This window comes from Rothia uropygialis (assembly GCF_004137765.1).
Lineage (GTDB): Bacteria > Actinomycetota > Actinomycetes > Actinomycetales > Micrococcaceae > Rothia.
In genome coordinates this window covers 576,715-692,057 of sequence record NZ_NOIS01000002.1, presented here as the reverse complement: position 1 = coordinate 692,057, position 115,343 = coordinate 576,715, and the positions used below count along the sequence as shown (strand labels likewise).

General features: G+C 60.6%; 94 protein-coding genes (2 of these 94 only partly in view). 61 read left to right on the top strand and 33 right to left on the bottom strand.

All coding sequences use genetic code 11. The annotated features are described in order from the left end of the window. The 4 genes from EWV35_RS06630 to EWV35_RS06615 all read left to right on the top strand — a co-directional run. Positions 1-1,168, top strand: partial view of an NtaA/DmoA family FMN-dependent monooxygenase gene (locus EWV35_RS06630; protein WP_129659369.1) — the 3' portion only. Its footprint begins 167 nt before the window's first position; only the last 1,168 of its 1,335 coding nucleotides appear in the window; its start codon lies off the left edge, out of view; its stop codon occupies positions 1,166-1,168. 106 nt (positions 1,169-1,274) lie between these two features. Then, positions 1,275-2,150, top strand: a complete 876-nt coding sequence (locus EWV35_RS06625; RefSeq protein ID WP_129659367.1) for an SDR family oxidoreductase — start codon at positions 1,275-1,277, stop codon at positions 2,148-2,150. 229 nt (positions 2,151-2,379) lie between these two features. Beyond that, a complete protein-coding gene (recQ, locus tag EWV35_RS06620) occupies positions 2,380-4,248 on the top strand; it encodes a DNA helicase RecQ (RefSeq protein ID WP_129659364.1) in 1,869 nt (622 codons plus the stop codon). 63 nt (positions 4,249-4,311) lie between these two features. Further along, on the top strand, positions 4,312-4,818 hold the full coding sequence (locus tag EWV35_RS06615; protein ID WP_129659361.1) for an SRPBCC family protein: 507 nt from the start codon (positions 4,312-4,314) through the stop codon (positions 4,816-4,818). A gap of 73 nt (positions 4,819-4,891) precedes the next feature. Here EWV35_RS06615 and EWV35_RS06610 read toward each other — a convergent pair whose 3' ends face one another. Together EWV35_RS06610 and EWV35_RS06605 are read right to left on the bottom strand one after the other, a co-directional pair. Continuing rightward, positions 4,892-5,497 carry a methylated-DNA--[protein]-cysteine S-methyltransferase gene (locus EWV35_RS06610; RefSeq protein ID WP_129659358.1) on the bottom strand — a complete coding sequence of 202 codons (606 nt, stop codon included), beginning with the start codon at positions 5,495-5,497 and terminating at the stop codon, positions 4,892-4,894. A gap of 17 nt (positions 5,498-5,514) precedes the next feature. Then, entirely contained in the window at positions 5,515-6,066 is a 552-nt protein-coding gene (locus EWV35_RS06605; protein WP_129659355.1) for an RNA polymerase sigma factor, read from the bottom strand. A 205-nt stretch (positions 6,067-6,271) separates the two neighbouring features. On the opposite strand from EWV35_RS06605, the gene EWV35_RS06600 reads away from it, so the two are divergent. After that, complete coding sequence (locus tag EWV35_RS06600) at positions 6,272-7,678, top strand: MFS transporter (protein ID WP_129659352.1); 1,407 nt, start codon at positions 6,272-6,274, stop codon at positions 7,676-7,678. Here EWV35_RS06600 and EWV35_RS06595 read toward each other — a convergent pair. Together EWV35_RS06595 and EWV35_RS06590 are read right to left on the bottom strand one after the other, a co-directional pair. Further along, positions 7,675-8,679: an arsenic resistance protein gene (locus tag EWV35_RS06595; RefSeq protein WP_129659349.1), complete on the bottom strand. Its 1,005-nt coding sequence runs from the start codon at positions 8,677-8,679 to the stop codon at positions 7,675-7,677. The two genes, EWV35_RS06600 and EWV35_RS06595, sit on opposite strands and share 4 nt — an antisense overlap. Next, on the bottom strand, positions 8,672-9,250 hold the full coding sequence (locus EWV35_RS06590; RefSeq protein ID WP_129659681.1) for a helix-turn-helix domain-containing protein: 579 nt from the start codon (positions 9,248-9,250) through the stop codon (positions 8,672-8,674). The genes EWV35_RS06595 and EWV35_RS06590 overlap by 8 nt, the downstream gene beginning before the upstream one ends. Before the next feature lie 69 nt (positions 9,251-9,319). Here EWV35_RS06590 and EWV35_RS13445 point away from each other — a divergent pair, with 69 nt between their 5' ends. Then, positions 9,320-10,849, top strand: a complete 1,530-nt coding sequence (locus EWV35_RS13445) for an FAD-dependent oxidoreductase (RefSeq protein ID WP_129659346.1) — start codon at positions 9,320-9,322, stop codon at positions 10,847-10,849. On the opposite strand, the gene EWV35_RS06580 is transcribed toward EWV35_RS13445, so the two are convergent. Beyond that, entirely contained in the window at positions 10,846-11,031 is a 186-nt protein-coding gene (locus EWV35_RS06580; protein WP_202976046.1) for a PspC domain-containing protein, read from the bottom strand. The two genes, EWV35_RS13445 and EWV35_RS06580, sit on opposite strands and share 4 nt — an antisense overlap. An 84-nt stretch (positions 11,032-11,115) precedes the next feature. Then, on the bottom strand, positions 11,116-12,804 hold the full coding sequence (locus tag EWV35_RS06575) for an ABC-ATPase domain-containing protein (protein ID WP_129659340.1): 1,689 nt from the start codon (positions 12,802-12,804) through the stop codon (positions 11,116-11,118). A 78-nt stretch (positions 12,805-12,882) separates the two neighbouring features. Between EWV35_RS06575 and EWV35_RS06570 the strand changes: the two genes are divergently transcribed. Continuing rightward, positions 12,883-13,899, top strand: a complete 1,017-nt coding sequence (locus tag EWV35_RS06570) for an NADP-dependent oxidoreductase (RefSeq protein ID WP_129659337.1) — start codon at positions 12,883-12,885, stop codon at positions 13,897-13,899. 91 nt (positions 13,900-13,990) lie between these two features. Here EWV35_RS06570 and EWV35_RS06565 read toward each other — a convergent pair whose 3' ends face one another. Beyond that, a complete protein-coding gene (locus EWV35_RS06565) occupies positions 13,991-14,845 on the bottom strand; it encodes a PhzF family phenazine biosynthesis protein (protein ID WP_129659334.1) in 855 nt (284 codons plus the stop codon). 218 nt (positions 14,846-15,063) lie between these two features. Between EWV35_RS06565 and EWV35_RS06560 the strand changes: the two genes are divergently transcribed. From EWV35_RS06560 to EWV35_RS06550, 3 genes are all read left to right on the top strand, one after another. Then, the gene (locus EWV35_RS06560; protein ID WP_238654206.1) at positions 15,064-15,888 is read left to right on the top strand and encodes an alpha/beta hydrolase family protein; all 825 of its coding nucleotides are present in this window, start codon (positions 15,064-15,066) and stop codon (positions 15,886-15,888) included. 36 nt (positions 15,889-15,924) lie between these two features. Further along, the gene (locus EWV35_RS06555; RefSeq protein ID WP_129659320.1) at positions 15,925-16,404 is read left to right on the top strand and encodes a MarR family winged helix-turn-helix transcriptional regulator; all 480 of its coding nucleotides are present in this window, start codon (positions 15,925-15,927) and stop codon (positions 16,402-16,404) included. 177 nt (positions 16,405-16,581) lie between these two features. Continuing rightward, positions 16,582-17,907 carry an MFS transporter gene (locus EWV35_RS06550; RefSeq protein ID WP_129659318.1) on the top strand — a complete coding sequence of 442 codons (1,326 nt, stop codon included), beginning with the start codon at positions 16,582-16,584 and terminating at the stop codon, positions 17,905-17,907. 155 nt (positions 17,908-18,062) lie between these two features. Here the strand turns inward: EWV35_RS06550 and EWV35_RS06545 are convergent, their stop codons facing one another. Further along, complete coding sequence (locus EWV35_RS06545) at positions 18,063-18,752, bottom strand: HAD family hydrolase (protein WP_129659316.1); 690 nt, start codon at positions 18,750-18,752, stop codon at positions 18,063-18,065. A gap of 226 nt (positions 18,753-18,978) precedes the next feature. Between EWV35_RS06545 and EWV35_RS06540 the strand changes: the two genes are divergently transcribed. From EWV35_RS06540 to EWV35_RS06535, 3 genes are all read left to right on the top strand, one after another. Further along, positions 18,979-19,710: a GntR family transcriptional regulator gene (locus EWV35_RS06540; RefSeq protein ID WP_129659313.1), complete on the top strand. Its 732-nt coding sequence runs from the start codon at positions 18,979-18,981 to the stop codon at positions 19,708-19,710. Between the two features lie 144 nt (positions 19,711-19,854). Next, entirely contained in the window at positions 19,855-20,370 is a 516-nt protein-coding gene (locus EWV35_RS13440; RefSeq protein WP_238654204.1) for a hypothetical protein, read from the top strand. Continuing rightward, entirely contained in the window at positions 20,261-21,292 is a 1,032-nt protein-coding gene (locus EWV35_RS06535) for an MFS transporter (protein WP_238654202.1), read from the top strand. Before EWV35_RS13440 ends, EWV35_RS06535 begins: the two co-directional genes overlap by 110 nt. A 37-nt stretch (positions 21,293-21,329) precedes the next feature. Here EWV35_RS06535 and EWV35_RS06530 read toward each other — a convergent pair whose 3' ends face one another. The 5 genes from EWV35_RS06530 to EWV35_RS06510 all read right to left on the bottom strand — a co-directional run bounded on the left by EWV35_RS06530 (position 21,330) and on the right by EWV35_RS06510 (position 27,407). After that, positions 21,330-22,055 (bottom strand): DNA-3-methyladenine glycosylase I, encoded by a 726-nt coding sequence (locus EWV35_RS06530; RefSeq protein ID WP_129659310.1) that lies wholly within the window; start codon positions 22,053-22,055, stop codon positions 21,330-21,332. Further along, positions 22,052-22,780 (bottom strand): alpha-ketoglutarate-dependent dioxygenase AlkB, encoded by a 729-nt coding sequence (locus EWV35_RS06525; RefSeq protein WP_193554083.1) that lies wholly within the window; start codon positions 22,778-22,780, stop codon positions 22,052-22,054. The genes EWV35_RS06530 and EWV35_RS06525 overlap by 4 nt, the downstream gene beginning before the upstream one ends. Positions 22,781-23,080: 300 nt before the next feature. Then, on the bottom strand, positions 23,081-24,610 hold the full coding sequence (gene glpK / locus EWV35_RS06520) for a glycerol kinase GlpK (RefSeq protein ID WP_129659675.1): 1,530 nt from the start codon (positions 24,608-24,610) through the stop codon (positions 23,081-23,083). Positions 24,611-24,706: 96 nt separating this feature from the next. After that, positions 24,707-25,453, bottom strand: coding sequence for an MIP/aquaporin family protein (locus tag EWV35_RS06515; RefSeq protein WP_129659673.1), 747 nt, complete (start codon positions 25,451-25,453; stop codon positions 24,707-24,709). A 202-nt stretch (positions 25,454-25,655) separates the two neighbouring features. Next, complete coding sequence (locus EWV35_RS06510) at positions 25,656-27,407, bottom strand: glycerol-3-phosphate dehydrogenase/oxidase (protein WP_129659307.1); 1,752 nt, start codon at positions 27,405-27,407, stop codon at positions 25,656-25,658. 139 nt (positions 27,408-27,546) lie between these two features. Between EWV35_RS06510 and EWV35_RS06505 the strand changes: the two genes are divergently transcribed. Next, on the top strand, positions 27,547-28,527 hold the full coding sequence (locus tag EWV35_RS06505; RefSeq protein WP_129659304.1) for a sugar-binding transcriptional regulator: 981 nt from the start codon (positions 27,547-27,549) through the stop codon (positions 28,525-28,527). Between the two features lie 4 nt (positions 28,528-28,531). Here EWV35_RS06505 and EWV35_RS06500 read toward each other — a convergent pair whose 3' ends face one another. Continuing rightward, a complete protein-coding gene (locus EWV35_RS06500; RefSeq protein WP_129659301.1) occupies positions 28,532-29,425 on the bottom strand; it encodes a LysR substrate-binding domain-containing protein in 894 nt (297 codons plus the stop codon). Between the two features lie 207 nt (positions 29,426-29,632). Between EWV35_RS06500 and EWV35_RS06495 the strand changes: the two genes are divergently transcribed. The 5 genes from EWV35_RS06495 to EWV35_RS06475 all read left to right on the top strand — a co-directional run bounded on the left by EWV35_RS06495 (position 29,633) and on the right by EWV35_RS06475 (position 35,868). Then, entirely contained in the window at positions 29,633-33,079 is a 3,447-nt protein-coding gene (locus EWV35_RS06495; RefSeq protein ID WP_238654236.1) for a bifunctional proline dehydrogenase/L-glutamate gamma-semialdehyde dehydrogenase, read from the top strand. A 99-nt stretch (positions 33,080-33,178) separates the two neighbouring features. Then, the gene (gene gcvH / locus EWV35_RS06490; protein WP_129659295.1) at positions 33,179-33,565 is read left to right on the top strand and encodes a glycine cleavage system protein GcvH; all 387 of its coding nucleotides are present in this window, start codon (positions 33,179-33,181) and stop codon (positions 33,563-33,565) included. Between the two features lie 248 nt (positions 33,566-33,813). Then, positions 33,814-34,266 (top strand): FHA domain-containing protein, encoded by a 453-nt coding sequence (locus tag EWV35_RS06485; RefSeq protein ID WP_129659292.1) that lies wholly within the window; start codon positions 33,814-33,816, stop codon positions 34,264-34,266. Between the two features lie 12 nt (positions 34,267-34,278). Next, entirely contained in the window at positions 34,279-35,025 is a 747-nt protein-coding gene (ftsR, locus tag EWV35_RS06480; protein ID WP_129659289.1) for a transcriptional regulator FtsR, read from the top strand. Positions 35,026-35,286: 261 nt separating this feature from the next. Then, positions 35,287-35,868, top strand: a complete 582-nt coding sequence (locus EWV35_RS06475) for a MerR family transcriptional regulator (protein WP_129659670.1) — start codon at positions 35,287-35,289, stop codon at positions 35,866-35,868. Positions 35,869-36,081: 213 nt separating this feature from the next. On the opposite strand, the gene EWV35_RS06470 is transcribed toward EWV35_RS06475, so the two are convergent. Beyond that, complete coding sequence (locus EWV35_RS06470; RefSeq protein ID WP_129659286.1) at positions 36,082-36,879, bottom strand: ParA family protein; 798 nt, start codon at positions 36,877-36,879, stop codon at positions 36,082-36,084. 275 nt (positions 36,880-37,154) lie between these two features. On the opposite strand from EWV35_RS06470, the gene EWV35_RS06465 reads away from it, so the two are divergent. Then, positions 37,155-40,604 (top strand): pyruvate carboxylase, encoded by a 3,450-nt coding sequence (locus EWV35_RS06465; RefSeq protein ID WP_129659283.1) that lies wholly within the window; start codon positions 37,155-37,157, stop codon positions 40,602-40,604. Positions 40,605-40,765: 161 nt separating this feature from the next. Continuing rightward, the gene (locus EWV35_RS06460; RefSeq protein ID WP_129659280.1) at positions 40,766-42,187 is read left to right on the top strand and encodes a mycothione reductase; all 1,422 of its coding nucleotides are present in this window, start codon (positions 40,766-40,768) and stop codon (positions 42,185-42,187) included. Between the two features lie 118 nt (positions 42,188-42,305). Here the strand turns inward: EWV35_RS06460 and EWV35_RS06455 are convergent, their stop codons facing one another. Beyond that, positions 42,306-44,141, bottom strand: coding sequence for an AMP-dependent synthetase/ligase (locus EWV35_RS06455; protein WP_129659277.1), 1,836 nt, complete (start codon positions 44,139-44,141; stop codon positions 42,306-42,308). Next, positions 44,138-45,001 carry an alpha/beta hydrolase gene (locus tag EWV35_RS06450; RefSeq protein ID WP_165168405.1) on the bottom strand — a complete coding sequence of 288 codons (864 nt, stop codon included), beginning with the start codon at positions 44,999-45,001 and terminating at the stop codon, positions 44,138-44,140. Before EWV35_RS06450 ends, EWV35_RS06455 begins: the two co-directional genes overlap by 4 nt. A gap of 146 nt (positions 45,002-45,147) precedes the next feature. Between EWV35_RS06450 and EWV35_RS06445 the strand changes: the two genes are divergently transcribed. Next, positions 45,148-46,131 carry a 1-acyl-sn-glycerol-3-phosphate acyltransferase gene (locus EWV35_RS06445; protein WP_238654233.1) on the top strand — a complete coding sequence of 328 codons (984 nt, stop codon included), beginning with the start codon at positions 45,148-45,150 and terminating at the stop codon, positions 46,129-46,131. A 131-nt stretch (positions 46,132-46,262) separates the two neighbouring features. After that, positions 46,263-47,654 (top strand): class II 3-deoxy-7-phosphoheptulonate synthase, encoded by a 1,392-nt coding sequence (locus tag EWV35_RS06440; RefSeq protein WP_129659269.1) that lies wholly within the window; start codon positions 46,263-46,265, stop codon positions 47,652-47,654. A gap of 43 nt (positions 47,655-47,697) precedes the next feature. Here EWV35_RS06440 and EWV35_RS06435 read toward each other — a convergent pair whose 3' ends face one another. After that, the gene (locus EWV35_RS06435) at positions 47,698-49,125 is read right to left on the bottom strand and encodes a protein kinase domain-containing protein (protein WP_129659267.1); all 1,428 of its coding nucleotides are present in this window, start codon (positions 49,123-49,125) and stop codon (positions 47,698-47,700) included. Positions 49,126-49,191: 66 nt separating this feature from the next. Here EWV35_RS06435 and EWV35_RS06430 point away from each other — a divergent pair, with 66 nt between their 5' ends. Continuing rightward, a complete protein-coding gene (locus EWV35_RS06430) occupies positions 49,192-49,560 on the top strand; it encodes an Rv2175c family DNA-binding protein (RefSeq protein WP_129659264.1) in 369 nt (122 codons plus the stop codon). Positions 49,561-49,594: 34 nt separating this feature from the next. Here EWV35_RS06430 and EWV35_RS06425 read toward each other — a convergent pair whose 3' ends face one another. Further along, entirely contained in the window at positions 49,595-50,734 is a 1,140-nt protein-coding gene (locus EWV35_RS06425; RefSeq protein WP_238654200.1) for a polyprenyl synthetase family protein, read from the bottom strand. Positions 50,735-50,836: 102 nt separating this feature from the next. On the opposite strand from EWV35_RS06425, the gene dinB reads away from it, so the two are divergent. From dinB to nrdR, 25 genes are all read left to right on the top strand, one after another. Beyond that, positions 50,837-52,138, top strand: coding sequence for a DNA polymerase IV (gene dinB / locus EWV35_RS06420; protein WP_129659261.1), 1,302 nt, complete (start codon positions 50,837-50,839; stop codon positions 52,136-52,138). A gap of 94 nt (positions 52,139-52,232) precedes the next feature. Then, the gene (locus tag EWV35_RS06415) at positions 52,233-52,631 is read left to right on the top strand and encodes a DUF3040 domain-containing protein (RefSeq protein ID WP_129659258.1); all 399 of its coding nucleotides are present in this window, start codon (positions 52,233-52,235) and stop codon (positions 52,629-52,631) included. A 328-nt stretch (positions 52,632-52,959) separates the two neighbouring features. Beyond that, positions 52,960-53,391, top strand: a complete 432-nt coding sequence (gene mraZ, locus EWV35_RS06410) for a division/cell wall cluster transcriptional repressor MraZ (RefSeq protein ID WP_129659255.1) — start codon at positions 52,960-52,962, stop codon at positions 53,389-53,391. 186 nt (positions 53,392-53,577) lie between these two features. Then, positions 53,578-54,570 carry a 16S rRNA (cytosine(1402)-N(4))-methyltransferase RsmH gene (gene rsmH / locus EWV35_RS06405; RefSeq protein ID WP_129659252.1) on the top strand — a complete coding sequence of 331 codons (993 nt, stop codon included), beginning with the start codon at positions 53,578-53,580 and terminating at the stop codon, positions 54,568-54,570. After that, positions 54,567-55,277 (top strand): hypothetical protein, encoded by a 711-nt coding sequence (locus tag EWV35_RS06400; protein WP_129659249.1) that lies wholly within the window; start codon positions 54,567-54,569, stop codon positions 55,275-55,277. Before rsmH ends, EWV35_RS06400 begins: the two co-directional genes overlap by 4 nt. Positions 55,278-55,482: 205 nt before the next feature. Next, entirely contained in the window at positions 55,483-57,333 is a 1,851-nt protein-coding gene (locus tag EWV35_RS06395) for a peptidoglycan D,D-transpeptidase FtsI family protein (RefSeq protein ID WP_238654198.1), read from the top strand. A gap of 121 nt (positions 57,334-57,454) precedes the next feature. Continuing rightward, positions 57,455-59,155, top strand: a complete 1,701-nt coding sequence (locus EWV35_RS06390) for a UDP-N-acetylmuramoyl-L-alanyl-D-glutamate--2,6-diaminopimelate ligase (protein WP_129659246.1) — start codon at positions 57,455-57,457, stop codon at positions 59,153-59,155. Beyond that, complete coding sequence (locus EWV35_RS06385) at positions 59,152-60,636, top strand: UDP-N-acetylmuramoyl-tripeptide--D-alanyl-D-alanine ligase (RefSeq protein ID WP_129659243.1); 1,485 nt, start codon at positions 59,152-59,154, stop codon at positions 60,634-60,636. The genes EWV35_RS06390 and EWV35_RS06385 overlap by 4 nt, the downstream gene beginning before the upstream one ends. An 18-nt stretch (positions 60,637-60,654) precedes the next feature. Then, positions 60,655-61,776 carry a phospho-N-acetylmuramoyl-pentapeptide-transferase gene (gene mraY, locus EWV35_RS06380; protein WP_129659241.1) on the top strand — a complete coding sequence of 374 codons (1,122 nt, stop codon included), beginning with the start codon at positions 60,655-60,657 and terminating at the stop codon, positions 61,774-61,776. After that, positions 61,776-63,338 (top strand): UDP-N-acetylmuramoyl-L-alanine--D-glutamate ligase, encoded by a 1,563-nt coding sequence (gene murD, locus EWV35_RS06375; RefSeq protein WP_129659238.1) that lies wholly within the window; start codon positions 61,776-61,778, stop codon positions 63,336-63,338. Before mraY ends, murD begins: the two co-directional genes overlap by 1 nt. After that, complete coding sequence (gene ftsW / locus EWV35_RS06370; protein WP_129659235.1) at positions 63,335-64,597, top strand: putative lipid II flippase FtsW; 1,263 nt, start codon at positions 63,335-63,337, stop codon at positions 64,595-64,597. The genes murD and ftsW overlap by 4 nt, the downstream gene beginning before the upstream one ends. Before the next feature lie 60 nt (positions 64,598-64,657). Further along, positions 64,658-65,773, top strand: a complete 1,116-nt coding sequence (gene murG, locus EWV35_RS06365) for an undecaprenyldiphospho-muramoylpentapeptide beta-N-acetylglucosaminyltransferase (protein WP_129659232.1) — start codon at positions 64,658-64,660, stop codon at positions 65,771-65,773. A 3-nt stretch (positions 65,774-65,776) separates the two neighbouring features. Beyond that, positions 65,777-67,285, top strand: a complete 1,509-nt coding sequence (gene murC / locus EWV35_RS06360; protein WP_129659229.1) for a UDP-N-acetylmuramate--L-alanine ligase — start codon at positions 65,777-65,779, stop codon at positions 67,283-67,285. Beyond that, positions 67,282-68,460, top strand: a complete 1,179-nt coding sequence (locus EWV35_RS06355) for a cell division protein FtsQ/DivIB (RefSeq protein WP_129659226.1) — start codon at positions 67,282-67,284, stop codon at positions 68,458-68,460. The genes murC and EWV35_RS06355 overlap by 4 nt, the downstream gene beginning before the upstream one ends. A gap of 248 nt (positions 68,461-68,708) precedes the next feature. Further along, complete coding sequence (gene ftsZ / locus EWV35_RS06350) at positions 68,709-69,962, top strand: cell division protein FtsZ (RefSeq protein WP_129659223.1); 1,254 nt, start codon at positions 68,709-68,711, stop codon at positions 69,960-69,962. A gap of 90 nt (positions 69,963-70,052) precedes the next feature. Next, positions 70,053-70,910: a polyphenol oxidase family protein gene (locus EWV35_RS06345; RefSeq protein ID WP_129659220.1), complete on the top strand. Its 858-nt coding sequence runs from the start codon at positions 70,053-70,055 to the stop codon at positions 70,908-70,910. Beyond that, positions 70,903-71,715, top strand: a complete 813-nt coding sequence (locus tag EWV35_RS06340) for a YggS family pyridoxal phosphate-dependent enzyme (protein ID WP_129659217.1) — start codon at positions 70,903-70,905, stop codon at positions 71,713-71,715. Before EWV35_RS06345 ends, EWV35_RS06340 begins: the two co-directional genes overlap by 8 nt. A 110-nt stretch (positions 71,716-71,825) precedes the next feature. Beyond that, positions 71,826-72,539, top strand: a complete 714-nt coding sequence (sepF, locus tag EWV35_RS06335) for a cell division protein SepF (RefSeq protein ID WP_129659213.1) — start codon at positions 71,826-71,828, stop codon at positions 72,537-72,539. Between the two features lie 46 nt (positions 72,540-72,585). Further along, complete coding sequence (locus tag EWV35_RS06330; protein ID WP_129360948.1) at positions 72,586-72,888, top strand: YggT family protein; 303 nt, start codon at positions 72,586-72,588, stop codon at positions 72,886-72,888. 227 nt (positions 72,889-73,115) lie between these two features. Then, the gene (locus tag EWV35_RS06325; RefSeq protein WP_129659210.1) at positions 73,116-73,907 is read left to right on the top strand and encodes a DivIVA domain-containing protein; all 792 of its coding nucleotides are present in this window, start codon (positions 73,116-73,118) and stop codon (positions 73,905-73,907) included. Between the two features lie 157 nt (positions 73,908-74,064). Next, positions 74,065-74,619, top strand: coding sequence for a signal peptidase II (gene lspA, locus EWV35_RS06320; protein ID WP_238654196.1), 555 nt, complete (start codon positions 74,065-74,067; stop codon positions 74,617-74,619). Then, positions 74,616-75,581 (top strand): RluA family pseudouridine synthase, encoded by a 966-nt coding sequence (locus tag EWV35_RS06315; RefSeq protein ID WP_129659204.1) that lies wholly within the window; start codon positions 74,616-74,618, stop codon positions 75,579-75,581. Before lspA ends, EWV35_RS06315 begins: the two co-directional genes overlap by 4 nt. 78 nt (positions 75,582-75,659) lie before the next feature. Continuing rightward, a complete protein-coding gene (gene dnaE, locus EWV35_RS06310) occupies positions 75,660-79,175 on the top strand; it encodes a DNA polymerase III subunit alpha (protein ID WP_238654231.1) in 3,516 nt (1,171 codons plus the stop codon). A gap of 83 nt (positions 79,176-79,258) precedes the next feature. Continuing rightward, positions 79,259-80,590 (top strand): histidinol dehydrogenase, encoded by a 1,332-nt coding sequence (gene hisD / locus EWV35_RS06305; RefSeq protein ID WP_129659661.1) that lies wholly within the window; start codon positions 79,259-79,261, stop codon positions 80,588-80,590. A gap of 1 nt (position 80,591) precedes the next feature. Beyond that, positions 80,592-81,242 (top strand): transcriptional regulator NrdR, encoded by a 651-nt coding sequence (gene nrdR / locus EWV35_RS06300; RefSeq protein WP_129659199.1) that lies wholly within the window; start codon positions 80,592-80,594, stop codon positions 81,240-81,242. Positions 81,243-81,440: 198 nt separating this feature from the next. On the opposite strand, the gene ppgK is transcribed toward nrdR, so the two are convergent. Together ppgK and map are read right to left on the bottom strand one after the other, a co-directional pair. After that, entirely contained in the window at positions 81,441-82,325 is an 885-nt protein-coding gene (gene ppgK, locus EWV35_RS06295) for a polyphosphate--glucose phosphotransferase (protein ID WP_129659196.1), read from the bottom strand. Positions 82,326-82,361: 36 nt separating this feature from the next. Then, positions 82,362-83,276, bottom strand: coding sequence for a type I methionyl aminopeptidase (gene map / locus EWV35_RS06290; protein WP_129659193.1), 915 nt, complete (start codon positions 83,274-83,276; stop codon positions 82,362-82,364). A 43-nt stretch (positions 83,277-83,319) separates the two neighbouring features. Between map and EWV35_RS06285 the strand changes: the two genes are divergently transcribed. After that, positions 83,320-83,532, top strand: coding sequence for an SPOR domain-containing protein (locus tag EWV35_RS06285; protein ID WP_129659190.1), 213 nt, complete (start codon positions 83,320-83,322; stop codon positions 83,530-83,532). A 19-nt stretch (positions 83,533-83,551) separates the two neighbouring features. Here EWV35_RS06285 and panB read toward each other — a convergent pair whose 3' ends face one another. Continuing rightward, positions 83,552-84,415 carry a 3-methyl-2-oxobutanoate hydroxymethyltransferase gene (gene panB / locus EWV35_RS06280; RefSeq protein WP_129659187.1) on the bottom strand — a complete coding sequence of 288 codons (864 nt, stop codon included), beginning with the start codon at positions 84,413-84,415 and terminating at the stop codon, positions 83,552-83,554. 169 nt (positions 84,416-84,584) lie between these two features. Between panB and glnA (EWV35_RS06275) the strand changes: the two genes are divergently transcribed. Beyond that, entirely contained in the window at positions 84,585-85,925 is a 1,341-nt protein-coding gene (gene glnA / locus EWV35_RS06275) for a type I glutamate--ammonia ligase (RefSeq protein ID WP_129360938.1), read from the top strand. 4 nt (positions 85,926-85,929) lie between these two features. After that, positions 85,930-89,016 (top strand): bifunctional [glutamine synthetase] adenylyltransferase/[glutamine synthetase]-adenylyl-L-tyrosine phosphorylase, encoded by a 3,087-nt coding sequence (locus tag EWV35_RS06270; protein WP_129659184.1) that lies wholly within the window; start codon positions 85,930-85,932, stop codon positions 89,014-89,016. 247 nt (positions 89,017-89,263) lie between these two features. Here EWV35_RS06270 and EWV35_RS06265 read toward each other — a convergent pair whose 3' ends face one another. Next, positions 89,264-92,995, bottom strand: a complete 3,732-nt coding sequence (locus EWV35_RS06265) for an HtaA domain-containing protein (protein WP_165168403.1) — start codon at positions 92,993-92,995, stop codon at positions 89,264-89,266. Positions 92,996-93,199: 204 nt separating this feature from the next. Then, positions 93,200-93,682 carry a neocarzinostatin apoprotein domain-containing protein gene (locus EWV35_RS06260; RefSeq protein WP_129659179.1) on the bottom strand — a complete coding sequence of 161 codons (483 nt, stop codon included), beginning with the start codon at positions 93,680-93,682 and terminating at the stop codon, positions 93,200-93,202. Between the two features lie 257 nt (positions 93,683-93,939). On the opposite strand from EWV35_RS06260, the gene EWV35_RS06255 reads away from it, so the two are divergent. Next, positions 93,940-94,137 carry a hypothetical protein gene (locus EWV35_RS06255; protein ID WP_129659176.1) on the top strand — a complete coding sequence of 66 codons (198 nt, stop codon included), beginning with the start codon at positions 93,940-93,942 and terminating at the stop codon, positions 94,135-94,137. A gap of 504 nt (positions 94,138-94,641) precedes the next feature. On the opposite strand, the gene glnA (EWV35_RS06250) is transcribed toward EWV35_RS06255, so the two are convergent. After that, positions 94,642-96,066, bottom strand: a complete 1,425-nt coding sequence (gene glnA, locus EWV35_RS06250; RefSeq protein WP_129659173.1) for a type I glutamate--ammonia ligase — start codon at positions 96,064-96,066, stop codon at positions 94,642-94,644. Positions 96,067-96,294: 228 nt separating this feature from the next. Between glnA (EWV35_RS06250) and EWV35_RS06245 the strand changes: the two genes are divergently transcribed. Continuing rightward, the gene (locus EWV35_RS06245) at positions 96,295-96,771 is read left to right on the top strand and encodes an RDD family protein (protein WP_129659170.1); all 477 of its coding nucleotides are present in this window, start codon (positions 96,295-96,297) and stop codon (positions 96,769-96,771) included. A 58-nt stretch (positions 96,772-96,829) separates the two neighbouring features. Here EWV35_RS06245 and EWV35_RS06240 read toward each other — a convergent pair whose 3' ends face one another. The 3 genes from EWV35_RS06240 to lipB form a co-directional block, all read right to left on the bottom strand. Then, positions 96,830-97,576: a DUF4191 domain-containing protein gene (locus tag EWV35_RS06240; RefSeq protein ID WP_394342443.1), complete on the bottom strand. Its 747-nt coding sequence runs from the start codon at positions 97,574-97,576 to the stop codon at positions 96,830-96,832. Positions 97,577-97,742: 166 nt separating this feature from the next. Further along, a complete protein-coding gene (gene lipA, locus EWV35_RS06235) occupies positions 97,743-98,750 on the bottom strand; it encodes a lipoyl synthase (RefSeq protein WP_129659167.1) in 1,008 nt (335 codons plus the stop codon). A gap of 54 nt (positions 98,751-98,804) precedes the next feature. After that, positions 98,805-99,485, bottom strand: coding sequence for a lipoyl(octanoyl) transferase LipB (gene lipB, locus EWV35_RS06230; protein WP_129659164.1), 681 nt, complete (start codon positions 99,483-99,485; stop codon positions 98,805-98,807). A 120-nt stretch (positions 99,486-99,605) separates the two neighbouring features. Between lipB and EWV35_RS06225 the strand changes: the two genes are divergently transcribed. Beyond that, entirely contained in the window at positions 99,606-101,195 is a 1,590-nt protein-coding gene (locus EWV35_RS06225; protein ID WP_129659161.1) for a protein kinase domain-containing protein, read from the top strand. A 3-nt stretch (positions 101,196-101,198) separates the two neighbouring features. On the opposite strand, the gene EWV35_RS06220 is transcribed toward EWV35_RS06225, so the two are convergent. The 4 genes from EWV35_RS06220 to EWV35_RS06205 form a co-directional block, all read right to left on the bottom strand. After that, entirely contained in the window at positions 101,199-101,549 is a 351-nt protein-coding gene (locus EWV35_RS06220; protein ID WP_129659158.1) for a hypothetical protein, read from the bottom strand. A 166-nt stretch (positions 101,550-101,715) separates the two neighbouring features. Continuing rightward, positions 101,716-103,524 carry a 2-oxoglutarate dehydrogenase, E2 component, dihydrolipoamide succinyltransferase gene (sucB, locus tag EWV35_RS06215; RefSeq protein WP_129659155.1) on the bottom strand — a complete coding sequence of 603 codons (1,809 nt, stop codon included), beginning with the start codon at positions 103,522-103,524 and terminating at the stop codon, positions 101,716-101,718. 68 nt (positions 103,525-103,592) lie between these two features. Then, the gene (gene lpdA, locus EWV35_RS06210; protein WP_129659152.1) at positions 103,593-104,966 is read right to left on the bottom strand and encodes a dihydrolipoyl dehydrogenase; all 1,374 of its coding nucleotides are present in this window, start codon (positions 104,964-104,966) and stop codon (positions 103,593-103,595) included. Between the two features lie 182 nt (positions 104,967-105,148). Beyond that, the gene (locus tag EWV35_RS06205) at positions 105,149-106,669 is read right to left on the bottom strand and encodes a leucyl aminopeptidase (RefSeq protein WP_129659149.1); all 1,521 of its coding nucleotides are present in this window, start codon (positions 106,667-106,669) and stop codon (positions 105,149-105,151) included. 259 nt (positions 106,670-106,928) lie between these two features. Between EWV35_RS06205 and EWV35_RS06200 the strand changes: the two genes are divergently transcribed. From EWV35_RS06200 to EWV35_RS06190, 3 genes are all read left to right on the top strand, one after another. Then, the gene (locus tag EWV35_RS06200) at positions 106,929-107,858 is read left to right on the top strand and encodes a proteasome assembly chaperone family protein (protein ID WP_129659146.1); all 930 of its coding nucleotides are present in this window, start codon (positions 106,929-106,931) and stop codon (positions 107,856-107,858) included. Between the two features lie 155 nt (positions 107,859-108,013). Further along, complete coding sequence (locus tag EWV35_RS06195) at positions 108,014-109,345, top strand: hypothetical protein (protein ID WP_129659142.1); 1,332 nt, start codon at positions 108,014-108,016, stop codon at positions 109,343-109,345. A gap of 262 nt (positions 109,346-109,607) precedes the next feature. Beyond that, positions 109,608-111,014 carry an RNA polymerase sigma factor gene (locus EWV35_RS06190; protein ID WP_129659140.1) on the top strand — a complete coding sequence of 469 codons (1,407 nt, stop codon included), beginning with the start codon at positions 109,608-109,610 and terminating at the stop codon, positions 111,012-111,014. A gap of 81 nt (positions 111,015-111,095) precedes the next feature. Here the strand turns inward: EWV35_RS06190 and EWV35_RS06185 are convergent, their stop codons facing one another. Continuing rightward, entirely contained in the window at positions 111,096-111,308 is a 213-nt protein-coding gene (locus EWV35_RS06185; RefSeq protein WP_129360923.1) for a DUF7455 domain-containing protein, read from the bottom strand. A 251-nt stretch (positions 111,309-111,559) separates the two neighbouring features. Between EWV35_RS06185 and EWV35_RS06180 the strand changes: the two genes are divergently transcribed. The 3 genes from EWV35_RS06180 to EWV35_RS06170 all read left to right on the top strand — a co-directional run. Continuing rightward, complete coding sequence (locus EWV35_RS06180) at positions 111,560-113,668, top strand: DNA gyrase/topoisomerase IV subunit B (protein WP_129659138.1); 2,109 nt, start codon at positions 111,560-111,562, stop codon at positions 113,666-113,668. Positions 113,669-113,725: 57 nt separating this feature from the next. Further along, positions 113,726-114,757, top strand: coding sequence for a malate dehydrogenase (locus tag EWV35_RS06175; protein ID WP_129659135.1), 1,032 nt, complete (start codon positions 113,726-113,728; stop codon positions 114,755-114,757). Between the two features lie 180 nt (positions 114,758-114,937). Then, positions 114,938-115,343 carry the 5' end (the start) of a cytochrome ubiquinol oxidase subunit I gene (locus EWV35_RS06170; protein WP_129659133.1) on the top strand. It continues 1,172 nt past the right edge of the window, so only the first 406 of its 1,578 coding nucleotides appear in the window; it begins with the start codon at positions 114,938-114,940; its stop codon lies beyond the right edge, outside the window.

Genomic DNA, 115,343 nt, shown 5'->3' with positions numbered 1-115,343 from the left:
AACAGCTGAGGAAGGTGCCCTGGATTTTCTGTTCGTTGCGGACGCGGTTTTCGTGGATCCGGACGGCCCACCACACTACCTTTCTCGTTTCGAGCCCCTGACCCTGCTGTCCTATCTCGCCGCGGCAACCTCCCACATCGGCCTGGTCGGAACCGTTTCGACTTCGTATCAGCACCCGTACAACATCGCGCGCATGATGCTGTCTCTTGACCACCTGAGCGGAGGCCGTGCCGGATGGAACGTCGTGACGTCCCTGAGCGACCGCGCGGCGCGCAACTTCGGTCTGCCGGCTCAGGTCGATCATGAGACCCGGTACGCCAAGGCTTCGGAAGCGATCGACGTCGTGCGGGGACTGTGGCGCAGCTACGATCCGGACGCGCTTCCCCGGGACAGGGGGAGCGGCACTTATATCGACAAGAGCAAGCTGCATGAGCTCAACCATCGTGGCGAATTCTTCGACGTCGCCGGGCCGCTGAACATCGAGTCCTCGCCCCAAGGCGATCCGGTGATCTTCCAGGCGGGGCAGTCGCGGCAAGGCCTCGCGCTCGCCGTAGGCAGCGCGGACGCCGTCTTCGCCATGCCGACCACGCCCCAGGCGGCGCTCGACTATCGGAAACGTCTCGTACAAGCCAGCCCGCACGGGTCCTCCACTCGCCCCGAGCCCCTTGTTCTTGCCCGAGTGATCGTTCTGGTCACCGACGATGACGCCGCCGCCGACACCGCTCGTTCCGAGTACCTCGACCGGCACGGTGCAACTGCGCGGATGCGTGAACGGGTTTCTCGTGCGACGGGCCGGCCTGTCGAGGATTTCGCCAACCCAGTATCGCCGGCGGAGGTCGAACATGCTACAGCCTATGAGGGCACATGGTTGGCGGAACCGATGCGGCAGGCGGTACGGGAAGGGGCCGCGATGGAGGACATCGTGGAGCCTCTAATGCGACAGACGCAGTTGATTGTCGCGGGAACAGCGGGGACTGTTGCCGACGAGTTGATGAGCTGGGGCAATGCCGGCGCCGTGGATGGATTCATTCTGCAAGTCAGCGACCGGGAACAATTCCGGCGCTTCGTGCACGAGGTGGTTCCGCAGCTGCGTCGTCGAGGTGGGTTCCGTCAGAGATATCCGGAGCAAACCACGTTGCGGGCTGTGCTGGGGCGTGCCGCAGAATAGTGCGCTGGAACGTCGGCACATATACAGGCCCTGACGGAAAACTCGCATCCGGAGTAGCCTTGACCCTGAACTCGCACGGTTGGACCAAACTCGATTGGGAAATACCTTGCACATCTTCGTTACCGGTGGAACCGGATTGATCGGATCGGCCGTTGTCCCGGAACTCGTGAACAATGGCATCAGAGTTCTCGGTCTGGCACGCTCCGACCGATCCGCAGAAAAGCTGGCCCAGGTCGGCGCAGGCGTCGTCCGCGGCGAACTCACGGACCTGGATATCTTGCGTCAGGCAGCGAAAGAGACAGATGGCGTGGTTCACCTGGCCTTCAGCAACGACTTCTCGAGCGGCGAGTCGATTGCGCAGGGAATCACCGAGGAAACGGCTGCACTGAAAGAAATGGCGAACGCGATGCTTGGGTCGAACAAACCGTTGGTAACCACCGCGGGCACCCCGGCTTTCCAGGCAAGACCATCGACTGAAGACGACCCGCTGCCCACAGAAGGGCCCGTTTCCGGACGCGGACAAACTGTCAACGAACTTCTCGCTCTTTCTAGTCAGGGGCTTCGCAGCATATCCATTCGGCTTCCACGTACGGTTCACGATGAAGGCCGCGGAGGATTCGCCGGAATACTCGCCCAGGCGGCCCGCGACTCCGGGATCGCAGGCTATCCGGGTGACGGCCACCAGCGTTGGCCAGCGGTTCATGCGAAGGATGCGGCCTCACTGTTCCGAATCGCACTCGAGAATGCGCCCGGCGGTACTGCGTGGCATGCCGTCGGGGACGAGGGCGACCGGGTTCTGGACATCGTCACCGTGATCGGGGAGCAACTGGGACTTCCGGTGAAGTCGGTTCCACCGGAGAATTTCGGTCCCCTCGGAACGATCTTCTCCCAAGACCAGCCAGCTTCCAGTGAAAAGACGCGTGCCGCGCTCTGCTGGGAACCACAACACCCGAGCCTTCTCGAGGACCTTCGGAACCTGTGACACCGAGGCTGTAGCCCACATTCATCAACCAGCTACTGCAGGGCAGTCGCCAGGTTGAAGGGGGTCCGATCCGTGAATACTGGTTTGTCAGCGTTGTGGCCTGAGCGGGTCGCACGAGGTCGACAGAGCCTCGGCGATTCTTTCGCATCTTCGGGCCACGGTTGCCGAGGGTTTTTCAATTCTGTGGACAAAGGCCAAGCGACATAGACCGAACCGATATCGTGGAACTGTGACTTCCGCGCCCCAGAACTGTCAGACACAAACCGTCGATACAACTCTTCCCACGCCGCTCGACATCCTTCGGAAAACCTTCGGATACGAGGAATTCCGAGGGAACCAAGCGGCGATCATCGAGCACGTCACGAGCGGCGGCGATGCCGTCGTCCTGATGCCCACCGGCGGCGGGAAGTCGTTGTGCTATCAGATCCCCGCAATCGTTCGTAAAGGCACCGGCATCGTGGTCTCACCTCTGATCGCTCTGATGCAGGACCAAGTCGATGCACTGGCCGCGGTAGGGGTTCGTGCAGCGTACCTGAATTCGACGCTGGGCCCGGAAGAAGCCAAAGCCGTCGAGAACGGTCTGGTCAACGGCGAATACGACCTTGTCTACATGGCTCCGGAACGACTGGTCCAACCTCGGACGTTGAGCCTCATCGGTCGCGTCGACGTCGGACTCTTCGCCATCGATGAGGCTCATTGTGTTTCCCAGTGGGGCCATGATTTCCGAAAGGACTACCTTGGTCTCAGCCTTTTGGCCGAAAGATTTCCCGAAGTCCCTCGGATCGCCCTGACCGCCACAGCCACTGAAACAACGCACCGCGAGCTGACCCAGAACCTCAGCCTCAACCAGGCTCGGCATTTTGTGTCCAGCTTCGACCGGCCGAATATTCAGTATCGGATCACGGAGAAGAACAACGCCCGCCAACAGCTTCTGGACATGATCCGTGCAGAGCATGATGGCGATGCAGGCATCGTCTATTGCCTGTCTCGCAAACGCGTCGCGCAAACAGCCAAGTGGTTGCGAGATCAAGGTGTCGATGCAGTTGCCTACCACGCCGGGCTCAGCGAGTCGGAACGCGCACAGGGGCAACGCCGCTTTCTCCGGGAGGACGGCGTGGTGGTGGTCGCAACGATCGCCTTCGGTATGGGCATCGACAAGCCCGACGTGCGCTTCGTCGCTCACCTCGACCTGCCCAAATCGGTCGAAGGCTATTACCAAGAAACCGGTCGAGCGGGTCGAGACGGTCTCCCAGCAACTGCATGGTTGGCCTATGGCCTTCAAGACGTCGTTCAACTGCGCCGGATGATCGACGATTCGGAGGGAAGCGAAGAGTTCCGCAGAATCCAGCGAGGCCACCTGGACGCGATGCTTGCTCTGTGCGAGACCACGGATTGCCGCCGCGTTCAGATCCTGCGCTACTTCGGCCAGGATTCCGAGGCCTGCGGCAACTGCGATACCTGCCTCAACCCACCGGCTTCATGGGACGCGACCGTACCCGTGCAAAAGCTCCTTTCCGCGGTGGTGCGTCTTGATCGGGAACGCGACCAACGGTTCGGCGCCGGACAGATCATCGACATTCTGCGCGGCAAAGAAAACGAGAGATCCACCCGGTCCCGGCACGATGAATTGTCCGTATGGGGCATCGGCGCGGACATGAGCGAATCGGCATGGCGCGCGGTCGTACGCCAGCTGTTGGCCCGTGGGATCATCACCACGACGGGGGAGTACGCGACTCTGGCCCTAGCCCCCGCGTCCGGGCCGATTCTTCGGGGTGAGGACACGGTGACTCTGCGTTCGGCACCCGAAAGCACGTCAAGCCGCCGCCTGTCCGGAAGGAAAACTCGAGGAGCTTCCCTCGCAGCGACCGAGCTCGACGACCTCCAGCGTGCAACTTTCGAAGCCCTGCGCTCTTGGAGGACGGAGCAGTCCAAGGAACAACAAGTACCTGCCTACGTGATCTTCCCGGACGCCACGCTGATTGAAATTGCGCGGCTTTCGCCGCAGTCCCCAGGGGAGCTTCGTGGAGTGAGCGGGATCGGTGAGAAGAAGCTGGAACGCTACGGTGACGGGGTCCTCACCGTTGTTCGCGGCTCCTGACCGGTGGGTCGGTCCGCTGCTTCAGTCCTGGACTGGCGATGCCCCGACTGCGACGATGAGCACATGAGCGAATCACAAGTACAGACCCAGACCCACGAGAAGTTCGTCGCCGCCATCGGAATCGTCAGCGCATCGTCACACGAACTCTACGAATTCCTCCGCGACCCGCAAAACCAAGCCGCACTGGACGGGTCCGGCATGATCCGAGCGGCCAGTCACGACCCTGGTTCATCCGGCAACGCCACACAGGGGCTCCTGGAGGCAGAGGGACAGCTCTTCGTGATGGACATGCTCTGGACCGACGGCACGACCCAGTACCAGGTCGAAAACACGGTAACGCGCATTGGCGACGACGGCATCGAATGGTTGGTCGCCGACTACGGCAATGAGCCTCAGGGCTGGCGCTGGGGGTGGCGCTTCGAGAGCGTCGATGCCGGAACACGGGTTACCAATTACTGCGACTGGTCGGATATTACCGACCCCAAGGTCCTCGAAGACAAGGGCTTCCCGGTCGTTGACCCGGAAAAGATCGCTGTGACCGTTCGAAACCTCCAACAACGATTCGCCTAGTCCGCGTTTCCGTCTGTCTCTTTGGCGGCCGAAAGTCCTCGGGGGGGGGGGGGGGGGGGGGGGGGGGGGGGGGCTACGCGGCTGACTCCAGTTCCAGCAAGGCCGCCTTCGCGTCCAGCCCGCCGACGTAACCGCCCAGGGAACCATCCGTGCGGAGAACCCGGTGGCACGGGACGACAACGGGCAACGGGTTGGTCGCGCAGGCCGACCCGACCGCTCGCACCGCATGGGGATTCCCGACCCGTTCCGCCAAATCCTTGTAGCTGACGGTCTGTCCGAACCCAATATTCGGCAGATACTCCTGGACGGAACCGCGGAAGCCTCGGGAAAGACGCCGGTCCAATGGCAATCCGAAGCTCGTACGACGCCCCGAGAAGTATTCTTCGAGTTCCCGAGCAGCGGTGTCCAACTCGCGGGGGGACTCGATAATTCTGGGGCTGATGCTGTCTGCGAGTCGTTGGAGAACGGCATCGAAATCTTCCCGCTCAAATGCTATGCGTATCAACCCAGTATTTGTGGAGGCGAGCATCAGCGTGCCCAAGGGGGTGTCCAGCGTCCGGTAGGAAATGTCCCGGGCCTCATGTTCTGACGCCTTTTCCTCGAAGCGCCGGTGCAATTCCGCCATTTTCTTTGGACTGACCGGAAAATATTCGCGGTCCGATATCTCTGTCGATTTCATGGTGTGCCTCCCGCACGTTATTCCTGGGCTACAGGACCATCGCCGTCTCTGCTCAACATTCTGAACCGAAGCCTTCGCATCCCGGCCGACGACGCCCTGCGCACTGCCTCCGGTGTTCCCCCGATGACGCGTGCGACCTCATCGTGGGGCAGCCCGCCGAGGTGATGATAGGCCACCGCTAGTCGCTGGCGCTCCGGCAGCTCGTCCACGGCTTTCCACACCATTCGGTTGCGCTCCCGATCGATCGCGAGATCCGCGGGGTCAGGAACGGCCTCTGGGCCTACCGCCGTGTTGTATGGACTGGTCGCGTCCGGGGTGCTGGCCATAGGTTCGGCACGGCGCGCGGCAGCCCTGAGAACGTCGATCGCCTTGCGCTGCGCGACCCGAACGAGCCAAGCCTCAACGTTGGCGTCCTCTGGAAGAGCATCCCAACCCTTGAGGACCGCCACAAAAGTCTCCGCCCAAGCATCTTCCGCGTCAGGGCCCGCGCCGAGGGCAGCTCGACACACCCGCCACACGCTAGGGCCGTGCCGCCGGACAATCGCTTCGAACGGTGTTTTTTGTTTCATTACTCAGTAGTCGCGTCTCGAAGGTTGGAAGTGAGGCTGAATGCGAAAAAATTTTTGATCATCCTGCTTCCCATATATACCGCCGATTCCCAGGCTTCTTGGTACTTTTTCGTGTTGACTGTCACAACCCCCCAATCTACCGTCTACAGGGACATTGAAAGCCGCCCGAGAGCGGAAATGCTCTATGACAAAGCATCGGACAAAAATGGCACATGAACCGACGAATCGTATTCACGCAAGCCGTACTAGCGTCAGCGATCCCTCGACTGCTCCTGCACGCGTGGAGCCGGACCTGAAGACTGTTCGCAAAGCGGTGGGCGCGTCCGCGATCGGGAACGCCACGGAGTGGTTCGACTATGGGCTCTACGCGGTATCAACGGCTTACCTGAGTCAACACTTCTTCCCCGGGGACAACGGGCAACTGTGGACGCTGTCTCTTCTCGCGCTGTCCTTCATCATGCGTCCCATCGGCGGCATGGTGTGGGGTCCGATCGGTGACAAGCTCGGACGCAAGGGCGTTCTGGCCATGACGATTGTGCTCATGGCCGGCGCGACCTTCTTCATCGGAGTGCTGCCTGACGTCAACACCATCGGCGTATTCGCCCCAATTCTGCTGGCATTCCTCCGTATGGTGCAGGGCTTCTCATCCGGCGGTGAGTACGGCGGTGCCGCAACCTTCATGGCCGAGTACGCCCCGGACAAGCGGCGCGGCTTTTACGGAAGCTTTCTCGAATTCGGAACTCTTGCCGGGTTCGCGTTTGGTTCCCTGATCGTCTTGATCGGTGAGCTGGCTCTTGGCAACGAAACCATGATGGCTTGGGGCTGGCGCATTCCGTTCCTCGTCGCCGGCCCGCTCGGTCTGATCGGGTGGTACCTGCGGTCCAAACTTGCGGAGTCTCCGATCTTCGAGGAACTTGAGGACACCCAACGAGAGAGCAGTGTCGGCGGTGGCCTCCGAGACCTCTTTGCGAACCACTTCGGCCAAATGGCGATTGTGTTCGGCCTGGTGGTCGCGGTGAACGTCGTCAACTACACGTTGCTGACGTACATGCCGACGTATCTCGAGAGCACAGTGGGGATGGAAAGCTCCACAACCCTGACGGTCATGTTCATCGCCCAGTTCGCGATGATGCTCGTGATGCCGCTGGGCGGTGCGCTGTCCGACAAGGTGGGCAGAAAACCCATGTGGTTCACCTCGATGATCGCTCTCTTCGTTCTTTCGGTTCCGATGTACATGCTGATGGCCAAGGGCTTCTGGTTCGCTCTGCTGGGATTCGCTGTCCTGGGGCTCCTGTACATCCCCCAGCTGAGTACGATCTCCGCGACGTTCCCGGCCATGTTCCCGGCGCCGGTCCGGTACGCGGGATTCGCGATCTCGTACAACGTGTCCACGATGATCTTCGGTGGCACATCACCCATGGTCAACGAGGCTTTGATCGGTGCAACGGGCAACGATCTCGTCCCGGCGTTCTACATGATGGGCGCCTGCCTCATCGGTCTGATCGCTACGCTGTTCATGAAGGAGACCAAGGGAGCTTCCCTGCGGGGGACCGAGGTTCCGGAAACGGGAAAGGTTCCGGTCTTTCAACCGCTCTCCGACGCCGCGCGTTAGAGCCGCAGCTGATGCTCGGGGAACAGCACCCTCGGAACCAACCAGAGGTAGCCGATCATTCCCAGCAGCTCGATCATGGACTGCATGATCACGACCACGGCCGTCAGCTCCCAGCCTGAGGGTAGGGCCAAGGCGAGTGGCAGGACCACGAAGGAGTTCCGCGTTCCGTAGGTGAAAGCCAGCGTTCGCGCGGGCTCTTTCGGCAGTTTGAAGAGCACCGACATGCACCGGGCGAGAACGAGCGCGACAGCCAGGTACAGGACATATATCCCGCCGACGCGGGGCAGTAGGTCAAGAGAATGTACGACGGCACTCGCGTGTGACGTCATGACCAGGAGAATCACCAGCCCCAAAGCAGGTACGGGGAACCAACTGAAAGCCTCGACCCAACGTGAGGATCTATTCGCCTTAAGGCCACGACGTCGGTGGCGTCTGAGCCAGAAGTCCGTGGTTGCCGCCAAAGCGAGCGGGACCAGGATAAGCGCCGCCGCCGGCACCATATGGCGCACACCCACCGAGGCGCCGAATGCGGGATCCGCGAAGGCTCGCAGATATACCGGTAGAAGTATCAACTGGACCACCATGTTGAGCGGAGCCAGTGCTGTTGCCCTCGCCGTGTCGCCCCGCCCCATATGCGTGAAAGTGATGAACCAGTCCGTGCACGGGGCGACGAGAGTCATGAGGATGCCCAAGCGAATCGCCGGGGAACCCGGGGCCCACTGCACGAGGCCCCACGCCATGAGCGGTATTACCAGAAAGTTCCCGATCAACGACGCAATCAGGAACCCGCGGTCCCGAAACGTCTTGGGAATCGCCGCGAGTGGCACCTGAGTGAAGGTCGCGTACATCAAGAGCGCCAGCGCGGGCCATACGAGCGCTTCCGCAACCGCCGCACTATTCGGCAAGGTAGTCCCGATTCCCAGGCCCGCGGCCGCGGTGAGAAGGTATACCCAGACCTGGTTCCTCTCCAGGGAGTCCCTGAGAGAACGAGCTCTATCCATGACTGTCTTCGTTAGCCTGCTCCGCGCCGTGAGTGTGGAATTTGGCCCCTTCGCGGTTGAAAATGCTAATGACGTCTGCCGGTCGTGAGCCGGCCGCAGAGACGCTGTGCGGGATAGTTGTGTCGAATTCGGCGGCTTCCCCTGAGGCGAGGATCACCTCTTCATCGCCCAGAAGCAATCGGACCTTGCCGGAGACCACGTACAGCCATTCGAAACCGGGGTGAACCCCTTGCTCGGGTGCCGTCTTGCGCGGAGGGTATGTCATTTTGTAGGTGTGAACAGGGGAGGCCTCCGGGGCAAGGGGTACGATCAGGATGCCGTTTCGCCGGTAGGCCTGGCGACGGACCCTCGGATCCGGTGTGCGCTCCTTCACGAGCTCGTCGATGCTTATGCCGAGCTGCCGTGTGAGTGGAAGCAACAGTTCCAGACTCGATTGACGTTTTCCTGATTCCAGCCGGGAGAGTGTACTCACAGACATACCCGCCCGCTCGGCCAGCTCTTCCAAAGTCCAGTCCAGCCGCTGGCGTGCTGCCCGCAACCGCGGACCGACCTGTGACAATTGTTCGTCCACCATTCTCCTCCTTGCCATTTCTGCAAATTAGTTTGCCATAATTGATACTCGGGATCTAGCGTCTATGACATGGAAAATAATTGGGATGTCATCATTGTCGGCGGAGGAACTGCGGGCCTGAGTGCAGCGCTCATGCTGGGGAGAGCGCGCCGCCGTACTCTCGTTCTCGACGACGCGATGCCGCGCAATCGATTTGCGGCACACATGCACGGAGTACTCGGGCACGAAGGAAAAGCCCCGGCCGAACTCATCCGTGAGGGTAGGACAGAAGCGGCAGGCTACGGTGTCGCATTCGAGGATGCCCGAGTGACACAGGTCGAAAAAGGGCAGCGCGGTTACCTCGTGACCGACGCCGAAGGAACGCAGCGCACGGCCAGTGGTGTCATCGTGTCCACCGGACTCACGGACGTTCTCCCGGATATCCCGGGCCTTGCCGAGCGGTGGGGCGTCAGCGTCCTGCACTGTCCCTATTGCCACGGATGGGAATTCGGCGATCGAAGGCTCGGCCTGCTCGCGATGAGCCCCATGGATCTGCTCCGAGCCGAGCTGTTGCGGCAGTGGTCGGAGGATCTCACCGTATTCAGCGCAGGAATCCCGGATATGGATGCGGCGACTCGGAATCGTCTGGAGTCGCGAGGAATCAGCCTGGTCGACGAGCCGGTTCTCGGAATCGACGGCCCTGGGCAGAATATTTCCGTGGTTCGCACGGATCAAGGTGTTCACCCCATCGACGCCCTGTTTGCGGGTGGAAAAATGGACCCCCACGACGATTTCCTGGCACCGCTCGGACTCGAGCGTTCGGAGGGACCTATGGGTTCTTTTCTGACCGTCGATGAGTTCGGGGCCACGAGCCTGCCGGGGATCTGGGCTATCGGAAACGTCGTGAGCCCGGGCCTGACCGTTCCGGGCTGCATGGGCGCAGGCGCGCTGACCGGTGGCATGGTCAATATGTACTTGGTCGGCCAGGAGTTCGACGATGCGCTTCTTGCCCAACCCAAAAGATTTTGGGAGAACCGATACTCGTCCGAGGATAAGATCTGGTCGGGGAACCCCAATGCGACACTCGTCGACGCCATTGAGGGCCTCCCGCCCGGCCGCGCCGTGGATCTGGGGTGCGGGGAAGGGGCCGACGTGTTGTGGCTGGCCGAGCAGGGCTGGCACGCGACCGGCATCGACATTTCCGATACGGCCGTACGTCGTGCCCAAGATGCCGCCCTGGCCGCCGGTCTGCAGGACCACGCGACCTTTCTCGCCGAAGATCTCTCGGAGTGGAACCCCGAGGAGGAGTTCGATCTGGTCACGGGCAGCTTTTTGCAGTCGCCGGTAGAACTTGACCGCATCGCGATTCTTCGGAAGGCCAGCGAACTCGTCGCGCCGGGCGGGCGGATGTGCATCATTTCGCACGCGGCCCCGCCACCGTGGGCCACCGGCCATCAGCAGCATGACTTCCCGGATCCCGCGGAGGACATCCGAGCCTTGGCGCTGGGCCAGGAATGGGAGACCGACCTCCAGGAGACTCGGAAACGCGAGGTCAAGGATCCCGAGGGCAATCCGGCCATCCTGGAGGACTCGGTCATGGTGCTGCGGAAGAAGGTCTAGATCCTGTCATCCCTGGGAATGATGATCCAAGCGACCAGGTAGAAGATCGCCTGCGGCCCCGGAATGAGGAAGGACAGGAGGAAGAGGAAACGTACCCAATTGGGGCTCCAATCGAGTGCCTCGGCGATTCCGCCGCAGACGCCCGCGATGATTTTATGATTGCGTGATCTCTTAAGTGCCATGTCTCTACAGTAAAAAAGACAGCGCATTCCGCACAGTGGGGCAGGCACTACCTTTCCCGGTAGAGTTCGGTCGGACCGGGGCGTTCACCGCAATTTGAGTTTGCGGTAGCGGCTGATGGCGCCGTGTATCTCCTGCGGACGAGGCATCGCCAGATCGCCGCGCGGTCGTTCCTTTCCGGTCAGAACGTCCAGCCCGCGCTCGCGAAGTCGACGCCAAATACGTTCGACCGCCTGGTTCATCTCGAGGGTGCCGTCGAGCTCTCGGGACACAGCCTCGATGCACTGTGCGATTGCATTGGTCTGCGACGGATCGACCAGCTGCCCTAGGTAGGCGACGTCGATGTCCTCACGACCCAGCTGGATCGAACCGAGTCCCCGACCTCGTGCACTTTTCTTCTTGTCCGCAGGGTTGAGCGCCCCGGAGGTAGGCACGCGGCCCGTAGAGCAAGCGAAAATCCCTCGCTGCGGCGCGTGATCCTCATGGTTGTCTGGATCGAAATCCGAGGCGATCCTGTGCGCCCTGTCTGTGACGTCCGAAGGAACGTATGCGTTCATGGCGATCACGTGGTCCGCGACGCCGAAAAAAGCACCGGTGCCTCCGGCTACCAAAATCGTCGAGGTATCCCGTTCTTCCAAGAGCGGCCGGACGCGTTCGACGAACGGGGTGATCGGTTCCGATCCCGCAGGAATCAGTTCACGCATCGCAGGATCCCGGATCATGAAGTTGGTGGCCGAGGTGTCTTCGTCGATGAGCAACAAGGAGGTGCCGATCTCCAAGGACTCGGCGAGATTCGCCGCCTGCGACGTCGAACCCGACGCATTCGTGGTTGTGAACCGCGATGTATCCGTTCCCGACGGCAAATTGGATATGAACGGGGATATATCCACCCCCGTGACGGCGCGCCCGTCCTCGGCGCGGATGCTCATCGCGTCCGGAACGGTCAGGACCCATTCTCTGCCGTCCCCGCCGACGTGAGGGTACACGCCGCGTTCCATCGCGCGCAGGAGAGTCGATTTGCCGTGGTACCCGCCGCCCACGATCACTGTAATGCCTCGCGGGACGCCCATGCCTGTTACTGTGCGGCCGCTCGGGAGGGAGAACTCCTGACGCATTCCTTCGGGGGAACGGAACCGAACGGCGTCGCGCAACGGCAGGTCGGAATCGCCCGACGCCCGGGGCAGTACGGCGCCTTCGCCCACGAAGGAAACCAGATTGCGCTCGCGCAACTCGGACTGAACGGCCAGCTGGTCGAGGTACAGCTGGATGTGTTCTTCCAGCGCATTGACATCCAACCCGTCCAGAATTGCGGAATTCTGAAGGAGCTCAGGAAGATCGTCGGCCAGCAAATGGGCCGCGGCCCGCCCCTTAATCCGTCGGCCTCCGGCTGGTAACGCGACGTTCAGACGAACCTGAATCTCATCGCGCCTGACTACGACGCTCGTTCGTTCGAGAACCTCTTGGCCGGGCTTGGTGATGCTGATTCCTCGATACGCGCAGCCGCAAAGGGCCTTGCTTAGATTGCGCGCCACGAAATCCGCGGCAGCGATGAGCTGTTCGGGCCGGCCCTCCAGCCGCCCTGACAGGGAAGTCTTTTCAAGAGGCAGAACCGCTCGGACGGAGCTCGGTGGCGCGTACGGATCGGATTGAACGTGATCCACGACCAGGTCACATGCTCCGAAATCATAGGTGCCTTTGATGCGTTTGTAGGCACCGTATCCGTTGCCGTCCAGTCGCTGAAGGGTAGACCTGAGATCCTGCTTGGTGGGGTTCATTGAGAGCTTATTCGGGTCGGGGACATCAGTGTCTGGAAGTATAGTCGGTTCCGAATCCCGTGGAGAGGAAAAGCAAACATGACTACTCAAGTCAGCAAGCAAATTCAGCTCGCGTCGCGGCCCGAGGGGTGGCCCACGGAGGAGAACTTCTCCACCGTAACGGTCGACCTTCCGGACCTCTCCGACGGTGAGGTGCGAGTCAAGAACCAGTTCATGTCGGTGGATCCTTACATGCGGGGTCGCATGTCGGCAGGTAAGAGCTACGTCGCGCCCTTCGAAGTAGGGGAGACCATGACGGGTGGCGCCGTGGGAAAGGTCATCGAGTCCCGCAGTGATGATCTGCCCGAAGGATCCTTGGTTCTTCACCAGCTCGGCTGGCGCGACGTCGCCCAGGCGCCCGCCGATCAGTTCAACCGGGTTTCAGAGACCCCCGGTGTGCCTGCGTCTTTGTACCTGGGCATGTTGGGATTGACGGGTCTGACGGCCTACGTGGGTCTGACCCAGGTCGCGAAGTTCAAGAAAGGGGACGTCGTCTTCGTCTCGGGTGCCGCAGGTGCTGTGGGTTCTGCCGTGGGGCAGATTGCGCAGTTGCTGGGCGCTTCGAAGGTCATCGGTTCTGCCGGAAGCGACGAGAAAACCGAATTGTTGGAGAAGAAGTACGGCTACGACGTCGCCCTCAACTACAAGGCCGCTCCGATTCGCGAACAGCTTCCGAAAGCGGCTCCGGAGGGAATCGACGTATATTTCGACAATGTGGGCGGCGACCACTTGGAGGCGGCGATCGACGTCCTCAACCGATACGGCCGCGCAGCGCTGTGCGGGGCCATCAGCCAGTACAACGCGACGGAAGCGACCCCGGGGCCGGACAATATGGCTAATTTTGTCAAGCAGTCGCTGGCTTTCAAGGGCTTCATCGTGGGCGACTACATGGAGTATGCGGGTGAGTTCCAGGAGAAGATGAGCAACTGGCTTCAGGACGGGAGAATCCAGTACGACGAGACCGTCGTCGACGGCCTGGACAACGCCACCGACGCTTTCATCTCCATGATGGAAGGCGCCAACAAGGGCAAGATGGTCGTTCGTATCGAGGAGTAATGTCCTCATCGTCAAAGACCCTGGCTCCGCCGTGTCGGCGGGCCAGGGTCTTTTGTGTATGCAGTATGAGCTGACCAGATTCGTCGAGGCTTCAGCCCAGCGGTCTCATCGTGCCGGAGATGATGGTTCGGGTCGCTCCGCCGATCCACACGTCCTCGCCCTTCTTCTCAACGTGGATCATGCCACCGCGACCCAATACGGTTCCTTGACGGGCGACGTAGCTCCGAGGTGCTCGGCCTTCTCGAATCAGCCATTGTGCAATGCCTGCGTTGAGGCTCCCCGTCACGGGATCTTCGCTGCTTCCATTGCCCGACCCGAAAGCGCGGACTTCCAGGTCCGCGGGGGAACCTGGGCGGTTGAAGAATCCGGCGACACCGATCTTGAAGCCACTCGTGGCAATCTCGGTCATTCGGGGCTTCAGGGCGAGCACGTCATCAGCGGACGTGAGCACGAGGCCGACCCAACCAGGGCCGTTGTCGATCCATCGGGCGGCCTCAACCCGTGACGGGTTCGTGCCGAGAAGCTCGGTGATGGAACAAAGGGTCTTTTCATCTGCTTGTTCGTCACGTATCAGGGGCGGGGCGGCGAATGAGATCCTGTCGGCAGAGCGCCGGAGCGTGACCAGCCCCGAAGCGGATTCCTGGGTGATGGTCTCCTGGTTGGCCGGGCGTCCTCCGGCCTCGAGCCAAGCGTGAGCCGAGCCCAAGGTCGGGTGGCCCGCGAAAGGAAGCTCACGGGTCGGCGTGAATATGCGGAGACGGTAATCGGCCTCGCCGGAGGTAGGCGCCAGGAGAAAAGTGGTCTCGGACAGATTGGTCCAATTCGCGAAGGCTTGCATCTGCCGGTCGGTAAGGGCGTCGGCGTCGTGAACGACGGCGAGTGGGTTCCCCGGCAGCGGTCCGGGCGCAAAAACGTCGACCTGGTGGAACGGCAAGAACATGGACATCCCCAATTCTCCTGCGACGCCCGGACGGACCCCGCAGTGGTAAGTATCCGGTACGCGCGGTACCGTAAACGTGATGGTGAGCTGAAACTCGCCATGACAAGACTAATTGTCGGACAGGTGTCGGCAGGGCGGGAGATCCCACGATGTTTCCGGAAACGGCAAACAAGTCCGATCGGAAGATCGAGCCTCAGTCTGTTGAGCTTCGAAGCGTTCGGGGGTTGCCCATTTCGGTGACGTCCTGGGGCAACTGGGAAACGGCCCAGGGAGCGGCCCTGATTGTTCCCGCGATCGCAACGCGGGCGAGGCACTACAACGCGTTTGCGCGCTGGCTGGCCGAGCAAGGAATTGTCGCGGTCTCCTTCGACTACTCAGGATTCGGTGAATCGTTGGCCGGCAGCCTCAAGGATTCGGATGTGAACATCCTGGACTGGGCCGACGACGCTCGCACCGTCATCGATTGGATCGGGGAGCAGGGCCCCGCCCTGCCCGTAACGTGGATCGGGCACAGCCTGGGTGGGCAGCTTCTGGGGCTGGCGGGTGACCGGGGCGTAACAAAAGGTATTTTTGTGGCCAGTGGCGTCGGGTCGGGTTGGAAATCGCCGTGGCAGACCGCTGTGCCGGGCATGGCAATGTTCTTCCTTGTCGGCCCGGTGGCTCAAAAAATCTGCGGCTATTATCCGGGCCGAAAACTGAGGTTCTTTGGCAATCTTCCCTCCGGAGTCATGAGTCAATGGAGGCGATGGGTGGCTTATCCGCGTTATATCCTGGGGGAACGTCCTTGGCTGGCACCGGAGTACGCGGCCGTCGAGTCGCCTATCACGGCAATCTCCTTCACGGATGATGTGGTGATGTCCAAGTCGGCGTTGCGCATGCTGCTCTCGTTTTACTCGGGGGCCCGAAGACTGCATTTTCGGTACTCGCCCCGAGACCTCGGGGTTGACTCGATTGGTCACATGGGGCCGTTCAGAGTGGCAAGCGCTGCCATCTGGAAGACCGTCATTGCGCCGCATCTCGCCAAAAACGAAGGGTCGCCACGGATATAAATAGCAAAGCTATATAATTTGAGGTACACTAGGGCCATGTCAGACTCGCACCTGAAAAACTGCTCTTCCGGACAAGGGGTTCTCTCCTCTGCCGAATCTCGGCGCGCCACGGAATTGATCGTGGTGGCCAGCCGATTTGTTCGTGCCGCATCCCGTCACAGTGGCAGGGAGCGATCGACGATCGTTCTCCGGACTCTTTCCAACCTCAGCTTGGTGGGTCCCATGAGAATCGGCGATCTTGCCTCGGCGGAACACATCACGCAACCCACGATGACCGGCGTGCTCAAGCGTCTGGAAATCGAGGGGCTCGTGAGGCGTCAGGCGGATCCGTACGACGGTCGTGCTCAGCTCATCGAAATCACCCCATCGGGGAAGAAGGAGCTCAACGACTTCCGCAAGAAGGCGACACAGCGAATTCAGCCCGCGGTTGCGCGGCTGTCCAGCGAAGAGCGGAAAACTTTGTGGCGGGCTTCGGAGATCCTGGGGTCCATCAACAAGGATCTCGACGACTTGTAGACGCCCGTATGAGCGCCGGAGGATGTGTCTACCCCATCCGACCCGCTCGGTCTGGCGCCAGATAAACGACGTTTTATCCCGTTTGTGCCTGGCGCCCACGTTTTTACCCAGATATATAGTGAAGCAATGTGTGGTTCGGTTAGACGACGCCGCACCTATTGGAGGCAATAGCACCGCATGAGTACAAGTACACCCACCGGAACTCATCCCGTGGTGGAGAGCAGACAAAGCTCTCCTGATTCTTCACCTCAGAAAAAACAGTCGATTCTGCGTCAGCCCATCGCGGTTTGGGCCATCGCGTTCGCGTGCATGGTTTCTTTCATGGGCATCGGACTAGTCGACCCGATTCTTCCGGCCATCAGTAGCGAACTCAACGCTACGGCCGGTCAGACGATGTTGCTCTTCACGAGCTATCTCTTCATCACGGGCATCGCGATGTTCTTCACCGGTTGGGTATCCAGCCGAATCGGCATCAAGACGACTTTGCTCGTCGGGCTGGTCCTGATCATCGCCTTCGCCGCGTTCGCTGGTGCATCGGGCAGCGTTGGGGAAATCATCGGATTCCGAGCCGGTTGGGGACTCGGCAACGCCCTCTTCATCTCGACGGCACTCTCCGCGATCGTCGGTGCAGCGGCCGGCGGCAGCGGCCAGGCCGTGATGCTCTACGAGGCCGCGTTGGGGATCGGCATGGCCGTCGGACCGCTGGTCGGCGGGCTGCTTGGTTCCATTTCTTGGCGCGGGCCCTTCTTCGGTACCGCCGCGCTCATGGCCGTCGGTTTCATCGCCATCGTCTCCCTGCTCCGCAACCCGAAGAAGGACTCTGCTCAGCCGGTTGAGAAGCACGCGTTCACCGCGGGCTTCAAGGCCCTCAAGGACCCGGCCCTCCGAGTTCTGGCGTTCACCGCTCTCTTCTACAATTTCGCCTTCTTCGTCCTTCTCGCGTACAGCCCGTACCCATTGGAAGCCGCCGCGGCCAAGAACGGTACCGAATTCGGCGCTCACGAGCTGGGCTTCGTCTTCTTCGGCTGGGGCCTCGCCCTTGCGATCGCATCGGTGTTCTTGGCGCCCATGCTGACTCGTCGCTTCGGGCTTCGTCCGGTTCTGTACACCATGCTTGGCCTTTTGGCGATCACGATGGCGTGCGCGGCCATCTGGCATGAATCCGTCGTCGGACTGATCGTCTTCATTGTGATTGCGGGCCTCTTCCAAGGTGTTATGAACACTGCCCTGACTGAAACCGTCATGGAGGCTACGAGCCTTCCGCGTTCGATCGCATCGTCGACCTACTCGGGTGTTCGTTTTATCGGTGGCGCGATCGCCCCGGCCATCGCGGGGCCGGTGGCCGACGCGGTCGGTGCAGGTGCCCCGTACTGGATGGCCGTGGCGACCCTCGTCGTGTCCATCATCGTGCTGGTATTCGGCGGCCACCGCTTGGCACAGGTCTCCCGCCCGCATGAGAGTGCGGAGGCCGAGGCCGAGGCCATCACGCGGGGTACCGACTAAGTACGGCTCGGCGGCCGGCCCCTGGAGGCATATTCTGCGGTGAACCGGGTGGCTGGCCGGAGATCGGCCTCCAAGAATCGCAGTAGGCGGATTCTTGGCCGGGAATCAATGCGCGAGAGCCGGGGGCTATAGGTTGGCCCCCGGCTCTCGTTCGATCACCCCAGAAGCTCCGGCGCGAGTGCGTGCGTCGTGTACTCCGTCAATTCGCGCAGTGCCTTCTCTTCAAGGCTGCCGATGACGGCGACCGTCGTTATTCCCGCGTCTCGCGCGGCGGTGATGCCGGTCCGCGAATCCTCGAATGCGACTGCCTGTGACGGGGCCAGGCGCAGCCGTTCGAGAGCGGTGAGATAAGCCTCGGGGTGCGGCTTGGGTGCCTCAACATCCTCGAGCGCGACGACCCCGTCCAATTCCCTGAGCAGATCGGCCTGTTCGAGGACCGGAACGACGACGTCGCGGCTCGCGGCTGTCACGACCACAAGGCGTTTGCCCTGACGCCGGGCGCCTTTGACGAAATCGCGAGTAGCCGGGGCGATGGTGCTGTGTCGACGCGTGCGCTCAAGATAGAGACCGTTGAAGATCTGCAGCAGCTCGTGAGGCGTCTTCTTCAATCTTCCGGTTTCCTTGCCGAGCACCTCAAACATATATTCCTCGGTGCATCCCGCAAATTCCAAGAAATAGCGTTCCCTGCTGAGACGGATACCCAGTTCGGTTGCGGAAACCTCGCTGATCAGTTCGGCAAGCAGCTCCTCGTCGTCGGAAAGTGTGCCGTTGTAATCGAGCAGGATGGCATTCGAGCGCCGTACGAGCGCCGCAACGGAGGGGCGGATAGTGGGCGATTCGGTCATGGAGCCTCCTTCTGGGGTACGAGATGTAGGTGAGATACTAACAGCAAGAATTTCTCTTTTTGGTGCATTCTTTTGGACCTTATAAAGGTTTGAAAAGTGTCAAAATGTTATGGACACGCTCATGTTCTCGGAATACATTCTCCTGTATGTGATGTGAAGCACTGTCAGAGTGCGTGCACTCGGTGAGCCTATTGGTTCAACGAGGCTGACCATATGGAGGACGTATATGCAGGACCTGCGCCACGACCTGCTGTTCATCATTGAGCGCTTGCGGCTTGCTGGTGAACGGAAACTTCCGTCTGAACGCAACCTGGCCCAACAACTGGGCGTCTCCCGTGGGACGCTGCGAAGGGAACTGGGAGTCCTGGCCCAGGAGGGCCGCATAGTGCGAAGGACCGGGCGTGGTGGCGGTTCCTTCATCCGTGAAACGGACATCGTGGGCTATCTGGAGCCGGTTCCAGAACCGCCACTGGTGGTCACACGGTGTCTCGACCGTCCCGTCGGCGTTCCCACGATTCTCGTCGAGCAGGGTCATGAGCCCGGGACCACGGTCCTGTTCACGGAGGAGCGACCGGCGAGCTTCGAGGAGCGGGCCGGGCTGCAGACCCTGGGAGGGCAGATCGTCGTCATCCGTCGTCTAAGGTCCGCGGGCGGGACACCGTTGTCCCTCGAGGAGATGATGCTCCCGGCAGACCTTTTCCCTGGAATCCTTGATCATCAGTTGGGGTCAATCTATGCGCTCATGCGCAAGCAGTATGACGTCGTAATCGACCACGCCGAAGAGTCCATCGCCGTCGGATCCGCATCCCCCGCGGCTGCCCTTCTGCTGAACGTCGTTCCCGGTGCTGCTCTGTATGACATCCGACGTACGGCGTATGACCAGCGGGGCAGGCGCGTCGAGGTATCCCGCGATCTCTTCCGGGCAGACATCACCCGGCTGACCGTGACAAGCAAGTAAGTCCGAGCGCGAAATGTAAGAAACCAGGTTCGTGAGGACCAGGGGGGCGCCCCTCCGTGAGCGGCCCCGGCCCGCCGTATTGCCGCAGTAATAGTTTCGACAATATATCCATCCGCGAGACTCACGGTGCAAAGGAACACTGTTATGACTCACATTCCCTCCACGCACCCGCATGAAGAAGAGGCCGCGCGAGGACAATCTCCCCGCAAGAGCGTCACTGTCGGAAACCAGGCGGCGACGCCTTCCGGGACGAGGTCGGGATCCTCGCGCCAGACCAAGGCGCAGGTCCTCAGGACATGGCAACTGCGTATCTTCCTCATGTCCTGGGTCGGCTACGCGGCATACTATTTCCCGAGAAACGCGTTCTCCGCGGCCAAGGTCGGTATCCGGGACCAAGGCGGCCTTTCGAGAGAGACGCTGGGCATGCTCGACTCCGTGTACCTGGCCGCATACGCCGTCGGCCAGTTCCTCTGGGGTGCTGTGGCGGAACGCTATGGTGCTCGCGGTCATTGCCGGAGGGATGGTCCTCGCGGGCGGAGCCTCGGCCTTCATGGGCCTCGTGCCAGCGGTCTGGTTGTTTCTCCCGCTGATGATCACCCAGGGCCTGGCTCAGTCCACCGGCTGGGCCGCGTTCAGCAAGAACATCGCGTCCTTCTTTGACACCAGGGTCCGGGGACGGACCATGGGTTTGTTTGCGAGCAGCTACGCATTCGGAGGTCTCGTAGCAGTACCGGTCATGGGGTGGGTCGCCTACTCGGTGTTCGACTCCTGGCGTTGGGCGTTTCTCGTCGGCGCAGTGGTCATGGCGGTGGCCTTAGCGGCTTTTCTCCTGGTGCAGCGCAACAGCCCCCGGGATGTGGGTCTCCCCGAGATCGACGAGGAGGGTCCCTGCTGGGATGAGCCGTACGAGCAGGGCGCGCGCAGACGGACAGGGGTCAAATCACCCTCGGTGCGTTCCACAAAGACGGCTCCCAGAATCCGGGTCAGCGATCTTTGGGCCTCGGTGCGTCACGAACGCATGGTTCTCCGTCTGGGACTCGTCTACTTCATGCTCAAACCCACCCGATACGCCGTACTCCTGTGGGGCCCTGTTCTGGTGATCGACGCGATCCCTGAGCTGGACGGCATCACCGCGGTGATGGTTCCTGTCGCCTTCGGCATGGCGGGGTTCGTCGCCCCGATTGTGGCCGGCTGGGTATCCGATACCTTCTTTGGTGCCCGGCGCATACCGCCGACGGTGATCTCGCTGGTCCTTCTGGTGGTTGCCCTCCTCGCATGGCGCCCGGCGGCGAGTACGGGCTCGGTGGTCCTCGTCGCGATTCTTCTTGGCGTCGTCGGACTCACAGCATACAGCGCCGACGCGATGGTCTCCGGGGTGGCCGCCGTGGACTTCGGAACCAGCAAGCACGCGGCCGGAGCCACCGGCTTCATCAACGGGTGCGGTTCCATCGGGGCAATTCTCGGCGGTCTCTTGCCCGGTTTCTTCGGCGCCCAGACGGTGTTCTCGATCTTCGCCGCGACTGCCGGCATCGCTGTCCTGTTCCTGCTCCGATCGTGGAACACACGGCCCGTCACGCAGTGACCTCGCGCCCGACCCGGCGAGGGGCACGCGAACTGCCTCAGGTGAGGCGCACGAACTCTCGGCGGCGCCCCTCGGGTGAATACACCCGGGAAGCACCGCGTTTGTGACTCCCAACCCAATGAGTATCCACCATTCCCACCGCTTCCATGAGGGCATAGGCAGTTGTCGGACCGACGAAGCGGAAGCCTCGTTCCTTGAGGCGCTTGGATAAGGCCCGTGACTCGGTCGACTGCGTAGGAACCTCCGCGATGCTCTCGGGCACAGGGGTGACCTCGGGTGCGTGGGACCAAATCAGGGCCGGCAAGCCATCGACGATCTCCAGTTCTCCTCCGCCCCACAACGGCAGAACGAAACCGCGGGTCAACGGATCCGTGTTCGTCGCGGCCCGGAGCTTCAGAGTTGCCCGCGCGTTGCCGATGGCCGCGAGAATCTTTGGTCGGCTGCGGATGATGCTGGCATCCTCGACGAGTCGCTCGACGTCGTCGTCCGAGAAGTCGGCGACGGCTTCCGGATCGAAGGCCGCGAATGCCCTCCTGAAAGCGTCTCGGCGCGCGAGGATAGTGGCCCAAGACAGACCGGCTTGGAAACCCTCCAGGCACACTCTCTCGTAGAGGCCCGCCTCGGAGACCACGGGCAAGCCCCACTCGTGATCGTAGTAGTGGCGCATCATGGCGCTGCCGTTGGCCCATTCCGTGCGCGGGAGGGCTTCCTGAAGGACCGCTTCGGAAGCGGTGCCTTCCGGCGAGGGGTGAATCTGAGTCATCGGTCGTCCCATCCAGTCATTCTCAAAGTCATGTTGAACCGGCCTCTCTCCACGGGGCATCCCTTCGGCGCCGTGTTCGGCAGGATCTTGGGCACGCCGTGGAACATGAAACGGCTTGGTCCACCGAAAACTACCAGGTCCCCGGAGGCCAATCGGACGTCCTGGTATGGCTTGCTCTTGGTCTGTGGATTGCCCACGCGAAAAAGTGCAGTATCCCCAACACTCACGCTGACAACGGGCTCGGAAGAACGCTCGTCCTTGTCCTGATGCATGCCCATTTTGGCGCTGGGCTCGTAATAATTGATGAGGGCGACGTCGGGCTCATAGGAATCTGCCCACGCCTTGAGTTCCTGCTGCCCCAGACCCGGCCAGCTCTGTGCGGTCAATGGTGAGAAAGCGTCCTCGACGGCCATGCGACCGAGGCGGATCAGCCAATCCGGCATCGGAAGGGGAGCGGCGTCGCCGAATTCTCTGGCCCGCCGGGTCAAGCGCCCGGCTTCCCAATGCCATCCCAAAGTCGTCAGCCTGACTGACATAGGGTGGCCATTGACCAGAGGCGAATGCGGAGGGATCGGTCCGCGTCCCCACTGTTCCCATTGACCGGCGATCCACCGCTGCTGGTACGCACTCAACCAACCAGGAATGTGGACGACACCTGCAACGATTTCCCGAGGCTGCCGCTCGAAGGCGTCGTCGGAGAAGAGCCCCGTCTCGTCCTCAGTCACTGCGATCTCCTTTCGGTTGAATATCCCGATGCCGGACCCAGCGACCTGCCCGTCCCGTGGACCCACAACGACATCCCGGCCATGTGCCTGAGCCGTACAACCTGTCGGGGCCGAAATCTGTTCCCGCCTCGTACCGAGAAGATTCTGCCATTGTCTGCCGAGTGAGACCGTTTCCGAGGATCTTGCTGACGTGTCACCGGGCCGTGCCGAGACACGATACCCGGGGACGCAAAAACCCCGGGCTCCGCTCACCTCACCAGAGTGAGGGACCGGTGGCCCGGGGCTTTCGTCGGAGAACGATTACTCGGTGGACGTGTCCTCGTCGACCCAATCGAAGGAACGGGTAACGGCCTTCTTCCAAAGCCGGTACTGACGCTCGACCTCTTCATTGTCCATCTCGGGAGTCCAGCGCTTGTCCTCCTGCCAGTTCTCGACGACGTCTTCCTCGCCGTCCCAGAACCCGACGGCAATGCCGGCGGCATACGCAGCACCCAAGGCGGTGGTCTCAACCACCTTCGGCCGGATCACGGGAACCCGCAACAGATCGGCCTGGAACTGCATCAGGAACTGGTTGGCGGTCATGCCACCATCTACGCGCAGCTCCGTCAGGTCCACACCGGAATCGGCGTTCATCGCGTCAATGACCTCGCGAGTCTGGAACGCGGTCGCCTCGAGTGCCGCACGCACAATGTGTGCTTTCTTGACGTAGCGGGTCATGCCGACCAGAACGCCTCGGGCATCCGGGCGCCAATACGGGGCAAACAATCCGGAGAAGGCCGGGACGAAGTACGTCCCGCCCGAGTCCTCGACCGACGTCGCGAGCGCCTCAGAATCCGCGGCGTTGTCGATGAGCTCGAGGTTGTCACGCAACCACTGGATCAACGACCCCGAAACGGCGATGGAACCCTCGAGCGCGTACACGGGCTTCTCGTCGCCGATCTTGTACGCGACCGTGGTCAGGAGACCGTTCTCCGAAAAAACGGGCTCCTTGCCGGTGTTCATCAACATGAAGTTACCGGTGCCGTAGGTGTTCTTGGACTGGCCTTCCTTGAAGCAAGCCTGCCCGAAGGTTGCCGCCTGCTGGTCGCCGAGGATGCCAGCGATGGGAGTACCACGCAGGAAGCCACGCGCCCGACCCCGACCATAGACCTCAGCCGAGGACTTGATCTCCGGAAGCATCGACATCGGAATGCCGAAGTCCTTGGCGATGTCTTCTTCCCACTCGAGGGTCCGGATATTCATGAGCATCGTGCGCGACGCGTTGGTCACGTCCGTGATGTGAACGCCGCCTTCTGTGCCGCCGGTGAGGTTCCACAGAACCCACGAGTCGGTTGTGCCGAACAGCAGATCGCCCTTCTCGGCGCGCTCGCGTGCACCGTCGACGTTGTCCAGGATCCACTTGACCTTGGGGCCGGCGAAATAAGTGTTCAGCGAGAGGCCCACGCGGTCGTGGTACTTGTCGTAGCCTTCGTCCCCGGCCAATTCGTCACAGATCTTCTGGGTGCGGGTGTCCTGCCAGACAATCGCGTTGTAGACCGGTTCTCCGGTGTTCTTGTCCCAGACCACGGCGGTCTCGCGCTGGTTGGTGATGCCTACCGCAGCCACATCGTGGTGGTTGATCTCGACGTCGGAGAAGCAATCCGCAACGGATCTGCGGACGTTGCGCCAGATCTCCAGCGGATCGTGTTCGACCCAACCGGCTCTGGGGAAAATCTGCTCGTGTTCATACTGGCCGACCGTGATGATCTGGCCCTTTTTGTCGAAGACGATGGCCCGGGAACTCGTGGTGCCCTGGTCGATGGCGAGAATGTATTTTTTGTCAGTATTCATAGTTTTGGAGAACAGAGCTTCGTTCCTGTTTCCGTCTTTCTGGTCGGTCATTTCGCTTGCCTTTCCTGAGGGGCCGCCTCTTTGCGGCCCAATCTTCTAGAGAGCCACGAGGAGGGGGACAACGAGGGCAGCAACGAGGCCGCCGACGATCGGACCCAGCACGGGTACCCAAGAATATGCCCAATCGGAGGAGCCTTTGCCTCGGATGGGCAGAATAGCGTGGGCGATGCGGGGACCGAGGTCACGAGCAGGGTTGATGGCGTAACCTGTCGGGCCGCCGAGGGAGATGCCGATGGCCAAAACCACGAGCGCGACCGGAAGAGGACCCATCTCGCTCGGAGTTTTTTCGGAGAAAAGAATGAAGGCGATCAGCACGAAGGTCGCGACGACCTCCGTCAGGAAGTTCCAGCCATAGGAACGGATCTCAGGACCGGTCGAGAAAACCCCGAGCTTGTTGGCCGCGGGGGATTCCAAGTCGAAGTGCTTCTTGTGAGTCAGATAGACGATGATCGCGCCGATGATCGCACCCAGGAGCTGAGCGACGATGTAGACGAACACGTTGCCCGCGGTCGCCGGGATACCATCTGCCAAGTCTTTGTGGGCTGCCCAGAAGGATAATGTCACCACGGGGTTAAGATGCCCGCCCGTTGCATATGCGGCGTAGACGCCGGCGTAGACACCGAGTCCCCATCCGAAAGCAACCATGAGCCAGCCGCCTGCGTTGTTCTTGGTTCGCGGAAGGACCTGGCCGGCGACGACGCCGCAACCGAGGAGCACGAGGATCAGCGTTCCTATGAACTCGGACGTGAACATTCCGAGTGTCGTAGGAACGCCATTATCCATGAGCTGGGGTGCGATACCGAGAATCCCGGTGGATCCGTCGGCGAGTAATGATCCGGTCATTACCGCTCACTTTCCGGCACTTCGTCGTGCCTTATTGTTCTGAATCGCCGGTGTTCAGCCGGCGGGTCGGCGATTGATGGATGAAAACTAGGGCCGGGCGGTCAGCCCGAAGGGTACTTTCCGCCCGGCCAGACATGGATGGCTAGCGCGAACCCAAAACCTTGCGGGGCATGATCTCGGGGTCGGATGTGATGACGTCGGCAGCGCCGGCGTCGTCGTGTTCCTCTTCCGCGCGGGCGATGTTATGAACCCGCTGGGCATAGCTGTCCAACTCGCGTTGGCGTTCTTCCTGGCCCCAGCCGAGTTCGGCGGCCATCACATCGATGATCTCCGGTGCAGCGGCAAGACCGCGGTCTTTCTGCTCGAGGTCCAAACGGACACGGCGCATCAGAACATCCTCGAGGTGGAGCGCTCCCTCGTACCGGACGGCCAGCAGGACCTCTGCGCGCAAGAACATCGGCGCCTTGGCCAGGGGCTGACCAAGTTCCGGGTTCTCGCGGATGAGGTCGAGCAGGTCATCGATTTCCGAACCGTATCGGTCCAGAAGGCTGTCCACTCGGGCGGCCGTCCAGCCGTTTTCTTCCGCGATGTCGTTGGCGCGGGCCAGAGCAGCTCGGTAGCCCTGGGCGCCGACCAGCGGAATGTCTTCCGTGACGGAGGGACGTGCACCTGCGATGGATCCCAAGGCGAAATCGACGGCATCTTTGGCCATGACCCGATAGGTGGTCAACTTGCCCCCGGCGATCGCGGACATGCCCGGAGCCACCTCGGCCACGGTGTGCTCGCGTGACACCTTGGTGGACTGCGTCGAGCTCTCGCCCTTGACGCCGGGTTGGAGGAGCGGCCGGAGCCCGGCGTAAGTAGAGATGATGTCGTCTCTGGTCAACGGCTTCTCGAGGATTGCGTTGGCGTGATCGAGGATGTAGTCGATGTCGTCCGCAGTGGCGACCGGGCGTGCGACGTCCTGGTCATAAGGGGTGTCGGTCGTACCGATGACCCAATAGCGCTGCCACGGAATGATGAACAGGACAGACTTTTCCGTCCGAAGGAAGATGCCGGATTCGGCATTGATGCGCTCCCGCGGCACGACAATGTGAACGCCCTTGGACGCAAGCACCTGCAGTCCACGGTCCTCACCGGTCAAGGCCTCGGTTTCCTCGGTCCAGACGCCGGTTGCGTTGATGACGTGCTTCGCCTTGACCTCGTGTACCTTCTGGGTCTCCAAGTCCGTGATCTTGGCGCCGACCACGCGGCCGGTTTCCGACTTGATCACCTCCGTGACCTGCGTACGGCTGGCCGCGAGTGCCCCATAACCGGCAGCGGTTCGGATGAGATCGATGACCAGGCGGGCGTCGTCGACACGAGCGTCGTAAAAGCGGATCGCGCCGGAGAGCTCGGAATCCTTGATGTCCGGGAAGATCTGTTTGGCGCCCTTCTTGGAGTAATGCTTCTGGGTCGGGACCGTTTTGTGGCCCCGAGCCCCAGCAATGGCCATGGCGTCATACATTCCGATCCCGATTGCGGAGTAACTGCGTTCGATGACCGGCATCTTGAGCGGCCACAAAAACGGTTGTGCCTTGACGAGATGCGGGGCCAAGCTGGTCAGCAGCAAGCCGCGCTCCTTGAGGGCCTCGGCAACCAGCTTGAAATCAAGGTTCAACAGGTAGCGAAGGCCGCCGTGGACGAGTTTTGATGACCAGGCGGACGTTCCTGATGCCCAGTCGCCGGCGTCGACGACGGCGGTGCGCAGGCCACGGGTAGCGGCGTCCAGTGCGATTCCGGCTCCAGTTACCCCGCCTCCGATGACGAGGACGTCTACGCCTTCGGCGTCCGACATGTCCTCCAGCGCATTCTGGCGGGAAGCCGCGGTCAGATGAGTTGCGGCGTTTTTCATGGAGCCTCCTAGATACTGGCGGATATTTCCGGTGACGCCCGAGGCGCGGTGGCACCTATGACGTGTTAATTTCATTTCTACACATTCATGAAAGAATGATCATCACTGATGCACGAACGTGCAGATATGAGATGAGGGCATGAACAAACGTGATGACTTGGCTCACAAAGCCGCAACCATGTATTACCTCCAGGACCAGACGATGGATGCCGTGGCCAGCGAGTTCGAGGTCTCGAGGGCGACCGTCTCCCGTCTCCTGAAATATGCGCGGGAATCCGGGTTGGTGCGCATAACCCTCGCGGATGTTCCCAGTGAACGGGACGAGCTGGGCGGCCGTCTCGAGAAAATCTTTGGCATCAATGCACAAGTGGTCCCGATCAGAGGCAGTTCCTCGCCGATCAGCCAGATGGAGCAAGTCTCGCGTGTGGCCGCATCTGCTCTGGACGCGATGATGGAACCCGGAACTGTGCTCGGCATGGCGTGGGGTTCAACCGTCACGGAAATCTCCCGTCATCTGACCCCGCGAAAAGTGCCTGATTCCGTGGTGGTCCAGCTCAATGGGGCGGGCAACGCCCGTCGTTCGGGGATTCCGTACACGGGGGCGATCCTCAATTCAGTCGCGGAAGCCTTCGGCTCCCAAATTGTGCATTTTCCTGTTCCGGCGTTTTTCGACTACGCCGACACCAAACAAGCATTGTGGCGAGAGCGGAGCATCCGCAGCGTTTTGCACCTTCAATCGCAGACGGACGTCGCGGTCTTCGGCGTGGGAGCACTTGACGGTCCCGTGCCGTCACATGTCTACAGCTCGGGGTATTTCGATGACGAGGACTTTGCACTGTTGTCCGCGGAGAAAGTTGTGGGGGACATCTGCACCGTTCTTCTGCGGGAGGACGGTACGTGGCAGGACATCGAAATGAATCGTAGGGCTTCGGGGCCGACGCCGTTCGAGCTGTCGCGTATCGAAAGGCGTCTGTGCGTGGTCTCTGGACCTCACAGGGCAGGCGCGTTGTTGGGGGCGTTGCGGGCTCGTGCGGTAACAGACCTCGTTGTCGATTCCCTCACGGCTAAAATCCTTTTGGACAAGCTCGCGGGGCGGCGTCCCGGCGAATTCCGGCCCTGAACCTCTACAGGAGCTTGACCTTCGCGGCGGACTCTTCCAGGGCATGGCGTACCGCCTCGATCGCGGGGCGACGGGCCATGTCTCGGCGAGCAGATGTGAAGACATGTCTGTGAGGCAGATTGGGCAATTCGATGAGTCTGACGCGCGGCGTCGAGCCAGCCCAGGCGAAGCCAGGAAGGAGCGCCACGGCCAGTCCGCATTCCACGAGGTCGATGTGAGCTCGAACGTCGTCGAATTCGAATCGGACATGAGGTTCGAAGCCTGCGGTGCGGCAAACGTGCTCGGCCCAGCTTCTGCTCGCGTTGGACTTCGATTCCATGACCCACGGGGACCGAGCGGCATCGGCGATCGAATAGACGTCGGATTCCGGTGCGACCGCGAGCATGACTGGATCCTCGTTAAGGGGGCGAGAGTCCAGCTCAGGGAACTCTCGCACGGCATGGTGGGGGTACTGTTCCGCGACCACGAGGTCGACATCCCTCATGTGCGTGTGTTCCAAGGCCGCTTCCGGTTCGCGTTGCAAAGCCTCGACCCTCAGATCAGGGTAGCGCCCGGAGAGGGCTTCGAGCGTATCGGTGAGCAGAGCCATTGCGGCGGTCTGGAAAATGGCCAGTCGAACGGTCCCTGCGGGCGTCTGGTCCGTGGACTCCAGGGCCGTTTGCGCGAGTTCGAGCTCGTGAAGGATCTTCTCGGTATGTTCGACGAGGATCCGTGCCTTGGGAGTGAGGGTTACCGTGCGCCCTTGTTTCTGAAGCAGGTGGTGACCGCATTCGTGCTCCAAGGCAGTCAACTGCTGAGACACGGCAGAAGGCGTATAGCCCAGGACGTCGGCTGTTTCCGCAAGAGTTCCCCGAGTCGAAAGTTCCTGGAGGACACGGAGTTTTTTGACGTCCAGCATGAGCCCTCGTTCCGTGAGTAGAACTTACGGATAATCGTAAATTCCCGTAACTTTTTCTTACCTAATTCATGGTACATACTGGTGAACAAGCGCGCTATGCGCACACGTCAAAGACGACGCACGATGCCGAAGAATCCTTCGGCACGATTTCGCTTAGAGGAGGCATTCTTGTCATCGAACCCATTCGCTTCCGGCGAGTACCAAAAGATGGCCCAAGAGGCCGGAAAAATCGTCAAAGGGTGGCTGAATGCCTCCCGCGACGTTCCCGAGGACAAGGCCGCGGCTCAGTTAGCCGGCGTTCTCAAAGATCCGCACGGACTCGAATTCACTGTTGGCTTCGTTGACGAGGTCATACGTCCAGAGGACGACGCTGCGGCCGGACGCAACCTCGGCCGGCTGGCCCCCATTGTTCCCAAATTCCTCCCGCCCCATCTGCGCGCGGCTGTCAAAGCGGGCGGTGTCGTCGCCCCCAAGGTTTCTTGGCCCACGATCCCTCTGGCCAGGAAGGCCATGCGGGACATGGTCGGACACTTGATCGTGGATGCCCGGGACGAAAAGCTCGGACCGGCCATCAAGCACTTGACGGCCGGCGGAAACAAGCTCAACATCAACCTGTTGGGCGAAGCAGTCCTCGGCAACGAGGAAGCCGAGCGCCGTCTGCGGGAAACCGAGCGACTGCTGCGTCGGGACGACGTCGATTACGTCTCGATCAAGGTCTCCGCGGTCTCCGGTCCCCACTCTCCCTGGTCTTTCGATGCTGTGGTCGAGCGCGCCGTCGAACGCCTGACTCCGCTCTACGAATACGCTGCCAAATCCGGCACCCCCAAGTTCATCAATATGGACATGGAGGAGTACAAGGACCTCGACATGACGATCGAGGTCTTCACCCGGATCCTCGATCAGCCCCAGCTCAAGAACCTCGAGGCCGGGATCGTCCTGCAGGCCTATCTGCCGGACACTCTCGAAGCCATGGAGCGCTTGCAGAAGTGGGCCGCTAAACGCGTCGACAACGGCGGCGCCCGGATCAAGGTTCGCCTGGTCAAGGGAGCCAACCTGTCCCTCGAAATGGTCGAAGCCGTCGTCCACAAGTGGCCGCTGACGACATGGGATTCCAAGGAAGCCACCGACACCAACTACAAGCGCGTTCTCGATTACGCCCTCCGACCGGAGCACACCAAGAACATTCGCCTGGGCGTGGCCGGTCACAATCTGTTCGACATCGCATTCTCCTGGCTGCTGGCTCAACACCGCGGAGTCATCGACGATGTCGAGTACGAGATGCTGATTGGCATGGCCGCCCAGCAAGCCGAGGTCGTCCGCCGTGACGTCGGTCAATTGCTCCTTTACACCCCTGTCGTCCGACCGGAGGAATTCGACGTCGCCATCTCATACCTGGTCCGTCGCCTCGAGGAGAACGCCTCGAGTGAGAACTTCATGTCGGCTATCTTCGATCTGAACGACAGCCAGTTCCTGTTCGACCGGGAAAAGGCCCGCTTCGAGCGCTCCTTGGAGAAAGTCACGAGCGAGGTTCCGCCGCCGAACCGTCAGCAAAACCGTGCGGAGGAGAACGTGGACAACGTCTTCTCGCCGGGAGACTCCTTCGACAACACCCCGGATACGGATACATCGCTCGCACACAACCGGGCCTGGGGCAAGCAGATCCTGGAACGCGCCAGAAATTCGGATCTGGGCAAGAAGCTCGTTCAGGATTCCGTCCTCACGAGCGAATCACAGGTCGAGGAAGCCATCGCCCGCGCCAAGAAGGCGGGCGAGAATTGGGGTGCTCGTCCCGCTCATGAGCGCGCAGAAATCTTGCGAAAGGCCGGCCGTGTACTAGGTGCCAAACGTGCACAGTTGCTCGAGGTCATGGCCTCTGAAGCGGGCAAATTGCTTGACCAGGGGGACCCCGAGGTTTCCGAAGCCATCGACTTCGCCAACTACTATGCGGGGCTCGCCGAAGCTCTCGAGAACGTCGATGGTGCGCAGTACCACCCGTCCAAGGTCACGGTTGTGACCCCTCCGTGGAACTTCCCCGTGGCGATTCCGACCGGCTCGACCTTGGCCGCGCTCGCGTCCGGTTCCTCAGTGCTCTTCAAACCGGCCGGCGAATCGAAGAGGTGCGGGGCCGTCATCGCGGACGCTCTGTGGGAAGCGGGGGTACCGAAGGACGTCCTGCAGCTCGTGCAGTTGTCCGAACGCGATCTCGGGCGCACGCTCGTCTCCCATCCCGATATCGATCGTTTGATCCTCACGGGCGGATACGAGACGGCGGAACTGTTCCGTTCATTCCGCAAGGATCTCTCGCTTCTCGGGGAGACCTCAGGGAAGAACTCGATCATCGTCACACCGAACGCGGACTTAGACCTGGCCGCCAAAGACGTCGTCGCGTCGGCCTTCGGCCACGCGGGCCAGAAGTGTTCGGCCTGCTCGACTGTGATTCTTGTCGGCTCTGCCGCCAGTTCTAAGCGTTTCCGTAATCAGCTCGTCGACGCCGTGAAGTCGCTGCACATTGCATACCCCACGGATATTCGTTCCGAGATGGGACCCGTCATCAAGGCACCGGAGGGCAAACTGCTCCGCGGGCTGACTACCTTGGGCGAGGGCGAGCAGTGGATCATTGAGCCCAAACAACTGGACGAATCCGGCAAGCTGTGGTCTCCCGGTGTCCGTGCCGGAGTCAAGCCCGGAAGTGAATATCACATGACCGAGTACTTCGGCCCGATCCTGGGTGTCATGACGGCCAAGACGCTCGAAGAAGCCATCGAGTTGCAGAACGCTCCCGAGTACGGACTGACCGCGGGTCTCCACTCGCTCAACTCGGACGAGCTGGCGGTCTGGCTCGACCGTGTCGAGGCGGGCAACCTGTACGTCAACCGCGGAATTACCGGTGCGATCGTTCGCCGTCAGCCATTTGGCGGATGGAAGAAATCGACTGTCGGCTCGGGAACCAAGGCGGGCGGACCGAATTACCTGGTCGCCCTGGGGGATTGGACGACCAAACCGGCGACGGCAATCGCTTCTCCGTCCAATGACAATGTGAAGCAACTGCTCAACCGTGCACGGGAACCTCACGCCCTGACGCGTGAGCAGATCGAGTTCCTCTCCCGCGCCGCATCGGCCGATGCGGAGGCGTGGGGCACCGAATTCGGGGTCCGGCACGACCCGTCACAGCTCGGTATTGAGCGGAACATTCTTCGTTACGTTCCCCAAAAGGTGCACGTGCGTGCCGACGACGACGCGTCGCTCGCCGAGACCTTGCGTGTCGTTGCCGCGGGATTGGCTGCAGAAGCGCCGATCGAGTTGTCGGTCTCTCGCCAGCTACCGGTTTATGTTCGTGGCGCACTCGATTCGGCGGGCGTCAATATAACCGTGGAAACCGACGACGCATGGCGCACCGCTCTGCGCGGGATCCGGGACATCAAGCCGGCCGATCTCGACGGAACACGATTCGAGGGCTGCCGTATTCGGTACCTCGGAACTGATCCCGAATCGGTCTTCGAAGCGCTCAATGGTCGCCCGGACGTCGCCGTCTATCACGGTGAGGTCACCGAGGCCGGCCGGATCGAGATGCTTCCGTTCGTCCGCGAGCAGGCAGTGTCCATTACGGCCCACCGCTTTGGCAACCCCAACCACTTCTCCGACGGTGTGATCTAGCACCCGATATTAAGTGTCCCGTGTAATATTGATGCCGGTGCCGATTCGATTCGGCACCGGCATCATCACTGCATTCCATCACTTGTCGAGAGGCGCCTCATGAGCAATATTCCCGCCGAGCTTTCTTACACTTCCGAGCACGAATGGGTCTCGGACGCCGACTCCGAGGGTGTCGTCACCGTAGGCATCACCGATCACGCGCAGGATTCTCTGGGCGATGTTGTCTATGTCGACCTGCCGGAAAGTGGCTCAACCTTCGAAGCCGGCGAGTCCTTCGGGGAAGTGGAGTCCACCAAGTCCGTCTCAGACCTCTACATGCCGGTTTCAGGTGAGATCGTGGACGTCAATGAGGCGCTCGCTGACCAGCCCGAAAGGTTGAATTCCGATCCGTATGACGCCGGTTGGCTCGTCAGGGTCCGCCCATCCGACCCTGAGTCGCTCAAGGGCCTCCTGGATGCAGCAGCCTATGAAGGCGAAATCGCCTGAACCGGCTGAGCTCTCAGCGATTTAAGGATTAATTTTAGGTCTAGCTGGCCGACCTTTACAGGTCCGCCAGCTAGACTTTAAGTCTCAGGTCCAGGTCCAAGCTTGGTTCCTGTGCGCGGTTGTGAGGCGGCCTCGCACGAAGCACTACCGCGCAAGAATCTTGAGGTTCACAGAACGGGGCCCCCTCAGCCTCTTCTGGGCGAGCCTCGATTGGCGCTTTAATGCGCCCATGACAAAAGGGGAAATATATGACCGATCATCGTGAACCGAGCCCTGACACAACCGTGTTCGGCGTCACCTCAACGAGCGCAAGTGCTGGCCACAAGCGTCAGCTTGCCAAGGAAGAGATCGCCGCTATCAAAGCGCTGCCTTCGGAATCTGCGCTCCTGATTGCCCAAGAGGGACCGCAGCACAGTGCGCGGTTCCTTCTCGATGCAGGAATGGCGCAGTCCGGTGGAGCCGACAACGGAATTGTCGCAGGCAGGCATCCCGAAGCCGACATATTCCTGGACGACGTCACGGTGTCTCGCAGACACGCCCTGTTCCAATTCAATGCGGGTCGTTTCGACCTTACCGATGTCGGCTCCCTCAACGGGACTTACGTCAACGGGGACCGTGTGGACCACGTGACTCTCAAGAACGGCGATGAGGTGCGCATCGGAAAATTCGCCTTCATCTACTACGCGAGCGACGCTCAGTAGGGCGGCGTCGGAATGTCGACGACACCCGAACAGCAAGCCGCTGAGGAGTCTTCCGAAGAAAACTCCGCGAGGCGGGTCAAGGACAAGACTATTGGTCAGGTGCTCAGCCATCTTGAGGACTCATTTCCCGGGCTCAGCGCGTCCAAAATCCGGTTCCTCGAAGATCGTGGTCTCGTGTTTCCCCAACGGACCAATACGGGGTACCGCAAGTACTCGAGCGAAGACATCGAGCGCTTGCGTTACGTGCTGACCCTACAACGCGACCAGTATCTCCCCTTGAAAGTCATCAAGGAAAAAGTCGATGAGCTCGAACGCCAAGGCTTTCCCCGGGACGGCGAGGCATCCGCAGCCGGGGAGTCCGCTGCCCCGGATGCTTCGCCGCCGCGGGTGGAGCAGCGCCGGTATACCATCCGGGAGCTGTCACGCCACACGTCGGTGGACTTGCCGATGTTGCGGGAATTGATCAATTACGGGTTGATCGAAGAAGGACCTGACGGCACCTTCGATGAGTACGCCGCACGGGTCACGGCACTGTGTTCCCAGCTCACCGCTCATGGGCTCCAGCCCAGGCATTTGCGTCCGTTCCGGGCGGCCGCGGATCGTGAGGTCGCTTTGGTCGGGCAGACCATTGCGCCGATGGCCAGCCGTCGTGACGAGCGATCACGGGAGAAAGCTTCGGAAACCGCGCGTGAAATCTCCGCCCTGTGCACCAATCTTCACGCCACGCTGGTCGCCGACCAAGTGGAGAAGTCTTGGTAGACTAGGGCACACTCGCACGGAAACGCGCGGGACGTGTCACTGAATGAGGGATCCAGCAAGACACGGACGAATGTCTTTGATTCGCCCGGTCTGTCCCTCTAACGTCTAATTCGGACGATGACCTCACTGGTTTTAAGGAGGACCCGCGTGGGCCAGCATGGATCGCACAACGACCCGCAGCGGGATCGTCTCAAAGGCGCGCGCTCTGAGGGTCCTCGTGCGGCGGAGCCTCCGGAATTCGACGAGCAGTTGCTTCCTGGCATGGAAGGGATCGTTCCGGCACCTCCTACCGGCCGACAGGGGATGCTTTTCGACGACGACCTCGTGGCCCTCGACGAGAACATCGGATACCGAGGCCCCGTAGCCTGCAAAGCCGCGGGCATCACGTACCGTCAGCTGGATTATTGGGCTCGGACCAAACTCGTTGAACCGACGGTCCGGGGGGCCAAGGGGTCAGGTACCCAGCGCCTTTACTCCTTTCGAGATGTCCTCGTACTGAAGATCGTCAAACGTCTTCTGGACACCGGTGTGTCCCTCCAACAGATCCGGTCCTCCGTCGAGCACTTGCGTACCCGCGGCGTTGAAGACTTGGCACAGATCACGCTGATGTCGGACGGTGCGAGCGTGTACGAGTGCACCTCACCCGACGAAGTGATCGATCTCGTGCAGGCAGGCCAGGGCGTCTTCGGGATCGCCGTGGGCAGGGTCTGGCGCGAGCTCGAGAACAATCTCTCGACCATGCCCGGCGAGGACATGCGGGAACCGCTTGAGGAATCCGAAGGGGATTTTCCGGGGGACGAGCTGTCCGCACGTCGTGCGGCGCGCAATAACGTTGCCGGCTAGAATCCCTCGCAGAGCGGCCGAACCGGCGTAATAGGTCCTCACCCGGGTAGATCCGAGCCGCGAGGCTTTCTGCCCAGCGGATTTCCAGACGAGGGCCTCGTTCCCTCTTCCCTTAAGTGCGGGGCACGGAATTTTCGTCACCTACCGGAATGCATTCGTCTTCTGATCCCGCCTTGCTCCGGTGGCTGCCTCTGTAGGCTCAGCCCAGTCCGACTAGCTTGTGACGAGTCCTTCGAGAATCGTGTCGAAGGCCTCGGCCATCGCCGCGGCTTCCTCATTGGCCGTCCATGCGTGAATGGGCGAGGCGGAGCCTTGAACTTGCTGCCACACGGTGCTGTCCGCGATGGTCGGTGCGACCATAAGTTTGCCGAACATACCCTGCATCTCTTCGACGCGGTACTGATGCTCTGCGGAATCGCGTTGCGCCTTGTTCACCACGACGCTCGCCGCCTGAACTTTGAACTCGCTCTCCGACTCGAATCGCGCGATAGCGCGCATAGTCCGCTCGGTGCCGGCCACGGAGAACAGGCTCGGTTCTGCCACCGCCAGAACTTTCTGGGAGGCCGCCCAGGCAATCATGGTCAAGGTATTGAGGGTTGGCGGGCAGTCGATCAGTACCAAATCGTAGCGATTGGTGTGAGACAGAGCGTTCCGCAATCGACTCAGGTTCTTTCTGGTCGGAGGAAGGTGATCGAATGCTACCGAGCCCGAAGAACCGACGACCACGTCAAGTCGAGGGCGCCGAGCTGATGAGCGGTCCGCTTGCCATCCGGCGGGTACGCAGCTCGATTCGACAGTTTTCTTCCTGGGGGAGCGTAATACCGTGGCAGCGTCGGCCCCGTCGGAAGTGTGAGTGGAGACGGCCAAACCTGTACTGGCGTCTCCATGAGGGTCGAGGTCCACGACCAACGTGCTGAGACCCCGGGTGGCCGCGGCGGAGGCCAGGCCCAAGGTAACGGAGGTCTTTCCAACCCCGCCTTTGAGGGAGCTGATACTGACAACCTGCGTCACACAAACCTCGCGATGACTTTGAGTACGAAATGCTTCACCATCATATCGGCACCCGGGAGCAATTACTGACGCGGCAGACCGTTGCCCGTGTTCGGCGGATCCCGTGACACGTTCAGACGTCACAGAGTTTATGGCCGGCGCGTCGTTCCATTAGGTTAGAGGAATCACTTATGCCCGTAAGATACGACATACCCATGAGCTGAACAGCTCCGATCGTCGAGACAAGTCCGATTCTTGTAGAGTCACACCTTCAAGGCGGACGGAAACGGTTATCAATGTTCTCTAAGATCCTGGTCGCCAACCGTGGCGAGATCGCGATCCGCGCATACCGAGCCGCATACGAGCTCGGGGCCAAGACAGTTGGCGTGTTTCCCTACGAAGACCGTCACTCCATACATCGTCAGCAGGCCGACGAGGCCTACCCGATCGGTGAAGAAGGGCATCCCGTACGGGCCTACCTCGATGTCGAGGAAATCATCCGCGTAGCCAAGGAAGCCGGCGTCGACGCCATCTACCCAGGATACGGTTTCCTCTCGGAAAACCCTGAACTGGCCAAAGCGGCCGAACGGGAAGGCATTACGTTCATCGGCCCCCCGGCAGACGTCCTGGACCTGGCGGGGAACAAGGTCGAGGCGCTCAAAGCGGCCCGCCGCGCAGGGATTCCCGTCTTGGACTCGACCGAGCCCTCCGCGGACAAGGAAAAGCTGATCCAGGAAGCCGAAGAAATCGGCTTTCCTATATTCGTCAAAGCCGTAGCCGGAGGCGGCGGTCGCGGTATGCGTCGAGTGAATACGCGGGAAGAACTCCCGGATGCGCTATCGGCAGCAATGCGCGAGGCAGAAACTGCATTCGGGGATGCAACGGTATTCTTGGAGCAAGCGGTGCTCCGACCCCGCCACATCGAGGTCCAGATCCTGGCAGACGGCGACGGCAATACGGTCCACCTCTTCGAACGCGATTGTTCGCTGCAGCGTCGCCACCAAAAAGTCGTCGAAATCGCACCGGCACCCCACCTGGACGAAGATATCCGCCAGGCGCTGTACCGAGATGCCGTCAAGTTCGCGAAGGAACTCGGCTACGCCAATGCGGGAACCGTGGAATTCCTCGTGGATACCGTGGGCGAACGGGCTGGTCAGCACGTGTTCATTGAGATGAACCCGCGTATCCAGGTCGAGCACACCGTGACCGAGGAAATCACAGACATCGACCTTGTCCAGTCCCAGATGCGGATCGCTGCAGGGGAGACCCTCGAGGATCTCGGTATCAGCCAGGACACGCTTCGCATTCGCGGCGCAGCCCTGCAGTGCCGCATTACCACCGAGGATCCGACCAATGGATTCCGGCCGGATGTCGGCAAGATCAACGCGTACCGGTCCGCCGGTGGCGCTGGGGTGCGCCTGGACGGCGGCACTGTCTACGCGGGAGCCGAAATTTCGCCCCACTTCGACTCGATGCTCTGCAAGGTCACTTGTCGAGGCAAGGATTTTCAGACCGCTGTCCAGCGCGCACAACGTGCGCTTGCTGAATTCCGTATCCGCGGCGTGGCCACCAATATCCCCTTCGTGGCGGCCGTACTCGAGGACCCGGTGTTCCAAGCGGGCGATGTCTCGACCCCATTCATCGACGAGCACCCCGAGCTTCTGACCAAGAAGCATTCATCGGATCGCGGTACTCGTGCTCTGACCTACTTGGCCAACGTCACGGTCAATCAGCCCCATGGTCCGCGCATCGAAGGCATTGATCCTCGTACCAAACTTCCCCGCTTCCCTGGGGACAAGGTCGAGGAGCCATTCCGCAGTCCTTTCGACGGATCCGACCACGTTCCTCCGGAAGGTTGGCGCCAGAAGCTCCTCAAGTTGGGGCCCGAAGGATTCGCCAAGGCCCTGCGCGAGTACAAACCGCTTGCCGTGACAGACACGACTTTCCGGGACGCACATCAGTCGCTGCTGGCCACGCGTATTCGTACGCGTGACATGCTTGCCGCGGCTCCCGCCGTCGCTCACGTGACGCCAGAGTTGTTCTCCATGGAGGCTTGGGGAGGCGCTACGTACGACGTCGCCCTGCGCTTCCTCGGCGAGGATCCATGGGAACGACTTCGTCTTCTCCGCGAAGCGATGCCGAATATCCCGATCCAGATGCTTCTGCGCGGTCGCAACACCGTCGGTTACACGCCGTACCCCACGGACGTGACCGATGCCTTCGTGCAGGAAGCCGCGGCGACGGGCGTCGATATCTTCAGGATCTTCGATGCGCTCAACGACGTTTCGCAGATGGAGCCTGCCATCAAGGCGGTTCGCGAGACGGGGACCGCTGTTGCCGAGGTTGCCATGTGCTACACCGGCAATCTGCTGGACCCGGACGAGAAGATCTACACGCTGGATTACTATCTTGATCTGGCTCAGCAGATCGTGGATGCGGGAGCGCACATTCTCGCGATCAAGGACATGGCGGGACTCCTGCGCCCTGAGGCGGCTCGCCGTCTGGTTACGGCGTTGCGGGAGAAATTCGAAGACATCCCGGTCCATCTGCACACGCACGATACCGCCGGTGGTCAGCTGGCTACCTTGCTTGCGGCTTCGGAAGCTGGGGTCGACGCCGTCGACGTTGCCTGCGCGGCCATGGCCGGGACCACGAGCCAGCCTTCGGCCTCGGCGTTGGTCGCGGCCATGGCGAATACCGAGCGTGACACGGGGATATCCCTCGATGCCATCTCCTCGTTGGAGCCGTACTGGGAATCGGTCCGCTCGATCTATGCGCCTTTTGAGAAAGGACTCACGGCCCCTACCGGCCGCGTGTACCAACATGAAATCCCCGGTGGCCAGCTGACCAACCTGCGTCAGCAAGCTATTGCCCTGGGCCTCGAAGAACACTTCGAGGAGATCGAGGACATGTACACCCAGGCGAACCGGATGCTCGGCAACATCGTCAAGGTGACTCCCTCTTCCAAGGTCGTTGGCGACCTGGCCCTTCAGCTCGTGGGCATGAAGGTCGACCCTGCTCAGTTCGAGGAGAATCCGGCAAAGTTCGATATTCCCGCGTCGGTCATCAGCTTCCTCAATGGTGAGCTGGGTACCCCGCCCGCTGGGTGGCCCGAACCCTTCAGATCCAAAGCTCTCGAAGGCCGTAAAGCCGAACCTGAGGTCACCGAGTTGTCCAAGGAGGACAAGGAGGCGCTCCGCGGCGATTCTCAAACACGCCGAACGACCTTGAACCGTCTGCTGTTCCCCGGCCCGACCAAGGATTTCGAGGATGCCGTCGAGGAATTCGGCGATATCTCGGTCCTGCATACTCGCGACTATCTGTACGGAATGGTGGAGGGGCGCGAGCATGTCATCTCGCTGGGCAAGGGCGTTCGTCTGCTCGCAACTTTGCAGGCGATCTCCGAGCCCAACGAGAAGGGCTTCCGCTCGGTCATGTGCACTCTCAACGGACAGCAACGTTCGATTGAAGTGCGGGACGAATCGGTCGAGTCCGACTTCAAGGCAGCCGAGAAAGCAGATACATCGAATCCGGGACATGTGGCGGCGCCCTTCGCTGGGGCCGTGACGATCTCGGTTTCCGAAGGCGATGAGGTCAAGGAAGGGGACCAGATCGCAACCATCGAAGCCATGAAGATGGAAGCGTCGATCACTTCCCCGATTTCCGGCAAGGTGTCCCGGGTGATGTTTAACGACATCCGTCAGGTCGCCGGTGGGGATCTCGTGATCGCGGTGGAAACGAAGTAGGACCAGTAGGTCTCGCCCCAGAGAGCGAGGCACACATTCACGCGGGCCCCGGTTTCATTGGGAATGAAGCCGGGGCCCGCGGCGTTGGCAGCATTGAGAGGCCCCGACGGTCGTCATGGAATCGTGCCGCGGGCGCCAGAAAACCGGAATAAGGAGTAGACGTGGCGGATTCGGCTCAGCAGGCTCGTGAATACGATTTGATCGTCGTCGGGTCGGGCTCGGGAAACAGCCTGATCGATCACCATTGGAAAGACAAAAAGGTCGCAATCGTCGATGGTGGTGTCTTCGGCGGAACGTGCCTCAACAAGGGGTGTATCCCGACCAAGATGTTCGCCTATCCCGCGGCGACCGCGATCCACGGTCTCGACGACGACCGGCTGGGTGTGAGCATGCAGCGTACCGAGGTGCGGTGGCAAGAAATTCGGGACCGGATCTTCGGACGGATCGATTCGATCTCGCAGAGCGGCCTCGACTACCGCGAGGATGCGGAGAACGTGGATGTCTACACCGAGTTCGCGACGCTCCGTGACCCTCACACGTTGGTCACGGAATCCGGCGAGGTGATCCGAGGCCGTCAGCTCGTGCTGGCAGCCGGCTCCCGTTCCACCCTCCCGAACATTCCCGGAATAGAGCTTCCCGGCGTGCACACCTCGGACACCGTCATGCGGATCAACGAGCTGCCCCGCCGCGTCGTGATCCTGGGCGGGGGATTCGTGGCTGCGGAGTTCGCTGGAATATTCCACGGACTGGGCTCGCACGTTACTCAAGTGAATCGTTCCGAGCGACTCCTGAGGGACCACGATGCTGAGATCGCTGATCGATTCGTCCGGGAGGCATCCCGGCAGTGGGATCTTCGGCTCAATACCAACATCGCCTCGATCGAGCAATCCCAGGACGGGCTTGAGATCACGCTGGAATCACGCGGCGAGTCAGAGACCGTGCACGCCGACGTCGTCCTGGTCGCGACGGGTCGCGTCTCCAACGTGGATCGTCTTGATGCCGAAAGCGCCGGCTTCGATGTGAAAGACGGCGTTCTCTCCGTGGACGCTTACCAGCGCGTCCTTTCAGGCGGCGAACCGGTCGAGGGCGTCTGGTCGCTGGGTGACGTCAGCTCGGTCATTCAACTCAAGCACCTTGCGAATGCTCAGGAGCGAACCGTCCAGCACAATCTGCTGAATCCCGAGGATCTGCGCGCAACCGACCAACGTTACGTCCCGCACGCCGTATTCACGAACCCTCAGATCGCGGCGGTCGGTCTGAGCGAGGCCGACGCCCGCGACATCGCACGGGCCGAGGGATTCGAGGTCACGGTCAAGGTCCAAGACTTCGGCGACGTCGCGTACGGCTGGGCGATGGAGGACCAGCACGGCCTGGTCAAGCTCATTGCCCGCCGAGATACCGGCGAGCTGCTTGGCGCCCACATCATTGGTGCCGAGGCGTCCATGTTGATTCAGCCCTTGATCCAGGCGATGAGTTTCGGGCTCGCTGCCCACGAGATGGCTCGGGGCCAGTTCTGGATCCATCCCGCATTGACCGAGGTCGTGGAGAATGCTCTGCTCGGGCTGGAGGTCCCCGGGAACTGATTAGTATCGATGCCCTCGTGGACTCGGAACGTACGAAGGCGTGGAGCGCGGCTACCGGACCTGGACCAATGGCTGCGTGCCACGCCTTCTCACATGCCGATTTTCTTCCTCGAGGTTTTCAGGAAGGCTTTTTCTGCGAGTAGATCCCTTCGATGACCTCCGAATAATCCTTGAGTACCTGGGGGCGGCGGATTTTGAGGGACGGCGTCATATGCCCCGACTCTTCCGTGAAATCCTGAGGGATAATTCGGAAGGCTCGGATCGACTCCGCTCTGGAGACGTTGTTGTTGGTGCGGTCGACGAGATCTTGGATGGCCTCTTGGACCTCATCCGTGCTCGCGGCTTCCTCCACGCTGAGATTCGCGTCGAGGCCGAGTCGAGGCAGTTCTCGTTCGAGGGCCTCCTCGTCGAGGGTCACCAAAGCAGAGATGAAGGGGCGTTGATCGCCGATCACGAGACACTGCGAGACCAAAGGGGACTTGCGGATCTCGTCCTCGACGAGGCCTGGGATCACGTTCTTGCCCCCGGCCGTCACGATGATCTCTTTCTTTCGCCCGGTAATCTTCAGCATTCCTCGGTCCGTCAGCTCGCCGACGTCGCCGGTGTGGAACCAGCCGTCCTCCGTGAAACTCTCACGGTCGGCCTCGGGGTTGTTGTAATAACGTTCGATGACCCCGACCCCGCGGCACAGGATTTCGCCGTCGTCGGCGATTTTGATCTCGATTCCAGGCAACGGCGGTCCGACGGTCCCAATGTGGAAGTCTTTGACGGTTCCAACAGAAGCCGGCGCGGTGGTCTCGGTGAGTCCGTATCCTTCCAGAATCTTGATGCCGACGGCGTGGAAGAAGTGAGCCAAGTGCTGGCCCAAGGGCCCGCCGCCCGAGACCGCGTACTGGACCCTGCCGCCCATCGCCGCGCGCAGTTGGGAGAAGACCAAGCGATTGACCAACGCGTACTGGGCCTTCAGCACGGGGGAGGGCTTGGACCCCGACATGACCGTCTCCGACCATGTGACCCCTACCTTCTCGGCGATATCGAAAATCTTTCCCTTGAACGAACTTGCGTCGTGGGCCTGTGCTCGGGCTCCGTTGTAGATCTTCTCGAATACACGCGGGACCACGAGGAGGAACGTCGGGGCGAATGATTTGAGATCCTGGGTGAGATTCTTGAGATCCGGGCTGTGACCCACCACGACACCGACGTCGATGGAGAGGACATGAATATACCGAGCGAAGACGTGAGCCAGCGGCAGGAACATCAGGGTCGAGTTCTCGGAGCTCGCGACCTCAGGTATCGCTTGCTTTGCCGAGGCGCAGAGCTTCACGAAGTTGGCATGCGTGATGACGCAGCCTTTGGGTCTGCCGGTGGTTCCGGATGTGTAGATGATGGTGGCCGGGTCCTGGAGGCCATTCGCTGTTCGGGCCTTTTCAAGGATCGAATCGTCGATTTCGGATCCGAGAGCGCGCAGAGAGGACAGCGAGGACTTCTCGGAGTCTTTTGCCTCGATCCGCCACACATTCTCGACCTTCAGATCGTCATGTTGTGTGGCCCTTCGAACCGCAGCGGCGTGCTGGCGGGTTTCCACGATCACTGCCTTGGCCCCCGAATCGCCCAGATTCCACGAGACTTGAGAAGGAGAGGATGTTTCGTAGACGGGAACGGTCACGCCGCCCGCGTACATGATTGCGAAGTCTGCGACGGCCCATTCATACCGTGTGCGTGACATGATCCCGACACGATCCTGCGGTTTGATCCCCGCTGCGATCAGGCCCTTGGCCATGCTCGTGACGTCTTGTCGGAATGATCGAGCCGCTATTTCTTCCCATTCGCCTTCAGCGCGCTGAACTTTGAACAACGGCTGATCGGCCAGGTCGGGGAATTTCGACTCGAGCAGATCCGTCGTGTTGGTTCGAGGATCGAACTGCTGACGTAGTTCAACCGTGGTTTCTTTCATGACGTCCTTCCTGAAGCGTCGCGGGTTGTGACCGAATCCGGCCGAGAGGCCGAGCCAGAGGTCCGGAGGCCACAACGGGCAAAGAATTCAACTGATCCATTGAAAATTTTGGGGGCGTCGTAATCGAGCGTCGCTACGTGGTAGCTCGACGACAAAGGAACGAGGTCGGGCTCGGAGGGGAGGTGGGCCATGAGATATTCATGGCTCGCGTCCGAAACCACATGGTCCACGAGGGACCGGTATATCTGCACCGGCACGGTTACCGCTGGGAGCACCCGGCGTGTTTCCTTGAAGAGTAAGTGCAATTGGGCCGCCCCCTTCAGAGGCGCCTGAGCATATGCCCCCTCGGTGTTCCCGGGCTTCGCGATGTCATCGCCCACACCCCGGATGGTTGGAATGGCGTATGCGAGCCATCTGGCCAACGACATGCCCTTCTGCGGATCGACGACACCCGGGTTGACCAAAACAATTCCTTCGACCGAGCGACGCGCAGCCAGGTGCAGGGCGAGAGCACCGCCCATCGAAAGGCCGGCGACGGCGACTTTCTCGCAACGGGACCGGAGGTTCCAGTAGGCCTCGTCGACGGCTTGCACCCATTCTCGCCACGTCCGCGTGGACATGTCGTGGACCGTGGTTCCGTGGCCGGGCAGGAGCGGCATTTCCACGGAGAATCCCGTGTCAGCGAGGTGTTGCGCCAAGGGGCGGACGCTGTGAGGTGATCCTGTGAAACCGTGAAGAACCAGTACGCCGTCGGGTCCTCCCATCCATTGAGCCGGTGACACATCGACGTCGCCGGAGTAGCCTCGTCCCACGGGGTCTTCCGCACGACGCTTCCCGAAGTAATCTGTGATGTGGCCCATAAGCATATTGTGTCACGTCATACAGGGTCGAGGATGAATCCTGAAACGTGGGAATCGCCAAGTTGAGCGGATAGGCTCATATACGTCACGCGGCGGGAGACGGAACCTGCGGCATCTGCTCGAAAGGAAAACACCACGTGCTCTACATGTTCCTCAAGCGGTTCGTCGTCGGGCCACTGATCAACCGAGTGTTTCACCCCGAAGCCGAGGGTCTTGAGAACATCCCGCGCAAAGGTGGCGCGATTTTGGCCTCCAACCATCTTTCCTTCGCGGATTCCGTTTTCTTACCTGTCGCACTGGATCGCCAGGTGTATTTCCTGGCGAAATCCGAGTACTTCACGGGCCAGGGAATCGTTGGCCGGGCAACCGCGGCTTTCTTCAAAGGAATCAACCAGATCCCCATGGATCGGTCGGGCGGCAACAAATCGGCCAAGTCCTTGGGGCAGGCAGCTCAGACCCTCCGTGACGGAAAACTGCTGGGAATCTACCCGGAAGGGACCCGGTCCCCGGACGGCCGGTTGTACAGGTCAAAGATCGGTGTTGCGCGGTTGGCGATTCAGACCGGAGTGCCCGTCATCCCCGTGGCCATGATCAACACGGAAAAGGTCCAGCCGACCGGACACAAGCTCCCGAGGCGAACTTCCACGGACGGCCGAAGGATCGCTCCCGTCAGGACCGTCATCGGCAAACCCTTGGATTTCTCGCAGTACGAGGGACGCGAGTCCGAGCACTCGGCGCAACGGCTCGTGGCCGACCAGATCATCCAGGCGATCCAAGACCTTTCCGGCCAGGAGTATGTGGATGTGTATGCGTCCACGGTCAAAGCGGCCATGGAAAAGCAACGCGTTGCGGATGCCAAGGCTGCCGTGGCCGAAATTCTGGAGAACGCGAAGTCACGGACGCAGGCCTCGGTGGACTCGGCCAAAGCCAGCGTCGAATCCGCACGCGAGAAGATCCAGCCTGGGTTGGACTCGGCCCGGGAACGAATCCAGCCCGGGCTGGACCGCGTCGAGGAAAAGCTCAACGAAGCCCGTGCCCGCGTCGAGGAAGGCGTCAAGAGTGCACAGTACCGCCGTTCCGGCAATCCGGATTCCTCGAACGAAACCTCGGACGGAGAAACAGAGCAGTAGAGTCGGGAGGTCTCAGACGATTCGACGAACTGAGCCCGAGACCTGTCCGACAGCGGTTTCCCGGTGTCTCGATATTCGACACATATGTGCCCGGCGCGCGTGTTTTGACGAGTATCCGTAAACTGGTGCGCATGGCTGAACAGACACAATCCAATTTCGCTCAATTCCAGACCCAACCCGCCCCCGAGGCCAAGAACTACCCGGGTCTGGACGAGTGGCGTCACTTGTCTGTTGACCAGCAGCCGACCTGGGCCGAGCACCCGGATTTCAAGAAAGTCGTCTCCGAGCTTGAAACTGTCCCGCCCCTGGTTTTTGCGGGTGAGGTCGATCAGATGCGTCAACGTCTCGCCGCCGTCGCCGAAGGCAAGGCATTCTTCCTGACCGGAGGCGACTGTGCGGAGACTTTCGTAGACGCCACCGCCGACAAGATCAGCGCGCGGGTCCGGACCCTATTGCAGATGGCCGTGGTCCTGACGTACGGCGCCTCGATGCCCGTGGTCAAAATGGGCCGCATGGCCGGACAGTTTTCGAAACCACGGTCCTCGAATATGGAGACTCGTGGCGACACGACGCTTCCTTCTTTCAGAGGCGAGATGGTCAATGGTTTTGACTTCACGCCGGACTCACGGGAGCACGACCCTAACCGCATGCTGCGCGGATACCACACCTCCGCGTCGACCTTGAACCTCATCCGTGCGTTCACGACCGGAGGCTTCGCCGATTTGCGCCTGGTCCACGAGTGGAACAAGGGTTTCGTGTCGAATCCGGCGAACGCGCGATACGAATCGCTGGCACGGGAAATCGACCGGGCGATCAGATTCATGGAGGCATGCGGAGCCGATTTCGAAGCCCTCAAGGGGACCGAGTTCTACGCCGGCCACGAGGCCCTGCTCCTGGACTACGAGCGCGCTCTGACTCGTATCGACTCCCGGACTCATCTGCCCTACGACACGAGCGGTCATTTCCTGTGGGTCGGTGAGCGTACACGCGGTCTGGAGGACGCGCACGTCAATTTCCTGTCGAAGGTTCACAATCCGATCGGGGTCAAGCTCGGCCCGACTACCGACGTGGATGACACCTTGCGCCTCATCGACAAGCTCGACCCGGAGCGGCAGCCAGGGCGCCTCACGTTCATCACCCGCATGGGCGCGTCCAAGATCAGGGAGAACCTTCCGAAGATCGTTCAAGGTGTACGGGATTCTGGAGCCAAGGTCGTGTGGGTGACCGATCCGATGCACGGCAACACCATTTCAGTCCCGTCGGGGTACAAGACACGTCGGTTCAACGATGTCGTGGACGAGGTCCGTGGCTTCTTCGAGGTCCACGAGGCTTTGGGGACCGTTCCGGGCGGCATCCACGTCGAGATGACGGGCGACGACGTCGCCGAATGCTTGGGCGGTTCGGACGCTGTCGACGAGACGGCGTTTGCGGACCACTACGAAACCTTGTGCGACCCCCGCTTGAATCACATGCAGTCGCTGGAAGTTGCTTTCCTCGTCGCAGAGTACTTGTCCAAGAGGTAACGCCTTGTGCGGGCGACGCCATCGAATGGCGTCGCCCGCCTGCTTACGCTCCGGGCCCAGGCAGGGTGTCCGTCGCGATGCCGGTTCCCAGGGACAGGGCCGCCGAATGATCCGACAGGATACTCACGCCGACGAGCCAACCCAGATAAGCCACCATGCAGGCGGAGAGAATGAACACGAGGAGCCACACCCACGCCCGATAAGGTTCCGCCGAGCCCAGGACATGGGTTGGAATCCTGGGATCCCTCGGGTCCCGGGACGTCTCTGGGCCTGTGCCGTTCCCTTCGGTGTGAGCAGCTGGCCGAGACGCCCTGGTCGCTCCGGGAGAGTTCTCCGGGAGGACACGCGTCGCATCGTCGAGAGACCTTTGGGCGTGAACGCTTGTCACCTCCGGATCGGACATGTGAGTAGTCGTGGACGAGTCAGGATCGGTGGACTCGGCGTCCGTATCGTCGGGATGCAACCGCGTGGCCGAAATTCCCTCGGACGTATTCCCCGAGTTCTCTTGGTCGAACGGCGCAAGTTGAACGGGTCGCGTGTGGCTCGCGGTCTCCAGTCCGCTGAAGAGATCCGACGAATCCTCACGATATCCGGGTGGGCGGCGGTCCAGTGCTGCGTCCGTCAGGCGCCGTTGAATGTGTTCGAGTTCTCCGTGAAGGGCGGCAGCGTCCTGAGGCCTGTTCTCCGGCTCCTTGGCGCAGCACCATGAGATGATCTCGACGATTTCGGCATCCACCTCCGGGAAGCGTCGCCGAAGATCAGGCATGTCGTCATCGACGTGAGCCATGGACACCGCGTAAGGGGAGTCGCCACGGAAGGGGGGCACCCCTGTCAGCATCTCGTACAGAATGATTCCGACGGAGTAATTGTCGGCAGGTTTGCCCGCAGGCTGGCGGCGGACGAGCTCGGGTGCGATGTAATTCGCCGACCCCACGAGGCTGAGAGTCGCTGACTCCGCCTGAACATGCCGAGTCAGGCCGAAATCCGTGACCTTGACGGAGCCTTCGGGAGAGGTCAGGACATTCTCGGGCTTGACGTCGCGGTGCACCAAACCGGTTCCGTGGGCCGCGGCCAACCCCTGGGTAAGGGGGATCACGACTCTCAGGGCCTCACGCACGGTCATGGGAGACCGCCGTTTGATGAGATCGCGCAGGGTGGCCCCGTCGACGAGTTCCATGACCAGGTAAACGACCGGGTCCGGGCCGGACTCGTCAACGCCTTGGTCCCACACGGAGACGACGTGCGGATCTGCTATGGCGGCCGCAGCCTGGGCCTCGTGAACGAAACGTTCTTTCGTCTCCGGCGCAGACCCCAAGGATTCCTTGAGTACCTTGACCGCGACAGGTCGGGCCAAGCGAGTATCTCGTCCGCGGTAGACGACGCCCATACCGCCTCGAGCGATGAGGTCACCGAGGAGGTATCGGCCCTCGAGTTTTCGCCCTGTCAAGGGTCCCGGTGCAGTCCTTTTCATTGAACCGATTCTAGGGGATCGGCGTCGAATGAGGAGCTAGGGCCTTCTCTGGTTTAGCCTGGACACGTGAGTTCCAATGAAAACATTGCCAATCTGTTCGATCTCGTAGGGGAATGGACAACCATCCCAGACGTAGCCGAGACCCTGGACGTCAAGGTCACCCGAGTCCATGCCCTGATCACCGAGGGCCAGTTGATTGCCGTCCGCGACGATGACGGCGTTCGACGCGTCCCCGCGTTGTTCATGCGCGAAGACCGTGTACTGGAGTCCCTCAAGGGAACCCTGACTGTTCTGAGAGACTCGGGTTTCGACGACGAAGAAGCAATTCGGTGGCTCTACACCGAAGACGATTCACTGCCCGGCCGGCCGATCGATGCGCTGCAAGAGGGGCGTAAGACGGAAATCCGGCGACGGGCCCAGGCGCTGGCCTGGTAACCGTCTAGTCCGTACTGGGGTGATGTGAAGAACCTCAGGAAGAACGATGCAAGGCCCTGGAAGCCACGTCTTCCAGGGCCTTTGCGACCCCTGGGGACGTATCTATTTTCCGCAGGGCAGCCTGCACCTGGCGCTGTGTGGTTTGGATGATTCGTTCGGCTTCGGCCAAGGCCCCCGACTCACGGATGATATCCCGCATCCTGTTGACCGTCTCTTCGTCCAGATCGGGCCGCCCCAAGCGTTCTTCGAGGAACGCGACCTGCTCTGCCGACGCAGTTCTTTCGGCCAGAGCGACGAGTACCGTGCGTTTTCCCTCCCGGAGGTCGTCGCCAGCGGGTTTTCCCGTGACGTGCGGTTCGCCGAATACCCCTAGGACGTCGTCGCGCAATTGAAATGCTTCACCCAGAGGCAGACCGAACTCACTGAGCTGACCGATCAGTGGCTCACCGGCGCCGGCGAGGGCAGCGCCCAAAGTCAACGGATGCTCGCACGAGTATTTGGCGGATTTGTAACGGATGACGGTCGACGCACGGTGAATGGCTTCTTCTGGATCTTCGGTCCCCATGACCTCGGAAAGACCGTCGAGGTACTGGCCGGCCATGACCTCGGTGCGCATGATGTCGAAAATCCGTCGGGCCCTGCCGGCTGCGGCCTGCGGGGTACCGATTGAGGCGAAGACTGCCTCGGAGAAGGAAAGGCAGAGATCTCCGGCGACGATACCGCCCATGATCCCGAATTCTTCTCCGTTGAGGGACCAGTGTTCTTCCCGATGCATTGCCTGGAAAGAACGGTGGACGGACGGTTTCCCTCGCCGGGTGTCGGAGTGGTCGATGATGTCGTCGTGGATCAGCGCCGCAGACTGGAACAGCTCTATGGCAGCTCCGGCCAGGACGACTTCGGGAGCCGACGGACCGCCCCCTGCGGCTTGCCACCCCCAATATGCTAGAAGGGCTCTCATCCTCTTTCCGCCCGAACACAAAGCCTCGATGTGATCCACCAGTGTCACGGCTTCAGGGGATATTTCCAGCATCACGAGTCGTTGGCGGCCCAAATAATCCGAGATGGCTTCATCGACAGCCTGAATGTATTCCCGCTCGGCGGTCTCGCGGTTCACCCCGGCCGAGTCCGTGGCAGGACTCGACCCGGTAGGGGAATTCGGATCGGGGGTGTTCACGGCGGCGATTCCTGACTCCCTGGTGACGGTCTCGCGACCAGGAATAGTAGGGGGCGGAGAGTGCTTACTATTTTACGGGTTCGAGATCGGATTGGAGGAGCCATGACCGAAGTATCACCAGGTTTCGGCAGCCGTGTCATCATGCACGTTGACATGGACGCGTTTTTCGTTGGCGTCGAGTTGCTGACGCGGCCGGAGCTTGTCGGTCGGCAGGTCGTCGTGGCTGGCCAGGGTCCCCGTTCCGTGGTTCTTTCGGCCTCTTACGAAGCGCGTGCTCTGGGCGTCGGCTCCGCGATGCCCGCGGCCAGAGCTCGCCAACTTGCACCCCACGCGGTGTACATCGAGCCCTCCCACGGCGCATACCGGGAGTACTCCGAAAAGATCATGAGTATTCTTCGATCCGTGACGGATCAGGTTGAGCAGGTCAGCGTGGACGAGGCGTTCCTGGACGTCACTGGAGCTATCAGGCGTCTGGGCCGTCCGGTAGCGATCGCCCGGGATCTTCGGCATCGAATCCATGAGGCAACCGGGTTGGTCGCCTCCGTCGGGATCGCCGGAAACAAGTTCCTCGCCAAGATGGCCTCCACGGGCTCCAAACCGAATGGCTTGTGGATAGTTCCCGACGCCCGCGTGCACGATTTCCTTGACCCGCTTCCCGTCCGCAAGCTCTGGGGCGTGGGGGAGAAGACTGCTCAGAACCTGCACGAGGCTGGCTTCAATACCGTTGGGGCGGTTCGGCAAGTCTCGCTGAGCTTCTTGCAAAGGAGGCTGGGCAAAGCTGCGGGCGCGCATCTTTACGAGTTGTCCCGAGGCATCGATGATCGTCCTCTGGTAACCGAACGCGTCGAGAAATCAATGGGTGCCGAACATACGTTCAAATACGACACGGATGACGTGCGGGAGATCAAATCAGCCATGCTCCAGCTCAGCCACGACGTCGCGCGAAGGCTGCGGGCTTCGGGCAGACGCGCGTACGGTGTGGCGATCAAAGTGCGAGACGAGTCCTTTCATACGGTCAGCCGAGCCCGCGCTCTCGATCAAGGCGTCACTACGGGCCGGGAGGTCTACGACGCCGCCGTCCGGCTGTTCAACGATCTTGGCCCATTGCCGTCTCGAATGAGACTGATCGGCGTGCGGGTCGAAAGGCTCGACGCGCACGATGCCGGTCGCCAGCTTTCCCTGTGGGATTCGGTCTCGCAGGACCAGCTCGTGGCCGAAGCCGAATGGGACCAGGCCGAAACCGCAATGGACCAGATCTGGCAGAAATTCGGGCCCACGGGATTGCGGCCGGCCAGCCTTGTACGAGGCAGTATTTCACCCCGATACGACAAACGGGCACCACGTTCTGAGAAGACCAAGACGGAAGACGGGTCTGCCCGCGAGGACCAGAAAAAATCGTCATGAAATTGTCAGCGATAGGCACTATTCTTAATAGACGGATGGAACACGGTTGTCCCGGCCGTATTGACATCCCCCACCCCGGGAAGAGGAGATGACCATGCCACTGTCTGAACACGAGCAGAAGCTTCTTGAGCAGTTGGAACAGCAGCTCAATGCCGAGGATCCGGCATTCGCTCAGTCGATGGATTCAGAGGCCTCATCCCCTCGAACGTCCGGCGGCATTTCTATACGACATCTCGTCCTGGGCATCGTCATCGCCGTTGTCGGCCTGGCCGGTGTGCTGGTCGGGGTAGCTTCCAAACTGATCATCGTCGGAGTCGTAGGGTTTGTCCTTATGGGCCTGGGCGTCTACATCGCGACGACGCGAGGGAAAACCCGGAGGGGTAAGCAAAAGCCGAATTCCTCCACTGGGTCTCACTCCACATCGAACCAAGGGCAATCCACTTTGATGCAAAAACTCGAGCGGAAATGGGAAGAGCGAGGAGGATTGGGCTAACCCCCTCCACTTCGCACCCCACTTTCCACCACTCACCGCCAGGGCCGGTACCGGAATACGGTATCGGCCCTCTTTTCTGCGCTTTTTCGCGAGTTCTGGGGGATGAATCAGCATGGGCGGCGAATTCTTGGGCTCACCTCGATCCCCATGAGTTCGCGGATTGTGGGGGGAAAGTGCAACGAGACTTCAGAGTATTGGCGAGAGAGTATTGCGTGTGGAGGGAAGTGGAGTAAAGTGGGGCACGCAGGGGAGGCAAGGGTGGTTCCTTATCTCCCTTCGCATCTGAAGCAGAGGGTGCACTGAAAGTAATTAGGGGAGGCGGTGGCGAATGTTCCTCGGAACGTACTCGCCTCGCCTTGACGACAAAGGGCGTCTGATCCTGCCTGCCAAGTTCCGGGATGAGCTCTCGGAGGGCTTGGTTCTGACCAGGGGACAGGAAAGATGCCTGTACGTCTTCAGCCAAGCGGAATTCGAGCGGGTGCATGAACAAATGCGCGAGGCTCCGATTTCCTCCAAGCAGGCCCGAGACTACATTCGTGTGTTTCTCTCCGGAGCTTCGGATGAAGTTCCCGACAAGCAGGGGCGGGTGACCATCCCGTCCTCGTTGCGGGAATATGCAGGACTCGAGAAGGAGCTCGCTGTGATCGGTGCCGGGACCCGGGCCGAGATTTGGGACGCTCAGGCTTGGGATGAGTACCTGCAGGAAAAGGAATCGGAATTTTCGGAAACAGACGAAGAGGTTATTCCCGGCCTGATGTGATCTCTGGTGCGTGATCTCCAGCCGGCAGCTCGGAATCGTCCTGGCTCAACTTCCCCTGAGCCAGGCCGAATGAGGGCCGAGCTTGTTTGGATGGGGATCAGGTATCAGAGGTCGCTACCGGCGTGGAATGCCAGCGAACAATAGTCAAATGTCGGGCGTTGGTCGGACCATGGAACGGAGGCCTTGATGGACGCGGAGACCTCACCTGGGTCGCGGCCTGCGCATGAAAGACACGTTCCTGTTCTGTTGGAACGCTGCATCAGCCTCTTGGCGCCCGCTCTGCGTGGTAATCATCCCGTCGTCATTGATGCGACCTTGGGCATGGGGGGGCATACGGAATACCTGCTCGACAGATTCCCCGATCTCACGGTCTTGGGTATTGATCGAGACCCTCAAGCACACGCGCTCGCCGGGAAACGGCTCGAGCGCTTCGGCGATCGGTTCATTCCGGTCCGGGCCGTCTATGACCAAATTCCCGAAATTCTCGAGGACAACAAGCTCAACGCCGTCAACGGTTTTCTCTTCGACCTCGGCGTATCGTCACTTCAGCTCGACGAGAGGGAGCGAGGCTTTGCCTACTCGTACGATGCTCCCCTCGATATGCGCATGAATTCGAACGACGAACTGACCGCCGAGGCAATCGTTAACGAATATGACGAAGGCGACTTGCGCAAGATCTTGCGCGACTGGGGCGAAGAGAGATTTGCAGGACGTATAGCTAAATCTCTGGTTGAGGTTCGCCAGGACCACCGGATTTCCAGTACGGGCGAGCTGGTGAGCATCCTCCAGAAGTCGATTCCTATGGCCGCCCAGAGAAATTCAGGGCATCCGGCCAAGCGGACCTTTCAAGCTCTGCGCATTGAAGTTAATCATGAACTTGAAGCTCTCGAACGGGCCGTGCCACAAGCCTTGAATTCCGTATGCCTGGGCGGCCGTGTCGTAGCCATGAGCTACCACTCACTTGAGGACAAAATTGTGAAGCGAGCAATGACGGCCCTGTCCGTCTCCAAGGCTCCAAAAGGTTTTCCTGTCGAGTTGGAAGAGCATCAGCCCGAAGTCAAGATCTTGACACGCGGGGCTGAAGGCCCAACAGACGAGGAGATGGAAAGCAATCCCCGAGCGGCATCCGCCAAGTTGCGCGCCGCAGAACGTATCCGTGAACCTAGGACGGCAGCATGAGTGCAGAACCGCAGTACACAGACTCGGAAACCGAGAATGATGCACCCGCCGCCCTCCATCTGAGCGCGGTCAAAGAGCGCCGCAACCTCCGCGTCGTCGGCGATACCGAGGTCCATGAGGAAGAGCACGAGCTCGCCGAAGGCGGAGAACCTCGCCGTCGGAAACCGCTCGCGGTTCAGCCCGTGGCGCGTCGCCGCCGTCGCTTGTCCTTGGTGGTCGCCACGGTTCTGGGCGTCTGCGTCACGTTGGGTGTGGTCCTGCTGCTGAACATCTCGATGTCCTCGAACCAGTACGATTTGGTGCAATTGCGGGATGAGCAGCGTTCGTTGTCCGAGCAGAACCAGAAGACCAGCCAGGAGATCGAATATCACCAGGCTCCCCAGAACCTGGCGATTCGGGCTTCCCAGCTTGGAATGGTCTCCGCATCGGATCAGGCGCAACTGGATCTCAAGAACTCTTCGGTCTCCGGAACCCCGACTCCGGCCGAGAAAGCTCCTGCTGACAAGGAAGAAGCCAAAAAGAACGGTCAGACCAACTTGATCGATCCGCCTCTGAACAGCGAAACGGATGCAGCGAAGCAGGCGGAGAAGCAGAAGCAGGAGGCCCAGGAGAAGGATTCGGACTCATCCAAGCCTTCTCAGAGCTCGAGCTCGTCGTCGGACTCCGAGCACGAGTCCCATAACGGCCAGAACCAGGGAAATAACTAACCCTTTCGAGAGATTGGGCGTCTGCCCGTGGCAGACCCCATAGGTCGACTTGAGCAACACGGGTGAGGCAGAGGCTTTAGACTGAGGACTTCCGCCGCGGCGTTCCCCTCGGAGGAGCGCCGCGGACCGTGGAGTGAGGCGCGAGCCAACTAACCGTCGCGACGTTTCCCCCGGCCACTAGGCATTGGGGCAGGAAGAGGAGTCAGTGGATTCTACGGAGGATCGGCCGGGCGACCCTGGCCCAGAGGGTCCCCGCGATGACCGCTACATTGATGGGGCACGGGACTCTCAGTCGCCTGAGGCGCAGGGAATACTCCGTCGAAGTTTTATCGGAATTTCCGCTTTCCTGGCGATGCTGGCGCTTTTGGTGGGGCGCCTTTTCTACGTACAGGCGATTGACCCGACTGGCCGGGCGAAGAAAGCGTTGGACGACCGTCGCCGTACCCAGAAGATTCCTGCCCTGAGGGGCGAAATTCACGATGTGGACGGCAACGTCCTGGCCCGATCGATTCAGCGTTACAAGATCACGGCGGACCAGACGGCAGTAGCTCCGGTCAAACGGTACAACAAGGACAAGAAGGCCGAAGAGCTCAGCGTCCAAGACGTCGTGTACAAGCTCGCCGATATCCTCAAGAAGCCGGACAACGAGGTCAAGGACAGTCTGGATGGCGACAGCAAGTACGCCGTTATCGCCGAGGAAGTTACCCCGGACGTCTACAACGCGATCATGGACATCGGTGCCGAATTCATCTATTCCGAACCGGTGTCCAAACGCAGTTACCCGGATGGATCCATCGGTGGCTCGGTTGTGGGATTCCTCAATTCCGAAGGTGCCGCCGGCGGTATCGAGTTGCAGTTCAACTCCGACCTGACCGGGAAAGACGGCGAAAGGGTCTATGAGATCAGCGCCGACGGAATCCGAATTCCGGTCGGTGAGGACATCAACCAGCCCGCTGAGGACGGCAAGACCATCCGCCTGACCATCAATCGTGATATTCAATATTTTGCACAACAGCAGGTCAAAGCCCGTGCGGATGAGCTAGGGGCCGAGTGGGGTACCGCCGTGGTCATGCGCATCAAAGACGGTTCCCTCCTGGCCTTGGCCGATTCCTCGATGATCGATCCCAACAATTACGAAAAGGCCGATACCGGGGATTTTGCCGCCAGGGCAGTGAGCGCGGCCACGGAACCGGGCTCGACCGAGAAGATCCTGACGACTTCCGCCGTGATCGAAGAAGGACTTTCGACGCCGAAGTCCGGCTTCGACGTTCCCGCAGAACTGCACATTGAGGGCCAAACGATCACGGACGCCTTCGACCATGGACCAGAGAAACGCACTTTGGCGGGAATCATCGCTGACTCCATGAACACCGGCACCGTCCTGGCCGGCAAGCAATTGAGCAAGGACCAACGCCATGATTGGCTCAAGAAATTCGGCGTGGGAAGCCTCACGGGAATTGAGCTTCCGGGTGAGAACCGCGGCATTCTGACCAAAGCGAAGGACTGGGATGTCCGACAGCAGTACACCGTCCTGTTCGGCCAGGGAGTCTCCCAAACGCCTCTCCAGACGATGATGGCCTATCAAGCCGTGGCCAACGACGGGGTCCAGCTCAAGCCACGCATCGTGGACGCGGTGGTGGATCACCAGGGCAATGAGGACAAACGTCCAGTATCCGAGGGCAAACGGATCATCTCCGCGAAGACCGCCCAACAGGTCAAGGACATTATGGAAACCGTCATAACCGCGGGCGGCGCCAAGGAAGCCGCGGTCAAAGGATGGCGTGTCGGCGGAAAAACCGGCACGGCAGAGGCCCCCGCGGACAAGGGCGGTGGGTATGACGGTTACACGACTTCCTTCATCGGCGTCGCGCCCATAGAGGACCCTCAGTATTTGGTAGGCATCGTGCTGCAGCGTCCCCAAGGCGAGGTGACCGCGATCGGGTGCACGACCGTCTTCTCGAAGATCATGGAGAAAGTCCTGCAGTACTACAAAGTTCCCCACTCGACGTCTAAGCCTGTTGCGCTTCCGAAGTTCACGGATGGGGAACAAGGATAGGGAGCGATACTAAGCTATTGCGCGGGGATGGGCCTCATCAGATAGTTCAGTGCCCCGACAAAGATCACGACACCGAAGAACCACATCACACACTTCCAACCATGAGAGAAGGATCGCTCACATGCCCCCTGAGGATCAGTCCGTGGGCCATGAACCCGGTTCGGGCGAAAACAGCCTGAACGGTACCGCGCAGACTCTGCGTCCTCGCAATGTAGCTCCGCGGACCCTCGAAGAACTTGTTGGTGCCATCGAGCACCAGGGCCAGCGGGCCCGGATCGAAGGCACCCCCGCGGTATCAGCGGCCGGAATCAGCATGGATTCTAGGGAAGTCCAGTCTGGCGACCTCTACGTTGCGCTGCCCGGTGCCAACGCACACGGCGCAGATTTTGCCGAAGCTGCCGTCGCGCGAGGAGCCGTCGCAATCCTGACGGACGAGGACGGCTTGTCCAAGATACGGGCACTGGCCGTGACCCTGCCTGCCGTGATCGTCGAACAGGTCCGTGACGTCGTAGGTCCGCTGGCGGCGCATATTTATGCCAGCCAACCGGCATCGCCGCAAGTGCAGCGACTTTTCGCGGTCACTGGAACCAACGGCAAGACTACGACCACCTATATGATCAACTCGATCATGGCGGCTCTCGGCCATACCACGGGGCTCATCGGAACGATTGAAATACTCGCCGGGGGACAGGCCATCCCGAGCCAACTCACGACGCCGGAATCCACTCACGTTCACTCTCTGGTTTCCGTGATGAGGGAACACGGGATCACCGCAGCTTCGATGGAAGTGTCCTCTCATGCTTTGGACTACAAGCGCGTGGACGGATTGGTGTACGACGTCGCTGGGTTCACCAATCTCACGCAGGATCACCTCGACCTCCACGGGACCATGGAATCTTATGCCGCTTCCAAGGCGCAGCTTTTCAGCCCCGACCATTCGCGACGCAGCATCGTGACGATAGACGATGACTGGGGCCAATGGATGGCCAGTAGCGCCCGGCGCGAGCAGGGCGACGAGTCGGTTGTGACCCTCTGGACCGGATATGGCACCGGCGACCGGGGATCCCAGCCTGTGCCCGATGCCGATTGGAGACTCACATCCGTTGAGCCGGACGGAATCGGTCATCGCTTCGAGCTCAGGCACCGTGACGGTCGAGAGTTCAGCGCCAGAACGGGCCTGCCCGCGGACTTCAACGTGTCGAATGCCGCGTTGGCCGTGGCGATGGTCGCCGAATCGGGCGTCGATCAGAAAGCCCTTTCCGAAGTGTTGTCACACGGTGCGACCCTGACCCCTCTCGTGCCCGGCCGGATGCAGGTAATCGCGCAGAAACCCGTTGCCATCGTGGACTTCGCGCACAATGCTGACGCTCTGGAACGTGCCCTCGCCGCCGTTGACCCAGGAGAAGAGGGCCCGGGCAAAGTCATCGTCGTCTTCGGTGCAACCGGCCAGCGAGACCAGACGAAACGACCGATTATGGGCGCGGTCGCTGCACGACACGCGGACATCGTGATCGTGACGGACGACGACCCTCATAACGAAGCCCCAGGGCCTATACGTGAAGCGGTGGCCACAGGAGCCCGACAAGCCAGCAACGAGGGCGCCCGCGCCCAGTCGGTCGAAAACATCGCGCCGCGGGCCGATGCGATTGCCCGAGCCGTCGAGCTGGCCGGCCCGGCAGACGCAATTCTGGTGGCCGGTCGAGGCCATGAGGTCAGCCAAGATATCGCAGGCGTTGACAATGCTCTCGATGACCGTGAGGAATTGCGGAGTGCGCTTCGCTCTTGGGAAGCCCGTCAGGACGCCGCAGGAGGAAAACGATGATCGAATTATCAGCCCGAGAAATCGCCGACGCCGTCGGAGGGACGATTGCTGGTCTCGATGAGGCGTCCACCGACGCGGTTCTCTGCACCTCCGCGACGACAGATTCACGAGAAGTGACCCACGGGTCGTTGTTCATTGCGAAACCGGGTGAGGTGACAGATGGCCATCGATACATCGGGACCGCTCGCGAAGCCGGTTCTCCGCTGGCTCTTGCCGAGCGCCAGGTCATTGCCGAAAACGGCCAAGCGTATCCGTCCGTGATCGTCCCGAACGTGGTCGACGCCATGGGACGGTTGGCGCACGAGGTGGTTGCCCGATTGCGGGCGGAGGGCGACGTGACCGTCGTCGGGATCACCGGATCGGCGGGAAAAACCACGACCAAGGATCTGCTTCGGGGTATTTTCAGCCAGCACGGACCCACAGTGGCCCCCATCGGGTCGTACAACGGAGAAGTCGGGGTGCCTCTGACGGTATTCCGAGCGCACCGCGATACCCGCTATCTCGTGATCGAGATGGGCGCGAATCATCTGGGCAACATCCGGTACCTCTGTGACATGGTCGTTCCCGATTTTGGGGCGATCCTGAAGGTCGGAACGGCGCACGCGGGGGAATTTGGCGGGGTGGAAAACATCGCCATAACGAAGTCCGAGCTTGCCGATGGAGTTGCGGAAACAGGGGGAGTGGCCCTCAATATCGACGACGGGCGAGTCGCGCCAATGGCGTCCAAAGCTTCGGCGCCCGTGACGTACTTCGGCGTCGAGGACCGGCACGTTCGCGAAGCCGACGCACCGATCGTCGAGGCCCGACAGCTGCGTACCGATGAGACCGGATGTCCTCAGTTCCGCCTGTGCTTTCCCGATGGTACCGAGTACGAGGTCACGTCGAAGCTCATCGGCGAGCACCATGTGTACAACGCGTTGGCCGCGGCGACGCTTGCGTTCCTCGCGAAGGTTCCGACCAGCGACATTGCAAAAGGGCTGAATACGCTCGGCGCCGGAAGCCGGTACCGCATGGAACGGACAGATCGTGCGGACGGAGTAACCATCATCAACGATGCTTACAACGCGAACCCCGAATCAATGGCTGCGGCGTTGAGAACGCTCGCCCAGATGGGCCGCGATGCCCGACCCCCACGGAGAACGTGGGCTGTTCTGGGCCCGATGCTCGAGCTGGGTGAGTCTTCGACGGAAGAGCACGATAAGCTCGGGCGCGATGTTGTCCGCCTGAACATCCCAAAATTGATCGCGGTCGGGAAGGAAGCCGCACCGATCTTCAACGCCGCTCATCTGGAAGGTTCGTGGGGTGAGGAAGCGGTATGGGTCGAGACTGCCGACCAGGCCTTCGAAATCCTTCAGCGAGAACTGCGTGAGGGCGACATCGTCCTCTTCAAATCCTCCAACGGCGCTGGCTTGCGGTTCTTGGGGGATAGAGTTGCTCAGGACCATACCGGCGTCCACCGGCCCGGAAACGAATCTAGGTAGAAAGGCGCAAAGTACCGCATGATTTCCATCTTGTTGGCGGCGGCCTTTGGCCTCATCCTCTCGCTCGTCGGGACGCCGCTGTTCACCAAATTCTTGGTCAGACAACAGTACGGCCAATTCATACGCGAGGATGGCCCCACGAGTCACCAGACGAAGCGCGGGACACCGACCATGGGTGGCGTTGTGATCATCGCCGCGACCTTGGTCTCGTTCTTCTTGTCACTTGTCTTCAACGGTCTCGTCTTCGGCGGCAACCCTGTACCGTCGGTTTCCGCGCTCCTCCTGCTTTTCCTCATGGTTGGCATGGCCGGAGTGGGTTTCATCGACGATTTCAAGAAGATTGCCCGGAAACAGTCCCTTGGCCTCACGGCCAAAGGGAAGATCATTCTCCAGGGCACGGTTGGCATCGTCTTCGGCGTTCTCGCACTGACGATTCCGGATGAGAACAGCTGGACACCCGCATCCACCCACATTTCCTGGACTCGGGACATCCCTTGGCTGGATCTGTCCTTCGGTATACCGGTGCTGGGCATCATCTTGTTCGTCGTCTGGGCCAATTTGATCTCGACCGCCACGACCAATGCCGTTAACCTGACGGACGGCCTGGACGGACTCGCGACGGGCGCATCGATCCTGGTCTTCTCCGGGTACCTCATGATCTCGATGTGGCAGACGAACCACTTGTGCGAACCGCACACCCTCGGATCAGTCTGCTACGAGGTGCGCGATCCGGCGCAACTTTCGATCGTTGCCGCCGCTCTCGTGGGGGCCCTGATCGGTTTCCTGTGGTGGAACACCTCTCCGGCGACCATTTTCATGGGGGACACCGGATCCTTGGGTCTCGGTGGTGCGCTGGCCGCGTTCGCTATCCTCACCCACACCGAAATCCTTCTCGTCCTGATGGCCGGACTGTTCGTCATGATCTCCGCCTCGGTCATCATCCAGGTCGGATACTTCAAGCTCTCCGGAGGCAAACGTGTGTTCAAGATGGCGCCTCTGCAGCACCACTTCGAACTCAAAGGTTGGAAAGAGGTGACCGTGGTGGTCCGTTTCTGGATCATCGCCGGCCTCTTCGTGGCCCTTGCCCTCGGAATCTTTTACGGCGACTGGCTCATCGGCCACGGAGGTGTAACCGTATAATGCGCTCGACCCAAGAGAACCCCCTCGTTGACAATCCCCGGCTCGAATCACTGACCAGCTGGGACTCTGATTGGACCGGTCTGCGGGTCGTCGTTGCCGGGATCGGCGTTTCGGGGTTCGCCGCAGCAGATACCCTGATCGAGCTTGGTGCGCGTGTCGTCGTCGTGGACGGCAAGGACGACGAGGAAAACCGCTACAAGCAGCAGACCTTGGGGATCGTGGGCGCTGCGCGAGTCGTTTTGGGCGAAGGCTCCATGCAGACCCTGCCCGACGTCGACGGAGAACGTCCCGATCTGGTCGTCACCTCACCCGGCCTGCGCCCTGACCTGGGAATTCTCGCCCAAGCCGCGCGGGAAGGCGTGCAGATCTGGGGTGAAGTCGAACTCGCATGGCGTTTGCGCAAGCGCGAAGGGCGCAAAACCGCCGAGTGGGTATGCATTACCGGAACCAACGGGAAAACGACGACGGTCGGCATGACCGCGTCGATCCTTCAGGCTGCGGGTCTGAGAGCCATCGCCGTGGGCAACGTCGGAACTCCCATCCTGGATGCTCTGCGCGATCCGGTCGAGTACGACGTCCTCGCGGTCGAGCTGTCCAGCTACCAGCTCCATTGGTCGTATTCGGTCGCCCCCTTGGCATCGACCGTTCTCAACATCGCCGAAGACCACATCGATTGGCACGGCAGCTACGAGAACTACCAGGCGGACAAAGCCCGAGTATTCGAAAACACGCGGGTAGCCTGCGTCTACAACGCTTCGGTGCCTTTGACCGAAAAAATGGTCGAAGAAGCAGACGTCCAGGAGGGGTGCCGGGCGATTTCGTTTACGACGGACACGCCGTACCTTTCCCAGCTGGGTGTCGTGGACGGTTTGCTCGTGGACCGGGCTTTCATCGAAGAACGCCGGAGTTCTGCCGCGGAATTGGCCGGAGTGCAGGAGACTGGCGAGCTGCCGACCAAACACACCGTGGAGAACGCTTTGGCGGCGGCGGCACTCGCACGGGCCGCCGGTGTGGAGCCGGTTGCCGTACGGGACGGCCTCAGGTCCTATGAACCTGGAGCCCACCGTATCCAGCCCGTTGCCAACACGCACGGGGTGCTGTGGGTCAACGACTCCAAGGCAACCAACCCGCACGCCGCCGATGCTTCGCTGAGTTCTTTCTCGCCGGTGATCTGGATTGCGGGCGGTTTGTCCAAAGGTGTGGCCTACGACGACCTGGTGGCCAAACATGCCGATCGCCTCAAAGCCGTGGTGCTCATCGGAACGGATACGCAATCCTTGACGGAGGCTCTGAACCGTCACGCCCCGAACGTCACCGTGCTTCGCGCAGTCGAAGGGAAAGGTGTCTCCCAGGACGACGGTCGGTCGATCATGGCCCAGGCCGTCCGAATGTCGCACGGGCTCGCGAAGCCCGACGATACGGTGCTCATGGCGCCGGCGGCTGCCTCGATGGACCAATTCACGTCGTACGCCGAACGGGGAGACGCATTCATAGAGTCGGTGACCGAACTCGTGGAGCGCATCCAGAATGACGAGAGCGAAGAAGGGGACCATTTCTCATGAGCACCCCAGCCCCGGGACGCCCGCAGACTCGCCGCAAGGACACCCTGTGGACCAGAGTGGCCGAGGGCTACCGGTACGTGACAAGACCGCTTTATCGATGGGTGGCCACCGGTTCGATGTCGAGCGCCTCGATCGGGATTGCGGTGTCCTCGATCGGGCTGACGGTCCTCGGTTGCATGATGGTGTTGTCCGCATCCTCCGTGGAGCAGCTCAGCCGTGGCCTCTCGCCCTACGGGCTGTTCCTGCGCCAGGGGATCTTTGCACTCGGAGGAATCGTCGCGATGTTCGTGGCATCCCGAATCAAAATCTCTTTTTGGAAGAATCAGAGGCTCACCTATTGGCTCATGGGAATTTCCCTTGTTCTGCTGCTTCTGGTTTTGTCTCCGATGGGCAAAGAAGTCAACGGCAACCAGAACTGGCTCGCCGTGGGTGCCTTCAGCTTCCAACCCTCCGAGATCGCCAAGTTCTCGTTGATGTTGTGGGTCGTATGGTCCCTGGTCAAATCCACTCGGGTCTCCGAAAGCGCTCATGATGCCCTTTTGCCGTCGTGCCTCGGCTTCTTGGCGGTTGCAGGTTTGGTGATTATCGGCGGAGACGCCGGTACGTGCATCGTCTTTGTGCTGATTTACGCGAGCGCCCTGTGGTTCGCGCGTGCCCCGCGCAAGATTTTCACCCGATCGTTCCTCATCGGTTTGGTCGTGATGGTGTTGGTCGTCATCGCGCGCCCACACCGCTTGTCTCGCGTGATCACCTGGCTCGTGCCGTCGACCTGCACGCAAGGGCAGGAGTGCTATCAGGCCAATTCCGGTATGGCCGCGTTGGCCACAGGGTCCTGGTGGGGCGAAGGCTTGGGGCAATCACGCCAGAAATACAGCTATCTTCCGGAAGCTCACAATGACTTCATCATCGCGATTCTGGGCGAGGAACTCGGTTTCATCGGAACCTGTGTTGTCGTGGCGCTCTTCGTCGTCCTCGCGCTGTGCCTCGCGCGCATCATTCTGCGCTCGACCGACCGATTCGTCAGGTTGGCCGCTGGATGCATTCTCGCCTGGTTCATCGGCCAGGCTTTCGTGAATATCGGCATGGTGACCGGTTTGCTGCCGGTGATCGGCGTTCCTCTGCCGTTCGTCTCCTATGGAGGCACATCGCTCATGATGTCCCTGTTCACCTCGGGATTCGCGATGTCTTTGGCCAAGGCGCCCACGCACCCTGCCATCAGTTTGAAGTCCCTCGACGACGAAAACGCGGACGTAAACTAGAGATCGCTCGTTGACCCTTGCGCGGGCACACTGACCATTGACATTCCGGGAGAATCGACCATGACCAAGCCACTGTCCGTTGTTGTAGCGGGAGGCGGGACTGCGGGGCACATCTCCCCGATGCTCGCTATCGCAGACGCCATACGGGAGCTCGATCCCGAGTCTCGTATTGTGGCGGTGGGTACGGCTTCAGGCATGGAAACCCGTTTGGTCCCCGACGCCGGATACGATCTCGAGTTCGTCGACCGCGTGCCCATGCCGCGAAAGCCAACATTGGATTTGGCCAAATTGCCTTTCAGACTTCGGAAGGCCGTCAGGCAGGGAAGGGAAATCCTGCGCCGTAACCAAGCCGACGTTTTGGTCGGTGTCGGCGGTTACGTGTGCACACCAATGTACTTGGCGGCTGCGCAAGAAGGGTTGCCGATCGTGATCCACGAAGCCAACCAGCGGCCAGGCCTGGCGAATAAGGTCGGGGCCCGGCGAGCCACCGTTGTTGCAACGGCATTTGCGGGGACGCCGATTGCCAAGGGGCAGCACGTCGGGATGCCGATGCGCCGTCAGATCTCCGGATGCGACCGGGCTGCTGAACGCGAAGGTGCCCGTCAGTTGCTCTCCCTTCAAGCGGATCAGCCGACCATTATCGTCACGGGTGGCTCGCTCGGGGCCCAGAACATGAACCGGACTATTGCCGGCGTTCTCGATCGTCCTGAGTGGCGGGATTCAGCCGTCCAAATGCTTCACATTACGGGACGCGGAAAACAACTCCTTGATCCCCATGGGGCACCGCTGGAAGCTCCCGGGTACCAGCAGGTCGAATACATCGACGGAATGGAAAACGTCTACGCCGCGTGCGATCTCCTCGTTGCTCGTTCCGGTGCGGCCACCGTGAGCGAAGTTGCGGCCGTGGGCTGTCCCGCCGTATTCGTCCCACTGCCCATCGGTAACGGTGAGCAGTCTCTGAACGCGGCGGATCTCGTCGATTCAGGGGCCGGACTTATGGTGGAAGACAAGAATTTCACCGTCGAGTGGTTTTTGACCAATGTCCTTCCCACCGTCACGGACCGTGACCGGCTTCGGGAAATGTCGGAGAATGGGTATCGACACGGTATCCGCGATGCGGCCCAGCAAATGGCCCGGTTGATTGCCCAATCGGCGCGACAGGAAGGGAACGCCTAACCCATGAGTTCTGTGCATCACCGAGACGACGGGTCGAGCCTGCTGCCCGACTTCATGAACCCACCGTTCCCGCGGCGCCTCAAGACGGAGGAGCTGGGAAGAGTCCACTTCATCGGGATGGGCGGCACCGGCATGTCCGCGGTCGCTGATCTTCTGGTCTCCCGTGGGCTTGAGGTCAGTGGTTCCGATATGAAGGACAACGCCGCCTTGGCCGTGCTGCGCAAGAAAGGTGCTCGGGTCTTTGTCCCTCAGGACGCTGCCAATGTGGAAGGCGCCGACACAGTGGTCATCTCAACGGCCATCAAGGAATCTAACCCTGAACTGAGCGCTGCTCGGGCCGCCGGGTCGCGTATCCTGCACCGCTCGGATGCACTCGCCGCGTCGATGGCCGACTCCCAAACGATCGCCGTTGCGGGAACTCACGGAAAGACCACGACGAGTTCGATGATCGCCGTTATGCTCGACGGATTGAATGTGAATCCGTCGTACGCAGTCGGTTCGACCATCGCTTCTTTGGGATCGAATGCCGCCTTGGGTGCCACAGGCCCGGAGAGCTGGTTCGTCGCAGAAGCCGACGAATCAGACGGCTCCTTCGTCAAATACGAGCCGACCATCGCCGTCGTGACAAACGTCGAACCGGATCACCTGGACTTCTACGGAAGCCCTGAGGCCGTCACCGCGGCTTTCGACCGTTTTGCGGACACGATGATGCCGGACGGCGTGTTGGTCGCGTGCTGGGACGATTCCGGCGCCCGTCGTCTCGCGGAAAGTCAGCGAAAGATGGGAAAGAACGTCGTGACCTACGGTTCGGACGACGGTGCCGACGTGCTCATTAGAGATATCAGCGGCGAGGGAACGCACAGCAGTGCCGAGATCGAGTGGGATGTCCGGTTACGAGACGAAGACCTGGTCGGCAAATGCACGCTTGAACTGTCGGTGCCGGGCCAACACAACCTCCGGAACGCCTCGGCTGCTGTCTCGTGTGCCCTCGTGGGCGGATTCGATCCCTCTCGCGCGGCGCGTGCGCTCACCTCGTTCACTGGTTCTGCCCGCCGATTCGAATTCCGCGGCGAATGTCGCGGAGTCCAGGTCTACGACGATTATGCGCACCATCCCACGGAAGTAGCCGCGGCGCTGGAAGCTGCTCGGACCGTTTCCGAAGGCCACAATGTATATGCGATTTTCCAGCCCCATCTGTTTTCGCGCACCAAGGAATTCGCCGGTGAATTCGCTGAGGCATTGTCGTTGGCCGATCGTGCGTACGTCGTCGATATCTTCCCGGCGCGCGAAGAACCCCTTGAAGGAGTGACGAGCCGGCTCATCACGGAGGCGGGCTTCACCGAGGTTCGCTATGCGTCGAGCCCGGGCGAGGCGGCAGGTCGGGTCGCTTCCGCGGCGTCGAGCGGGGACATCGTCATGACCATCGGCGCGGGGGACGTGACCACCTTTGCTGAGAAGATCCTCAGTGAGTTGTCGGAAGGCGGGCCGACCGGTGCCCGGGATGCCTCGTGAGCCCCGCGCACCGGCCGCGTTTGCCGCGGCGTCAAGAAGGCAGGAAGACCTCCAAGGACCAGCAGCCGAAGGGGAAGCCCACCGGCCTGCCCCAGGGCGGGCCGGATCCGCGGAGCAAGCTTGCTGAGGCAACCGCACGAGGCGATGCAGGCCCCGACGCCCAGCGCTCGGAGGCCATCCGCAGTTCGGCCCGGGGCACGCATTCACGGCCGGCCGCCGTGCGAGTCAACGATGAGTCGAAAGTCCAGGTGCTCAGGGACTCGGACCGCGAGCACAACGATGCCGACACGAGATCGGCAGACCCCGGGCCACGGGAAGGGGAGGCTCGGACCACCAGAGGAGACCAGAAGCCGAGTCCAGACGACGATGAGGCGGACGACAATATCGTCGCTTTTCCTGGCCGTCGCCCCAAGGTCGGCGACCGAGGGGCGACGTCTCGAGAACGACGCGCTCCTGATGAGCCACGGCCGACCGGCGGAAAGCCACGAGCGTCACGGCGGAAGAAGGTCGTCGTAGGACTGGGGGCGCTATTGATCGCTGCCGTGCTGTTCTTCGGGATAGTATTCTTCTCTCCGCTGCTGGCGACCCAGAGTATCACCGTGCAAGGGGCTCATCTGACTGACAAGACATCGCTGCAGAAGTCGTTGGATTCTTTGAAGGGGAAGCCTCTGACTCGCGTGACGACGCAGGACGTGAAGGATCGCATCGGAGATGACGTTGTGGTCCAGGACGTCAGCATCGAGGCTCACCCTCCGCATGAACTCGTGGTCACGGTCCACGAACGAGCGCCAGTGGCTGTGGTCAAATCCGGCGACCAGTACGTCATGGTCGACAAGAACGGCGTTGCCATCGGTGCCAAGAAGTCGGTCGAGGAGGCCGGCGTCCCGTTGTTGGACGGTGGCCCTGATGCGGTCAAGGGCGATTCCTTCAAGTCGGCCGTCCAGGCTCTCCAGACGCTGCCGCAGTCCTTGCTGGGCCAGCTCGACAAGGTCGAAGCCGGCTCGTCCAACAACATTCGGTTGGACATGAAGGACGGGTCCGAGGTGGTTTGGGGGACCGGTGATCAGAGCGAGTACAAGGCCGAAGTCCTTATGAGTCTGGTTAAGGGTCTGAAGGACTCGGGTGGCGCATCCGTGTACGACGTCTCGAGCCCGGATCACCCGGTCACCAAGTAGTCCGGCAGAGACGGAATTGAACACTAAAGTAAAGGTTTAAGATTTATTCCGTACTTGAGAATATTCGCCGGAAATTCTTAGATTTCAGACGGCGAATAAGTGCGACACGGTATCCGGTCGTTGGTACTGTAGGTTTGGTATAGGAACCGGCTGGGTGCAGATGACGAATATTGAACCTCAACCTTCGGGTAAAGGTTTAATCAACGGATTCATGCGCTACGGCTTCACACGCTAAAACGAGGAACCCCATGGACGTAACAACTCCCCAGAATTACCTCGCCGTTATCAAGGTCGTCGGCATCGGCGGCGGCGGCGTCAACGCGGTAAACCGCATGATCGAGGTCGGGCTTCGCGGTGTTGAATTCATCGCGATCAATACCGACGCCCAGGCACTTCTGATGTCGGACGCCGACGTCAAGCTCGACGTCGGGCGCGAGATGACTCGCGGTCTCGGTGCGGGAGCCAATCCCGAGGTCGGCCGTCAGGCTGCCGAGGACCACGAGGAAGAGATCGAAGAGGTCCTCAAGGGGGCCGACATGGTCTTCGTGACGGCCGGCGAAGGCGGCGGCACCGGTACCGGTGGCGCTCCCGTCGTAGCTCGCATCGCTCGTTCGCTCGGCGCCCTGACCATCGGTGTCGTGACTCGTCCGTTTACGTTCGAGGGCCGTCGGCGCTCGAATCAGGCCGAGACCGGCATCGAGTCCTTGCGCGACGAGGTCGATACCCTCATCGTTATCCCGAACGATCGTCTGCTCTCCATCTCGGATCGCAACGTGTCCATGTTGGATGCGTTCAAGTCGGCCGACCAGGTTCTGCTGTCCGGTGTCCAGGGCATCACTGATCTGATCACTACTCCGGGCCTGATTAACCTCGACTTCGCGGACGTCAAGTCTGTAATGCAGGGAGCCGGCTCGGCGTTGATGGGTATCGGCTCGGCGCAGGGCGAGGACCGTGCTGTCAAAGCGGCCGAGTTGGCAATAGCGTCTCCGTTGCTCGAAGCCTCGATCGATGGCGCGCACGGTGTGCTGCTGTCGATTCAAGGCGGATCCGATCTCGGTCTGTTCGAGATCAACGAAGCGGCTCGCCTTGTCCAGGAGGTCGCGCACCCGGATGCCAACATCATCTTCGGTGCCGTCATTGATGACGCCCTGGGCGATGAAGCACGCGTCACGGTCATCGCTGCAGGTTTCGACTCCCTCAACCCGGAGACGAACAGCAATGACAACAACGCCGCGGCCAACCAGGCACAGAGGACTCAGCAGACCTTCGGTGGTGGCGCTTCGCAGCCGGCCAAGGTTGCCAACAACCCGCAGCGTGGGAGCAGCTCCTACTCGAGCAACTCCTTCTCCAACGGTTCGGCCTCGCAGTGGCAGGATGATTCGGATGTCCCGGCGAACGCCGGCTTCGACGTCGACCTGCCCCCGGCCGTGGGCACCGACGGCGAGTCCACCTCCAAAAAATCGGGGAAGGACTCGCTGGACGTTCCCGATTTCCTGAAGTAACTCAATACAACGCGCGTGTGAAGCCAGCGGGGCGGGACGGTCAATTCGTCCCGTCCCGTTCTCCGTTGGTGGATCCGCCGAGGGGACCTCATGAGCAACGACCGCGCTACCGAGAAAACCGAAACGGCGAAGGACCGGCTCGTGGCACCGCTTCGTCAACGCCTCCGCCTTGCCCACGGCATCTGCCTGGGATTCACTGGCGTCGAGGCCGGAAACCTGGGATTGCATGTCGAGGGGTCCTCCGACCCGCAAGACAATCGCCGTAGCCTGGAACGGGCCATGGAGGTCCCCTCCGGCAGCTTGTTGTTCCTGGAGCAGGTCCACGGAACGCACGTGACCCAAGCCGACGACGCGCCCGTAATACCGCCCGGCCTGACTCCGCGCCAAGAACGTGAGCTCGCTCCGGTGGCCGACGCGGCCGTCACCGCGACTGGCCGTCCTCTGGCGATCATGACGGCAGACTGCCTGCCCATCGTCCTGACGACCGAAAATGCCTCGACCTTCGGCGTTGCCCATGCCGGCCGCAAGGGGCTGTTGGCCGGCGTGCTGCCGAACGTGGTGGAGGCCCTTCGCGAAATGGGCATGAGGGAGATCCACGCTTGGGTGGGCCCCGCTATTTGTGGCCGGTGTTACGAGGTCCCTCGTCAGATGCTCGAGGCTTCGGCTCCCGGACATCCCGGCATCGTCGCAACGACGCGATGGAATACGCCGGGGTTGGATCTGCCGGCTGCGGCGCAAGCACAGCTTGAAGGTTTGGGAGTTGCGGTGCATCGAGAAGCCTTGAACGAGTGCACTTACGAGGACGAACAACTGTATTCTCACCGACGCGCCCCGGGGCAAGGCCGCATCGCGGGCCTCGTCTGGTCGCCGGGAACCTCAACGGGCTGGACCGCGGCTCAACTATCGTCGGAATTCCAGGACACGGAAGGATTCAGAGCTGATGGATAGTCTGGCGTACTCGCCGGAACGCTCTCGCGAGCTTGCCGACGCATATGCTCGCGTTCAAGCTGATGTTGAAAGATTGGTCGCAGAAGCGCCCGATGACGTCCGCCCGTCATCTCGGGACGTCGAGCTCATTGTGGTGACAAAATTTTTTCCGGCATCCGATGCGGCCGCGCTCTACGACGCCGGGGTGCGCTCTTTCGGGGAAAATCGTGACCAGGAGGCCTCCGCGAAGGCCTTCGAGCTCAGCCAGCACACGTCGGAGGATCCGCCGGCTTGGCACTATATAGGGCAGCTGCAGTCCAATAAGGCCAAATCCGTGGTCAAATATGCCTCGAGCGTGCAATCAATTGATCGGATCTCACTGGTCAACGCGCTGGGGAAGGCCTACCGTTCCGCCACGGAGCGGTTCGAAGCGGAGGAGGGGCCGGCACCGGCGGCGGCCTCGCGCGGTGGCCTCGAATGTTTGGTCCAAGTGGGCCTCGAGGATGCTGCGGCAACCCCGGGAGCTGGTGCCCACGGAGCCCGGGGCGGTGCCGACCCAAAAGATCTCGAAGAAATCGCGGACCGCATTGCGGCAACCGACGGGCTCGTGCTCGGCGGCCTGATGGCCGTAGCACCCCTCGGCGAGGATTCGGCGAGGGCCTTCGAGAAGCTGTGGGGACTGAGCGCCAGACTTCGGGAGACATATCCCCAGGCGTGGAAAATCTCGTCGGGGATGAGCGCCGATATGAGCGAAGCGATACGATGGGGTTCGACCAGCGTGCGCGTCGGCAGTGCGATCATGGGTCAACGCCCGCCCCACATCTGAGTATTCACTGGATTTGGCGTGTTGCCCCCTGCAATTTCCCTTGTCGATGGGAATAATGGTCCCATTGGCGGGTAGCGCCCGTCTCAACGAACGATTCTCGAGGAGTTCACATGGCCGGAACACTGCGCCAGGCAATGGTCTTTCTGGGCCTTGCCGACGACGGGTACGAGGCTCAACCCGCGGCGCAACAGCGCCGCGCTGAGACTGACACCGCGGCTCAGCCGCATGTCCACTACGAGGAACGCGCGCCGCGTGAGACCGACGGCGGTTCCGCTGCACTGGACACGCGGAGAGAAGCCCCATCTCGCCAACGTCCGGCCGAGGACCAAGATTTCCGGCAGGATGCTGGGTCTCGCGGTCCGCGCGAACGTGAGGTTCGGCAGGAGGCCGCGACGGCCCGACGCCGTCCGGAATCCTCCGCAGCTCCGGCCCGCCGAGAACTCGAACCCGCCAGGGACGAAGAGCCTGAGGACTACCGTGCTCCCGTCACCCCGATCAACCGTGCCGCGGCACAGACCGAAAGCGACAACGAATTGCGACGCATCACCACCATTCACCCGCGCTCCTACAACGATGCAAAGGTGATCGGAGAATCTTTCCGAAACAATATCCCCGTGATCATGAACGTCACGGACATGGATGTTGCGGAGGCCAAGCGACTGGTTGATTTCTCCTCAGGCTTGACGTTTGCGCTCAACGGGAGCATCGAGCGTGTGACAGAACAAGTTTTCTTGCTGACGCCGGCCAACCTCGAAGTATTGGCTTCCGAGGACGTGTCCTCCTCGGCTCCCGCGGTCGACGACTCGCTGTTCGACCAGAGCTGATCGTCATTGCCATCACTCCTGTCCGGCATAAGAAAGGTACGTCCAGTTGATCTCGGCTCTCGCCATCGTTGACTTCGTCTTGTATCTGGCGTTCCTGGTGCTGATGTTCAGGCTGATCCTGGACTGGGTGCAGACTTTCGCCCGCTTCTGGCGGCCCAAAGGTGTGGCCCTAATCTTCGCATCGACCGTCTATACCGTGACGGACCCGCCGATGCGGCTCATGCGAAAGTGGATTCCGCCGTTGCGTATCGGAACCGTCTCGTTGGACATGGGCTTCCTGGTCCTGCTGGTCGCCCTGAGCATCGTGCGTGCCATCGTCGGTTCGTCTCTCGGCTCTATGTTGATGTAGGCATGGGCCGACCACCCACCTGAATGCCATTCGATTTGGCGCTCAGCGTATATCCAGAAATTTCTCATACCGTCGCACCTGAGTCATTAGGATGTGATCCAGGTGCGTGCCAGACATTTACGGGTTTGGCTGCAGGCACAATGAGTTATGGGCGTGCTCTTTGGGAACGTCCCGTTTAGGCCTACGGTGCGACTGCTGCCGCATCGACAAGATAAGAGGTGTATTTCATGGCATTGACCCCGGAACAGGTCATCAACAAGACCTTCCAACCCACCAAATTCCGCGAGGGGTACGACCAGGAAGAGGTGGACCTCTTCCTGGATGAGGTCGTCTCCGAGCTGCGACGTCTGAACAAGGAAAATGACGATCTCCGTCAGAAGCTCGAAGAAGCCGGCATCGACCCAGAGTCCGGATCCGTCTCTTCCGCCGCTGGCTCGGTCGGTTCTCAGGACAACAAGACGTCGGCCGGCGAGACCTCGGATGCAACCTCCGTGGCGGCCCTGAACGTGGAACCGGATTCCTCCTCCGACGTCGAGCCGGAGAACCTCGATTCCGAGATCCACCCGACGAGCGAACAGGTTCCGACGGCCGCCGAGAATTCAGGCTCCGACCAGCAGGGCTCGGAAGCGCCCGCACAGGCTTCCGCCGAGACCACCTCGGAATCCTCTGTGCGAGAGAACAACGTCTCGGGCCAGTCCAACGAGTCGGCGGCCTCTGCCGCCGCCGTCATCGCAATGGCCCAGCGTCTGCACGACGACTACGTGTCTCAGGGCGAGTCCGAGAAGGCGCGCCTCATCGAGGAAGGCCAGACTACCGCGAACGCGCTGCTCAGCGAGGCGGAGGCCAAGCGCTCGGACATCCTGGCTTCTCTCGAGGAATCCAAGACGAACTTGGAGAGCGACGTAGAGACCCTGCGCAGCTTCGAGACGAAATACCGCCGCGAGCTCAAGTCCTACTTGGAGGGCAAGCTCACGGATTTGGAGAACTCTCCGCGCGTCGAGCCGACCCAGGCTCGCTGAACCGAGGGCTTCGGCCCGCATGCGTTCTGAAGGAACGGGGTCAGCAGAATCGTTCTGCTGGCCCCGTTAGCGAATTAAATCCCGGTCGGGCCTCGACGATCTAGGTTCCCCTCCCCGCCGGGCCACCACCGAAGAATCCTGAGGAGTACCACCCATCGTGAGCGACCGAGCCGTTGTTTCCTTGTCGACCGGGCGGTTTCGCGCCCACCGGGTTCTCGGCCTCGTCCTCCTGGTGGTTTTGTATGCTCTGGACCAAATAACGAAGTACGCAGTGGTCACCCACATGACGGAGGGGGAGGCTGTTCCCGTGGTCGACGGTCTGCTGTGGTGGAGGTTCATCAGGAACCCCGGCGCGGCTTTCTCGATGGGAGAGTCTGTGACCTGGATCTTCACGATCATCATGGCAATCGTGGCTGTGGTGATCCTCTATTATCTGCCGAAGGCCCGTACACGCGGCTGGATTCTCGGGCTTTTCGGCTTGCTGGCAGGAGTCCTCGGCAACCTCACGGATCGGCTTTTCCGGGAACCCGGCTTCGGTCGGGGCCATGTCGTCGATTTCATTTCCGTGCCCCATTACGCAATCTTCAACATTGCGGACTCGTGCATCTGCGTGAGCATCGTGATGCTGGCGATTCTTCTGTTCCGCGGTGTTCCGTTGGACGGCGCGACGGCATCGCGCGAGGAAGAGACCGAACGGGAGGAGACAGCGTGAGCGAATACATCATTGGGCATCACGAATGGACAGTCACTGCGGACGACGCAGGAACCCGGCTCGACGCTTTCCTCGCCGACCGGACGGGTCATTCTCGCTCGGCCGCAGCGACATGGTGTGAGGACGGGCGCGTTGAGGTCACGTCTCAGGGACGACCCATCAAGGCCGTCAAATCCCTGAAGGTTCCCGAAGGCGCGTCGATCGCAGCGGACGTCCCGGATCCGAATGATAAGGTTCGCGTGGTTCCCGAGAGCGTGGACGGCTTCCGCATCGTGTACGAAGACTCGGACATCGTCGTCGTGGACAAGCCTTCCGGGGTTGCTGCGCATCCGTCGCCGGGGTGGCACGGGCCTACGGTCGTTGGCGCGCTGTCCGCGGCCGGTGTCGGCATTTCCACGTCGGGAGCTGCCGAACGCCAGGGCATCGTGCACCGACTCGACGTCGGAACGTCCGGGCTCATGGTCTTGACCAAGAACGAGAAATCCTATTCGTCGCTCAAACGCGCGTTCAAAGAGCGGACTGTGACCAAGGTCTATCACACGATGATCCAGGGCATACCGGATCCGCTCCAGGGAACCATCGATGCTCCCATCGGGAGGCATCCGGGACACGAATGGCGATTCGCCGTCGTCGAAGACGGGCGGGACTCCGTAACCCACTACGAGGTTATTGAGGCTTACGGTCCCGCGTCGCTGGCGGAGGTTCATTTGGAGACGGGCAGAACTCACCAGATCCGCGTTCATTTCTCCGCGCTCAATCACCCCTGTTGCGGGGACTTGACGTACGGTGCGGACCCGAAGCTCTCCGCACGACTTGGGTTGACCCGGCAATGGCTTCACGCCCATCGTCTGGGATTCGACCATCCCGGTACCGGACGTTACGTCGAGTTCGAGAGCGAATACCCGCCCGATCTGAGGTTTGCCCTCGAGTCGATGCGCAGCGGGGATGCTCTGGGCTCCTAGAAGCCCTAAAATGATGAAGTGACTTCCGCGGCTAAATCCAAAGACTTTACCCATCTCCACGTCCATACCGAGTACTCGATGCTCGACGGGGCGGCGCGATTGGACGATCTGTTCGAGCATGCCCACGAGCTGGGGATGAGCTCGATGGCCACCACGGACCACGGGTTCCTCTTCGGTGCGTTCGACTTCTGGAACAAGGCGCGCAACGCAGGCATCAAGCCGATTATCGGCGTAGAAGCGTATGTGACGCCCGGTACCGCCCGGCAAGATCGCACGCGTGTGAAGTTCGCCGATGGCGGTCGCAACGACGTCTCGGGCGGCGGTGCTTATACGCACATGACCTTGCTCGCGGAGAACACCAAGGGCATGCACAACCTGTTCAGGGCATCCTCGAGGGCGTCGTTGGAGGGTCAGCTCTACAAGCCGCGCATGGACCGTGAGCTGCTCAACATGTACTCGGACGGTTTGATCGCGACCACGGGGTGCCCCTCGGGGGAGGTGCAGACGCGTCTTCGGCTGGGCCAATACAACGAGGCTCGTGACGCGGCGGCCGAATTCCGCGATATCTTCGGTAAGGAGAACTACTACTGCGAGCTCATGGATCACGGGCTCGGCATCGAGAAGCAGGTTACCAGTGACCTTCTAAGGTTGGCCAAGGACCTGCAATTGCCGCTCGTGGCAACCAATGACCTCCACTACACGCACGCGGAAGACGCCAAAGCCCACGCGGCTCTTCTGTGCGTGCAATCCGGCTCCACGATTCAGGATCCCAAGCGTTTCAAATTCGACGCCGACGAGTTCTACCTGAAATCTCCCGCGGAGATGAGGGAGTTGTTCCGTGACTTCCCGGAAGCATGCGACAACACCCTGGAAATCGCCGAACGCTGCAACGTCGAATTCGACACCAGTGCCAACTACATGCCGAACTTCCCGTGCCCGCCCGGGGAGAACGAGGAGTCTTGGTTCGTCAAGGAGGTCGAGAACGGTCTTCACTATCGTTTTCCCCACGGCGTGCCGGACGACGTCCGCAAACAGGCCGAGTACGAGGTCGGGATCATCACCCAGATGGGGTTCCCTGGCTACTTCCTCGTCGTGGCCGACTTCATCAACTGGGCCAAGAACAACGGGATCCGAGTCGGGCCAGGTCGCGGTTCGGGTGCAGGTTCAATGGTCGCGTACGCGATGCGTATCACCGAGTTGAACCCGCTCGAACACGATCTCATCTTCGAGCGCTTTCTGAACCCCGACCGCGTTTCCATGCCCGACTTCGACGTCGATTTCGATGATCGTCGTCGTTCCGAGGTCATCCACTACGTGACCGAGAAGTACGGCGAGGACAAAGTCGCCCAGATCGTCACCTACGGAACCATCAAAGCCAAACAGGCCCTCAAGGACTCTTCTCGCGTTCTGGGCTATCCCTTTTCAACGGGCGAGCGTCTGACCAAGGCGATGCCGCCGGACGTCATGGGCAAGGGCATTTCTCTTCAGGACGTCTACAACAAGGACGCCAAGCGATACGGGGAAGCCGAGGAACTGCGTGAGCTGATCGCGTCGGACGAGGACTCGCGCAAGGTTTTCGAGACCGCCGAAGGCCTGGAGGGCCTGAAACGCCAGTGGGGTGTGCACGCGGCGGGCGTGATCATGTCCAGCCACAACATCATCGACATCATTCCGATCATGCGCCGTGAACAAGACGGGCAGGTCATCACCCAATTCGACTATCCGACGTGTGAAGGCCTCGGCCTGATCAAGATGGACTTCTTGGGTCTGCGCAATCTGACCATCATTTCCGACGCGATCGAGAACATCCAGTTCAACCGAGACTTCACTCTTGATCTGGAGAGCCTGGAGACGGACGATGCCGAGTCCTACAAGTTGCTGGCCCGCGGGGACACCTTGGGTGTTTTCCAGCTCGACGGCGGCCCCATGCGTCAGTTGCTCAAGCTCATGCAGCCGGACCACTTCGAACACATTTCCGCTGTGTTGGCTCTGTACAGGCCGGGCCCGATGGGAGCCAACTCGCACACCAACTACGCCCTGCGCAAGAACGGCCTCCAGGAAGTCACCCCGATCCATGCGGAATTGGAAGAGCCGCTCGCCGAAATCCTGGACACGACGTATGGTCTGATCGTCTACCAGGAGCAGGTCATGGCCATCGCGCAGAAGGTCGCGGGATACTCGCTCGGTGAGGCGGATATTCTGCGCCGTGCAATGGGCAAGAAAAAGAAGGCCGAGCTGGATCGCCAGTACGTGACCTTCCACCAGGGGATGCTGGACAACGGTTATTCCGAAGCCGCGATCAAGGCGCTCTGGGACATTCTGCTGCCCTTCTCCGATTATGCGTTCAACAAGGCCCACACCGCAGCCTACGGATTGGTCTCGTACTGGACGGCCTATCTCAAGGCCCATTATCCGCAGGAATACATGGCGGCACTTCTGACTTCGGTGGGCGATGACAAGGACAAGCTTGCCCTGTATCTCAACGAATGCCGTCGCATGGGAATTACTGTTCTGCCGCCGGATGTCAACGAGTCCGCGCTGAATTTCACGCCTGTGGGGGACGACATCCGCTTCGGCATGGGTGCTGTCCGCAACGTCGGTGCGAACGTCGTCTCTGCCTTGGTGGAAACCCGTACCGAAAAAGGCCGCTTTACGTCCTTCCACGATTTCCTCAAGAAGGTTCCGGCGGTCTGCTGCAACAAACGAACCATTGAGTCATTGATCAAGGCGGGCGCTTTCGACGACCTGGGACATCGTCGTCGAGCCTTGTCCCTGATCCACGAGGAAGCCGTGGATTCGACGGTTTCGGTCAAACGCCAGGAGGCTGCGGGGCAATTCGACCTGTTCGGGGGAATCGGTGCGGAGGAAGAAGACCCGACCACTGAGCTCACGGTTGCGATTCCGGACGTCCCGGAGTGGGAACGCCGCGACAAACTCAATTTCGAGAGGGAAATGCTCGGCCTGTACGTCTCGGACCACCCTTTGCGGGGGCTCGATGACGTCCTGGGGCAGCTATCTGATTCATCCGTTCAGTCCTTGCTGGATGAAGAAGGGAAGCCGGACGGATCGATCGTCACCATCGCGGGCATGATCACCTCCGTCCAGCGCAAGGTCGCGAAGACCAGCGGCAACGCCTATGCGCGCATCGAACTGGAGGATAGGACGGGCTCGATGGAAGTCATGTTCTTCGGAAAGGTCTATACACCCATTTCCGGCGTGCTGACCGAGGATTTGATCTGCACGATCAAGGGTCGACTCCAACGCCGGGACGACGGAACCGTGACGATCAGCGCCATGGAGCTCAAGGTACCGGATATCGATGCGGACGGGCAGAAAGGCCCGATCGTCTTGTCCCTGCCCGAACACCGTGCCACCGAGCAGAACCTGCGTGAGCTCGAATCCATCCTTTTGAACCATCGCGGTGATGCCGAGGTTCGAATCAACCTCGCGTGCCGAACCAAGGACGTGCTGATGCGGCTCTCCCCGAGGCTGCGGGTCAATCCGAACCCAGCGCTCTACGGTGATTTGAAAGTGTTGTTCGGCTCCTCGTGCCTGGAGAAGTCATCCTCGGCGGGGTCCGAAGTCGGTGTATGACCCGCCGGTCGGGTAAGGCGGCCCGCGGGCGTTAAACTGGACCAGTGAGCATTTCAGACCCGAGTCCCAGTCAACCCTTCTCGATGCGCCTCATCGACCTGCGTGGACAGCAACTGAGTCATGCCCAGCTGCTTTCAGTCGTACCGCGTCAGACGAGTGAATTCGTGTCCTCGGCCGAGGAGACCGTCGCCTCAATCCTCGCCGACGTCAAGGATCGCGGTTGCGAAGCATTGCGTGAGTTGTCCGCACGTTTTGACGGCGTCGAGCAGGCGAACCTGCGTGTGCCCCAAAGCGCCATCGATCGTGCGGTCGAGGATCTGGATCCGTCGGTTCGCCGCGGATTGGAGACCGCGATCGAACGGACTCGGGTCTTCGCCGGCGCACAGCGCCCGGAGGACGCGAGTATCGAAGTCGCTTCCGGAGCTCGGCTGGTTCACCGGTGGACCCCTGTGAGACGAGTCGGCCTCTACGTTCCCGGGGGACTGGCGGTCTATCCGTCGTCTGTTGTCATGAATGCGGTGCCTGCGCAAGCGGCCGGCGTTGACTCGGTGGTTCTCTGTACTCCGCCCCAAAAGGAGTTCGGCGGTTTGCCGCACCCCACGACCCTCGCTGCGGCCGGGCTCCTCGGAATCGATGAGGTGTGGGCCATTGGCGGTGCCCAGGCCCTGGGTGCCATGGCCTACGGTTTTGACGACGAGGAAACTCTTGAACCGGTCGACACGATCACGGGTCCCGGCAACATCTTCGTCGCCATGGCCAAACGTCAGTTGCGTTCCGTCGTGGGAGTGGACGGCGAGGCGGGCACCACCGAAATTGCCGTGATCGCCGATGAGCAGGCGAACCCGGAATACGTTGCGGCCGATCTCTTGTCGCAGGCCGAACACGATCCTCACGCCGGGTCGATTCTCATTACAGACTCCCCGGAACTTGCGGATCAGACCGCATCTGCCCTCGAAGCGCGCGTGGCCAAGACCAAACACCACGACAGGGTCGTAACAGCACTGAGCGGCCCGCAGTCCGGCGTGATCCTGACCGAGGACGTCGATCAGAGCGTTGACGTCGCCAATGCCTACGCGCCGGAGCACTTGGAGATTCAGACCGAGCGACCAGGCGATATTGCGGCCAGAATTCGGAACGCTGGAGCGATATTCCTGGGCCCCTACAGCCCGGTGCCTTTGGGAGACTATGCTGCCGGCTCGAATCACGTTCTGCCGACGGGCGGCTCGGCCCGCCACAGCAGTGGATTGTGCACCACATCGTTCATGAAAGCCGTTCAGATCATCGAGTACTCCGCGGACGCTTTGGCTGAAGTCGGGGAGGAGGTCGTTGCACTCTCCGGTGCGGAGGACCTTCCCGCTCACGGAGAAGCGATCACCGCTCGAATCGACGATTCCGTCTCGGAGGGGGCCTCCTAATATGCATTGTCCTTATTGCCGCCATCCGGATTCCCGGGTCGTGGACTCGCGCGTTGCCGACGACGGCTCATCGATCAGGCGCCGTCGGCAATGCTCCTCGTGCGGCCGCAGATTCTCAACTCTCGAGACCACATCGGTCAATGTCATCAAACGTTCGGGTGCGACCGAACCGTTCAAGCGAGTCAAGATCATCTCCGGCGTCCGCAAAGCATGTCAAGGGCGGCCCGTCAGCGAGGACGACCTCGCATTATTGGCTCAAGAGGTCGAAGAATCCATTCGTGCCCGCGGGCTTGCGGAGATCGACGCGAACGACGTCGGGCTGGCCATTCTCGATCCGTTGCAGCGGCTTGACGAGGTCGCCTACTTACGCTTCGCGAGCGTTTACCAGGCGTTCGACGGTCTCGCGGATTTCGAAAAAGCCATAGAAAACCTCCGCACGGGTTCGGCTCCTGCGACGGCCGCATTCGAGGTCAAGCACGACTCTGAAAGCGAAACGGCCGAGAGCTCCACGGTTGCCGAAGCTGCAGAGCCCGAACCGCAGAGCAAGAGCAGAGGCAAGAAATCTGGTTCTGCCCAGGCAAAGCGCAAGGGCAAAAATGCATCCACCGCTGTTCCGGAGTCGGAAGATCCGGATCAGCCGACTTTGATCTAGACCCAGCGTTCATCTTGTGATTAGATAGGAACTGGTCGCCGGTACTTGCGGAGGGGAAGCCGTCAGGTACCGGCGTTCAACTTTTAAAAATGGTGACCCTTAGGGCCCTCCGGGGCGCCTCCCCGACTCAGGGGTTTGACCCCTAGAGCCGGGCGGTGAAAGCCTCGACCGCTTCCTTGGCGGCTAGGCCCGCCGGTATCAGCGCCGAAGATCTTGATCGTGTCGCTCACGCTCGCCGGGCTGACCGGCCGACCACAGGGCAGCACCCACAATCCCTGCGTTATTGCGCAAGGCGGCCGGAACCATCGGTGTCTTAATGCCGTCCAGATACGGCATGAATTTCTCGGGTTTCTTCGAGACCCCGCCACCGATGACGAAGAGGTCCGGGGAGAAGAGCGCTTCCACGCGGGAGAAATAGGTGTGGAGGCGTTTTCCGTAGTCTTTCCAGGACAGGTCGTCGCGTTCCCGTGCGCGGACCGAGGCACGGGATTCGGCGTCGTGTCCCTCGATTTCCAGGTGGCCCAATTCGGAGTTCGGAACGAGCACGCCATTGTGAATGATGGCCGACCCAATCCCCGTACCCAGAGTGATGACCATAATCAGTCCGCTGTTGTCCCGGCCCTGTCCGTAAATACCTTCAGCGAGACCGGCAGCGTCGGCGTCGTTGACCGCGTACACCGTGCGGCCCACCTGTTCTTCGGCCAGCTTCTTCAGTTCGGCGCCGATCCACGACTTGTCCACGTTGGCGGCCGACCACGTGACACCGTTTTTGACGATAGCCGGGAAGTCGATGCCAATTGCGCTGCCTTCCTCCGGGGCAATGTCCCGGCCCTGAAGCTCCTCAACGATCTGCCGAACCACAGGCAGAACCTTTTCCGGTGTAGCGGGGCTGGGCGTATCGATGCGGAATCGCTCGCTGACGAGGGAGCCATTGCGCAGGTCCACAATGCCTCCCTTGATTCCGGTGCCTCCGATGTCGACGCCGATCACCAACTCGTGAGGTTTGGGCTCGGGGAGGTCTTGGGACGTGCTGAGGTCCTGCTGTACAGCGACGTCGGGACGATCCGGTGACGTATGAGGCATGGATTCTCCTGCGGGGGTGCTGGATAGGGGTGTTGGCTATGGGAGGGTCAGAACGTCGACGCCGTCAGCGGTGACCACCATGGTGTGTTCGAATTGGGCGCTTCGTTTGCGGTCTTTGGTGACGACGGTCCAGTCGTCATCCCACATCTGCCAGTCGATGGTTCCGAGATTGAGCATGGGCTCGATCGTGAACACCATGCCTTCCTCGATCACGGTGTTGTAGGCCGGCGCGGCATCGTAATGGGGGACGATCAAACCGGAGTGGAATTCGCGTCCCACTCCGTGACCGGTGAAGTCGCGGACCACGCCGTAACCGAAACGCGATGCGTACTTCTCGATCACCCGACCGATGACGTTGAGCTCGCGTCCCGGTTTGACGGCCTTCATCGCACGGTTCAGCGATTCTTCGGTGCGCTCGACCAGCAGACGCGATTCTTCGTCCACCTCTCCGACCAGCAGCGTCCGGTTGGTGTCCCCGTGCATGCCGTTCTTGTAGGCGGTGACGTCAAGGTTGATGATGTCGCCTTCCTCCAGAACCGTGGAGTCCGGGATGCCGTGGCAGATGACTTCGTTCAAAGACGTGCACACGGACTTCCAGAAATTCCGGTAGCCCAGGGTCGAGGGGTAAGCGCCGTGGTCGCACATGTACTCGTGGACGACTCGGTCGATTTCATCGGTCGTACGTCCCGGAACGCAGTACTCTTCGGCGGCGACGATCGAGCCCGCGGCGATCTTCCCGGACTCGCGGATCAGTTCAACTTCTTCAGGGGTGTACAGATCCGATCCGTTGCCCTCATCCGCGGTCGCTTTGCCGACGTATTCGGGGCGCTCGATGGAAGCCGGAACCTTGCGAGTGGGGCCGATGGCGCCCGGGGTCAGGTTGCCCAAGGGAGCGCCGCCGTGTTCGGCAGGGATGTTGTGGGATGTCGTGGAAGCATTGGTACGGGACATATAGTCAACTCTAGAACACGATCGACGACGAGGAGGTCACCCCATGGGTACCAACGGAAGCGCGCACGTCCCGGAAGACCAGCAATTTTGGTTCAACACGTATACGCACACGGTCGAACAAGGCGCCCAATCGGACTATCGGCAACTTCTCGGGCCGTACAGCTCCCGCGAGGAAGCGCAAAACGCCTTGAACATAGCTAAAGAACGCAATGAAAAATGGGATGAAGACGACGCACGATGGAAGGGTGAAGCCTGATCAGACAGTGATCAAGCGCTCAGTCCTCGAAGACGTGCTCGGGAGCAGGGAAACTGCCGTCGAGCACGTCTTTTCTGTATGCACCGGCTGCATCGGCGATCACGGATCGCAGGTCTGCATACTTTTTGACGAACCGAGGTACCTTTCCTTCGGTGAGTCCCATCATGTCCTGCCACACCAGGACCTGTCCGGTCGTGGACCCGCCCGCGCCGATACCTACGGTCGGGACATCGATCCCGTCCACGACGGCTTCGACGGCCGGGCTGGCCGTCATCTCGATGAGCACCGCAAAAGCGCCGGCCTCGGCGAGGGCCCGAGCGTCCACGAGGAGTCGCTCGGCGGCGTCGTCCCGGCCCTGCACGCGAAATCCTCCCAAAGCGTTGGTCGCTTGCGGGGTGAAACCGATGTGAGCCATGACGGGGATTCCCGCCTGGACCATCGCTTCGACGTGTTCGGCGTAGTAGGCGCTGCCTTCCATCTTGACGGCGTGAGCCCCGCCTTCCTTCATGAGTCTGACCGAACTGGCGACGGCCTGTGCAGGGGACTGTTCGTAGCTCCCGAACGGCAAGTCGACGACGACCATTGCCCGGGTTGCGGCACCTGAGACGGCTCGGGTCAAAGGAATCAACTCGTCCAAAGTCACCGGGACGGTCGACTCGTAACCGTAGACGGTGTTGCCCGCCGAATCCCCGATGAGCAGAACCTCGATTCCGGCCTCGTCGAAGACCGCCGCGGTCAAGGCGTCATAACAGGTCAACATTGAGAATCGTTGCCCTCGGTCTTTGCAGCGTTGCAGATGAGTGGTTCTTACTCGTCGAACCGAGCTGAGCCAGTCGCTGGCGTCGGAATGTGTGTGGTCAGTGTCCTGGAGGTACGAAGCCATGCCGATCAGTCTACGCGCGGTCTCCTCCAACGATGTGGCAGTTTTGCATAGTTGAAGGCTCCTTTACGGCGTATTCGTGCCGCTTCGCGAATTGGTCGAGGTGCGCACGCCCTCAGGATAGAGTTGGCCTAGGTTAGCCAGCGCGGCACGTCGACCATGGAGGAGTGTCATGGACCGTCAGCAGGAATTTGTTCTTCGCACCATCGAGGAAAGAGATGTGCGTTTCGTTCGCATGTGGTTCACCGACGTCGTCGGTACCCTCAAATCCGTGGCGCTCGCGCCCGCAGAGGTCGAGACGGTGTTCGAAGAGGGGCTCGGCTTCGATGGCTCATCCATCGAAGGCCTGTCCCGGGTCCACGAATCCGATATGCTCCTTCAACCGGATCCCTCGACATTCCAGCTTCTCCCGTGGCGTGGCGAGACCGAACCGACTTCGCGCATGTTCTGTGACATCCTCACCCCGGACGGCGAACCCTCATCCGCCGACTCGCGCGGTGTGCTCAAGCGAATCCTGTCCAAGGCCGGCGACATGGGATTCACCTGCTACACCTCGCCCGAAATCGAGTTCTATCTCCTGAAGTCCCAGGAGCTCAGTGCAGAAGGCACCCCCGTTCCCGTGGACCGGGAAGGCTACTTCGACCACGTGTATGGGGGAGTCGTCCAGGATTTCCGACGTCGAGCCGTCACGATGCTCGAGGCGGTCGGCATCTCGGTTGAATTCAGCCACCATGAAGGCGGACCGGGACAGAACGAAATTGATCTACGGCACGCCGACGCGTTGCAAACCGCGGACAACATCATGACTTTCCGTTCGGTCATCAAGGAAGTCGCCTTCTCGCAGGGAATCTATGCGACGTTCATGCCCAAACCGTTCACGGAATTTCCCGGCTCCGGTATGCACACGCATTTCTCCCTCTTCGAAGGAGACACAAACGCGTTTTTCGAAGCCGGGGCCGAGTACCAGCTGTCCCAGACGGCGCGTCACTTCATTGCGGGTGTGCTGCGGCACGCCCCGGAATTCACGTCCGTGACCAACCAATTCGTGAATTCTTACAAGCGTCTGTGGGGTGGAGGAGAAGCTCCGAGCTATCTGTCCTGGGGTCACAACAACCGTTCCGCGCTGGTGCGTGTGCCTCTGTACAAGCCCAACAAGATGCAGTCGGCTCGCATCGAATACCGGGGCATCGATTCGGCCGTCAACCCATACCTAGGTTACGCGGTGATCCTTGCCGCGGGCCTCAAAGGGATAGAGAACGAATACGAGCTGTCCGAGGCAGAGGCCGAGGACGTCGCATCCATGAGCGCGGCCGAAAGGCGCAGTTTGGGGCACAGCCCCCTCCCGTCGTCCCTGCACGATGCGATCCGCCAGACCGAAGAGTCAGAATTCATGGCAGAGACCCTGGGGGAGCAGGTATTCAATCAGTTCTTGCGCAATAAGCAGGACGATTGGACGGCTTATCGCATGGAAGTGACCCCGTACGAACTCAAGTACAACCTGGGCCTTCTGTAGCACCATGGGCGAGCAGGAAAGACCCCGGGAAGGCACCGGTCACGAGGCCAAGCGGCGGCTGGCCGCGGTCGGATTCAACGATTTGAGCGGCGCCAACCGATGGCTGGAATCGGATGAACTGAGAGACGTCGATAAAGCCAAACTGCTCGAGGGCCTGGCGCTCAGCCCTTCCCCGGACATGGCGCTCAAAGCGGTCGTCCGCATGCTGACTGATGCCCCGGAGTTGAGCCAACACATTGCCCGCGGCCAGGAGGCAGCGGGTCTGTTCCGGGTGCTCGGCGCATCTGAGGCACTCGGTGAGTTCCTCATGCGCTACCCTGAGCATCTCGGCATCTTCGACGAGCCCCCTCGGCCCTTGCCTGACGTTGAAGTCTCGGACCTGAACGATCGTTACCGCCGTGCAATGCTTGAGGCCGTCGGCGCCGACCCCGAATCCGAGCAACCCATTGCACGAATTACCGGCGACGATGCGAAGCTCGCCGTCAGAACCACTTATCGTGAGTACCTGACTCGAATAGCGCTGGCGGATCTCACCTCCGAGGACCCTATAGAGGACATGCCCAAGGTCGGCGCCGCGCTCGCGGACCTGGCGGGGGCAGCTCTCGAGGGGGCGTTGGCCGTCGCCAGGGCCGAGATCTCTGAGAACGAACCCGCCGTGGCTTCCGTGGACCTGACCATTATTGCGATGGGAAAGTGCGGAGCTCGCGAGCTCAATTACATTTCCGACGTCGACGTTGTTTACGCGGTAGGACCCTCCTCGGCCGATGTCCGCGGAGATCTCGAGGAACCCGATGAGGAGGTCATGGGCCGGATTGGCACCGAACTGGTCAAGGCCCTGACGAAAGTGGTTTACGGGGTCGGCCCCGAGCCTGGCCTCTGGGAAGTCGATGCAAACCTCCGTCCGGAAGGCAAAGACGGTCCGTTGGTCAGGAGCATCGATTCACACCGGAGGTATTACGACCGGTGGGCCGAGAACTGGGAATTCCAGGCATTGCTCAAGGCACGCCCCGTCGCAGGTTCCCGGCGTCTGGGTGAAGAGTACGTTCACGCAATTGCGCCGTTCGTGTGGGAAGCATCTGGTCGGGAGAATTTTGTGGATTCCGTCCAGTCCATGCGCCGTCGGGTGACCGACAATATACCGTCGGAAGAGCGTGAGCGACAGATCAAACTGGGGCCAGGCGGGCTGAGGGACGTGGAGTTCACGGTCCAGCTTCTGCAACTGGTTCACGGCCGGACGGACGAGAGCGTCCGGATGCGATCGACCACGGCGGCACTTTCCGCGTTGCGTGACCGGTCCTATGTGGGACGCGATGCCTCGGGGAGTCTGGGCTACGAATATCGGTGGCAGCGCACGCTCGAGCACCGTATCCAACTGCTCCATCTGCGGCGTACGCACCTCATGCCGGTCAAGGAAGCCGAGCAGGCGGCCGTCGCCAGGGGAATGCGCGGGAATTCCGATCGGACTCGGTTCACCCCCGATGATCTGCTCAAACAACGGAAACGATCGCAGCGTACGGTGCGCGGGCTCCACGAACGTCTCTTCTTCCGTCCGCTGCTTGCGGCGGTTTCCAAGCTGTCCGTCGATGAGGTTGCTCTGACGCCGGAGGCGGCCCAAGACCGACTGTCAGCTTTGGGCTACCTGGACCCGCGTGGGGCCATGCGCCATATCGAAGCCCTGACAAAAGGCCTCTCACGACGCGCCGAAATCCAGCGGACCATACTGCCGGTGCTCCTCGGTTGGTTCGCCCGCGGCGTCGACCCCGACGCCGGTTTGCTGGGGTTCCGCCGAGTCTCCGAGTCACTGGGGCAAACCCAGTGGTACTTGCGCATGCTGCGTGATTCGCCCGCGGCCGCTGAGCGCCTGTGCGCGGTTCTGTCGAGTTCCCGGTTCATCACGGATCTCCTGGAAGACGAACCGGAATCGATTTCGTGGCTGGACCGGGACGAAAGGCTGCGGCCTGAGCCTTTCGAAAACTTGTGGTCCGAAATCCGTTCGAAAATTTCACGCCACCCGGACGCAATGTCAGCGATCCGGATGATTCGGCTTATTCGCCGCCGCGAGATCCTGCGCATCGCCCTGGGCGAGGCGGTTGGCGTGACCGATTTGAATGACGTGATGGAAGGGCTGGCTCACGCGGATCAAGCGACCATTTTGGGGGCCCTCCACACCGCGGAACGCGAGTTGTACCAGGAGAAGGGCGAAGAGGTCCTGACCGATGTTGCCGTGATCGGGATGGGGCGCCAAGGTGGCGCGGAGATCGGTTACGGCTCCGATGCCGACGTCATGTATGTGCATCAACCGCGGAGCGGCGCTGACCACGGCAAGGCCGTTGCTCAGGCCAACACCCTGATCAATCGGATGACCCAGTTGCTGAAGATTCCCATGAAGCCCGCGATACGTGCCGAGAAGACACTGGAAATTGATGCCGATCTTCGACCCGAGGGCAAATCCGGGCCCATGGTTCGTACCTTGGATTCATTCGCGGAGTATTACGAGCGTTGGGCTGATACCTGGGAGTACCAAGCATTGCTCCGTGCACGGCCTCTGGCAGGTTCTGCCGAAGTGGCGGAGAAATTCATCCGACTCATCAATCCTTATCGTTACCCGAAGAATGTTTCGGAGGATCAAATCCGGCAAATACAGCGTATGAAGGCGCGGGTGGAGGCCGAAAGGATGCCCCGAGGCGCTGATCCCGCGCGTCAGGTCAAACTTGGTCGTGGCGGGCTGAGCGACATCGAATGGCTCACGCAACTGATTCAGCTCGAGCACGCGCACGAGAATCCGGGACTCAAGACCACGAGCACCCTGCGAGCTCTGGAAGAGGCCGTCAAGTTGGAGATCGTCGCTGCCGAAGACGCCGCGATCCTTGAATCGGCTTGGAGGCTGGCGACACGTATCCGTGGGGGCAACGTTCTGCGAAATGGTCGTGCCTCTGATTCGTTGCCGTCTTCACGGAAGGACCTTGAAGCGATCGCCCGGTGGAGCGGATACGAACCGGGCAGCGCCGCGATCCTGGAGGAAGACTACCTGCGACTCACGCGACGCGCCCGGTCGATCTTCGAGACGTTGTTCTACGGGCATCTGGAATAGTCGCCCACGGCTTCGGGGGTCGGTGAGGTTCGGTCCGAAAGTGTGAATCGGTGTGTGGACGTCCCGGTAAGCACGAGCCGGCCGTAAGCGAATCCTTACGGCCGATTTCGTGGCAGGAGATCCTGCCAGTCTACGACTCAGAATAGGGCCGAGGGCCACCGTAGAACGGTGGCCCTCGGTTTATGCGAGGTCCGATTCGTTTGACCCGCGGACTGGGATTTTCAGAACTGGCGACCTTGGCACCAGGTCAGCCCCTGTGCCGGGGCCTCCCCGAGTGAGCAGGACGTCGTCGTAGCACCAGCCACACGGCCACGGCACCCAGCGAAAGGAACATGAGCGCTATGGTCAGGACGCTCGCGATCTGGGCACCGGTGTGTGCCAGTCCGTCTGCGTGGCCGCCCTTGTCGGTCGACTCCTGCGTAGGTGAAGCAGCGCCCTGGTCAGACGCCTCATCACCTTGTCGGCCGGAGTCTTTCGCACCTTCTTGAGCACTCCGGCTCGGCTCCGTACGGGTCGATGTGCCGTTCTGATCGTGACCGGTTGTCTGCCCGGTTCCGGTCGTCTGGCCGGTTTCGGTCGAATGATCGGCTCCTGACCCCGGGGTCGTTACAGATGCGGACGGGCCCGTGTGTGCTGAAGGCTCCTGGGACGGGGCCGTCTTCCCTTGCACGGGGTCGGGGCTTTCGGTTCGCGAATCCGAAGCCTCGTTCCCCGAATCCGTCGGCTGTTTCTCCGGGGCCGACGGCGCCACTGCGCGGGCCGTCGGTCCGGTGGAAGGCGCGGGCGGTTCCTTAACCGGTTTCTCCTTGTCCGGCGGCGTCGGGGTCTCCGCAGTGGCTTTCAGCGTGACCTGGAACGGCGAACCTGGCTTCTTGGGGTCCCCGGATCCGCCCGAGGAGTACCAGTAGGAGGAGAGGCCTGTGGTCAGCTGGAAGTCGACCATGGATTGGGGCCATGATCCCCAGTTTTCCCCGTCGGTTTTTTGGGGTGTGGCGGCCTCGGGCAGGTTGACCTTCACTCCCGCGTAGTTGGGGGAGATGGAGGTGGTGCCTCTGAGATCCAGACCGGTTCCGAGTGGGAAGGTGGCCAGTTCGACGTCCTTCCTGTCTTGGACCTGTTTCTTATGGAAGGGATCGTCCTGGGACGAACCATAGCCGGACAGGTCGCCGATCAGCCGTCCTTGACCGTGCGCATCGGTTTGCAGGCGCAGATTGTTCACCGTGAAGGGAACGAGACCGTCGTAGAAGTTGACGCTGAACGCACCTTTCCACCGGATTTCGCCGGAGCCATCCGCATTCAGATGGCCGGAGCCGTTGCTGAGTCGGATAGCCTGTTCGAGGTTGGGATCCCCGACGTGGGCTGCCCTGGACTCCCAATCCACTGATGAGGTCGCCCCATCACGTTTCTGGCGAATCACGGTCACGTCATCCTCGGAGGACTTGTAGGAGTCTTTGGTGCCGTGCGAGGTGCCTGCGGACAGGTAGTTCGCGGTGCCGAACGGAGGTTTTTCCTGGACGATTCCGCTGATGCCCCATTGGAAGGTTGCGCCCTCGACATTGATCCCTTCCGAAGGAATCTCGGTGCGGGGGTGGACGGTCAGCGTTGCCGGATCGGAATAGACAGGATCGTGGCCTTCGGCGACGGCTTTGACACGGTATTCCGTTCCGGACTTGGCCTCGGCAACATCGTTCAAGGTCAGCGTAGTCAGGCTGCCCTCGCCCTGAACATTCTCGGCCTGCACCGCTTCCCATGGACCGCCGTGGGAGCGCTCTTCCCAAGTTAACGCGGGCTCGGGAATACCTTGGGCCGTAGCCCGGAACACGGCCTTGTTACCGGAAAGAACATCCAACGAGGTCGGCTGAGCGATGAACGAAGGAGTCTGGCGAAGAGTCAGGGCCGCTTCGTCACTGACGACGGAGCCGTAGGCATTCGTCAGCACGGCCCGGTAAACCGAGTCCCGGTCTGAGGCATGTGCATTGATCTCGAGCCTACGTGTGGTGGCGCCCGGAATATCCACGAACCTGAGCTCTCCGGGTTTCTTGACCTGCCAGCGGATCGAATCGACGTCCTTGCCATTGACTGTGAAGTCAAGGTCCATGGAATCCTCGGTGCCCAAGTTCACTGATTTCGATTGCGGGCTTTCGAGTACCTGCGGTGTATACCCCTTGAGGTCAAACCGACGAACACCGGGAAGACCTGTCTCAGGATCCATGACCTGCATGATGAGGTCACCGTCTCTGGTGACGTCCAGTGTGTTGTTGTTTTCCGTGACTCGTTGAGTTTCCGGGAACGTGTATGTTTTCAAGAGTTTACTGTCCCGAACTGCATACACGTCTTGGGAGTAGAAGTCGAGAAGGTATTCAATATTCTCTCGGTTATAAAATTGGAGTGACTTTGGGGAATTTGTCTTGTCAGATATTCGGGTGGGTTTACGTGTGACATTTGCTTTGCCATCGACTATATCAATGGTAGCCAAACTGTTTCCAAACCTGTTTCCGTATAACCTTACCGATCCGTCTTTGGTCGTCTTCGCATTCTCAAAACCAGTCCGTACCTCTTGTCCGTAGAAGGTCACAGGGTCAGCAATGGTCCCGGGTATATATTCTGCCGACATCTCGGACGGGTTGATTCGCATAACGGGGACGGGAATCCCGCGACCATCGGGGAAAATATATCCGCCTTCGGCCGAGGGTAGAACGATGGAACCGTCCCGTAGTACGGCGAGGTTCCCATCGTGTGCTGGATTCGTGAGAAGTCCATTGAAAGGATCGTATTCTGTGGAATGATCTCCCAAGCCCGGGACTTCGGTTGGCGCCATAACAGGTCCGGCATGAGTCCATGCGCCTGTTCGTGGGTTTATCCATGTGAGGTGAGCCCCGTACTTGCCGTTTGGCTCCTTGACTGAGGTCAGGAACAGGAAGCTGCTCTTTGTGCCGTCCCAAGTGAGTCGCCCGAACTCGTCTCCGGGCGTCTCGGTCCGGGAAATTTCGCGGCTCTTCAGCTGGCCCTTATCCTCCTCATACTCGGTAGCGAAAGCAATGACCTCAAGGGAGGAAGCAGAATCTGATGCCTTGCGCTTGACTGCCAGCGATATCAGCGAACCGCGCGTAGGATCGATCATGTTGAGCTCTTGGGAATCCGGTGTCGATGGCACCGTGGTTTGGCCCAGCTCTCGGAGCGACGTCGCATCCAAGGCGGTTATTCTCCTGCCATCCGGCGCGGCTTCCAAGCTCATGTCGATCACATAGATCAGGTTGTGCTCCTCATCGAGCTGCACGTCCCTCTGCCCCTTTTCGAAGGTCCTCCCAACGGACGTGAACTCCTTGACCCATGCGGCGCCCGGCTCAAAATGCGGGGTCCTGGGATTGTTGAACTGCTCCTCAATCTCCGGTACACCACTCGGCCCGGTGTAGTGGAATTCGAGGTCGTCAAATCGCGTACCTCCCGGATAAAGTGCGAAGTCAGCACCGCTAGCGGTGGACAACCCGGACCAAGAGACCTGATCGTCGTGCTGGTCCAGAGACCCGGTCGACAGGTCGATTTTCGCGAGAACGATGTCCTTGTTGGTAATCATTGCTGAACCGTTGAGTCCGCCAGGATCTTCACGTGGCCACCCGGTGTAGTCGCCTCGGATGACCTGCTCTGTCTTGGAAATATCAAGGCGCAGGTTTGAGAACTCGCTATCCAGGAGGCACTCCTCCATGAGACGCGGATCAGGCTGTTCGGTATTTTTGGAACAGTAGGACTTGTATCGTGCTTTTCCTCGGAGATCGAGGTGGAGACTATTGGTGCCCGAGTCGAAGGTTCCGGAGCGGATGGGCCATGTGTACTCGCCCTGGTGGGGGCCTTCGCGGATAACTTCGACCCCATCGTCGAGGATGGCACCGGGTCCGATGTAGTTTCTCCAGGACTGTTTGATTCCCCAGATAACGTGACCTTCAGAAATGGGTGTTTGGTCCGCCCGAGCGGGGGACGCCACGAACAGTAAGCCAGAAACGGCCAGGACGAGAGACGTTAAAATGGAAATCGTCCCCGAAATTGATCTTCGTAAGTGCGAGAGTTTCAATGAAGTGTCCTTGAATTAATATAGCGTGGAAGGCGGTCCCGAGAAATCTCTCAGAACCGCCTTCCATAAAAACGCGCAATACGCTGTCACCAGTGACAGAATATCGGAAGCGTATAGTTACTTGACGCTAAACGTCGTGCTGTCGCCGGCTTGTTTTCCGATATATCCCGTCGAATGCGGAGCTACTGTAACGATCTCTGTGGAGAAATCCTCGGTGAAATCGAGCTTCTTTTTGATACCGGGGACGGGAATGTTTTTGTGAACGTTCTCTCCTTGTGAAACTAGGGTGATTTTGGTGGTGATGCGTCCGAAGGCGTCTGCGACGACGTCCTTGTAATTTGTGCAACCTGGGATGCCGCTCCAGTGAGTCTGGTACAGGCACTGGCCGACCTTGTACGTGACTCCCGGCCGCAGGCCGGACTGGTTGACGGTGATCGTGTCGCCATGGCGATAGGTCGCCTTCTGGTCGACAATCGAAATGTTGTTCAAATCGGTGGTGCTCAGCGCGTTGGCCGGTTGTGCCATGACTGCCGATCCCGCGACGAGCGCGAGGGTGCTCCCGGCCACTGCGGCCATGCGCTTGAAGGCAGAGGGTTTCATTCTCGAAACCACCTTTCGCTAGTAATCGTTCGAATCACGTTCGGTTCTCGTCAGAGTCCGACCGCGCACCCAGATCGCCTCCAAATCAGGCAAGTAAGGGTAACCTTAAGATAGGACCAGGGAAGCCTTTGCACAATAGTTGCGGGCCGGACGCCTAGAGATTTGAAATATGCCCTCATCAAACCCATGTCATGTTCTGTCACATCCGGGGTTGGTGATCTATGGCACTTCCGTCGATGCCAGCGCATACTGATCCTATGAAACGCAAAATTCTGGTTTTCGTGGCGTTGGCGATCACGATCCTGTACGGCGCCAGTTTTGGTGCCTTGCAGCCGGATGTTCCCAAGGGGTATGCGCCGATCGGTGGTGCGGTGGTTGCTCTAATGTGGATCGCCGTCGGCATGTTCGGTCACGCCCGAGATCGTCGTTCCGACGGCTCGGAAAAGGGGCACTGATCCGGAGCCCTATCGTTGGGCTAGCGTGAGGTAGGGGAGCTCCCTGCCTCCCGTCTCTTATGGATTCGGTGGACTGGCTTGCCCGTACGCTCGCTCTGTCACTGCATGCGTTGAGTGGCGCCAGAAACTTAGTTTGCCGCTCCGGCGTGGAAAGTTGTCCGACCGGTACCGGGGTCGGCTAGCCCAGGGCCAAGGCCGTGGGTGGCGCATGCGTACTAGTCCTTGCCGGGGGAGGCAACTAAACCAGATTTTCGATATGAATTTCTGCCGGTTGGCGGCAACCCTGGAAGCGATGAACTGCTGGAGGGCGGGCGTCATCGCTCCTACTGCCTTTTGCCGGGCACGTACGTACATCCGCTCGTTGACGATGGTGAGGGTATCCGGTAGGCAGCCGGATCGGCGAGACGACGACATACCCTACACATGGGGATATACACAAAAATCGGGGGTAGCGCATAATGCGCTACCCCCCCGAAATTTCAGGCATGCAAGCTTGAGCGGAAATCAGACCCCGTAGTAGAGCTGGAACTCCAACGGGTGCGGGACCAGCGAGAGCGGCTCCAACTCGTTCTCGCGCTTGTAGTCGATCCACGTCTGGATCAGGTCTTCGGTGAAGACGTCCCCGGCCAGCAAGAATTCGTGATCCTGCTCCAGGGCTTCAAGAGCCTCGTCGAGGCTAGCAGGTGCCGTCTTGATGTCCTTGGCCTCCTCAGGGGGCAGTTCGTAGAGGTCTTTGTCAATCGGCTCCGGGGGCTCGATGCGGTTACGAATACCGTCCAGGCCGGCCATGAGCTGAGCGGCGAACGCCAGATACGGATTGCACGAGGGGTCGGGTGCCCGGAATTCGAGTCGCTTCGCCTTGGGGTTGGACCCGGTGATCGGGATACGGATGCCGGCAGAGCGGTTGCCCTGCGAGTACACCATGTTGACAGGGGCTTCGTAGCCCTTCACCAAGCGCTTGTAGGAGTTGACCGTGGGGTTGGTGAACGCCAAAACCGAAGAAGAGTGCTCCAGCAACCCACCGATGTACCAACGGGCGACGTCAGAAAGGTTTGCGTAACCGCGCTCGTCGAAGAACAACGGCTCACCGCCCTTCCACAGCGACTGGTGACAATGCATACCCGAACCGTTGTCGCCGAAGACGGGCTTCGGCATGAAGGTCGCCGACTTGCCGAATGCGTCCGCGACGTTCTTGACAATGTATTTGAACTTCAGGAGATCGTCGGCGGCGAGCGTCATAGTGTTGTACTTGTAGTTGATTTCGGCCTGGCCGGGTGCCCCAACCTCGTGGTGCGCGCGCTCGACCTCCAAACCGACCTCGTCCAAAGTCACCGAAATGGCGTCTCTCAGGTCGGCTTGCTTGTCCTGAGGAGCAACGGGGAAATACCCGCCCTTGGTCAAAGTCTTGTTGCCGAGGTTTCCGTCTTCTTCCTTGCGGCCCGAATTCCAGGGCGCCTCGTCGGAATCCACGCGGTAAAAAGTGTGTTCAGGGGAAACCTGGTAGCGGACGTCCTCGAAGATGAAGAACTCTGCTTCGGAAGCGAAATTCGCGATATCGGCGATGCCGGTGGAATTGAGGTACGCTTCCGCGCGCTCTGCGACGCCGCGCGGATCACGATGGTAAGGATCGCCGGTGCGAGGATTGACGATCGAGCAGGTCAGGACCAGGGTTTTCTCCACGCGGAAGGGATCCACGAAAGCCGACTTGGGGTCGGGAATGAGCTGCATATCGGACTCGGCAATTCCCTGGAAACCCCGAATAGACGACCCATCGAAGAGCTGCCCGTTGACGAAGAAATCATCGTCGATGGATTTTGCCGGGAGGTTGAAGTGCTGCTGAACACCGGGAAGATCGGTGAACCGGATATCGATGAAGACGACATCCTCTTTCTGAATATAGTCCAGCACTTCCTGGGCATTTTCGAACATGGTCGGAGTTCTCCTTAGATTGCTCAACGCGATCACACCGGCCGTTCCCTCCTCAGGAACGCCCTTGTGCTTTCTGCTGCTTACGGTAGGCTCGCGACATTGCCCAGCTGTATCTGACATGTTTCAGCCGTGTAACAGACCCAGTCAATGTCGATCCAAACCGCAACGGCGTGATTGCTTGTTCAACCATAACCCGTATGGGAGTCCCACCTTGGATATCCTGGGTTCATGGCAACTGACCAAAACCCTTCTCGTTCTGAGAACCCGCATGGTCCGGAACGAGCGTCCCCGACGTCATCAGCTCGCCCGGATTATCCAGGCCAACGTTTTGGGAGACCCGAACGGGGCAAAGGCTCACTGGCGACCGTACCCTGGCGTATTCTGGCGCTGATTGTGGACTGGGTCATCTGTTTGGGAATCAGCCACCTGCTGCTCGGCTCGGGGGACTCTCTGGTGCATTCGCTGGCGCCTTCCATCGTATTCTGGGTCTACCAGGGGTTGCTCGTTGGTTTCATGGGGCACACTCTGGGGCACTTTGCATTCGGGATGCAGGTTCAGACCATTGGTGGGGAACCCGCCGGTTTCGCCAAGGCGTTTCTGCGCAGTCTCCTCGTCACCGTGGTTATTCCGATCCTGGTGGTCGACGAGGACGGACGTGGGCTGCAGGATCGAGCCGTCGGGACGCTCCTCGTCCGTATTCGCTGAGCCACTCACAAAAAGGCCCCCAACCTGACGGTTGGGGGCCTTTTTGCAATGAGCTGGCTTATCGGCCGCGCAGACCTTTACGGTCCGGTCGAGCCTTCATCGGATCCACACCCTTGGGCATCGGCATCCCCTTGTTCAAGGACGCCAAACGGTTATTCACCGCGTGTACCTCCTGTTGCGTGAGATTCTTGGAGTAGCCCTTCATGGTTTTGGTGATTTTCTTGAGGGGAACTTGCCCCTGACCATTTCCAGCCTTAATGACGTGAATCGGAACATTCGGGGCTACGCGATTGAGCTTCTTCTTCTCCTGGCTGATCAGCGAATTCACTCGGCTTGCGGGGCCCTCAGTGACCAGCACGACGCCGGGACGTCCCAACGCTCTGAAGACCAGATCCTGAGTCCGAGGGTTGACTGCAACGGGCTGCTCTTCCACGATCCAACCACGACGAAGAGTGGACAATGCTGCTCCCGCGGCACCCGTCTGCCCTTCGATCTGGCCGAATGCGGCCTTTTCGGCCCGTCGGGAAAGGATAATCACGCAAACCAGGACTGCTACGGGAATGCCGATGATGAGCCATGTTATCCAGTTGTGCAGAAGCACGCCCACGAGCAGGAAAATCAAAAGAGTCACCAAACCCGCCAGAAGGAGGATCCACGTGATGTTGGGATCCGACTTACGGGTCATGGTGAAGACTTGCTTCATCTGGGCGAAATAGCCGGGCTTGGAGCCCTTCTTCTTGCGCTTCTCTTCGCGCTTTTCCTCACGCGTGAGCTTGCCGTTCTTGGCAGACTGAGACGACACGATGTTTCCTCATTGCATTTGGGTATTGGTCGGCACTGTAGTGCCCCGGCATTCGGGACCATTCTACGGGAGGAGTACCCTCTCGCGAACTCGAGCACGACGCGAAGCGGCCCCGGGCCAGAAGACCCGGGGCGGCGCCGTATCGGAGCAGGGCGCAACCCTGCTGAAGTTACAGGCCTGCGGCGACTAGGGAGGAAGCCTCCTGGCGAGCGGATCCGGTGTCTTGGATGTGTTCCAGGTGCTCCGGGATCGGGCGTCCCATTTTTTCCATTGCCCGCGCCCAGAGGCGCCCGGCACGGTAGGACGAGCGAACCATCGGACCGGCCATAACACCCAGGAAACCGATTTCTTCGGCCGCTTCGGACAGAGCGACAAACTCTTCAGGCTTGACCCAACGATCGATGGGGTGGAAGAGGGGAGAAGGACGCAAATACTGTGTCAGAGTGATGATGTCCGTTCCCGCATCATGCAGATCGCAGAGAGCCTCGTAGACCTCATCATTGGTCTCTCCCATACCGAGGATCAAGTTCGACTTGGTGATCATCCCGCGTTCCTTGCCATGTGAAATGGTCTCGAGCGAACGCTCGTACGTGAATGCGGGGCGAATCTTCTTGAAGATGCGGGGCACGGTCTCGACGTTGTGCGCATAGACCTCAGGGCCGGCATCGACAATCATGTCCAAACGGTCTGGTTTGCCCTGAAAATCCGGGATCAAAATTTCGACGCCGGTGTTGGGGTTGTGCTCGTGAATGGCTTCGATGGTCTTGGCGTAATGCAGTGCCGATCCATCGGCGAGATCGTCACGAGCAACGCCGGTGACGGTTGCGTAGCGAAGATCCATCTGCTGGATCGAACGAGCCACCTTGAGGGGCTCCAATGGATCCAGCGGAGCGGGACGTCCCGTTGCGATATCGCAAAAATCGCAACGTCGCGTACACGTATCACCGGCAATCAGGAACGTGGCCTCACGGTCCTCCCAACATTCGTAAATATTGGGGCAACCGGCCTCTTCGCAAACGGTGTGCAAGCCCTGGCTGCGGGCCATCTTCTTGAGTTCTTGGTACTCGGGGCCCATCTTGGCGGTGTTCTTGAGCCACGAAGGCTTCTTCTCGATGGGGACCTCAGCGTTGCGCGCTTCTACGCGGAGAAGTTTGCGTCCTTCTGGGGCGATGGTCATGGTCTCTCCTTCGATGTCCACGGCTCGCCGCATAGCGGCCGGCGAATGGAACGATCAGGCTGAAGCCTGTTCGCCACGCGGGATGAATTGTGCGGCCAGGCGGTCGGCATTGGCCATAAGCTCCTGCTCAACACGGTCAACAACATCGGCCGGTGAAATGTTCCGGCCAAGTTGTTCACTGATGGTCGTGACAGACGCATCCGTGATGCCGCAGGGAATGAAGTTGGAAAATGAGGTCAGCTCGTTGCTGCAGTTCAGAGCGAACCCGTGCATCGTCGTGTTCCGAGAAACGCGGATGCCAATTGCCGCGATCTTCTTGTCCGGTTCTATGCCCTCGCCAAGCACCCACACGCCGGAACGTCCTTCGACCCGCTGCCCGTCGACGCCCAGATCACGTACGACCTTCATGAGGATTTCTTCCAGAATCCTTACGTACTTCACGACGTCTACCGGTTCGGGCAATTTGACGATGGGGTATCCCACGAGCATTCCTGGTCCGTGCCAGGTCAGTTTTCCCCCACGATCAATGGGGACGACATCGGTCCCATCAGTGGGGTACTCGTGCTTTTCGGTGCGTTTTCCCGCGGTGTATACCGGCAGGTGTTCCAAGAGCAGCACGGTGTTGTCCTGCTCTTGATTGCTGACGCGGTGGTGAATCTCTTCCTGAAGTGCGAGGGCTTCACGATAGTCCACGTACTCGGGCGCGAGACCGACCCGATTCATGACCAAAGACATGTGACTACCCTACCGCCGTGCGGTGACGCGTCTAAATTGCATGTCGAGAAAATCTTCAAAGTTTCCGGCTACCTGTGGATAACGTGATGATTGTCATCTCCGAGGGTGTACACCAGAGGCATGAATCAGACCGCGACCGGAGCACCGGGTATTGCCGACCCCGGTGCAATGGATCTGGACCAATATCGGCTCATCACAAAGATCGGGGCGGCCGAAGGCGCCTCCTTATGGTACGCCCGCCTTGGCGGGAAAGACTCTGACGGCTCAGCTTGGCTCGTCGGACGTCGCATCGACTCATCAGCAGGTTATGAAAAGGCCGCGCAGCTCCGTGCGGCTTCCGAGAGGATGATTCGTTTGTACGTTCCACCTCGAGGGGAGTCGGCAGCCTTGGCCATGACGTCACGCTCCTGGGCAAGCCACATTAATGCCCAGAGGAATTCCATGCGTCATCCCCATATCCTGCATACATACGAAGCGTCGGCCGCCGAGCCACTTTCGCCTTACTTGGTCACCGAATTCCCCGAGGGCGGGTGCTTGCAGAACGTTCTGTCGGTTCGGAAAAGACTCGAGCCGGGGGAGTGCGCTTCGGTGGTGGCTCACGTGGGGAGGGCGATCTCTTGGCTGCACAGTCAGGAAACGGCCTACGGTGATTTGTCCGCGTCACGGGTATTCCTGAGCCGTAACTCGGCGTCGCTGGTGGCGCCTCCTTGGCCTGATCCTTGGCGTCAGGACGGCTTCCGGAGGCCGGGTGACGGAAAAGCTCAGGACGTGCGCGCATTCGCGGAACTCATCTGGCTGTTGCTGACCGGCCGCCCGGCGGGAACCTGGGAAGACAGAATCCCTTTGCCTATGTCCTGTCCAAGCGCTACCAAATCGGTCGTCAAAGTACTCGAGGCCGCCCTGGGGCCGGACCCGTTTTCACGGCCGAACATTCAAGAGATGGCGTTGGTCATCCGTGGCGCTTGGGAGGCAACTCCGATAGACCTGCACTCTGTGGTCGACGAAGAATTCGCGGCGCGGTTGCCAGCGAGGCCCCAACCACAGAGGCCCAAGGGTGCCCAGCCGCAGGGATCCAAGGGCACATTGCGACGTAGCGCCCCGAAACGCCTGAGCACGCAGCGCACGGTCGTGCAGAACCGAGTCCACGATCTCTCTCGTCGTCATTGGAAGAGCTTGCTCACCCTTGCACTTTTGGCCCTCACCGCGGTTCAAGGAGGAAGTCGTTTGCTGCCGTCTCGGGACAGCCCCGACCCTGTGCCTTCGTCCAACGGGCCGAGCTCGTCGTCAACGGCCAGCCAATCAGAGGTCGCGGCCGCACGTCTTCCCCAGAGAGTTCCGGCAGAAGTCTCGGCGGCCCTGTCGGAGCTGTTCAAGATGCGCGATGACGCTCTGAGAGCGAGGGACAGTTCCCTCGTCTCGAACTATGCGACAGCAGGAAGCCAGGTGGAAAAAGGAGATATCCAACGTATTGCATTCATGAAGGCATCCTCCGTGGTGTGGCCGAATCTCGAGACGCGAATCGAGGATATCGAGGTTGAGTCCGAGTCGGAGGGGACCGCACAGGCGAAAGCACGCTTGGCCGTCACCGGATGGAGCCCACAGGACCCTGGGAACGCCGAAACCGGCGATGGAAGCCAGAGAATCGAGATTCTGCTGGAGTCCGCCGCCGGTTCGTGGAAGATGCGGTCCGTAGAGCCGGTGAGCGAGTGAGACTTAATTCCAGAGCGTCGCCACGGCGATGTTGATCAGAGAGAAACCACCAACCGCATGGGCGATCCCTGTGGAAACTTGTTCTCCGCGCTTGAATTTGCGCTGTCCAATGAAGGCTACGACCGCGATGACAAGGCCGATGACCAGTTTGACTCCCAACTTGATGTGGTCAACCGCGCCGCCTCCCATCTCGAGGAGCCCGAACATCAAGAGTCCCGTGACGACTTGCAGGAGAGCGGCGTAGAACTGGACCGGAACGACCCGAGGAGTCTTGAAGTATGCAACCCAGAGACCGAAGACCAGGGCGGCGCCGACGATGTGAAGGAACAGAAGAATAGACATAAGGACAGACATGAGTCCATTCTATGATTCGACGATCCATTTAGCGTCATTCTGTCAGCAAAATGTGTGGGGGCTCGCACTCAATGGCTGATGAGGCCTCACGCCATCGTGTTAAATGGCCGAAGCGGCCGTCCCGGTGGGACGGCCGCTTCGCCGGCTAGTGCGGATACGGACTTCTCTACAGTCCGACCTCGGACTCGAATTGGCCCTCTTCCAAACGCTTTTTGAGCGTCTGGAGGAAACGACCGGCATCGGCTCCGTCGACCAACCGGTGATCATACGTCAGCGAGAGGTAGCACATCTGGCGGATCGCGATCGTGTCATTGCCATCGGCGTCGGTCACGACGACAGGACGCTTGACGATCGTTCCGGTGCCCAGGATGGCGACCTGGGGCTGGTTGATGATCGGGGTGTCGAACAGGGCCCCGAACGAACCGATGTTGGTGATCGTAAACGTGCCACCGGACAGCTCGTCCGGTCCGATCTTGCCGGACTTGGTGCGCTCTCCGACGTCGGCGAGCTTTTTCGCCAGACCGGCCAAGTTCAGATCACCGGCGTTGGAGACTACGGGAACCAACAGACCGCGCTCGGTATCCACCGCAATCGCGATGTCCTCGGAGTCGTGGTACGTGATTTCCTTCGAATCCGCGTCGTAGGAGGCGTTCAGCTTCGGGTGCTGCTGCAGAGCCTCGGCAACGGCCTTGGCGAAGAAGGGCAAGAACGTGAGCTTTGCGCCCTCGCGCGACTGGAAGGACTGCTTGGCCCGGTCGCGCAACTTGGAAACCCGCGTCATATCCACTTCCGCGACCTGGGTCAGCTGAGCGGAGACGTCGAGGGACTCCTTCATGCGCTTGGCGATGGTCTGGCGAATGCGCGGAGCCTTTTCCGTCTTGCCGCGCTTCTCGGTGTCCACGGCCGGCGCCTTGGGGGCTTCCGAGGACTTCGAAGAAGCCTCTTCGGCCGGAGCACTGGACTCCTTCTGAGCCGGAGCCGAAGCCTTCTTGGCGTCGATAGAAGCCTGAACATCCTGCTTCCGGATGCGGCCGCCGACACCGGTTCCCTTGACGGTCGACAGGTCGATGCCTTCTTGCTTCGCCAGCTTGCGAACGAGGGGAGTCACGTAGACTTCGCCGGAACCCTGCGAAGAATCGGAGCCCTGTTCAGGAGCTTCTTTCTTCTGTTCCTCGGCCTTGGGTGCGGACTCTTCTGCCTTGGGAGTGGCCGTCGGCTGTTCTTCCTTGGCCTTTTCCTGGGCCGGCTCCTCGGACTTCTCAGGCTGAGGCGCCTGTTCCTGCTTGGGCTCGGACTTCTGCGCGGAGGAGTCCGAGGCGTCCGAAGGCGACGACGTCGCGGCGCCCTCATCGCCAACGATCGCCAGGACCTGACCGACTTCGGCTTCTTCGTCCTCGTCGACCTTGATTTCAAGCAACGTGCCGGCGACGGGGGAGGGGATCTCGGTGTCTACCTTGTCGGTGGAAACCTCGACCAGGGCCTCGTCAACCTCGACGGAATCGCCGACAGACTTGAGCCAGCGGGTCACCGTACCTTCGGTGACGGACTCACCCAGAGCGGGCAGCGTGACTTCCTGACCTTCTCCGCCGGCCGAACCCGAGGACTGCCCCTCTTCCTCAGAAGCCGCGGGAGCTTCTTCGGCCGGAGCCTCTTCCTGTGCTGGTTCCTCGGCCGGTGCTTCCTCAGCTTCGGCTTGGGACGCCGACTCGTCGGAGCCGGAGGAGTCCGATGCGCCCGAATCATCACCGATACGCACGAGCGGCGCGCCAACCTCGACCTCTTCGTCCTCGTCGACCAGAATTTCTTCAATGGTTCCGGCGACGGGGGAAGGGATCTCGGTATCGACCTTGTCGGTCGAAACTTCGACCAACGGCTCGTCGACCTCTACGGTGTCGCCGACGGACTTGAGCCAGCGGGTAACGGTTCCTTCAGTGACGGATTCGCCCAATGCGGGCAGTTCTACGGTTTCAGACATCGTCTCTTCCCGTTCTCCTTGTGAATAGTGCCTGTGTAAGTTCTAGCGGTGTACGGACGAACCCGGTTCTAACCGTGCAGCGGGTGACCGGCGAGGGCCATGGCGGCCTCACCCAGCGCTTCGTTCTGCGTCGGATGCGCGTGAATCAATTTGGCGACATCCTCCGGGTAGGCCTCCCAGTTGACAATCAATTGGGCTTCGCCGATTTGCTCACCGATACGTTTGCCGATGGCGTGGACGCCGACAATGGGGCCGTCCTTCTCACGTACGAACTTGATGATGCCGTTGGCTCCGAGGATCGAGCTCTTGCCGTTTCCGGCCAGGTTGTACTCGGCGACCTCAATGTTGTCCTCGCCGAACTTCTCCTTGGCCTTGGGCTCGGTGTAGCCTACCGAGGAGATCTCCGGATCCGAGAACGTGACCTTGGGTATGTTGATGTCCTCAACGATGACCGGGTTGAGACCGGCGATCTCTTCCGCGATGAAGATGCCCTGCTGGAATCCGCGATGTGCGAGCTGGAGTCCAGGAACGATGTCGCCCGCGGCATAAACGTTGCCAACACCAGTGTGCAACCGCTCGTCGGTGATCACGAAGCCACGATCCATGGTGACGCCGGCTTCTTCGAAACCCAAACCTTCGGTGTTCGGTCCGCGGCCGACAGCCACGAGCACAATGTCTGCGTCGAATTCCTTGCCATCGGTCAGTGTGACCTTGGCGCCGTCGTCGTTCTGCTCAACCTTGTCGAAGAAAGTCCCGAGGTTGTACTTGATGCCACGTTTCTTGAAGGTGCGCTCCAGGACCTTGATGATCGAGGGATCCTCGTTCGGAACCAGGTGCGGCAAGCCTTCGATGATCGTGACGTCCACACCCATCGCACGCCACATCGATGCAAACTCGGAGCCGATCACGCCGCCGCCCAGAATGATCGCGGACTTCGGGAGGTAGTCCATTTCGAGGGCCTGCGTGGATGTCAGAATGCGTCCACCGATCTCCAGGCCGAAAGTCTTGGAAACCGAGCCGGAGGCCAGAATGATGTGCTTGCCGGTGTATTCGGTGCCATTGACGTCAATGGTGTTTTCACCGGTCATCTTGCCGGCGCCATCGATGACGGTCACGCCGCGCATCTTCAGGAGCCCCTGAAGGCCTTTGAACTTGCCCGCGATGATGTTGTCCTTGTAATCGCGGATGGCACCCATATCGATGCCTTCGTACTTGACCTTGACGCCGTACTTCTCGGATTCGCGGGCTTCTTCCGCTACCTCTGCCGAGTGGAGGTAAGCCTTCGTCGGGATGCAGCCCCAGTGAAGGCATGTACCGCCGACTTTTTCCTTTTCGATGAGCCCGACGCTGAAACCGAGCTGAACCGATCGAAGCGCGGCGGCGTAGCCCGCGCTACCGCCGCCCAGAATAAGAATGTCGAAAGCATTTGCCGAATCGGCCACGTGGACGCTCCCTCGCGTTGGTTACGGGCTCTTTCGGCCCGTCGCTGATGTTCAATCGCTCCCACCTTATATCTCAGGCCGGCTCCGACTCCACTTATTGACAACTTGACACAAAGGGCGCCCTCGAGAGGCTACTCACATCTCGGGGACGCCCTTGGGCTCAGGCGGCAGTTATGACTTCCCTAGTCAGCAAGGTCTTCTATGAGGTTGACCAGCGTAGCCACGGATGCGCCCGTTCCGTTCTTCGGGACAAAGCTGTATGGGGAACCCTCGTTGTACGCGGGCCCCGCGATGTCCAGGTGGGCCCAAGGGATTTTGCGGCCATCGGATTCGCCCACGAACTCCTGCAGGAACAATCCCGCGATCAGCATGCCTCCGTTGCGCCCAGCACCGATGTTCTTCAGATCGGCGGCTTCGGTCTTCAGCTCGGACCGCATGTAATCAGGCAAGGGCATGGGCCAGAAGGGTTCGCCTGCGCGTTCCGACGCCTCAATGACGCGGCCGCGCAGATCCTCCTCGCCCATGACCGCCGCATAGCGAGAGCCCAAAGCGACCATTTGCGCGCCGGTCAGGGTGGCGACGTCCAGCATGAAGTCCGGTTCGGATTCCGAGGCGAAGGCCAGGCCGTCGGCCATCACGAGGCGGCCTTCGGCGTCCGTATTGAGGACCTCGACGGTTTTGCCGCCCCGCATGCTGAGTACGTCGTTCGGCTTCGTCGCCGACCCGGACGGCATGTTCTCGGCAATGCACAGGTAGCCGGTGACTCGGATCGGTAATTCGAGTTCGCCCGCGGCGGCCACGGCGTTCAGGACTGCTGCTGCGCCGCCCATATCGCACTTCATGGTCATCATGGATCCGCCGGGCTTGAGGGAGATCCCGCCCGAATCGAACGTGATGCCCTTGCCGATCAGGGCAACGCTCTTCTGAGCATTTTCGGGGTTGTAATCGACCTTGACGAGTCGCGGCGAACGGGCCGAGCCCTTGCCGACACCGAGGATGCCGCCGAATCCGCCCTCCTCCAGGTCTTTCTCGTCGAGAACTTCACAGGTCACGTTGTCTACGCTGCTGACCCTCTCGACGGCTCGGTCGGCGAAAGTTTGCGGATACAGGTCGTTGGGTGCCTCGTTGACCAAACGACGAGCGTTGTCGACCGCTTCGCCCAGGATGAGGGCTCTAGTGAGTACTTCGTCCGCAGCCTCGAGGCTGATCTCGCTCACGATCGCGACGTCGGAAACCGGCTCACGATCCACGACCTCCTGGGAGGTGCGACGCCCCGCGTCGAAAAATGCGCCGTACGCGGCACCCTCGGCCAGGGCAGAGACCTCAGAGACGCTGGTCGCCGGGAGGTTGAGGGCCACGGAGTCGAAATCGATGAGCTGTCGGACGGCACTGCCTGCTGCCGCGCGAAGCGCATCGAGCCTTTCGGGTCCATTCGCCGGCAGCGAACCCAGGCCGGCCAAGACGATGAGCCCGGGGTTGTCGTCCCCGTATCCGGGGAGACGATGGATCTGGTCAGCTGCTCCAGTGACGCCGAGGTCTTCCAACCCTGCTTCGATGGCGTCTGCGCTCTCCACGTCGAGAACGGAAGGCGTCAATTCGGGGCCGTCTTCGCCCTGGACGACGCCGATGACGAGGACTTGTGCTTCGATGCTTTCGGCGTCCGGACTGACGATGGAAAACGCGAGATCGGTGGACTCTGTCAAACCATGCTCCTTGCTGTGATCTGTGGATATGGAATCGTCACTGCTCACGAGGGCGCACGGTGCGCGCGGCGTCACAGCAGTGTGGGAAATACTCAGCCTGTCGGAATCGTTACACCTGTACAAGGATTTCTGTAGTTTCCCACGCTCCAGCCTAAGCGTTGCGCTTGGTGGTTAGTGAGGAATGCGGGGATAATTTCTGAAAACGAGGTGGGCCGCACTTGGGGTGGTTCACTTGGAGACAAGGTGAGGGGTTAAGCCGATGCAAGATCCGCAGAAGTTGTATTTGGGTCATCAGGGTCTGCTGAACGACCCGCGGCTCCGGGGCCTGGACCTCGTCGTGTCTCTGACGGGTTTCGCGGAAGCCGGGTTTACCGCTCAGCAAGTCTCTGAGGCGATTCTCGCGGAGCTCGACGCGGAAGAAATCGTCGAATTCGACGTCGATCAGCTTTACGATTATCGGTCGCGGCGACCCCGCGTGCGTTTCATCGAGGATCACTTCGAGGACGTCAGTCTTCCCGAACTGAAGTTGTATGCCGTCACTGATGGTTTGGGCCAACCGTTCTTGTTGCTCGCCGGACCCGAGCCTGACCTGCAGTGGCAGCGTTTCACCGAAGCAGTGACCGAGCTGGCCGAGAAGCTCCAGGTGCGTTTGGTCGCCTCGATCGCGTCGATGCCGATGCCGGTGCCTCACACTCGTCCGTTGCCTGTGACCGCGCACGGAAACCGGCACGACCTGATTCAGGGCATCTCACCGTGGAAGCCCCTGGCCGAGCTGGGGGCCTCGGCGGGGCACCTCCTGGAAGTCGAATTCAGCCGACGCGGATTCGACACGGTGGGGTACACCGTCAATGTGCCGCAGTATCTCTCGGAGGCTGAATTGCCCCAGGCCGCGGTGACGGCACTGGAACACCTCAGCGCGGCGACCAAACTGAATTTGCCGACCGACCATCTGCGGGAAGCAGGTCGTGAGGTCGAGCAGCAAATCAATGAGCAGGTCGGGAGCTCGGCGGAGGTCCAAGGTGTGGTCAACCACCTTGAAAAACGATACGACGAGACCATGACCGAAGCCGGTCCGCGCTCCTTGCTTGCACGCGACGAGTCCGAAATCCCGGATGCGGACGAGTTAGGAGCAACCATCGAACGATTCCTCGCCGAACACGAAGATGATGAGAGCGGGTCCGGCTCTTAGACCCACTTTCGATCACACTGAAGGAAAGGCCGCTTCCACAAGGAAGCGGCCTTTCTGTTTCGAGGCAAGTTGTACCCAATTCTGTTGCCGAGTGGGCGCCGACTGCGGCTGAGTACCGGGCTTTGAGGCAGGTTGATGTCATGAACAATTCACGCATGCCTCAAACCGGCCCTTCACCGATGGGCACCGGGGCAAAACGTCCGGAAGATGTTTTAGCGTACATGCCCTACGCCTTGGGGTATTGGCCGCAAGAGTCGCTCCTCCTCGCTTCGGCCTCCAAGTCCTACCTCGGACCATGTCTGCGGATCGACCTGCCGGCGAGTCTTTCAGAGGTTCCTGAATGGGCCGCAGCGCTGCCACCTGTTGCCGAGACCCTGGCCTTTCGCGCAGAGAACGAAAGGGTCTACGCGGCGGCCTTCACCGGGCACACGGGATCGTTGGAAGTTACGGTGCCGGGGGAGGGGGCCGCGGTCGAAGCGTCGAGCTACTTTGTATGCGGGAGAGCGGTGATGGCGGCATTGGCTCAGGCAATGGCGGTTTCGTCCCGACTCGGGTTGAGGGCAGAGACAGCCTGGGTCGTGGACCGAGCCCACGACCGTTGGGGAACCGTTTTGCCATTCGATGATGCGGTTGAGGCCAGTTCTACGCATCGCATTGACTCTGAGGATCCGGGGTGCTCCGCGCCGGGGGCAGTGACTGTCCCCGGCCCAGCACTGCCCGTGCTTCGAGGCGGAAACATCCGGACGATCCTCGCAAGCCCATTAGGGACCGCTTTGGTTTTCCAAGGCCATGTCGTGAGAGATGCCGGAACCGCTGTCATGGACGACCGTCGTCTACCAGGCCTTTGGGGACTGGCTACGGTGCTGGGAGCCTCGGCGGCGGAGTCGATGAGACGGCAATTCGATGAGATTGTCCGTCATGAACGAAATCACGGGTGCCCGGACGTCTACGAGGTTTCCCGCCTCATCGGGCGCCTGGCCGCTCAATTTGAGGGGCAGAAAGACGCTCGAGCGGCTGCCGCGGAGTGTACAAAGACTTTGTCTGCAGGCGAATGCGCCGCAGTGGCCGCCTGGATGGACAAACCGATCGGAATATACGTGCTCCTTACCTGTGCGGCTGACGGGCCCGGTGCCGCCCGGAGGCTGACGGACCGCGCGGCTGAGATCACTCATGCCGACACCGCTTCCGTCATGTCTGACGGAGTCGCTCTGATGACTGGGCGAAGAGAAGAAGAGATCTCCGTACCGCGCGTGCAGGCGTTGAGGGTTCTCTTGAACGCCGTCGAACAGCTCGGTACCGCCGAGGTGTCTGACTGCGCGAGCGTTGCCAACGCTTATGTGAGCTGGTTCCTCGGATTGAACACTCAAGCCGGTCGGTATCTTCAGCGGGTCCGGACACATCCCGGAAAAGCACACGCAGTCCTCCTGCACGCCGTCATGGACAACCGCCCGCTGCCGCGCTGGTTGGGCCGTGATCGGGAGGGCTGATGAACAGAAATAGGTCAGGGCGGAAAAATCTGACAGAATATTGCTTCGAAGACCCCGTCTTGCCTACGGTGCACTGCACCTCACGTGGTTCGACGAATTGACGTTCCAATCAGGGAATAAACGCGGCGCAAGCCAAGTTGTCCTGTGTGTACGGCCTTGCAAGTCCACGTGATATTCCCGTAATTTCCGGGAAACCGGGCTTGACAGGGTCATAGGTGTTTTACCCACCTGCGCACACAGGACATGGAAGAAAGGTTTTTGAGTGTCACCAGTTGCACACAAGAAGTCGGAATCCGGAGATACCCAGGTCGAGGATAAGACCACGGGTCCCGCCGGAGTAAAGAAGAGCGCCGACTCCGCGTCGTCGCCAAAAACCACTACGGCTTCCAAGAGCACGGCTCAGACCAAGACCACGGCCAAGACGGCCGCTTCTAAGTCGACCGCTAAGAAAGCTGCTCCGAAGAGGGCGGCTGCAAAGTCTGTTACCAAGAAGTCGGCGGGGGACAAGTCCACCGTTGAATCAGCGGAGTCGACGACCGCCTCCAACGATTCCAAGTCGGAAGATGTTGTCTCGCTCGTTGCGGGTCCGGTGGCCGAAGAGGAAACCGACGCCGTCGACGAACTCGAAACCGAGAAGCAAGGAGACGAGGACCCCGATCGGGAAGAGAAGAAGACTGTTGCCGCCAGGGGCAACGGTTTTGTGATCTCCACGACCGATGACGACGACGAGCCCGCGCAGCGAGTTATCGCTCCGGGAGCCACTGCCGACCCGGTCAAGGACTACCTCAAGCAAATCGGTAAAGTCTCCCTGTTGAATGCCGAGCAGGAGGTCGACCTCGCCATGCGCATTGAGGCCGGCCTGTACGCCGAGCACAAGCTCAAGGACAACAAGGACTCGCTCAGCGCCAAAGAGCGCAAAGAGTTGCGCTGGGTCATCCACGACGGAAAGCGTGCCAAGAACCACCTGCTCGAGGCCAACCTGCGCCTCGTGGTTTCCCTGGCCAAGAGGTACACCGGGCGTGGGATGCTCTTCCTGGACCTGATCCAGGAAGGAAACCTCGGTCTCATCCGCGCGGTTGAGAAGTTCGACTACTCCAAGGGCTTCAAATTCTCCACCTACGCCACCTGGTGGATCCGTCAGGCGATCACCCGAGCGATGGCCGATCAGGCTCGCACTATCCGTATCCCCGTGCACATGGTCGAGGTCATCAACAAGCTTGCCCGAGTCCAGCGGCAGATGCTGCAGGACCTTGGCCGTGAGCCTGCCCCGGAAGAACTGGCCAAGGAATTGGACATGACTCCGGAAAAGGTCGTCGAGGTTCAGAAGTACGGTCGTGAACCGATTTCGTTGCACACCCCTCTGGGCGAAGACGGCGATTCAGAATTCGGTGACCTGATCGAGGACTCCGAGGCAGTGGTGCCCGCAGATGCAGTTTCCTTCACCCTGTTGCAGGAGCAGTTGCACTCCGTCCTGGACACGCTCTCGGAACGGGAAGCGGGGGTCGTCGCCATGCGTTTCGGTATGACCGACGGTCAGCCCAAGACCCTCGACGAGATCGGTAAGGTCTACGGGGTGACCCGCGAGCGTATAAGGCAGATAGAGTCCAAGACGATGTCGAAACTTCGGCACCCGTCGCGGTCTCAGGTTCTTCGCGACTACTTGGACTAGAAACGGACACAAAAATGCCCCGGATCGCAAGTGCGATCCGGGGCATTTTCTCATCCCTGGGGATGAGGCTCGCTGAGCGAATTAAACGGAGGGAGTAGTGCTCAAACGATCGCGCTCGTCCTGCCACAAGCCGGCCATGGGGCGAAGCTTGTCTTCGTTGGTTGTCGCGTGGTGAGCACAAAACAGCAACTCGCCGCCGGTGTTCTCGAGGACAACGCGAACGTAGGCCTGGGCCCCGCAGGAATCGCAACGGTCAGTTGCGTTGAGCTCTCGAGCTTCCAATGTCGCCGTCATGATTTTCCTCCTGACGTCTACGGCCGGTCAGTTCCTCAGGTTCCACCGTTCCCGACCTGGGCGGCGGGCCGATTGCGGAATCTCTAACCGGTTTGAGTGTTCATCTATGCAAACACGCCGAACCGTCAATTTCATCCCGACATAGCATCGTTCGCTGTCGGCGTTGACCTGGACGTCATGCGGATGCCCTTAGACTGGATGTCGCCCCACAGGGCAACCACCACTTCGAGATTGTCAGGAGCCCTACCTCAGTGTCGCCGAAGAAGTCCGAGTACACAGCCCACCAGCTCTCCGTCCTAGAGGGCTTGGAAGCCGTACGCAAACGCCCCGGTATGTACATCGGGTCCACCGACTCACGCGGCTTGATGCACTGTCTCTGGGAAATCATCGACAACTCCGTCGACGAAGCATTGTCCGGCTACGGCCAATCCATCGAAATCGTCCTCAACAGGGACGGATCGGTGGAAGTAGCCGACGACGGTCGCGGAATTCCTACCGACATCGAACCTCGGACGGGTTTGGCCGGTGTCGAAGTGGTTTTCACCAAACTGCACGCCGGCGGCAAATTCGGAGGCGGGACCTACAACGCGGTCGGAGGGCTCCATGGCGTCGGTGCATCCGTCGTCAACGCCCTGTCCTCGCGGCTGGACGTGCAGGTCGACCGGGAGTCCAAGACGTACCAGATGTCTTTCCAACGGGGTATACCCGGGGTCTACCAAGACGGGGGCACCCCCAAACCGGATGTGCCGTTCACCCCCGCCGAAGGCAAAGCGGCGCTGGAGATCGTTGGAAAAGCCCGCAGGGGAGTAACCGGTACCCGAGTGCGGTACTGGGCGGACCGTCAGATCTTCACCCCTGACGCGAAGTTCGACTACGAACGACTGGTCGAGCGCGCCCGTCAGACCAGTTTCTTGGTGCCCGGGTTGCGACTCAGCATCAGGGACGAGCGCCGCCTGCCCGGAACCCCAGGCGCGGATGCTCCGCACGAAGAGGTGTTCCAACACGACGGGGGCATCTCTGAATACGTTGAATTTTTGGCCCCCGATCCTGCACTGACCGATGTATGGCGTTTCCAGGGCTCCGACAGCTTCAAAGAGACCGTTCCGGTCCTCGACTCCAACGGACACAGCCAGCTGAAAGAGGTAGAACGCGAGTGCGAGGTCGACATCGCACTCCGATGGGGCACCGGCTACGAGACCAACGTCCGCTCCTACGTGAACATCATTGCCACGCCCAAGGGCGGAACCCACGTGACCGGGTTCGAGCAGGGCCTGCTACGGACGCTGCGCAAGGAAATCACTGCCAATGCGCGCAAGCTCAAGGCCGGGACCGACAAAATCGAGAAGGACGATGCGCTCGCTGGCCTGACCGCGGTGCTCAATGTGCGCCTCGTGGAACCCCAGTTCGAAGGCCAGACCAAGGAGATCCTCGGTACACCCGCGGCTCGGGCTATTGTCAACAAGGTCCTCTCACGGGAGCTCGAGAAGGTGCTGACGTCTCGAAACCGCTCCGAAAAGCAGCAGAGCGCTGCCGTTCTCGAAAAAGTCGTCGCCGAGATGAAGTCCCGTATCTCGGCTCGTGTCCACAAGGAAACCCAGAGGCGCAAGAATGCCCTGGAAACCTCAACCATGCCCGCAAAGCTCGTGGACTGCCGTTCCAACGAAGTCGATCATTCCGAACTGTTCATCGTGGAGGGTGACTCCGCGCTCGGAACGGCGCGGCTCGCTCGGTCCTCGCAGTACCAGGCGCTTCTGCCAATCCGCGGCAAGATCTTGAACGTCCAGAAAGCATCCGTCACGGATATGCTCGCCAATGCAGAATGTGCGGCGCTTATCCAGGTCATCGGCGCCGGTTCCGGACGCAGTTTCGACATCGATGCCGCCCGTTACGGCAAGGTCGTCATGATGACAGACGCCGACGTCGACGGGGCGCATATCCGGACTCTTCTGCTGACGCTCTTCTACCGCTACATGCGCCCGCTGGTCGACGCCGGCCGAGTCTACGCGGCGGTTCCTCCGTTGCACCGGGTCGAAGTGATCAACGGCGGCGGCAAACCGAACGACATGGTCTACACGTATTCGGAGAAAGAGCTCCACGAAATCCTGACCCGTCTCGAAGCGGAAGGGAAACGCTACAAAGAGCCCATTCAGCGTTACAAGGGCCTAGGCGAAATGGACGCCGACCAACTCGCGGAAACCACCATGGATCCCCGGCACCGTTTGCTACGCAGAGTACGCATCGAAGATGCCGAAGCGGCAGAGCGTGCCTTCTCGCTGCTCATGGGATCCGAAGTCGCTCCCCGCAAGGAATTCTTGATCAGCAACGCCGACCAGCTGGATCTCGAACAGATCGACGCCTAACCACGGGAGTCCGCAGGGGATCCACCCGGAGTGGACCACGCCACTATACTCTGCGGTATGAGTAACAACGCCGAATTCTCGAATCCACCAGTCACTGTGACCGTCACCGGTGCGGCCGGTCAGATCGGTTACGCGAGTCTTTTCCGAATCGCTCACGGGGAGATGCTGGGAAAGAACCAGCCCATACGGCTTCGGCTCTTGGAAATCCCCCAGGCTCGACAAGCAGCCGAAGGAACCGCGATGGAACTGGCCGACGGTGCGTTCCCGCTTCTCGAGTCCGTCAATATCTTCGACGATGCCGAGCAAGCCTTCGAGGGCGCCAACGTCGGACTTCTGATCGGTTCGAAACCTCGGCAGAAAGGCATGGAGCGCGCAGACCTTCTGGAAGCGAATGCAGGCATCTTCTCGGTCCAGGGCGCTGCGCTGAACCGGGGCGCGGCGGACGATGTGCGCATCGTCGTCGTAGGCAACCCGGCGAATACGAATGCTCTCATCGCCGCATCTCACGCCCCGGATATCCCGACCGAACGTTTCACGGCCCTCACCAGACTGGATCACAACCGTGCGGTGGCCCAATTGGCGCAGGCGACGAATTCCCGAGTGGGGGATATCCGCCGCATGACCATCTGGGGAAATCACTCTGCAACGCAGGTGCCGGACCTCGAGTTCGCGACCGTATCCGGCCGTCCCGCCCGTGAGGTCCTTGGCGAGAACGGCCTGGGCGAAGAGTGGATCCGTGAGGACTTCATCCCTACCGTCGCTCAACGCGGGGCTGACATCATCAGGGTTCGGGGAGGTTCATCCGTCGCGTCCGCGGCGCACGCCGCCCTGTCGCACATGCGTGACTGGATCCATGGAACCAATGAGGGGAACTGGACCTCGATGGGCGTCGTCTCGGACGGATCCTATGGCGTGGATGAAGGGCTCATCAGCTCGTTCCCCGTCTCGTGCAGGTCAGGCGTGTGTGAGATTAATCATGAATTGAAATTGACTCAGGATACTCAGGAACGACTCAACACCAGTGTTTCCGAGCTTCGAGATGAACGCGAGGCAGTCCGTGCGAAAGGGTTGCTAGGACCCAAAGCATGACATTAGGGGTTTCTCATTCGAGGCGCCTTTCGGGCTGGCCAAAGGGTGGAAATCACCCTTTCTAGCCTGTCAAGAAAGCACCTGACAGAGTGTCACTGGACGCCCAGGGGCGGTTGCTACCTTATAGGTGTCCGGTCCGATCCGAACCGGTTGAGTGCGTTCAGTTGCGCGAGGAGAATCGTGGATACTGTAGAAATTGCCCGCTGGCAGTTCGGGACCACAACCGTTTACCACTTCATGATGGTGCCTCTGACCCTGGGCCTCGGGATGGTCGTTGCGATCTTCAATATCATGTGGATCAAGACGGGCAAGGAAGAGTACCTCAGACTCACGAAATTCTGGGGCAAGCTCTACCTGATCAACTTCATCATGGGCGTGGCCACGGGGCTGGTCCAAGAATTTCAATTCGGTATGGCGTGGAGCGAATACTCCCGATTCGTCGGCGACGTCTTCGGTGCTCCACTGGCCATGGAAGGCCTGCTGGCCTTCTTCATCGAGTCGACGTTCTTGGGCTTGTGGATCTTCGGATGGAAGAAGCTCAAGCCCGTGGTCCACGCGCTGTGTCTGTGTGCGGCAGTGGCGGCTT

Coding starts and splice junctions, on each gene's coding strand:
- EWV35_RS06615 (WP_129659361.1), top strand. CDS start 4,312: ATGAGCGAATCACAAGTACAGACCCAGACCCACGAGAAGTTCGTCGCC.
- EWV35_RS06610 (WP_129659358.1), bottom strand. CDS start 5,497: ATGAAATCGACAGAGATATCGGACCGCGAATATTTTCCGGTCAGTCCA.
- EWV35_RS06605 (WP_129659355.1), bottom strand. CDS start 6,066: ATGAAACAAAAAACACCGTTCGAAGCGATTGTCCGGCGGCACGGCCCT.
- EWV35_RS06600 (WP_129659352.1), top strand. CDS start 6,272: ATGGCACATGAACCGACGAATCGTATTCACGCAAGCCGTACTAGCGTC.
- EWV35_RS06595 (WP_129659349.1), bottom strand. CDS start 8,679: ATGGATAGAGCTCGTTCTCTCAGGGACTCCCTGGAGAGGAACCAGGTC.
- EWV35_RS13445 (WP_129659346.1), top strand. CDS start 9,320: ATGGAAAATAATTGGGATGTCATCATTGTCGGCGGAGGAACTGCGGGC.
- EWV35_RS06580 (WP_202976046.1), bottom strand. CDS start 11,031: ATGGCACTTAAGAGATCACGCAATCATAAAATCATCGCGGGCGTCTGC.
- EWV35_RS06575 (WP_129659340.1), bottom strand. CDS start 12,804: ATGAACCCCACCAAGCAGGATCTCAGGTCTACCCTTCAGCGACTGGAC.
- EWV35_RS06570 (WP_129659337.1), top strand. CDS start 12,883: ATGACTACTCAAGTCAGCAAGCAAATTCAGCTCGCGTCGCGGCCCGAG.
- EWV35_RS06565 (WP_129659334.1), bottom strand. CDS start 14,845: ATGTCCATGTTCTTGCCGTTCCACCAGGTCGACGTTTTTGCGCCCGGA.
- EWV35_RS06555 (WP_129659320.1), top strand. CDS start 15,925: ATGTCAGACTCGCACCTGAAAAACTGCTCTTCCGGACAAGGGGTTCTC.
- EWV35_RS06550 (WP_129659318.1), top strand. CDS start 16,582: ATGAGTACAAGTACACCCACCGGAACTCATCCCGTGGTGGAGAGCAGA.
- EWV35_RS06545 (WP_129659316.1), bottom strand. CDS start 18,752: ATGACCGAATCGCCCACTATCCGCCCCTCCGTTGCGGCGCTCGTACGG.
- EWV35_RS06540 (WP_129659313.1), top strand. CDS start 18,979: ATGCAGGACCTGCGCCACGACCTGCTGTTCATCATTGAGCGCTTGCGG.
- EWV35_RS13440 (WP_238654204.1), top strand. CDS start 19,855: ATGACTCACATTCCCTCCACGCACCCGCATGAAGAAGAGGCCGCGCGA.
- EWV35_RS06535 (WP_238654202.1), top strand. CDS start 20,261: ATGGGCCTCGTGCCAGCGGTCTGGTTGTTTCTCCCGCTGATGATCACC.
- EWV35_RS06530 (WP_129659310.1), bottom strand. CDS start 22,055: ATGACTCAGATTCACCCCTCGCCGGAAGGCACCGCTTCCGAAGCGGTC.
- glpK (WP_129659675.1), bottom strand. CDS start 24,610: ATGAATACTGACAAAAAATACATTCTCGCCATCGACCAGGGCACCACG.
- EWV35_RS06515 (WP_129659673.1), bottom strand. CDS start 25,453: ATGGATAATGGCGTTCCTACGACACTCGGAATGTTCACGTCCGAGTTC.
- EWV35_RS06510 (WP_129659307.1), bottom strand. CDS start 27,407: ATGAAAAACGCCGCAACTCATCTGACCGCGGCTTCCCGCCAGAATGCG.
- EWV35_RS06505 (WP_129659304.1), top strand. CDS start 27,547: ATGAACAAACGTGATGACTTGGCTCACAAAGCCGCAACCATGTATTAC.
- EWV35_RS06500 (WP_129659301.1), bottom strand. CDS start 29,425: ATGCTGGACGTCAAAAAACTCCGTGTCCTCCAGGAACTTTCGACTCGG.
- EWV35_RS06495 (WP_238654236.1), top strand. CDS start 29,633: ATGGCCCAAGAGGCCGGAAAAATCGTCAAAGGGTGGCTGAATGCCTCC.
- gcvH (WP_129659295.1), top strand. CDS start 33,179: ATGAGCAATATTCCCGCCGAGCTTTCTTACACTTCCGAGCACGAATGG.
- EWV35_RS06485 (WP_129659292.1), top strand. CDS start 33,814: ATGACCGATCATCGTGAACCGAGCCCTGACACAACCGTGTTCGGCGTC.
- ftsR (WP_129659289.1), top strand. CDS start 34,279: ATGTCGACGACACCCGAACAGCAAGCCGCTGAGGAGTCTTCCGAAGAA.
- EWV35_RS06475 (WP_129659670.1), top strand. CDS start 35,287: ATGGAAGGGATCGTTCCGGCACCTCCTACCGGCCGACAGGGGATGCTT.
- EWV35_RS06465 (WP_129659283.1), top strand. CDS start 37,155: ATGTTCTCTAAGATCCTGGTCGCCAACCGTGGCGAGATCGCGATCCGC.
- EWV35_RS06455 (WP_129659277.1), bottom strand. CDS start 44,141: ATGAAAGAAACCACGGTTGAACTACGTCAGCAGTTCGATCCTCGAACC.
- EWV35_RS06450 (WP_165168405.1), bottom strand. CDS start 45,001: ATGGGCCACATCACAGATTACTTCGGGAAGCGTCGTGCGGAAGACCCC.
- EWV35_RS06445 (WP_238654233.1), top strand. CDS start 45,148: ATGTTCCTCAAGCGGTTCGTCGTCGGGCCACTGATCAACCGAGTGTTT.
- EWV35_RS06440 (WP_129659269.1), top strand. CDS start 46,263: ATGGCTGAACAGACACAATCCAATTTCGCTCAATTCCAGACCCAACCC.
- EWV35_RS06435 (WP_129659267.1), bottom strand. CDS start 49,125: ATGAAAAGGACTGCACCGGGACCCTTGACAGGGCGAAAACTCGAGGGC.
- dinB (WP_129659261.1), top strand. CDS start 50,837: ATGACCGAAGTATCACCAGGTTTCGGCAGCCGTGTCATCATGCACGTT.
- EWV35_RS06415 (WP_129659258.1), top strand. CDS start 52,233: ATGCCACTGTCTGAACACGAGCAGAAGCTTCTTGAGCAGTTGGAACAG.
- mraZ (WP_129659255.1), top strand. CDS start 52,960: ATGTTCCTCGGAACGTACTCGCCTCGCCTTGACGACAAAGGGCGTCTG.
- rsmH (WP_129659252.1), top strand. CDS start 53,578: ATGGACGCGGAGACCTCACCTGGGTCGCGGCCTGCGCATGAAAGACAC.
- EWV35_RS06400 (WP_129659249.1), top strand. CDS start 54,567: ATGAGTGCAGAACCGCAGTACACAGACTCGGAAACCGAGAATGATGCA.
- EWV35_RS06390 (WP_129659246.1), top strand. CDS start 57,455: ATGCCCCCTGAGGATCAGTCCGTGGGCCATGAACCCGGTTCGGGCGAA.
- EWV35_RS06385 (WP_129659243.1), top strand. CDS start 59,152: ATGATCGAATTATCAGCCCGAGAAATCGCCGACGCCGTCGGAGGGACG.
- mraY (WP_129659241.1), top strand. CDS start 60,655: ATGATTTCCATCTTGTTGGCGGCGGCCTTTGGCCTCATCCTCTCGCTC.
- murD (WP_129659238.1), top strand. CDS start 61,776: ATGCGCTCGACCCAAGAGAACCCCCTCGTTGACAATCCCCGGCTCGAA.
- ftsW (WP_129659235.1), top strand. CDS start 63,335: ATGAGCACCCCAGCCCCGGGACGCCCGCAGACTCGCCGCAAGGACACC.
- murG (WP_129659232.1), top strand. CDS start 64,658: ATGACCAAGCCACTGTCCGTTGTTGTAGCGGGAGGCGGGACTGCGGGG.
- murC (WP_129659229.1), top strand. CDS start 65,777: ATGAGTTCTGTGCATCACCGAGACGACGGGTCGAGCCTGCTGCCCGAC.
- ftsZ (WP_129659223.1), top strand. CDS start 68,709: ATGGACGTAACAACTCCCCAGAATTACCTCGCCGTTATCAAGGTCGTC.
- EWV35_RS06345 (WP_129659220.1), top strand. CDS start 70,053: ATGAGCAACGACCGCGCTACCGAGAAAACCGAAACGGCGAAGGACCGG.
- EWV35_RS06340 (WP_129659217.1), top strand. CDS start 70,903: ATGGATAGTCTGGCGTACTCGCCGGAACGCTCTCGCGAGCTTGCCGAC.
- sepF (WP_129659213.1), top strand. CDS start 71,826: ATGGCCGGAACACTGCGCCAGGCAATGGTCTTTCTGGGCCTTGCCGAC.
- EWV35_RS06325 (WP_129659210.1), top strand. CDS start 73,116: ATGGCATTGACCCCGGAACAGGTCATCAACAAGACCTTCCAACCCACC.
- dnaE (WP_238654231.1), top strand. CDS start 75,660: ATGCTCGACGGGGCGGCGCGATTGGACGATCTGTTCGAGCATGCCCAC.
- hisD (WP_129659661.1), top strand. CDS start 79,259: ATGCGCCTCATCGACCTGCGTGGACAGCAACTGAGTCATGCCCAGCTG.
- nrdR (WP_129659199.1), top strand. CDS start 80,592: ATGCATTGTCCTTATTGCCGCCATCCGGATTCCCGGGTCGTGGACTCG.
- ppgK (WP_129659196.1), bottom strand. CDS start 82,325: ATGCCTCATACGTCACCGGATCGTCCCGACGTCGCTGTACAGCAGGAC.
- map (WP_129659193.1), bottom strand. CDS start 83,276: ATGTCCCGTACCAATGCTTCCACGACATCCCACAACATCCCTGCCGAA.
- EWV35_RS06285 (WP_129659190.1), top strand. CDS start 83,320: ATGGGTACCAACGGAAGCGCGCACGTCCCGGAAGACCAGCAATTTTGG.
- panB (WP_129659187.1), bottom strand. CDS start 84,415: ATGGCTTCGTACCTCCAGGACACTGACCACACACATTCCGACGCCAGC.
- glnA (WP_129360938.1), top strand. CDS start 84,585: ATGGACCGTCAGCAGGAATTTGTTCTTCGCACCATCGAGGAAAGAGAT.
- EWV35_RS06270 (WP_129659184.1), top strand. CDS start 85,930: ATGGGCGAGCAGGAAAGACCCCGGGAAGGCACCGGTCACGAGGCCAAG.
- EWV35_RS06260 (WP_129659179.1), bottom strand. CDS start 93,682: ATGAAACCCTCTGCCTTCAAGCGCATGGCCGCAGTGGCCGGGAGCACC.
- EWV35_RS06255 (WP_129659176.1), top strand. CDS start 93,940: ATGAAACGCAAAATTCTGGTTTTCGTGGCGTTGGCGATCACGATCCTG.
- glnA (WP_129659173.1), bottom strand. CDS start 96,066: ATGTTCGAAAATGCCCAGGAAGTGCTGGACTATATTCAGAAAGAGGAT.
- EWV35_RS06245 (WP_129659170.1), top strand. CDS start 96,295: ATGGCAACTGACCAAAACCCTTCTCGTTCTGAGAACCCGCATGGTCCG.
- lipA (WP_129659167.1), bottom strand. CDS start 98,750: ATGACCATCGCCCCAGAAGGACGCAAACTTCTCCGCGTAGAAGCGCGC.
- lipB (WP_129659164.1), bottom strand. CDS start 99,485: ATGTCTTTGGTCATGAATCGGGTCGGTCTCGCGCCCGAGTACGTGGAC.
- EWV35_RS06225 (WP_129659161.1), top strand. CDS start 99,606: ATGAATCAGACCGCGACCGGAGCACCGGGTATTGCCGACCCCGGTGCA.
- EWV35_RS06220 (WP_129659158.1), bottom strand. CDS start 101,549: ATGTCTGTCCTTATGTCTATTCTTCTGTTCCTTCACATCGTCGGCGCC.
- sucB (WP_129659155.1), bottom strand. CDS start 103,524: ATGTCTGAAACCGTAGAACTGCCCGCATTGGGCGAATCCGTCACTGAA.
- EWV35_RS06200 (WP_129659146.1), top strand. CDS start 106,929: ATGCAAGATCCGCAGAAGTTGTATTTGGGTCATCAGGGTCTGCTGAAC.
- EWV35_RS06195 (WP_129659142.1), top strand. CDS start 108,014: ATGCCTCAAACCGGCCCTTCACCGATGGGCACCGGGGCAAAACGTCCG.
- EWV35_RS06185 (WP_129360923.1), bottom strand. CDS start 111,308: ATGACGGCGACATTGGAAGCTCGAGAGCTCAACGCAACTGACCGTTGC.
- EWV35_RS06175 (WP_129659135.1), top strand. CDS start 113,726: ATGAGTAACAACGCCGAATTCTCGAATCCACCAGTCACTGTGACCGTC.